Below are 100698 nucleotides of genomic sequence, written 5' to 3'. Positions count from 1 at the left end.
GTTGACTTTTGGCACGCTGTTGAGTTCTCAAGGAACGGACGCTTCCTTTGTACTCACCCTCTCGGGCTTTCCTCCGGGCGCTTCCCTTCGGTCTTACTGTCTTGCGTTTCCGACTCTATCAGACCGTTTCACCGGCCGGTTTCCTCGGATTTCGATTTCCAGAAAATCGCTTTCGCGTTTTCCCTTTCGGCGAGATCGAACACTATCAGGCTTTTCTCGGCCCTCTGACCATCCATCTGCGGACATGCAGAAGTAGATCGAAGATAGTGTGCGACTTGATTGGTGCCGCCGGGACGTTCGACGCTCTGCGGCGTCGGCTGCTCCCAGGCAGGGGTACGACAGTACATGGGCCCCGGGCCGGGAGGCAAATCGTTTGCTCGGTGCCTCTACGTCAGCCAACCGGTAGCTCTCATGCGGAACCGGGACTTTTTATGACTTACGCTTCTGAACAGTGCGTCGTCCAGGACAGGCAGCGGCGGCGCCCCCGAATCTCCACCCCTGGGAGGCTTGCCATGACCAGTGTGACGTCCCCACTTGCCGGACGCGCGATTGGGCTCACCGCCGTACCCGACCCGGTCTTCTCCGGTGCGATGGTCGGCCCCGGCACCGCCATCGACCCCGTGCGCGAACCGTCTGAGGCCGTCGCCCCCGTCAGCGGCATCGTGGTGTCCCTGCACCCGCACGCGTTCGTCGTCGTCGACGAAGCGGGCCACGGCGTCCTCACGCACCTCGGCATCGACACCGTGCAACTCAACGGCGAGGGCTTCGAGCTGCTCGTCAACAAGGGCGACACCGTGCAGCGAGGCCAGTCCATCGTGCGCTGGAACCCGGCCGCCGTCGAGGAAGCCGGCAAGTCGCCGGTCTGCCCCGTCGTCGCCCTGGAGGCCACCGCCGAGTCGCTGTCCGACGTGATCGAGAGCGGCGAGCTGAAGGCCGGCGACGCTCTGTTCGGCTGGAAGTGACCGCGGGTCGCCTCAGGCGGCCGCAGGACAATCACCGCGGCGGCAGACCCCGCCGCACTATCGGAGACGGGTGAGATGGAGACTACGCTGCGAGGCGTCGGCGTGAGCCACGGTGTGGCGATCGGCGAGGTTCGGCACATGGGAACGGCGGTGCTGGAGCCGCCGGCCAAGCAGATTCCGGCGGAGGACGCCGAGCGCGAACAGGGGCGCGCCCGGCAGGCCGTCGAAGCTGTCGCGGCCGACCTGATTGCGCGCGGCAATCTGGCCGGCGGCGAGGCGCAGGCCGTCCTGGAAGCACAGGCCATGATCGCTCAGGACCCTGAGCTGATCGCCGACGTCGACCGGCGCATCGCCGTCGGCAGCACCGCCGAACGCGGCATCTACGACGCGTTCTCGCACTACCGCGAACTGCTCGCGGGTGCCGGTGAGTACATGGCAGGCCGCGTCGCCGACCTCGACGACGTGCGCAACCGCATCGTGGCCCGACTGCTCGGCGTGCCCATGCCGGGCGTGCCGGACAGCGACCAGCCGTACGTGCTCATCGCGCGCGACCTGGCGCCCGCCGACACCGCGCTGCTCGACCCGGCGCTGGTCCTCGGCTTCGTCACCGAGGAAGGCGGTCCCACCAGCCACAGCGCCATCCTCGCCCGCGCCCTGGGTGTGCCGGCCGTGGTCGCGCTCCCCGGTGCCGGGGAGCTCGCCGAAGGCACGACCGTCGCCGTCGACGGCAGCAGCGGTGAGATCTTCGTGGACCCGAGCGCGGAGAAGAAGGCCCAGCTGGAGGCCGCGGCCGCCGAGCGCAAGGCGGCGCTGGCCGCGGCGACCGGCCCGGGCGCGACCTCCGACGGTCACAAGGTGCCTCTCCTGGCGAACGTGGGCGGCCCCGCCGACATCCCCGCCGCCGTCGAGGCGGGTGCCGAGGGCGTCGGTCTCTTCCGTACCGAGTTCCTCTTCCTGGACGACAGCAAGAAGGCACCGTCCGAGGAGAAGCAGGTCGAGGCGTACCGCCAGGTTCTCGAGGCGTTCCCCGAGGGCCGCGTCGTCGTGCGTGTGCTGGACGCGGGCGCCGACAAGCCGCTCGACTTCCTCACGCCGGCCGACGAGCCCAACCCGGCGCTCGGCGTGCGTGGCCTGCGCTCGCTGCTCGACCACCCCGAGGTGCTGCGCACGCAGCTCACCGCGCTGGCCAAGGCCGCCGAGGGGCTGCCGGTGTATCTCGAGGTCATGGCCCCGATGGTCGCCGACCGCGCGGACGCCAAGGCGTTCGCCGACGCGTGCCGTGAGGCCGGTCTGCAGGCCAAGTTCGGCGCGATGGTGGAGATTCCGTCCGCCGCGCTGCGGGCCCGCTCGGTGCTCCAGGAGGTCGAGTTCCTTTCGCTCGGCACGAACGACCTGGCGCAGTACACCTTCGCGGCCGACCGCCAGGTCGGCGCCGTCTCCCGTCTCCAGGACCCGTGGCAGCCGGCGCTGCTCGATCTGGTGGCGCTGTCGGCCGACGCGGCGAAGGCCGAGGGCAAGAGCTGCGGTGTCTGCGGCGAGGCCGCGTCGGACCCGCTGCTGGCGTGTGTGCTCACCGGTCTCGGTGTCACCTCCCTGTCCATGGGCGCTGCTTCGATTCCGTACGTGCGGGCGACGCTCGGCAAGTACACGCTGGCGCAGTGCGAGCGTGCCGCCGCCGCGGCGCGGGCGGCTGACTCCGCCGACGAGGCGCGTCAGGCCGCGCAGGCTGTCCTGTCCGGCGAGTAGCCGCAGGCTCCGCCTCTTTTTCGGAGGGCGCTCCCCCGTCGGGGAGCGCCCTCCGCGTATGCGCGGCCGTCAGTGGGTGTGCCGTCCCGTGGGGTCGGAGTCGTCGACGTGGGGAGCGGTGCGGTAGTCGACGCCCGGCTCTGGGGCTGTCAGGTCACCGGTGTGGGCGTCGGTGCAGTACGCGTCGAAGACCTCTGCCGCTGTGAGCTGTTCCAGATGCTCTCCTTTGAGGCGCCAGCCGTAGACACGGTCCCGCCCCTCCTGGGTGGTGCGGACCACGAGGGCGCTGGGTGTGCGGGTGGCGACGGCGAGGGCGATGACCGTGGTCAGCTCCATCACCTCCGTCTCGTCCATGCGGACCGTGCCGGGGGCGGAGTCCGCGTCGAGGTGGAGGACGGCCAGCAGTGCCTCGTCGGCGGTGGGGACGCTGACGACCCAGTGGTGGGTGCCGTCGCCGATGGTGTCGATGACACGGGCCACGAGGTAGGAGGCGCGGGCGAAGGCCGTGCGTCCGATGTCCTTGCCGCAGACGGCGCAGGGGCCGACGCGGGTGAGGACGGACGACGCGTACTCCCAGGTGGCCTGGCGGACGGCCTCCTCCACGAGGTCGGGGAGCAGGTCGGCCAGGGGCTGCCCCTCGTACGGGAGGCAGGGGCCGGCGGCCGAGAGTTCCGCTGTGAAGCGGGCGCGGCTGGTCACGGTGTCGGGCTCGATGCCGGTCTCGGCGCAGAACTCCTCGTACTCCACGGGGTCGAAGAGGGCGACGTGGGTGTGGCTGCCTTCGTCCGCGAGGGTTTTGAGGAGCTTCTCGACCTGGCGCAGATAGGTCTGGTGGTCGTCGAAGGTGAAGGTGCGGTAGCGCCGCATCTGTGTGAAGTCCTGCTCGTCGGCGAGCAGGCCGATGGTGCCCGCGACTTCGCGGCGCAGGTGCTGCGCCGCTTCGGCCGTCCGGTCGTGCTGAGTGCCTGCCATGACTTCCCCCTGAGTACGCTCGGCGATCAATGCTCACTCAGAGTAATCGGAGCCACTGACAACGGCGCTCGGAGCGGGCTCCGCACGGCCGGACGGCCCCGGGTGTCAGGCGCGCTTGCGGGCGATCTCCTCGTAGAACCGCAGGAGTTCGATGTCGTCGATGGAGCCGGCGTTCACGGCCTTGTCCAGCGGGGTGCCCTGGAGGAGTCGCTTGACGGGGACCTCGATGCGCTTGCCGGTGAGGGTGTGGGGGACGCCGGGGGCTTCGATGATCTCGTCGGGGACGTGGCGCGGGGAGAGCTGCTCACGGATCGTCTTCTTGATGCGGGAGCGGAGGTCGTCGTCGAGGACGGCGCCGGGAGCCAGGTGGACGAAGAGGGGCATCCAGTAGCCGCCGTCGGGCTGTTCGAGGCCGATGACAAGGGATTCCCGGATCTCGGGGAGGCGTTCGACGGCTTCGTAGATGTCGGCGGAGCCCATGCGGACGCCCTGGCGGTTGAGGGTGGAGTCGGAGCGGCCGTGGATGATGACGGACCCGCGTGAGGTGAGGGTGATCCAGTCGCCGTGGCGCCAGACGCCGGGGTAGGTGTCGAAGTAGCTGTCGTGGTAGCGGCTGCCGTCGGGGTCGTTCCAGAAGCGGATCGGCATGGACGGCATGGGGTTGGTGACCACCAGCTCGCCGACCTCGTCGATGAGGGGGTTGCCGTCCGGGTCCCAGGCCTGGAGGTCGGTGCCAAGGCCGGGGGCCTGGAGTTCGCCGATGTGGACCGGGAGGGTGGCGACCGCGCCGGCGAAGCAGGAGCAGACGTCGGTGCCACCGCTGACGGAGGCGATCCACAGGTCCTCGCGGACTTCGTCGTGGAGCCAGCGGAATCCGTCGGGCGGGAGCGGGGAGCCGGTGGTGGCGACGCACTTGACGCGGGACAGGTCGAGGTCGCGTCCGGGGTGGACGCCGGCCTTGCGGCAAGCCATGACGTAGGCGGCGGAGGTGCCGAAGAGGGTGGCTCCGGTGCGTTCGGCGACGGCCCACTGGGCGCCGGTGTCGGGGAAGCCGGGGCTGCCGTCGTACGTGACGATCGTGGTGCCGGTCAGGAGGCCGGAGACGAGGAAGTTCCACATCATCCAGCCGGTGGACGTGTACCAGAAGAAACGGTCCTCCGGGCCGAGGTCGCAGTGCAGGCCGAGCTGCTTGAGGTGCTCGACGAGGATGCCGCCCTGGGACTGGACGATGGCCTTGGGAAGACCGGTCGTACCCGAGGAGTAGAGCACCCACAGGGGGTGGTCGAAAGGGACCTCTTCGTAGACGGGCGGGGTGTCTCCCGAGGTGAGGGCCGCCCATTCGAGGGCGCCTTCGGGGGCTTCGGTGCCCAGGAGCGGGATGTGGACGACGGCGCGCAGGGACGGGAGCTCGGCGCGGAGTTCGGCGACGGTCTCGCGCCGGTCGTGTTCCTTGCCGCCGTAGCGGTAGCCGTCGACGGTGAACAGGACGACGGGTTCGACCTGCTGGAAGCGGTCGAGGACGCTGCGGGCGCCGAAGTCGGGGGCGCAGGAGGCCCAGACCGCGCCGACGGCGGCGCTGGCGAGGAGGGCGACGACGGCCTGGGGGATGTTGGGCAGATAGCCGCTGACGCGGTCGCCGGGGCGTACGCCGAGGGCACGCAGTTCGGCGGCGAGAGAGCCGACCTGGGCGCGCAGCTCGGCCCAGGTGACGGGGCGGATCTCGTGCGTCTCGTCGACGTGCAGGATGGCGGGCGTGTCGGCGCGCGCCGGGTCGTCGGCGGTGCGCAGGGCGTGCTCGGCGTAGTTCAGGGTGGCGCCGGGGAACCACTGGGCGCCGGGCATGGAGCGGTCGCCGAGCACGCGCGCGTAGGGGTGTGTGAAGCGCACGTCGAACCATTCGGTGACGGCCTTCCAGAACGTCTCCAGTTCGGTGACGGACCAGCGGTGCAGGGCCGGGTAGCCGCCGTCGGCGGGCGCGCCGTGGTGCTGGGCCGCCCATGCCTGGAACCGTGTGACCTGCGCGTCGTCGATCTGCTGCTGGTCGGGCTGCCAGAGCGGAGTGGGGTTCGCGGTGGTCATGGGGCGGCTCCCGGGAAGTACGCGGTGTGGGCGTCGTGGGCGCGCACGGCTGGGGTGTGCGCGTGACGCGGCTCAGCAGGACGATGCCATGTGATCGACTTCCGCACCAGGGTCTCCCCCACATAGTCCGCCTCGTGAAGATGTGCCGCGACCACTGGTGAACGGCAGTTGAACGCGGCCCTGGCGTGGAGTCCTGGGTGGCAGGCTGAGCAGCATGAACGGTCGTGACCTGATGCGCTCGGTGAAGTCGGTTTCCAAGGTGGGCGGCGCGCAGGGGTTGCGTGCGGTACGGGCTTCCTGGCGGCGTCGGCGGGCGGACGCGGCGGGCCTCGTCCCACGGGGTCCTGAGCGTGCGCGGGTGCCGGGGAGCGTGGTCGGGGCGGAGCCCGAGGCGGGCGGCGGCGTGGTGCGGTTCTCACGCGCGCGGCTGCGGATCGTGGTGACGGTGAGCGGGGCTGTGTTCTGGGGGTGGGACGGGGCCGAGCCGGAGCCGTCGTACGCGCTGGCTGGCGGGTGTCCGGAGGTGGACGCGCGCGTGGCGCTGGAACCGGACAAGGACGGCGGCTGGCGGGTGGTGGCGGAGCGGGCGACCGTGACGGTGTCGCGGCACGGCGCGGTGAGCGTGTGCACGCCCGGTGGTGTGGTGCTGCGGCGTGATCTGCCGCCCCGCTGGTGGGAGCCGGAGAGCGGTGGGGAGGCACGGTGGGTGCAGCGGTCTGAGGTCGGTGCGGACGCGCGGTTCTTCGGTCTGGGTGGCCGGGCCTCGGGGCCCCGGCTGCGGGAGGGGACGTACCGCTTGTGGAACACGGACCCGGGGGGTTCGTTCGGGCCGGGTGACGATCCGCTGTCGATCACGATGCCGGTGCAGATGGTGGTGGCCGACGCGGGTACACATCTGGTCTTCCACGACAACACGTGGGACGGGGAGGTCCGGCTGCGGGAGGGCGCCGAGGGGGCGGGCTCAGGCCATGACCTGCCAGGTGGGTGCGAGGTGCGCATGGAGGGCGGCCCGTTGCGGTGCTGGGTCGTGGTGGGGCCGCCGGCGCGTGTGCTGCATGTGTGGGCGCAGTTGACGGGTGGCGCGGCCGTGCCGCCTTCGTGGGCGCTCGGTCATCATCACGCGCGGTGGGGGTTCGGCAGTCAGGAGGAGGTGCGGCGGGTCGTGGACGGCTACAGGGAGCGCGATGTGCCGCTGGATGCCGTGCATCTGGACATCGATCACCTGGAGGAGCGGCAGGTGTTCACGGTGGACGGTGAGCGGTTTCCGTCGCTGTCCCGGCTGGCGGAGGAGTTGCGTGCCGATGGGATCCGGTTGGTGTCGATCGTCGATCCGGCGGTGAAGCGGGCGCGGGGTAATGCCGCGTACGACAGTGGGCGGGCGATCGACGCCTTTGTGCGTGATTCCGCCGGCCGTGCCGTGCGTGGCGTGGTGTGGCCCGGCGAGTCGGTCTATCCGGACTTCACGTCGGGGCGGGTGCGCAAGTGGTGGGGCGGCCTGTACGAGGAGCGGCTCGCTCGGGGTTTCTCGGGTTTCTGGCATGACATGAACGAGCCGGTGTCGTTCGCCGCGTTCGGTGACCCGACACTCCCCCGATCTTCGCGGCACGCGTTGGAGGGGCGGGGCGGTGACCATCGTGAGGCGCACAACGTGTACGGGCTGTGCATGGCGCGTGCGGGCTACGAGGGACTTCGGGAGTTGCAGCCTCAGGAGCGGCCGTTCGTTTTCTCGCGGTCGGGCTGGGCGGGCATGCAGCGCTATGGCGGGACATGGTCGGGGGACGTGGCGACGGGGTGGCCGGGGCTGCGGGCTTCACTGTCCCTGGTGCTCGGGCTCGGCCTGTGCGGGGTGCCGTACTCGGGGCCGGACGTGGGCGGTTTCGACGGGAAGCCGTCCGCGGAGCTGTATGTGCGCTGGTTCCAGATGGCCGCCTATCTGCCGCTGTTCCGTACGCACTCCGCGGTGTGGGCAGGGCGGCGGGAGCCGTGGACGTTCGGCGAGGAGGCGTTGGGGCACGCGCGCGTAGCGGCACATGAACGGCGCCGGCTGCATCCGTACGTCGTGACGCTGGCGCATCTGGCCCGGCGTACGGGGGCGCCGTATGTGCGGCCTTTGTGGTGGAGCGCCCCGGAGGACCGGGCGTTGCGGGACTGCGAGGATGCCTTCTTGCTGGGTGACTGTCTGCTGGTGGCGCCGGTGTTCGTGGAGGGCGCCCAGGAGCGGACGGTGCGGCTGCCGCCGGGGCGGTGGTACGACACGGCCACCGGCGAGGCGTTCACGGGTCCGGGCCCGGTGACGCTCGCCGCGCCCTTGTCGCGCGTGCCGGTGTTGGTGCGGGCGGGCGCGGTGGTCCCTGTACGGGGCGACGGCGGGGGCACGGAGCTGGAGGTATGGACGCCTGAACCGGGTTGCACGGGGGCGGGGGTGCTCGTGCCGGACGTCGGGGACGGCTGGGAGGAGCCGGAGGCCGAGCGGTTCCGGGTGCGCCTCCACGGCGGGCGGGTCGTCGTCGAGCGCGACGGCGAGGGTGAGGACTCGGAGCTGCCGTACCCCGTACGGGTGCGCGGGCTGTGAGTTTCTGTGCCGGAGGCTGAAGGCCTGACGGCTGCCTGTATGTGGGCCGGTCGATACGGATGCCTATATGGGGGGCGCTTTGGGCGTGTGCCCCTATGTGTAGCGTCCTTCGAACCAGGCTCTGACGGCCAGTGTGTGCAGCGGGAAGGCCAGTTCCGCCGGGCGGTGCAGGAGGTGCCAGCCGTCCGTCTCGTCGGTCGGGGCGCTTTCGGGCAGGTAGGAGGCGGGGCGCTCGGGCAGCAGGCCGAACAGGAGCAGGTGTCCGTCCGGCGCGCTCATCGCGTCAGCGAGGCGTACGTCCCGCGCGGCGGCGTCGATGCCCGTCTCCTCCCTGAGTTCGCGGACGACGGCGCGGCGCCAGTCCTCGCGGTCGTCGATGAAGCCGCCGGGGAGCGCGGACTCCCCGCGCGCGGGCGCGATGGTGCGGGTGATGACGACGAGGGCGGTGCCGGCCGTGTCGTACACGGGCTGGAGGGCGATGGCGACCGGCAGGGGGTTGCGGTAGGCGACTGAGTCGCAGGCCCGGCAGGTACGCGGCCAGCCGCGCACCTCACTCCCGTAGGCGGCTCCGCAACTGGAGCAGTGGGAGTCCGGAACGGGGCGGGCGGTGGGGTCGGTGGATGCGGGCACGGCGCGGACTGTATCCGATCACCGGTGGGTGGTCTTCCCCGGAGCCCCTCGCTCCTGATAGACGCTGGTCCATGAATCGAACTGCCGCCGCTCTGCGGAAACTTGCCGCTGTCTCGGCCGCCGCGCTGCTCGGTGTGGCCGCCGCTCCCGCCGGCGCCCATGCGACGCCCGACCCGAAGGCGCCGAAGGAGTTCGTGGCGCTCAAGGACATCGATCCCACGATCATCCAGGAGATGCGCTACGTCACGCAGCACAACTTCGTGGGCCGCCCCGTCGACGGTTACAAGAAGCCCCTGTGCATCCTCACGCGGCCGGCGGCGAACGCGCTGCACAAGGCGCAGGTCGGTCTCCTGAAGCGGGGCTATTCGCTGAAGGTGTACGACTGTTACCGGCCGCAGCGCGCGGTGGATCACTTCGTGCGGTGGGCCGAGGATCTCGGGGATCAGAAGATGAAGGCGGAGTTCTATCCGCATGTCGACAAGACACGTCTGTTCGCTGACGGCTACATCGCGGAGAAGTCGGGGCACAGCCGTGGCTCGACCCTGGACCTGACGGTGGTCCGGCTTCCTGCCGCGCCGACGCGTGCCTATGTGCCGGGTGAGGAGTTGAAGCCCTGCTACGGGCCGCAGAAGGAACGGTTCCCCGACAACTCTGTCGACATGGGCACGGGCTTCGACTGCTTCGACACCCTGGCGCACACGGACGACCCGCGCGTGCGAGGTGTGCAGCGGTCCAACCGGGACCTGTTGCGCGACGCGCTCACCGCGCAGGGGTTCGTCAATCTGCCTGAGGAGTGGTGGCACTACACGTACAAGCCGGAACTCTTCCCGAACACATACTTCGACTTCCCTGTCTCCAGGAGGTCGCTGGCCGGGCACTGAGCGAGCCGCTTCGCGCGCGGAGCGCGTCGTTCACCTCTGGGCGCGTCGTTCACCTCGGGGCGAGGAGAGTGGCGCGTTCCGCGCGGAGCCACGCCTGTTCGGCCTGCATCTCGGTGGCGTCGCCCCGGGTGAGGAAGGTGAGCCATGGTTCGCGTCCGTCGCCGCCCAGGCGTTCGATGCGGGCCGCTTCCCGGCTCTGGAGGGCGTCGAGCGCGTCCAGTACGGCGTCCCGGCGGGTCCCGTAGGCGGCGCAGAGGATGTCGAGCCGGGTGCGTACGTCCTCCGGGCCTGTGAGGGGCGCGCGCCGCTGTTGCGCTGGGGGGCGCAGGGGGACGGCATACCAGGCGAGTTGGGCGACATCGTCGATGGCGTGTCCTGGGGCGGCGAAGTCCCAGTCGATGAAGCCGGTGAGGTCGTCGCCGCGCCAGATGGAGTTCCAGGGGCCCAGATCACCGTGGCGGATGATCATGCCGGGGCGCCACGGCTCGTCCTCGCCCTGCCAGCGGGCGCCGGGCGGCGGACGAAAGTCCCGGACGGCCTCGTGGTACTCGCGCAGCCAGCCACCGAGCGCCGCGATGCCGGAAGTGGCGCGCAGGGGCTGAGGCCAGGGGGAGAACGCGGGTTCACCGTGCAGCAGCGAGAGGGTCTCCTTGCCGTCCTCGGCGCGCAGAGCGCGCGGGGCGCGGGTGAAGCCGGCCGCTTCCAGGTGGGACAGGAGGGCGTGCACGGCAGGGGTCCACTCCCCCGCAGGCCGGCGGATGGTCTCGCCCACGCGGCGCACGGTGTTCACGCTGCCCTGGTCTGTCGCCCCGTCCTCGATCACCGGAGCAGCCTAGGGCCTGTCCTTCGGATCATGCCGGGGTCGCGCCTGATCCGAAGGGAAGACCCCAGCCGGGACGCGTGAGGGGCGGCCGGGAGCACCCCCGTGGTTCCCGTCCGCCCCTCACGCATGACAGGGACGCGAGAGTCGCTTCGCCGGTTCTGCCGGGGCCCTGCCGTGTTCGAGTCGAGCGTGGCACACTCCTGACGTTCCGTCAGATTCGGTGTCGGGGAGGAAACATGGCGCGTGCCCACACTCCGGTCGTGGCCGACTGGTTCGCGGGCGAGGGGGACGGATTCCGGCTGCTCGGGACGCGGTGCGCGGCGTGCGCCTCGGTGTTCTTCCCTCGGGAGGACGGGCTGTGCCGCAATCCGGCGTGCGGGGGCGGTGAGCTGATCGAGGTACCGCTGTCGCGCCGGGGACGGATCTGGTCGTACACCGACGCCCGCTACCGGCCGCCGGAACCTTATTTGTCTCGAACCGGGAACTTCCCTGGGAGCCGTACGCGTTGATCGCTGTGGAGCTTGCCGCAGAGCGAATCGTGGTGCTCGGCCAGGCGGCTCCTGGGGTGACCGTGTCGGACCTGGAGGTCGGCATGGAGGTGGAGGTCGTGCCGGGCGTGCTGAGCGAGGAGGGGGACGAGGAGTCGGGCACGGTCTGGACGACATGGCATTGGCGGCCGACGGGGGTGGCGGCATGACGGGGGACGTGGCGGTTCTGGGTGCGGGAATGCATCCGTGGGGCAAGTGGGGACGGAGTTTCGTCGAGTACGGGACAGCGGCGGCGCGGGCGGCGCTCGCGGACGCCGGGATCGACTGGCAGGACGTGGGGTCGGTCGTCGGCGCGGACACGGTGCGGGGTGGCTACCCGGGCTATGTCGCCGGGGCGACGTTCGCCAGGGCCCTCGGCTGGCAGGGCGCCCGGGTGACGAGTGTGTACGCGGCGTGCGCTTCCGGCGCGCAGGCCATCGACACGGCGCGGGCGCAGATACGCGCGGGGCTCGCCGAGGTCGTCCTCGTGGTGGGTGCCGACGCCGCGCCCAAGGGCTTCTTCCGCCCCGCAGGCGGGGACCGGAAGGACGATCCGGACTGGTTGCGGTTCCGCGTGCTGGGCGCGACCAATCCGGCCTACTTCGGGCTGTACGCGCGGCGCCGCATGGCCCTGTACGGCGACACGCTGGAGGACTTCGCCCAGGTCAAGGTGAAGAACGCGGCGGCCGGCCTGGGCAACCCGTACGCGCGCTACCGCAAGGCCGTGACGGCGGAAGAAGTGGCAGCGTCGGCCGTCGTCGCGGACCCGCTGCGGCTGCTCGACATCTGCGCCACCTCGGACGGCGGCGCGGCCCTGGTGCTCTCCAGCGTCGAGTTCGCCCGCCGGCACGGGGTGACGGACCCGGTGCGCGTACGGGCGGTGTCGACGGTGACGCCGACGTATCCGAGCACGGTGCTCGACCTGCCCGACATCGCCACGGACTCGGCGGCCGGCGCCCGACCGGAGGGCCCCGCGTTCCGGGCGTCGATAGCGCGCGCCGCGTACGAGGAGGCCGGCGTCGGGCCGGAGGATCTGTCGCTGGCGGAGGTGTACGACCTGTCGACGGCCCTGGAGTTGCAGTGGTACGAGGACCTCGGTCTGTGCGCGGAGGGCGAAGGGGCGAAGTTGCTCAGGGACGGAGCGACCGCGCGCGGAGGGCGCATACCCGTGAACGTCAGCGGTGGCCTCGCCTCCTTCGGCGAGGCCGTCCCCGCGCAGGCCATCGCGCAGGTCTGCGAGCTGACGTGGCAGTTGCGGGGTACGGCCGGGGAGCGTCAGGTGGAGGGAGCGCGGGTCGGGATCACCGCGAATCAGGGGCTGTTCGGGCACGGGTCGGCGGTGGTCGCCGTGCGGTGAGGGAGGCGTGGGACTCGGGAGGCGGGGCGCGGTCCGGCCGCGGGAACGAGTCGGGCGGCGTGGGCCCTCCAGCACGGGGACGGACCGCTTGCCGGGGCCTCTCAGGTCGCCGCGGGCTGGCGGTGGTGGGCGACGCTGGTGGCGGCGTGCTCCACGACACCGATCAGGACGTCCTTCACGGACTCCTTCTCCCGCGCGTCACACAGCAGCACCGGGACCTCGGCGTCGAGGTCGAGGGCCTGGCGCACGGAGTCGGCGGGGTACCTGTCGGCGCCCTCGAAGCAGTTGACGCCCACCACGAACGGGATGGAGCGGCGCTCGAAGTAGTCGACGGCGGCGAAGCAGTCCTCCAGGCGGCGCGTGTCGGCGAGCACGACCGCGCCGAGCGCCCCGGTGGCCAGTTCGTCCCACAGGAACCAGAAGCGGTCCTGGCCCGGGGTGCCGAACAGGTACAGGACCAGGTCCTCGCGCAGCGTGATACGGCCGAAGTCCATCGCCACCGTCGTCGTGTGCTTGCCCTCGACCCCGTGGGTGTCGTCCACCGGGCGGCCCGCCTCGCTGAGCAGTTCCTCGGTGCGCAGTGGGCGGATCTCGCTCACTGCGCCGACCAGCGTGGTCTTCCCGACGCCGAACCCGCCGGCCACGAGGATCTTGAGCGTGACCGGTTCGACGGGGGCCTTGCCTCGCTGCGAGCGCCCGAAGATCATGGCTGGTTCTCCTGTTTGCTGTCGGCCGGTACCGGCGCCGGTGCCGATTCCGGTGGCGCTGGTGTCTCAGAGCGCCCTGAGGCCGTCGATCACATCGCGCAGAATGCTCTCGTCGGGCAGTTCGGCCGGGGGCACGGGGCGTGAGACGTGGACCAGGTCCTCGTCGACGAGGTCGCCTATGAGGACACGTACGACTCCGATGGGAAGGTCGAGTTCTGCGGCCAGTTCGGCGACCGACTGGGGGGTGTGACGGCACAGTTCGACGATGTCGACGTGTTCCGGGGACAGCGTCTGGTCGGCGAGGGCGCCGCCGTCACACGTCTCCGCCACGACGACGGCGATCAGGTCGAGCCGGTGCTGGGACGCGCTGCTCGTGCGGCCGCGCGTCATGGCGTAGGGACGCACGACGGGTCCGGCATCGTCGTCGAACCAGTGGTGCGTCTCCCGCGTCTCCTGTGACTCCTGCGTCCGGTGCCCGTCTGCACTCATGCCGTTCCACTACCCGCCGGCGGGCTGGTCCGTGCGCGGGGCCGTGCCGAGATGCGCGCCGACCCGCTTGACGAGCAGCGTCATCTCGTAGGCGACGAGGCCCACGTCGGAGTCGGCGTCGGACAGGACGGCGAGGCAACTGCCGTCGCCCGCGGCGGTGACGAACAGGAAGGCGTCGTCGAGTTCGACGACGGTCTGCCGCACCCCGCCCGCGTCGAAGTGCCGGCCCACGCCCTTGGCGAGGCTGTGGAACCCGGAGGCGACGGCGGCGAGGTGTTCGCCGTCCTCCCGGCTGAGGTCCTTGGAGACCCCCGTCGGCAGACCGTCCCCGGAGAGCACGAGTGCCTTGCGGATGCTGCCGACGCGCTCGACCAGATCGTCGAGGAGCCAGTTGAGCTCCCTCGACGCACCGTTCGTGGTGTACGCGGTGGCCTTCGGTGCGGTCATCGACCGTCCCCCTCAGATGTCGTTCCCTGTGCTGTGCCGTCGGCGCTCTGGTCGCTCGTGACGTCCGCCGCGTTCTCCTCGCGGCCTCGCTGCCAGCCGCGCTGGAGTGCCGCCATGCGGCTGCGTACCTCGTCGGCGTCCCGGTCGGCGGGCGACGCCGTGACGCTCTCGTCCCGGCCCTTGGCGCGGTCGGCGCGCAGGTCGGGGCCGTCCTTCAACTGCGGTGCCAGATTGGCCTGGCGGACCCGGCGCGGGAGGCCGCCGGGGGCGGTGCCGGTACGGGCCGTGCCGGTGCCCGCGCTCGCGGTGGAGCCGGTGGAGTTGGTCTCGCGGACGGGCTCGGGCTTCTGGCGCGTGCCCGGGGCCTCGCTGCCCTCCGGGGCGGCCGCAGGTGCCGGGGGCTCCCCAGGCCCCTGGGAACCCGTACGGCCCCCTGAGGTGCCTGTCGCGTCCGGCTCCCTGTCCCGCTCGCCCGCCCTGCCGCGTCGGCGCGGGAGCTGGGCGAGCGGCGTGAGGGAGGCCCCACGCGGCGTGTCGCGGTCGCGTTCGTGCTGCTCGACAGCGTCGTCGGGCCGTCCGTCCCCGGAACGGTCCACGGGCTTGCCGTGGGAGCTGACCAGCTTGGGCGTGCGGCGCCGGGGCAGGGCGACCAGGCCGTCAGGTGTGGAACGGCCCGCTACGCGCGCGTTGTTGCGATCCGCGTCCCGCTCCCCCGCCCGCTCCGGCGAGCGACCCGACGTACGGTCCAGGGAGCGGTCGGCCGAGCGGGCGAGGCCGTGGCCGTCGCTCTCGGCGTCCGCCGCCGACGCGTGCTGGTGCTGCTCGCCCGGGAGTCCGGCGAGGCCGGAGACCGGGCGGCGCGGGCGGAACAGGCCGCCACGCTCGCTGTCCTCGTCGCCGAGTGCGCCAGGGAACGGCGTCATGTCAGCGGTGTTCAGGGGCGCTTCCAGTTCGACAGGTCCGTCGAGCACCGACGGCGGGAGGCCGGGAAGCCCCTCCTTCTTGTCCGTGCCGGCGGCCCGGCCGGCGCGACGGGCCGCATCCGGGCGGTCGAGGCGGAATCCGGCGCCCTCGGTGTCGGGCGCGTCGTCCGTCAGGAGCGCGTCCGGGATGAACACCACGGCCGTCGTGCCGCCGTACGGGGAGGGCTGGAGGGAGACGCGGACGTTCTGGCGCTGGGCGAGGCGGCTGACGACGAACAGGCCGAGCCGGTCGGTGTCGGAGAGTTCGAACTCGGGGGTCTCCGCGAGGCGGAGGTTGGCGTCGAGAAGCGCGTCGGGGGCCATGCCGAGGCCCCGGTCGTGGATCTCCAGGGTGAAGCCGCTGCCGACGCGTTCACCGACGACCTGCACGGCGGTGTGCGGCGGCGAGAACACCGTGGCGTTCTCCAGGAGTTCGGCCACGAGGTGGGTGAGGTCCGCGACGGCGGGGCCGGTCACGGCGATGCGCGGCAGCCGCCGTACCTCGATGCGCTCATAGTCCTCGACCTCGGCCACGGAGGCGCGCACGATGTCCATGAGCTGCACCGGCTTGCGCCACTGCCGTGAGGGGGCCGCGCCCGAGAGGATCACGAGGCCCTCGGCGTGGCGGCGCATGCGGGTGGTGAGGTGGTCGAGGCGGAAGAGGTCCGCGAGTTCGTCGGTGTCCTCCGTCCTGCGCTCCATGGTGTCGAGCAGGGTGAGCTGCTTGTGCAGCAGGACCTGGCTGCGGCGGGCGAGGTTGACGAACACCTCGGAGACGCCGCGCCGCAGTTCCGCCTGCTTGACGGCGGCCTCGACGGCGGACCGCTGGAGGGTGTTGAGGGCCTGTCCGACCTGGCCGATCTCGTCCTTGTCGTATTCGAGGCGCGGGGCCTCGGTCTCGACGTCGACCTCTTCGCCCGCCGCGAGGCGGCGCATCACGCCGGGCAGGCGCACGCCGGACGCCTCGTGCGCCTCCAGGCGCAGTCGGCGCAGGTCGCGGATGAGGCCGCGGCCGATACGGAACGACAGGAAGAGGGAGAAGAGCAGGGCGACAAGGCCGAGCACCCCGGCGATGCCGGCGCGCAGCAGCACCTGGATCGCCACCGGTCGGGCGCGGTCCTGGTAGCGGTGTGCGGCGGTCTTGTCGCGTGCGACGAGCTGTCCTATGACCTGCTGTGCGGCCTTGTCCCAGCGGGCGGAGGTGACGCCTTCGGGGGTGCCGGGCTCGCCGTTGACGAGGGCTGTCTCGGCGGTACGCAGCGGGTTCGTCTCGGGGCCTCGCCAGTAGCGCTGGTAGCGGGCGCGTTCGTCGTCGGGCAGCAGCGCGAGGTTCGTGTCGTACAGCAGGGTGCGCTGGGCCACGAGGTCGGAGATCTGGCGCAGCTCCACGCGCGTGAGGCGACGCGCGACGAGTCCGCTGCCGACGAGCGCGTCTTCCTGGGAGAGCAGTTCGCCGGCCTTGATGACGCCGACGAGCGCGCGTCCCTGCCGTTCGACCTTGGAGTCGTCGAGCGCGGTGAGGTCGAGGAGGAAGTCGTACGCGGGGGCGATCAGGCGGTTGTAGAAGTCGAGGGCCTGGGCGCGGGTGACGGTGCCCTCGTCGACGTTGCGGCGCAGCGACTCGATGCCGGCGAAGCCTTCGACGGCGGCGTCGAGCGTGCCGCGTGCCTCGCTGGTGAGGTCGCCGCGCAGGCCGGAGTCGCGCGCCTTCTCCTTGATCCGCGAGATCTGCTCGTCGGCGGCGGTGCGACGGGTGCGCAGCGCGGACTCGGCGTCGGAGGCACGCGGGTCGGCGAGGTAGACCAGGGTCTGGCGGCGTTCGTCCTGGAGCGCCCGTCCGGCGTCGACGAGGGGGTAGCCGATGGCGTCGGCGACCTTGCCCGCGGACAGGAGTTGGACGGCGGCCCGGCCCGTGATCACGGAGGCGAAGGCCCAGATCGCGGTGAGGGAGAGCAGCGGCACGAGCAGCAGCGCCACGATCTTCCGGCGGATGGATTTCCCGCGAAAGCGCATGGCCTCCCCCAGATCGGCCCCCTGCGACGAGGCGAGGGGTACACATGTGCGGCAACAAACGGCGCGAGCCTACTACTGAGACACAGGCAACTCGAAGGCCCGTCCGGACGCCGTTCTCCTCAACACCCCTGCCCACGTCCGGAGTTGTCCGGGCATGAGGGGAGATTGCAACCCAGGAAGGCGACCTCGCCAGGGGTTCATAATCGGACGCGCCTGTGGGGCAGTTGGCCGGAACTCGCCACTCCGGCCGCGCCGGACAGGTCAGATGAACGATTCCGCGCCACGATCGAGTGAACGCGGGGAATCTTTCCGAAGGCCGGATCGTCGTAGCTGGTGGGACGGCACACGAGGCAGTTCCACCGGAGGCGCCGGAGCGCGGCGCCTCCACGGGCCGCATCCGCGGAGCCGCCCCCGGGCGGCGCTCGGGGGTGTGTACGCGGCGCAGGCGGGGGCACGCAGAGAGGCGCCCGCAGATGTCGTACGGGGAAGTGGTGCGGCCCACCCAGTGGCGTAAAGCAGAGCAAAACGGGCAGTCACTGGTCAGGCCGGTGCGGGGGCATCGGGCCGGAAGGGCCCTGGGGGCCGGGAGTGGTGGGGAGTGACGTGGCGATGGAGACAGAGGGGCGACGGGAGCTGTGGGTCGAGGAGCCGGCCAAGCGGCGCCGGCTGCCGGACCCGGTGCGCACGGCTGCGGTACGGGCGGTCCTCATAGTGGCGATCACCTTGATCCAGGCCATGGTGGCCTTCCTGTGCACCCTGTCCGACTCCTGGCTGGCGTTCCCGATGGTGCTCAGCAGCGTCGCCAGCACGGTCGTCGCCACGTGGGGCGTCCTCGACGTCTGGGTGACCCGCCAGGTGTGGAACCAGCGCAACGGGGTCGTCTCGGTTCCCGCCAGCACCGCGCGCCAACTGCGCAGGGAGCGGCGCCGAGCCCGGCGGGCGGGGCGCCGGGCCCCGGAGAACATACGCGGGCGCGGCGGTGCGGGGCAGCTCACGCATTCATGAGCCTTCGGAGGGGGCGGGCGCCCGCTTTGAACGTCGGCGGGCCGACAGACAGCGGGCGGTGCCGGCACCGGCACCGCCCAACGGGGGCAGCCCCACGGCACCCCCCGCCCGGCGGCCGCCGGTTACGCGGTCTGAGGTTCGGGGCGCTTGTACATCCGCGTCGCGGTGATCTCTCCGTGGACCGTCTCGCCCTCCGGGTCCTGCTGCGGAAGGCCAGGGCGCAGGTGCTCCTCGACGCTGATGTACTTCAGCCCCGCCCGCAGGTCGGCGTCGTTGCGCAGACGGATGACCAGGGGGAACTCGGCGAGTGCGGTCGTGTCGAACAGGCCGGTGGTGTACAGGAGTTGGACGCCGAGCGCGTCGGAGACGGCACGCTGCAGCTCAAGGAGGTAGGTGGCGTTGGCGCGTCCGATGGGGTTGTCGAGGAACAGGGTGCCGGCGTGGCGGTGCTTGTCACGGCCCCGGTCGTTGCTGCGCAGCGCGGCCATCGTGCAGTACAGGGCGATGGCGGCGGTGAGCAGCTGGCCGCCGGAGAACACGTCGCCCATCTGTCCGACAGGGACGCGTTCCGCGCGGAGCACGGCGTCCGGCTTGAGGATCTCGACGGCGACGCCCTTGGGCTGGAGGGCAGCGCTGACGCCGCGCAGCAGCAGGGACATACCGTCGCGGCGCAGATCGGAGTTCTTCTTGACGGCGGCGCGGGTGGCCTCGTCGATGACCTCGCCGAGCCGTTCGACGAGGGTGGCCTGGTCGGGTTCCTCGAAGCGGATGCGCAGGAACTCCTGGCCCGACCACTCGCCGAGTCCCTCGGGCAGCCGGGACAGGCGCTGGGCGGAGCGCAGGGTGGCCAGCGAGGACTCGACGAGGCCGCGAAGACGGTCGACGATCGAGTCACGGTTGCGTTCGAGCTGCGCCAGCTCGTCCGTGAGGACGCGAAGACGCGGGGCGAAGGCGTCGGCCCACCGCTGCGCGTGCTCGGGCAGGGCGGACGCGGGCAGTTCGCGGATCTGCTGCCGGGCCGGCGTGCGTACCTGCTCGTAGCGGGTGGAGTTGGCGTGCCGGACGAGGATGTCGGAGGCCTCGCGGACGGCGGCCTCGGCGGCGGACAGATCGGCGGAGCAGCCGCGCAGGGAGCGGCGGGCCTCGGCGGCGGAGGTGCGGGCTTCCTCCAGCGTGCCCGGGTAGGGCTCGGGCTCCTCCTGCTCCTCGCTCTCGGCGGCGTGGTCGCGGAGCAGGTCGCGCAGGAGGGCGGCGGTCTCCTCGAAGCCGCCGACCGCGTCCTCGGCGGCGCGGTGGGCGTCGAGGAGTTCGGCGTGGGCGGCGCGGGCGGTGCCCAGGGCGTCGGTGCGGGCGGCGAGTTCGGTGGTGGCCGTGCGCAGCAGCGTCTGGGCGTGCTCGACGTCGGCGGGGACGAGGTCCTCGGGCAGTTCGGTGTGGGCGTCGCCGACCTCGGGCGCGTGCCGTTCGGCTTCGCCGCGCAGCCGGCCGAGCTGTTCGCTGGCGGTGGAGGCGCGGGTCTCCAGGAGCTGGACGAGTTCTTCGGCGCGGGAGGCGGCGGCCTGGCGGGACGGGCCGTCGGATCCTTCCGGTGATTCGAGGAGGGCTGCGGCGCGGGTGCGGACCTTGTTGCTGAGCCGGTCCAGTTCGGCGAGGGCGGCGGACTCGTCGCTCTCGGCGCGGGCCTGTTCGGCGCGCAGGTCGGCGCCGACGCCGACCTTCTCGTAGACCTGGGAGGCGGCCCGGTATGCCTCGCGCAGGGCGGGCAGGGACGCCTTCGGTGCCTCGCCGTGGGCGTCGTCGGGCAGGTCGTCGGGGGCGCCGGCGATCTCGGCACGCTCGGCGCGCAGGGTGCGGGCGGTGCGGTGGGCGTCGTCGGCGGAGCGCTGCGCGGCGCGCCGGTCCTCGTCGGCGGCGCGGGCTAGGTCGAGGCAGGTCTGGGCGCGGGCTTCGAACTCGACGGCCTCGTCGGCGAGTTCGCGGACCTTGGCCTGCCAGGCGGTGCGCTCGCGGAGCCGGTAGGCGAGGCCGGCGAGGGCGTCGGCGGCGCGGCGGGCCTTCTGGGCGGCTTCCTGGCGTTCGTCGCGGACGCGGGTGGCCTCGGCGGCGGCCTCGTCGGCCTCGGCGCGGGCGGAGCGGGCCTCGGCCAGTTCGGCCTCCGACTCTTCGGCGAAGGTGCGGGCTTCCTCGGCGGCGGCGGCCAGTTCGGCGAGGTGCCCGGCGGGGCAGCCGACGCGCCAGGAGGTGAGGCGGGCGGAGAGTTCGCGGTCCTTGCCGAGGCGGTCGGCGAGGGCGCGGATGTCCTCGTCGCGGCGGGCGGCGCGGGCGCGCAGGGCGTGGCGCTCCTCGTCGGCTGCGTGCTCGTCGTGCATGGCCGGGTTCGGCGGGACGAGGAAGACGCCCTCGTCGGAGCGGTTCTCAGCGGGGGTGGGGGCGAGGAGGGCGGCGGCGGTGCCGACGGCGACCGCGGAGCGCGGCAGCAGGGCGGCGCCGGAGAGCGCGTCGCGGGCCCGCTCGTGGGAGCCGGGGTCGGTGATGATGACGCCGTCGACGAGTTCGGGGCGGGCGGCGAGGACACGGGCGTGGTCGGCGGGGTCGACGGACTGGGCGAGGTAGCGCCAGCCGGGCAGGGCGGGGATGCCGTGCTCGCCGAGGAACTCGACGGTGGCGAGGACGTCGGGCCCGGGCGGCAGCAGGCCGCCGTCGCCGAGGGCGCCGAGGATGCGGGCGTCGTCGGCGGCGGCGGTGCGCAGGTCGAACAACTGCCGTTCGGCGGAGGCGACCGAGTCGTCGAGGAGGACCTTGAGGTCGTCGGCGGCGCGGTCGAGGTCCTCGGGGCTGAGAACCGCCCCGATGGAGTCGTCGCCGCTGTGCTGCGCGGCGGCCTTCGCGCGCAGGGCGCCCGGATAGCCGGAGAGGCCGGCGGTGGCGGCGCTGTCGGTGTCGGCGTCGTCCGGGGCGGGGCGGCCGCCGATGCCGAGGAGTTCGGCGATGCGTTCCTCGGCGGCGAGGGCGGCGGCGGTGCGCTGCTCGGCGCGGTGGCTCTGCTCGGCGGCGCGGGCGGCGTCGGCCGCGCGGGCTGCGGTCAGTTCGGCGCGGCTCTCGGCGGCGGCGGCCTCGCGGGCGTGCTCGGCGGCGCGCCGGGCGGCTTCGCGGGCGGTGTCCCAGGCGGCGACGGTCGTCTTCTCGGCGTCGGTCGCGGCGAGCGCGGCGCGGGCCGGGTCGGCGTCGGGGGCGCTGTCGTCGAGCCAGCCGGCGCGGACGGCCTCGGCGGTCTCCTGCTCGACCTCGGCGAGCCGCTGGCGCAGGTGGCCGAGTTCGCTGCGGGCGCGCTGGGCGTCGGTGGCGGCGGCGGTGGCGTCGCGGTGGGCGCGTTCGCCGGTCTCCTGGAGGACGGCGGAGCGCTCCTCCTCCTCGTTGGCGTGCTGCTCGGCCTTCTCGGCGGCGCCGTGCAGGGCCCGTACCAGCTCGGAGGCGGCCTTGGCGCGGGCGGCGAGGGCGGGGGCGGCGTCGCGCTCGGCCTCGCGGATGGCGGCGGCCACGCGCGCGGAGCGGTCGGCGGCGGCACGGTGCCGCAGTACTGCCTCGGCGGCCTGCCAGGCGGAGTGCAGGGTGCGGGCCTCGGCCAGTTCGCGCTTCTGCGCGGCGGCGGCCTTCTCGGCGCCCGCGAGGGCCAGGGAGGCGTGCCGGTAGGCGAGTTCGGCGGCGATCAGGGAGCTGCGCTCACGGGCGCTCTCCGCATCGGTGACGGTCCGAGCGGCGGCGGTGACCTGCTGGGCGAGGTCGCCCGCGCGGTCCCGCTCGACGCCGGCGCGGGCGGAGAGGCGGCGGGCGAGGGTGCGGGTGCGGCGCTCGGCGGCGGCGTGGATGTCACGCGCGCGGGAGCGGGCGTCGGCGGCTTCGACGATGCGGGTCAGAAGGTCGACGGACCCGGCGGTGAAGTCGCGTTCGGCGATCAACTCGGCGCGGCGGCCCAGCTTGTTGCCAAAGCCGCTGACCAGGTCGGCGAGGCCGTCGGTGTCACGGGTGTCGGTGACGGCGCGCAGCAGCAGGTCGGTGAAGTCGGAGTCCTTCTTGACGGCGAACAGGCCGGCGGCCTCGCCCTCGTCGGCGTTCATCTCGCGCTGGTAGCGGAAGAGTTCGGGGTCGAGGCCGAGGTCACCGAGGTGCTCGTTCCACCGGTCGTGGATCTCCTCCCAGTGCACCTCCAGATGCGGGTACGCCTTGCCGGCCTCGGTGAGCGCGTCGCGGAAGCCCTTCATCGTGCGGCGGCGGCCCTGGGCGCCGGACGCGCCCTCGGCGGCGGGGCGGACGGTCGTGGACTCCGCGACGGGCAGCGCGTCCAGACTCATGCCAGGGCCGGGGCGGAAGGAGTACCAGGCCTCGGCGAACTTGCGCGGGTCGTTGGAGACCTGGCGTCCGCGCCACTCGCTGACCTTGCCGACGACGACGCACTCACCGGTGAGCGTGTGCTGCCATTCCAGCGCGACGTGTCCGCAGTCGTCGGCGAGGAGGAACTTGCGCAGCACGCCGGAGCTGGCGCCGCCCAGCGTGTTGCGGTGGCCCGGCAGCATCACGGAGAAGATCAGCTTGAGCAGGACCGACTTGCCGCCGCCGTTCTCCAGGAAGAGGACGCCGGCCGGCGCGGGGCGGCGCGGCGGTCCGACGGGCTCGTCCTCGAAGAACTCCGCCTGGGTGGGCGCGGGGTCGGGCACGGGCTCGCCGACGCCGCGCAGGTCGAGCACGGTGTCGGCGTAGCGCGCGCCGGCAGGCCCGATGGAGTAGAGGCGGACCCGGGACAGCTCGTACATGGCGGACTCTCGTGGTTGGGGCGGACGGTTTCGAGGGGTCAGGAGTGGAACGGCAGGCCGGCGTCGGCGGCCAGCTCGGCGGCGTCCTCGTCCATCGGGGGGACCAGGCTGGCGGTGCCGTCGGTGACGGTGACCACACCCAGGTCGAGCAGTTCGGCCATCGCGGCGGTGCCGGCCATGTCGCGGACCTGGAGCTGGTAGCGGGCGGTCGTGCGGTACGTGCCGCCGCCGTCGTCGCCGGTGCGCTGGAGGAAGCCGGACTCGGTGAGGAAGGCGACGGCCTTGCCGACGATGCCGGTGGTGGAACTGGCGAGGCGGCGCGTGTCCTTGGTGGCGCCCGTCGAACTGCGGCGGGCCCAGATGCGCCAGGCGGCCTCCAGGCCGGGGGCGTCGGTGGCCGGGTCGGTGTTCTCGCCGGTCTCCTCGGCCCGCTCCTCCAGCTTGCGGCAAGCCTGGCGGACGAAGGCGTCCACGCCGTTGACGCTGACGCGGCCGATGTAGCCGTCGTCGGCGAGGTCTTCGGGGCGGGGGAAGGCGAGCGCGGCGACGGCGAGGTGGGCGAGGCCGTGCAGGAAGCGGTCGCCGGCGTCGGCGGTGGTCCGGCGCGCGTAGTCGCCCATGCGGACGGCGAAGACGGAGTCCTCGGCGGCGGTGACGGCCATCCCCGCGCGCGGGGAGACCTCCAGGACGACGAGGCCGAGCCCGGTGGCGACCGCGTCGGCGAGCCGCGCGAACGCGGGGTCCTCGCGGTAGCGGCGCAGCAGTTCGCCGTACTCCTGGTCGCGGGAGGGCTGGAGCTTGGGCTGCAGCCCGAAGGAGACCAGCCGGGCCGCGTCGGCGGCGTCGGCCGGGGTGACGGGCGCGGGCGCCTTGACCGCGCCGGCCGCCGCGCCGCCCGAGGCCACGGGCTCGCCCCACTCGCCGTGCTCTTCGGGGTACTCGGTCACGGTCGGTGCTCCTCGGTCGTGCAGGTGTACGTGGTGCGGGTGTACGTAGTGCGGGTGCAGGTGTACGCGGTGCGGGTGCACGCGGTGGGTGCGTACGTGGTGCGGGGGCACGCGGTGGGTGCGTACGCGGTGGGTGCGTACGTGGTGCGGGTGCTGCTGTACGTCGTACGGGTGCACGCGGTGCCGGCGTACGCAGTACCGGCGAACGGGGTCGCCGTGCCCGCCGTAGAGGCGCACGGCCCGCCGGTGCGGAGGCGGGCGCCCGACCGGCCCGCGCTCACGCCGCCTCCGTGCGGTCGGCGGCCATGCCGGCGGCGTCGAGCAGTGCCGTACCGACGATGAGGTCGGCGCCGCCGAACTCCTCGTCGTCGAGCTGCGTGCCGTCGTCCACGGCGAACAGCAGCTTCTCCTCGCCCTGCCGGTAGGCCGTGCCGACAGCCGGGCTCGCCGCGTGGACGGCCAGGAGGGCGACGAGGTACGGCAGTTCGGGGTCGCGCCTGCGCGCCTCGGCGAGCAGCCCGGAGAGCCGGCGGGGGGCGTCGGCGGGCAGATCCAGCAGTGCCTTCGCGTGCGCGAGCTGCTGCTCGCTGAACCGGCTGTCGTCCGGGGTGGCGATCAGATCCGGCTCGGGCATCTCGGCGCCCAGGTGCTCCCGCTCCAGGGGCGGCGTCAGCAGTATGTCGACGAGGTCGCCGACCCGTACGGAGACGGGCGTGCGCAGCCCGGTACCGCGCGCGAAGAACGCGTCGGTCACCTGGAGGGCGCTGTCCAGCGGGAGCGGCAGCAGCGGCGCGACGAGCTGTCCGTACAGGTCGAGGCCCGCGCGCGCGGAGGGCGTGGCGAACGCCTGCCGGTCCTGCTCGGCACGGAACAGCGGGCCCGCTTCGAGGAGCCGGGACTGGAGCTGGGTGTGGCGGCGGATGCAGTCCTTGACGATGTCGACCAGCTCGGCGGCGCGGCGCTTGTGCTCGGGGTCCTCGGACTCGTCGCGGGCCTTGCGGATGTTGGTCAGGATCGCGTTCTCGTGGCGGTAGCGGTCGGCTACGTGGTCGAGGGCTTCGGCGATCATGTCGGGGACGGCTTCGAGCCAGTCGACCGCCCTGACGTTGCGCCGGGTGGCGTCGAGGGCCTTGCGCAGCGTCTCGGAGTACTGGACAGTCCGGTAGCGGGCCTGCTCGGCGGCGAGCTGGGCGTCGGCGAGGCGCCCCCGGCTGATCAGCACCTCCAGCTTCACCTCGGCGGCGATCTGGGCGCTGGTGACGTCGGTGTCGAGGGCCCCCACCAGCACGTTGACCGCTTCGTCGGTCGTGCGCAGATAGACGCCCCCGCCGTAGCCGGGGACCTCCTCGATGAGCTTGAAGTCGTAGTCACGGCGTACGTAGGTGCCGTCGGGGGCGAACGTGCCGTAGACGGCGCGGAATCCGCGGTCGACGCTGCCCACGTTGATCAGGTTCTCCAGGACCCAGCGGGCCACGCGCTCGTGCTCGGCGGTGGGGCGCTGCGGCGCCTGCGCGGCGATGCGCGGGACGAGCCGGGCGACGATCTGCTCGTGGTCGGCGCCCGTGTCGAAGTCCATGTTGAGCGTGACGAGGTCGATGGCGGCGAGGGCGACCTCGGCCATCCCGTACGTCGAGTACTCGCCCGCGAGGTTGGCCTTGCGCACGTCGAGGTCGTGCAGCGGCGCGGTGCAGGCGAGGGCGCGCAGGCGGCGTGCGAGGCCCTCGTCGGCGGCCGGCCCCGGTGCGGGGCGCGGCCCCGCGCTGAGCTGGGGCGGAGCGGAGTCCGTGGTGGCAGGCGAAGTCACGCAGCACAGAGTAGGCGCTGGGTCTGACAACGGTCGAAACGACGCAGATGCGACGGGCTGCCCGGCCGTCTCCGGCCTCTCCTCAGGCGCCGTCGCGCACGCGGCGTCCGTACGCCTCGACGAGCCCGTCGCGGGAGTCGTCGAGGTACTGGGCGAGCAGCGCCTCGGCGTCGTCGCGGCGGCCCTCGCGCAGCGTCTCGACGATCTCCAGGTTACGGGCCAGGTAGGGCTCGTGGAGGCTGCGGGGGTCGTCGACGACGTGGAAGGCGAGGCGGAGTTCGGCGAGGACGCTGCGCATCAGCTCGTCGGTGCGTTCGCTGCCGGCGAGGGCGACGAGTTCGCGGTGGAAGTGGATGTTGGCGGTCGAGACGCCTTTCCACTCCCGGGCCTTGGCGGCGCGGCGCCCGTCGGCGACGGCGGCGGCGACCCCGTCGAGGGCGTAGGGCGGCTCCCCAAGGGAACGTACGACCGAGCACTCCACCATGCGCCGGATGCGGTAGATGTCGCGTACGTCGTCGATGCTCAGGACGCGTACGAAGACGCCCCTGTTGAGCCGGTGCTCCAGCAGGCGTTCGTGGGTGAGCAGCCGGAACGCCTCGCGCAGCGTGTTGCGGGAGACGCCGAGCGCACCGCCGATGCTGTCCTCGGACAGCCTGGTGCCGGGCGGGAAGAAGCCCTCGGAGATGCGGCTGCGCAGGATGTCCGCGACGCGTTCGGCGGTGCTGGTGCGCCCCAGCAGCGCGCGGTCGTCGGCGAGCGCGTTCAGTTCGTCCATGGCCACGGGCGCATTCAAGCGCACATCCAAGAACGAGACAACATGGGTATTGAGGGATCGTTCAACGATCCTCTACCGTGGCGGAGTGGCCGCGCTCCCCGCGCGCCCCCCCACCTCCCGCACGCCCACCGACGCACCACCCGGGCCCACCCCCGCCACACGCTCAGCGCAAGCGCACCGCACACGCGATCCCACGCACGACCGCCCACTCCCCTCAGTTCCGGCGAGTTCCCCTGCGAGGTGCCCATGAGCACGACTCCCCCGACGCCCGGTACGGACGCCCCCTCCCCGTCCGGCGGCGCGCCCCCGGGCCAAGTTCCCGGGGCGGGCGGCCCGTTCGGATGGCTGCGCGATCTCGGGGCGGGCGGCAGGCGCGCGTTCGCGGGCGCCTTCGGCGGGTACGCCCTCGACTCCTACGACTACTTCACGCTGCCGCTGAGCATGGTGGCGGTGGCCGCGTACTTCGGCCTGGACAGCGGCCGGACGGGCCTGATCACGACGGTGACGCTCGTGGTGTCGGCCGTGGGCGGCGCGCTCGCCGGTGTCCTCGCGGACCGGATCGGCCGTGTCCGCGCCCTCCTGCTCACGATCGCCACCTACGCGGTCTTCACCGTCGCCTGCGGTTTCGCGCCCACGTACGAGACGCTGCTCGTCTTCCGCGCCCTCCAGGGGCTCGGGTTCGGCGGCGAGTGGGCCGTGGGCGCGGTGCTGGTCGCGGAGTACGCCACGGCCCGCGACCGGGGCCGCACGCTCGGCGCCGTGCAGAGCGCGTGGGCGGTGGGCTGGGCGCTCGCCGTGATCGCCTACACGCTGGTGTTCCAATTCCTCGACGCGGATCTGGCCTGGCGGGTCATGTTCTGGACCGGCGCGCTGCCGGCCCTGCTGGTGCTGTGGGTGCGGCGCCGCGTACGGGACGCGCCCGCGGCGACGGAGGCGCGGCAATCCGCCACGCGCGCGGGGTCGTTCAGGCGGATCTTCGAGCCGGGGCTGCGGCGCACGACCCTGTTCGCGGTGCTGCTGTCGACGGGCGCGCAGGGCGGTTACTACACGCTCGCCACCTGGGTGCCCACCTACCTGAAGTCGGATCGCGGGCTGACCGTCGTCGGCACCGGCGGGTATCTGGCCTTCCTCATCTCGGGGGCGTTCACCGGCTACTTGGCGGGCGGCCACCTCACCGACGTACTCGGCCGCAAGGGCAACATCGTGCTGTTCGCCGTCCTGTCGGCGGTGAGCGTCCTCGCGTACACGCACATCCCGGCAGGGGCGGACGGGCTGCTTCTTGTGCTCGGTTTTCCGCTGGGCTTCTGTATGTCGGCCATTTTCAGCGGTTTCGGCTCCTACCTGAGCGAGCTGTACCCGACCGCCGTGCGCGGCACGGGACAGGGCTTCACGTACAACACGGGCCGCGCGGTCGGCGCGGTCTTCCCCACTCTTGTCGGGTTCCTCGCGGACGGCTGGGGCGTGGGCGGTGCCCTCGTGTTCGGCGCGATCGGTTACGGCCTGGCCGTCGTCGCGCTGCTCGGCCTGCCGGAGACCCGTGGAAAGGAACTCCTGTGAACCGTACGGAAGAACGCGCGCACACCGCCTCCTGGACGCCCCGGCAGGTCCGGGCCCACTTCCGGGCCGGCGCCAGCGCGCCCACGGCGGGCTGGGCGCAGGGGCACACGCAGGCCAACATGATCGCCGTGCCGGCGGACTGGGCCTACGACATGCTGCTGTTCTGCCAGCGCAACCCCAAGCCCTGCCCGGTGCTCGACGTCACGGACGCCGGTTCCGCCACGACGGTCCTGGCGCCCGACGCGGACCTGCGTACGGACCTGCCGCGCTACCGGGTGTGGCGGGACGGCGAGTTGGTGGACGAGCCGACCGATGTGCTCGGGCACTGGCGCGGCGATCTGGTGACGTTCCTGCTGGGATGCAGCTTCACGTTCGAGTGGGCGCTGGCCGAGGCGGGTGTGCCGCTGCGCCACATCGACCAAGGGCGCAACGTGCCGATGTACGTCACTACGCGCGCGTGCCGGCCCGCCGGACGGCTGCACGGGCCGATGGTCGTGTCGATGCGGCACGTGCCGCCGCACGCGCTGGAGGCGGCGGTACGGGAGAGCGCCCTGATGCCCGCCGTGCACGGCAGCCCGGTCCACCTGGGCGATCCGGCGGTGCTCGGCATCGAGGACCTGGCCACGCCCGATTTCGGGGACGCGGTGACGCCGGAGCCGGACGACACGCCGGTGTTCTGGGCGTGCGGGGTCACGCCCCAGGCGGCCGTGATGGCGTCGCGCCCGCCGTTCGCCATCACGCACGCGCCGGGCCACATGTTCGTCACGGACACCCGCGACCGTCAGCACCGGGTGCTCTGAGGCAGCACGGGAGGCGGCGCGGACAGTGCGGCGAGGGCGGCGGCCGCTCCGGCCGACGCCCGCAGATCCAGGCGGGCGCCGGTGCCGCGCATGCCGTGCCGTACCTCGTCGGCGGCCAGCGCGAGAAGCTGCGGCAGCAGGTCCGTACAGCGCCGGGCGACCCATCCGGTGCCCGCCGTGGCCAGCCACCACAGGCCGGCCGCGCGGCTAGGGCCGCTCGGCGGGCGGCGGCCCCACGGCGGTGCCGGAGGCGGCGAGCACGGCGTGGAAGCGGGCGGCGAACAGCCGGTGTCCGCGCTCGCCCGGGTGCAGGCGGTCCACGCTCCACAGCGCGCGGTCGGCGACCCAGCCCGGGTCGGCGTGCAGATGGGCCGCCGCGTGCCGTTCGGACAGGGCGTGGACCACGGAGTCGACGGCGCGCTGGCGACGCGCCAGAGGGCGGGCCAGGGCCCCTGGCAGGCCCAGCAGGGCGCCGGGGTCGGGCAGGCACGCGGTGAGCAGCAGCGCGCCCCGGCCCGCGAACGCGCCGTAGACCGTGTCGAGGCGGGCGGCGACGGCCGCGATGTCGAAGGTGCGGCGCAGGGTGTCGTTGCCGCCGACGACGACGGAGACGAGGTCGGGCGCGAACTCCAGCGCGCGGGGCGCCTGCTCGCGCAGGACGTCCGCGGTCGTGGCGCCGCTCGTGGCGAAGTTGCGGAACGTCACGGGGACTTCGGCGGGAGCGAGCCCTTCGGCGAGGAGGGCGGCCCAGCCGCGCCAGGCGCCGTCCACCGGGTCCCCGACGCCTTCGGTGAGGGAGTCGCCGAGCGCGGCGAACCGCAGCGCTTTCATACCGGCCTCCGCCGCGCGTCGTGGGCCGTCGAGGCGCCCGGGGTCCGGGTGACCTCGCCGGTCTCGTGCGCCGCGAGGAAGGCCCGTACCGCCTGCTCCCAGCCGAACAGTTCCGCACGCGCGCGTGCCGCACGCCGGCGCTGCTCCTCGGGCCGTGCGAGGACTTCCGTGACGGCCGAGGCGAACGCGCGCCCGCTGTCCCCGGCGACCGCTCCCGCCGCGCCGACCACCTCGGGCAGCGCGGAGGACGCGCTGACGACGACCGGTGTGCCGCAGGCGAGGGCTTCGAGTGCGGCGAGGCCGAACGTTTCGGCTGGCCCGGGCGCGAGCGCCGCGTCCGCGCAGGCCAGCAGCGTGGCGAGGGCGTCACGGTCGTCGACGTGCCCGAGGAAGGCGACGGGCAGCCGCCGGTTGTGCGCCCGTTGTTCGAGGCGGGCGCGCAGCGGTCCGTCCCCGGCGACGACGAGCCGTGCGGGCAGGCCGCGGGCGCGCAGCCGGGCGAGGGCGTCCAGGGCGAGCCCGGGGCGTTTCTCGACGGACAGGCGGGTGCACAGGACGAGCAGGATCTCGCCCTCGCGCGCGTAGCGGGCACGTACGGCACTGTCGGCGCGGCCCGGCCGGCAGCGGGCGAGGTCGACGCCGAGCGGGGCCCGTACGACATTGCGGGCGCCGACGCGGACGAACTCGCGGGCGGCCCACTCGGTCGTGCACACCACGCGCGCGTAGGCGTGCGCGGTGCGGATGTTGAGGGTGTCGGCGGCGCGGCGCGCGGCCCGCTCGGGCATGCCCCAGGTGCGCAGGACGCCGTGGGCGGTCTCGTGGGAGACCATCACGGCCGGCACCCGCGCGCGGCGGGCCCATTCTCCGGTCCAGCGCAGTGTCGTACGGTCCGAGACTTCGAGGCGGTCGGGGCGCAGCCGGTCAAGGAGGCGGGCGACGCGGCGGCGGTCGGTCAGGACGCGGTAGCCGCCGGTGCCGGGCAGGGGCGTGCCCGGCAGGGTGATGATCCGGCCCTGGGCGCTCTCCTCGTCGCTGAACCGCTCGCCGGGGACGACGAGGACGGGGTCGTGGCCTGCGGCGCGGTAGCCGGTGCCGAGTTCGCGCAGGGCGGTGCGCAGGCCGCCGGAGGCGGGGGCGACGAAGTTGGCGAGGCGCACGATGCGCAGCGGGGCGTTCACGCCGCCACCGCCGTACGGGCGTGCAGCACGTCGGTGTAGTGCTCGACGAGCAGGTCGCCGACGGCCTCCCAGGTGCGGGCGGCGACAGCGGCGCGCGCGGCGCTTCCGTAGGCGGCGCGGCGGGCGGGGTCGGCGGCGAGGGACCAGACCGCGTCGCGCAGGGCGTGCGGGTCGCCGGGCGGGACGAGGAGGCCGGTCCTGCCGTGGGCGACGAGGTCGAGGGGGCCGCCGGCGGCGGGCGCGACGACGGGGACGCCGCAGGCCATGGCCTCCTGGGCGGTCTGGCAGAACGTCTCGTGGGGGCCGGTGTGCGCGAAGACGTCCAACGAGGCGAAGATGCGGGCGAGTTCGTCGCCGGTTCGGCGGCCGAGGAAGAGGGCGCCGGGCAGGACGCCACGAAGGGCGGGCTCGCTGGGCCCGTCGCCGACGACGACCACGCGGACGCCGTCGAGGCGGCAGGTCTCGGCGAGGAGTTCGACGTGTTTCTCCGGGGCGAGGCGGCCGACGTAGCCGACGAGGAGTTCGCCGCCGGGTGCGAGGGCGGCGCGCAGGGCGTCGTCGCGCCGTCCCGGGTGGAAGCGGGCGGAGTCGACGCCGCGCGGCCACAGGCGCACGCGGGGCACGCCGTGGGCTTCGAGGGCGGCGCGGGCGGCGGTGGAGGGGGCGAGGGTGCGGTCGGCGGCGGTGTGCACGGCGCGCATCCGGCGCCAGGCGGCCGCGTCGCCCGCGCCGAGGTAGGTCCGGGCGTAACCGGCGAGGTCGGTCTGGTAGACGGCGACGGCGGGCACGCTCCGGCGGGCGGCGGCGGCCATGCCTCGGACGCCGAGGACGAAGGGGCCCGCGAGGTGGACGAGGTCGGCGCGATGGGCGGCGAGCGTCCGGGCGACGCGCCGGGTGGGCAGCGCGACGCGGACCTGCGGGTAGCCGGGCAGCGGGAGGGAGGGCACGCGGACGACGGGGCAGGGGGCGCCGGTGTCGGCGTCCGGGCCGTCGGCCGTGGCGGGGGCGACGACGAGGGGGTCGTGGCCGCGGGCGGCGAGGTGGCGGGCGGTCTGCAGGGCGCAGTGCGCCACGCCGTTGACGTCGGGCGGGAAGGACTCGGTGACGATGACGACACGCATACGGGTGTTGTCGCCGCGCGGGGCGTGCCCACGTCAACGTCGATCTTTCGTGGCGCGGAACGTCCCGTGAGCGTTGGGCCGCCCGGGGAAACGCCGGGTGGCCGGGGCGAACGGCGGGAGGCGGCCCCTCGTACGGCGGGCCGCCTCCTGTCCATCCGCCGGTCACCGGCGTGCGATGGGGTACGGGGTGGGGCCCGGGTCAGCGGGCGGGCGCGTCGGGGCCGATGCGGCTGCGGACGGCGGTCTGTACCTCGGCTTCCTCGGCCGGATCGGCGGCGAGGCGGCGGAGCTGGTCGACGACGCGGCTGTCGCCGGTCTCGGCGTGCCGGGCGGCGATCTCGCGGGTGCTCTCCTCGCAGTCCCACAGGCATTCGACGGCGAAGCCCGCGGCGAAGGCGGGGTCGGTGGCGGCGAGGGCGCGGGCGGCGTGCCCGCGCAGATGGGAGGAGGCGGTCTCGCGGTAGACGTGGCGCAGGACGGGGGCGGCGCAGGCGATGCCCAGGCGGCCCGCTCCGTCGACGAGCGGCCAGAGGGTGGCGGCGTCGGGGCCCTCGCCCCGGACGGCTTCGCGCAGCGCCCACAGGACGAGGTCGCTGTCCTTGGCGGTGCCCCGGCAGGCGAGGACGCGGCCGGCGGCGGCGCCGAGCGCGTCCGGCCGGTGTGCCCAGCGGCGGGCCCGCTGGACGGCGGCGGGGCCGCACATGCGCTCGAACGCGTCGAGGGCGGCGTCCACGACGGCCCGGGAGGGTGCGAGAGCCGCGGCCTCGATGAGATCGAGCGCGTCGGGGTCGTCGCTGTCGGCGAGGTAGCGCAGGGCGGTGCAGCGGGCGCCGTCGCTCCCGTCCTGGGCGGCGCGCACGATCTCGGCGCGGTCGCCGGGGCCCGCGACGGCGCTCAGGCAGCGGGCGGCGGGCACGTACAGGACGGCGCCGCGCTCGAAGCCCTCCTGGGCCCAGTCGAAGACGGCCTGGACGCTCCATTCGGGGCGCGGGCCGCTCGGGCGCATCTGGCGCTGCCAGCGGTCGAAGGAGCCGGCCTCCTGGGCGGCACGCACGCGTGCGCCCACGTGGGGGCGCGGGTCCTGCGCCCACAGCCGCCAGGGCCGGGGCTCGTAGGCGTCGCGGACGGCGGCGGCCAGCTCGGCGTCGGGGCCCTCGGTGGGGCGGGGGAAGCGGGCGAGGACGGGCTCGGCTAGGGCGCGCAGGCCCGCGTCGTCGTCGCGCAGCGCCAGCTCGTCCAGCGCCCAGGCCCAGTTCCCGCCGTGGGCGGCGTACCTGCGCAGCAGCTCCAGCGCGTCGCGCCTGCCGTACGAGGCGAGGTGACCGAGGACGGACAGGGCGAGCCCGGTGCGGCACTCGTCGGTGTCGAGGACGTCCTCGGGGGCGAAGAGGTGGCGCTCGATCTCGCCGAGACCGCCGTGGAGATCGAGGTAGAGACGTGCGTAGTACAGGGAGCGGTTCTCCACCTGCCAGTCGTGGCGGGGGTCGCTGAGCACGCAGTGGTCCAGGGCCGCGAGAGCCTCGTCCCGCGGGGCTGTCAGGGCGTGCAGGGTGCCGTCGCCGCGGCCCCTCTGGAGCAGGCCGAGCAGCGTACCGCTGGGCGCTATGACCGGTTCGAACATGGGAAACAGCCTCACATCAAGCGTCGACGCAACCGGGGACCCGCACTTACCTGGCCGCGCGACAACACGTCGGGGCGCCCGCCGTCTCTTGCTTGCTGTAGACCATCTCTCTGCCTCTCGTCCAAGGCCCGCTTCCGGGCCGCTTACGGACCGCGGGGCACGTGGGCACCATCTGCCCCGCGCTCGCGTCCGTAAATCACGCCGTCATCATGACCCAGCGGTTCAGCCCGCCGCGACCGCATTTCCCCCGCCCCCGTTCTGCCTGGTCACACGTGGTGCGTCAGGACGCTCCGAACAGCTCCAGGAGGTCGGCCTTGGCGAACATGCGGGCCGTGTCGAGCGCGGAGGGCGTGCCCGCGGTGGGGTCCGCGCCGCCGTCGAGGAGGGCCTTGATGACCTCGTCGGCGCCCTTGAAGACGGCTCCGGCGAGCGGCGTCTGGCCCTTGTCGTTGGGCCGGTTCACGTCGGCGCCGCGCTCCACGAGGGCGCGGACGGCCGGGGCGTGGCCGTGGTAGGCGGCGAGCATGACGAGCGTGTCGCCCCTGTCGTTGGTGAGGTTCGCCGGCACGCCCGCGTCCACGTAGCCCGCGAGCGCCTCCGTCTCGCCGCGGCGCGCGAGATCGAAGATCTTGGTGGCCAGCTCCACGACCTCCGGGTCGGGGGCTTCGCTCATCGGTCGGACCGCCTTTCGCATACGTGGGGGTACGACCGTGCGGCCGTACGAGTGAATCGACAGCGTACTGCCCGGTGCGGCACATGACGCGCGGCTGCCGCGGCAAAGATCACGGGCAGCGCGAACGTCCCTCCGACAGCGGGTCGGGGCGGTCTCCCACCGCCCGCCGACCGGGTGAAATGAATAGATTTCCACCCATTTGCACCTTTTGTCGTATAGATACATGCTGTGAGCCTGGAAGAACTCATGGTGACTGTCCCCATCAACCAGGAGAACCCTCATGATCCTGTCCATCTCGGGCGTCGTGCTGCTCGGCATCATCGTCTTCTTGTTCTTCCGCAAGGACGGCTTGAAGGCCTCGCACGCACTGGTATGCGCCCTCTTCGGCTTCTACCTCGCGGGCACGGCCATCGCCCCGAGCATCAAGGCGGGCGGCGCGAGCCTCGCCAGCCTGCTCGGCGGGATCAAGTTCTGACGGCCCATCCACCCGCACACACCCCAGGAGACGAACGTGGCCAGGCCACTCCCCCGCATTCTGAGCAACGGAAGCGCCTCGATCGCCCGGAGCCGGGAACTGGCACGGACGGCCGCCGACGGCGCCACCGACGTCCTCCACCCCCTCATCACGATCACCCGTGGCCTGCGCCGTCTCGCTTCCGCCGGGCGGCGCAAGTGGGCGGACACCCCCAAGGACCGGCGCGGACCGCTGCTGTTCCTGGTCGGGGCCGTCGTCCTGGTCGTGGTGTTCATCCCCTACGGGCCGCTGCTGGCGCTCATCACCCTGATGGCAGCGGCCGCGTGGAAGGGGCGCGACCCGAAGCCGCCGGCGCAGACCGGGCCCGACGAGTCGCAGGTACAGCGCCTCTCCTCGCTCTATGAGGCGCTGGTCCCCTATTTCTGCGTCCCGGAGGACCCCAGCCCGCTCTACACGCACGGCGGCGACTGGGAGAAGGCGTTCGAGACGTACGACTTCGACGGCGACGGCCGTTTCGACCGGCTGTCGATCCGCTACCCCGCCTACTTCACCGACGGCGAGGCCGACTCGCGCGCGCGGATCGAGCAACTGCTGCACGCCAAGCTCGGTCGCGGCCGCGAGTACCACTTCCAGTGGGACGAGGAGGGCAACAACCTCACCGTCACCGTCCTCGAACCGCTGCCCACCGACATCGCCGCCCAGCGGTTCGTGACCGCGCCCGGTGAGACGGTCCTCGGTTTCACCGACGAGACGGGCGTGCAGCGCACGCTGCCCGTGCGCGACGGTGACGAGCAGCGTGACGTGCCGCCGGTCGTGTGGCGCACCGGGGTCCGTTCCACCGAGCCCCATCTGCTCGCCGTCGGGCAGCCCGGCAGCGGCACGACCTCGCTGCTGCGGTCGGTCGCGCTCCAGGCCCTGGAGCACGGTGACGTCCTCGTCGTCGAGGGCAGCGGCACCGGGGAGTTCTCGTTCCTCGTCGGGCGCGCCGGCGTCCTCGCCGTCGAGTGCGGTCTCGCGGGCGCCCTCGCCAGCCTGGAGTGGGCGGCGCACGAGACGGAACGGCGGCTCATCGCCGCGAACCGGGCGCGTCAGGCCGGGCATCCCGCCCCGGACGACATCAAGCGCCCCCTGTGGATCCTGCTCGACCGGCCCAGCGCGCTGGCCCACCTCGCGGCGGCCGACGGGCGGCGCGATCCGCAGACCCTGCTCCAGGTGCCGCTGCGGCACGGCAGGGCGGCGGGCGTCACCGTCGTCGTCGCCGAGCAGTTCGACTGCCTCGACTCCCTCAGCGAGCCGGTCCGGCAGCACACCCGCGCGCGCGTAGTGCTCGGTCCGGCGACCCCGGCGGACCTCGATGACGTGCTCGGCACCCAGCCGCAGACGACGCCCACGTCCGACATGCCCGCGGGGCGCGGGTACGCGCGGCTCGGCTCGGGGCCCGTGCACCGGCTCCAGGTGCCGGCCACGCCCGATCCGTACGACGACGCGACCAGCGAGGTGCAGCGGCGGGCGGTGCTGGCGCTTCTGCCGGAGCGGGTCACTCCCGGGGATTCCGCGGCGTCCGGGGCGGATGAGGAGGCGGCGGCGGTCGATCGGGCGCCGGTGGAGGCCGTGCCGGGTGAGGCGGAGGCGCTGGCGGACCGATAGCTCCGCGGGTCGTCGGGTTGGCGGCGGCGTTGCAGGCGGACGTCTCCTTGCGCAGTTCCCCGCGCCCCCTAGGTGCGTGGGGCACCTGTCCTTCATCATCGGCATCGCCGTGGCCGGTCGCGCAGTTCCCCGCGCCCCTCGGCAGGTGGGGGCACCTGTAGTTCTTCGACTTCGGCATCGTCGTAGTTGCTCGCGCAGTTCCCCGCGCCCCTGTCGGGCGCACTTCGTGCACCCCTCCCTCACAAGCCACACGGCTCTGCCCCGCTTCCAGAGGCGCGGGGAGCTGCGCGGCCGGCCACCCATCGGGCCGCACGTGAACAACCAGCCCAAGGGGCAGCGCCCCGTCAGGGGCGCGGGGAACTGCGCGGCCAGCCATCCACCGGGCCGCACGTGAACAACCAGCCCAAGGGGCGCGGGGAGCCCAGAAGTCACCCCCCGCCCGAACACCCGTCAAGCGATCTGCGTCCGCGGCGCCTCACCCCCCGCACCCCCACCCGCCCGAACCAACCCCGCCGCCGCCCGAAGGCGAACCGCCGCCTCCTCCGCGACCGCCCCGCTCACCGTGAACGGCAACCGCACATACCCCTCGAACGCCCCGTCCACCCCGAACCGCGGCCCCGACGGCACCCGCACACCGACCCGCTCCCCCACCTCCGCCAGCCGCGAGCCGGACAGGCCCCCCGCCTTCACCCACAGCGTCAGCCCGCCCTGCGGCACGTCGAACTCCCAGTCGGGCAGTTCCCGCCGCACCGCCGTGACCAGCGCGTCCCGGTTCTCCCGCGCCTGCTCCCGCCGCAGCCCGACGGCCTCCTCCCAGCCCCCGGTGTTCAGCAGCCAGTTGACGGCGAGCTGTTCCAGCACGGGCGTGCCGAGGTCCGCGTACGCGCGCGCGGCGACCAGGCTGCGGATGACGTCCGGCGCGGCCCGCACCCATCCGATCCGCATGCCCGCCCAGAACGCCTTGCTGGCCGAGCCGACCGTGATGACGGTGGAGCCCGCCGGGTCGAACGCGCACACGCGGCGCGGCATCTCGAGATCCGGGTCGAAGTGCAGCTCGGTCATCGTCTCGTCGACCACGAGCACGGTCCCGGCGGAGCGGGCCGCGTCGACGAGCGAACGGCGCTGTGCCTCGTCGGCGAGCGCCCCGGTCGGGTTGTGGAAGTCGGCGACGACGTACGCGAGCCGGGGCGCCGCGTCCCGCAGCACCTGCCGCCAGCGGTCGAGGTCCCAGCCGGTGAGGCCGTCGGCCATGGCGACGGGGACGAGCCGCAGCCCTGCCTCGCGCATCAGCTGGAGGATGTTGGCGTAGCTGGGCGACTCGACAGCGACCCGTTCACCGTGTCCCGCGAACAGGTGACAGATCGCGTCGATGGCACCCATCGCGCCGGTCGTCACCATGATCTGCTCGGGCATCGTCGGTATGCCGTGCGCGCTGTACCGTTCGGCGATCATCGCGCGCAGCGCGGGCAGCCCGGCCGGATAGTCGCCGTGGGTGTGGGCGTACGGGGGAAGCTCCTCCAGGGCGCCCTGGACGGCACGCGTCAGCCACGGCTCGGGGGCGGGCAGCGCGGCCGTCCCGAGGTCGATCATCGAGCCGAGCGCCTCGGGCGGCAGGGGTTCGAGGCCGCGGGCCGGGAGCGGGTTGCCGGCCGGGACGGCCGTCCAGCTGCCGGCGCCCCTGCGGGACTCCAGGAAGCCCTCGCCGCGCAGCGCCTCGTAGGCGGCGGCGACGGTCGTGCGGCTGACCGAGAGGGCGACGGCGAGTTCCCGCTCGGCGGGCAGCCGCGTGGCGACGGGGACGCGACCCTCAAGGACGAGCAGCCGGACGCCGTCGGCGAGGGCGCGGTAGGCGGGCGGGCGGCGGTTTCCCGTGCCGGCGGGGCGCGGCTGCTGCGAGGTGAGGAGCCGCGCGAGCTGCGTCGAGCCGATCGCCGAGGTCCACTGAGCCATACCGTCCAGTCCACCTTCCCGGAATTGGCCATGGTTGGCCGCTGTTCACAGGCCACACAGTGTCATGCGTCAGGCCACTACCACCACAGGGGGCATCTCTTGACCGCGTCGTCGACCGAGGGGCCCGGCGGCCCACTCCCCCGCCGTCTCGTCCAGCTGTACGCGGGTCTCGCGCTGTACGGCGTCAGTTCGGCGCTGCTCGTCGAGGCGGGCCTCGGCCTCGAACCGTGGGGCGTGCTGCATCAGGGGCTCGCCGAGCTGACGGGCATCTCCATCGGTGTCGTGTCCATCATCGTGGGCGCGATCGTGCTTCTGCTGTGGATACCGCTGCGCCAGCGGCCGGGCCTCGGCACCGTGTCGAACGTGTTCGTGGTGGGCCTCGCCATGGACGGCACGCTGGCCCTGGTGCCGGACATCCACGCGTACGGGCTGCGCGTCCCGCTGATGGCGGCGGCGATCGTGTTCAACGGCGTGGCGACCGGCTTGTACATCGCGGCGCGCTTCGGCCCCGGCCCCCGGGACGGCCTGATGACGGGGCTGCACCGGCGCACCGGCCGCTCGATCCGGCTGATGCGCACGGTCGTCGAGATCGCGGTCGTGGCGAGCGGTTTCGCCCTCGGCGGCACGATCGGCGCGGGCACGGTCCTGTACGCGCTCACGATCGGGCCGCTCGCGCAGTTCTTCCTGCGGGTGTTCGCCGTCCCCGCGCCCGCCTCCGGACCGGCCTCGGCCGCCGGTGGGGCACCTCGGCGGGCGATACTGCGACGGTGACCCCTCGCGTACGCCACCTCTATCTCGACCATCCGGGCCCGATCGCCCTCGCCCATCGCGGCGGGGCGGCGGACGGCCTGGAGAACACGGTCGCCGCGTTCACGCGCGCGGTGGACCTCGGTTACCGCTACATCGAGACGGACGTGCACGCCACGAGCGACGGCCGGCTGGTGGCGTTCCACGACACGACGCTCGACCGGGTCACCGACGGGCGCGGCGCCATCGCCGCGCTGCCGTGGCGCGAGGTGAGCCGCGCGCGCGTGGCGGGCACCGAGCCGGTCCCGCTCTTCGAGGACCTGCTCGACGCGTTCCCCGACGTCCGCTGGAACGTGGACGTGAAGGCGGAGCCGGCGCTGTCGCCGCTGCTGGAACTGCTGCGCCGCACGCGCGCGTGGGACCGCGTCTGCGTCGGCTCGTTCTCCGAGGCGCGGGTGGCCCGCGCGCAGGCGCAGGCGGGCCCGCGCCTGGCCACGTCGTACGGCACCCGGGGCGTGCTCGGGCTGCGGCTGCGTTCGTACGGGCTGCCGGCGGCGCTGCGGCGTTCGGCGGTGGCGGCGCAGGTGCCGGTCGCGCAGTCCGGCATCCGCGTGGTGGACCACCGCTTCGTACGGGCCGCCCACGCGCGCGGGGTGCAGGTGCACGTGTGGACGGTGAACGAGGAGGCCGAGATGCGCAGGCTTCTCGACCTCGGGGTCGATGGCATAGTTTCCGATCACATCGAGACGCTGCGCGATGTGCTCAAGGACCGGGGCTGCTGGGTCTGAGCGGGCCCGCGCGGCGCCGGACCACGGGGACAACAAGGGGACACGGGTGGGCACCGACACCGTCCGCACGGCGACGACGGCCGGGGCGAGCGCCCTGGCCGACCGCAAGCGGGAACAGCGCGGCTGGTACTTCTACGACTGGGCCTGCTCGGTCTACTCGACGAGCGTCCTCACGGTCTTCCTCGGCCCGTATCTGACGGCGGTGGCGAAGGCGGCGGCGGACGCGGACGGCTATGTGCATCCGCTGGGCGTGCCGGTGCGGGCGGGCTCGTTCTTCGCCTACTCGGTGTCCCTGTCGGTGATCCTGTCGATCTTCGTGATGCCGCTGGCGGGCGCGGCGGCCGACCGCTCGGGCCGCAAGAAGCCGCTGCTGGCGCTCTCCGCGTACGTGGGGGCCGCCGCGACGACGGGGATGTTCTTCCTCGACGGCGACCGCTATCTGCTGGGCGGCGCGCTGCTCGTGGTGGCGAACGCGGCGCTGGCCGTGTCGATGGTCCTCTACAACTCGTATCTGCCGCAGATCGCACCGCCCGAGGAGCGGGACGCGGTGTCCTCGCGCGGCTGGGCGTTCGGCTATGCGGCGGGCGCGCTCGTCCTGGTGGCGAATCTCGTGCTCTATATGGCGCACGATTCCTTCGGCGTCTCCGAGTCCGCCGCAGTGCGGATCTGTCTGGCGTCGGCGGGCGTGTGGTGGGGCGCGTTCACCCTCGTACCGCTGCGGCGGCTGCGGGACCGGGGACCCGCGCGCGTGGGCGCGGCGGGGACGGCTCCGGGCGTGCGGCAGTTGCTGGCGACCGTCAAGGACATGCGCCGGCATCCGTTGACGCTGTCCTTCCTTCTGGCGTATCTCGTCTACAACGACGGCGTGCAGACGGTGATCTCGCAGGCGTCGGTCTACGGCTCGGAGGAGCTGGGGCTCGGCCAGTCGACGCTGATCGTGGCGGTGCTGCTGGTGCAGGTGCTCGCGGTGGCGGGGGCGCTGGCGATGGGCCGCCTCGCGCGCGCGTACGGCGCGCAGCGCACGATCCTCGGCTCTCTGGTGGCGTGGACGGTGACGATCGGGGCGGGGTTCTTCCTGCCGGCGGGCGCGCCCGTGTGGTTCTTCGTGCTCGCGGCGGGCATCGGTCTGGTCCTCGGGGGTACTCAGGCGCTGTCCCGTTCGCTGTTCTCGCATCTGGTGCCGTTCGGCAAAGAGGCCGAGTACTTCTCCGCGTACGAGATGAGTGATCGGGGCATGAGCTGGCTGGGGCCCCTGGTGTTCGGGCTCGCGTACCAGATGACCGGGAGCTACCGGGACGCGATCGTGTCCCTTGTGGCGTTCTTCGTGATCGGGTTCGTCCTGCTTGCGAGGGTTCCTGTTCGTCAGGCGGTACGCGACGCGGGGAACCCCGTACCGACCCGGATTTAGTACCTGAAGGCAAAGGCCGGTAGTGTACGCGGTTGGCCTGCCAGGCGTACCGTTACTGCATGTCAAGATCATGAAACACTAGGTGACATCTGGTGTCAGATGTGACAAACCGGGCGCCGGTGGGTACAACAAGGGGCGGCTACGACGGCGACGCATGACCCGGGGACCGGGAATCTTTACCGCCGACCGGACGTTGACCGGATGACGACGACAGCGACACCTGTCCTGTGGGCGACAAGCCCGGGAGGCACGATTCATGAGTGAGCGAGCTCTTCGCGGCACACGCCTCGTGGTGACCAGCTACGAGACGGACCGCGGCATCGACCTGGCTCCGCGCCAGGCCGTGGAGTACGCATGCGAGAAGGGACATCGTTTTGAGATGCCCTTCTCGGTGGAGGCCGAAATTCCGCCGGAGTGGGAGTGCAAGGTCTGCGGGGCCCAGGCACTCCTTGTCGACGGTGACGGCCCTGAGGAGAAGAAGGCCAAGCCCGCGCGTACACACTGGGACATGCTGATGGAGCGGCGTACCCGCGAGGAGCTCGAAGAGGTCCTCGAGGAGCGCCTGGCGGTCCTGCGTTCGGGCGCGATGAACATCGCGGTCCACCCGCGGGACAGCCGCAAGTCGGCCTGACCCGCGAGCGGGCGCGACCCGCGCAGACGGCCGGGGCCGGACACACACCGTGTGTCCGGCCCCGGCCGTTTCGTCATACCGGTTTCGTCATACCGGGAGGGGGCTCACCGTCTCCGCCGCCGCGTCGTACGAGAGCTCCCGCAGGCGAAGCAGGTGACGTACGAGAAGGCCCGCACCCCGGGCCCGTGACGGGCGCCGCGCGCGGTCAGCCGGGCATGATCGGCGGGCGCGGACCATCCGTCTCGTCCCCGCCGTGCCCGGGGCCTTGCCCGGGGGTGTCTTCGTGGATGACCTCGCCCTGGATGACCGTGCCGCCGGGCCGGTGCATCCGGGCCTGCTGGAACGCGTCCCCGAGGGTGCCGGAGCCGGCGCTCGCGGCGCCGATCTTCCGCTCGACGGTCCGCTCGGTGTACCGCCCGACCAGGGCGCGGACCTGCGGGATCAGCAGGAGCAGGCCGAGCGCGTCGGTGATGAGGCCCGGGATGATCAGGAAGAGGCCGGCCAGCATCAGCAGCCCGTTCCCCCCGCGGCGCTGTTCGGCCTCGGGCGGGCGCTCGGCGCTCTGTGCGGCGCTCTGGGCGCGCTGGAGCGTCTCCTGGAGGTTCTGGAAGGCGCGGCGGCCCGCGGCCTTGATCACGGCCGCGCCGAGCACGACACCGCCCACGAGCAGCAGGAACAGGGCGAGCCCGCCGACCGCGCCGGCCACCACGGTCAGCAGCCAGATCTCCAGCACGAGCCACGCGGCGACGGCGAGCGGGACGAGCGTGCGGGCCCGGGAGCGCCGGGGCCCCGCGGGCCGGTTGCGGGAGGGTGCGCCTGTGGTCATGCCCCCAGTGTGCCTGGGGGCGCGTCCGAACGGCGTAAGCGGGTGATCAAGAACGCGCGTCGGGGGCCTCGGGGGCGCGTCCGAGCACCTTGCCCACGCGCTCCCCCACGCCCCATGTCGTGACCCGCCACAGGGCTTCCACGACGATGTCCTTGCTCATCTTGGAGTCGCCGAGTTCGCGCTCGACGAACGTGATCGGCACCTCGACCACATGGAAACCGGCCTTGACCGCGCGGCGGGCCAGATCGACCTGGAAGCAGTAGCCCTGGGAGGCGACGTCGCCGAGTCCGAGCCCTGCGAGGGTCTCGCGGCGGAAGGCGCGGAAGCCGCCGGTGACGTCGCGGATCGGGACGTCCAGCAGGAAGCGCGAGTAGGTGGAGCCGCCGCGCGAGAGGAACTCGCGGGACTTCGGCCAGTTCACCACGCGCCCGCCCGGCACCCAGCGCGAGCCGAGCACGAGATCGGCGCCCTTGAGCGCGGTCAGCAGCCGGGGCAGTTCCTCGGGCTGGTGGGAGCCGTCGGCGTCCATCTCGACCAGCACGCCGTAGTCGTGCTCCATGCCCCACGCGAAGCCCGCGAGGTAGGCCGCGCCGAGGCCCTCCTTGCCGGTGCGGTGCAGGACGTGCACCTGCTCGTCGTCGGCCGCGAGGGCGTCGGCGAGTTTTCCCGTCCCGTCGGGGCTGTTGTCGTCGGCGACCAGGACGTGCGCGTCGGGCACGGCCTTTCGGACGCGGCCGACGATGGACTCGATGTTCTCCGCCTCGTTGTAGGTCGGGATGATCACCAAGGCCGTACCCAGAGGGCCGAACCTGCGCCCACCGCCGTCGTTCACAGCTTCCCCTTCAGACTTCCTGCACAAGGGGACCACCATAGCGAGCGTCAACGTGCGTGTTCACACTGCGGGATCGGGGCCGGGCGTCCTTCGGGCCGACCTGGGGCCCGCTGGCTGCGGGTCGTCCGAAAGCCGTTGTCTACTGAACGCCCGGGCCCCACCCGGGTCGCACCTCGTCGACCGGCCGGAACGTTCCAGCGCCCCGTGGCGCGGGCGCCTTGCTGCGTTCTACGACTGCGTGGAGCTGACCGGTCGTACGGAAAGGTGGTGGACGCGGCCGAACCTACCCGCCGACCTCCGCGTCCTGTCAACAGCCGTTTGACCTGCGGGTTCATCGGAACTGGCCTGGTCAGGGCGGAGGATACGCAGGTCGTGCGGGAGGGCGCCGGCGCGCGATCCGGTGCGCGGCGCCCCGGTACATCACTCGTCCGGCCGTACGAAGACCGTCTGTCCGAACACCACGGTCCGCAGGCACAGGGGGAGTTGGGCGCCGGGCGTGAGGTCGGGCAGCCCCGGCGTGCCGGAGCGCGGGTCGGTCGACCAGCGGGCCACGCGGTCGTCGGGCGCCTGGACGACCAGCTCGTCGGTACGCCAGACGGCGTAGTCGGCGGGGGCGCCCGGCACGAGGACACCGGCGTCGTCGCGGCCGACGGCACGCCAGCCCCCGCGCGTGTGGGCGGTGAACGCGGCGCGTACGGAGACGCGGTGCTCGGGCGTGCGGTGGAACGCAGCGGCGCGGACCGTGCCCCACGGGTCGAGCGGGGTCACCGGGCTGTCCGAGCCGAAGGCGAGCGGCACACCGGCGCGCAGCAGGGCGGCGTACGGGTTGAGGGTGCGGGCCCGCTCGGCGCCGAGGCGGTCGGCGTACATGCCGTCCTCGCCGCCCCACAGGGCGTCGAACGCGGGCTGCACGGAGGCCGTCAGGCCCAGTTCGGCGAAGGCGGCGATCGTCTCGGGGGTGAGCATCTCCGCGTGCTCGACACGGTGGCGGGCTGCCCGTACGCGCGCGAGGCCGACTTTTTCGGCTGCGGCGCGTACGCCGGTGACGACGGCGGTGACCGCGGCGTCCCCGATGGCGTGGAAGCCGGCCTGGAGCCCGGCCTCCGTGCAGGCGGCGACGTGGGCGGCGACCTCGTCGGCGTCCAGGTAGGAGGTGCCGCTGTGCGGGGCGTCGGCGTAGGGGCCGTGCAGGCAGGCCGTGTGGGAGCCGAGCGCGCCGTCCACGAAGAGGTCGCCGGCCGCGCCGAGGGCGCCTAGGGCGCGGGCCCGCTCGATGTCGCGCTCGGCCCAGTAGCCGACGACGCGGGGGCCGGGCTCGGAGCGGGCGAGGTCGAGCAGGCCGGTGAAGTCGTCCTCGGAGGAGATGTCGGGGCCGCCGCACTCGTGGACGGAGCCGATGCCCAGGGACGCGGCGTGCTGGAGGGCGGCGCGCTGGGCCTCCGTACGCTGCTGGGGGCTGACGGCGGCGAGCGCGGTGGCACGGACCGCGTGGTGGGCGTCGCGGGTCAGCGGGCCTTCGGCGTCGAAGCCGGGGCGGTCGGCGACGCCGGGGACCATGTCGAGCAGAGCGGTGCTCACGACGGCGGAGTGCACGTCGATGCGGGACAGGTACAGGGGGCGGCCGCCGGTGGCCTCGTCGAGTTCGGCGCGGGAGGGCGGGCGGTCGTCGGGCCAGCGGGCGGCGTCCCAGCCGTGGCCCAGCAGGACGCGGTCCGCGGGGCGGGCGCTCGCGTGGGCGCGGACGCGGGCGAGGGCGTCCTCGCGGGTGCGGGCGTCCGTCAGGTCGAGGCCGGTCAGGGCGAGGCCCGTGGCGGTGCTGTGGACGTGGGCGTCGGTGAACGCCGGGGTGACCAGGGCGCCGTCGAGGTCGACGACCTCGTCCACGCCGTCCGCGAAGGCGTCCGCGGCGCCCTCTGAACCGACCCAGGCGATGTGACCCGACTCCACGACCATCGCCGTGGCGAAGGGGTCTGCGGGGCTGTGGACCTCGCCTCTGCGCAGGAGGACGGTGCGGGGGTTGGGGGGCGTGCTCATGTTCCCTAGTGTCCCGGGTGGGGTTCGGGGGGTTTGGGTCGGGGTGTCTGGTGACGGCGGCGGGTCTGTTCGGGGCGGGCCCGGGATTGTGGGCTCAGGTCCGCTGGGGTGTTGCGCAGTTCCTCGCGCCCCTTAGCGAGGTGCCACCTGGGGTGGGCTGTGTATGTGCGTGTGGGTGGGGGTTGCTCGCGCAGTTCCCCGCGCCCCCTGTCGGGGGCGTTTGGAGTGGGCGTCCGATCGGCAGTGCGGGTCCGCTGGGGTGTTGCGCAGTTCCTCGCGCCCCCTGGCGGGGGCGTTCCTGCCTGAGCTGGGCTAGAGCTTCGGGGGGCGGGATTCGTAGGGGGTGGAGAGGACCACCGTCGTGCGGGTGGAGACGCCGGCGAGGGAGCGGACCCGGGCCAGGAGGTTCTCCAGCTCCAGCGGGGTCTCCACACGGACCTTGAGGATGTAGTTCTCGTCGCCCGCCACGCTGTGGCACGCCTCGATCTCGGGCACGCCCGCGAGGCGCTCCGCGATGTCGTCGGGGGCGCTCGGGTCGAACGGCTTCACCGAGATGAACGCCGTGAGCGGCAGCCCCACCGCCTCGGGGTCGACGACCGCCGCGTACCCGCGGATGACGCCGCGCTGCTCCAGGCGGCGTACGCGCTGGTGAACGGCCGACGTGGACAGGCCCGTGGCCTTGCCCAGGTCGGTGTAGCTCATCCGCCCGTCCTTGACGAGCAGCTGCACGATCTGTCGGTCGAGCTCCTCCATGCGGCAGAACCTACAGGGCCACGGATCGCCCCGGATACCGGAAGGACCGGCCGGCGCCCGCCGGAGGGGAACGAAAGGGGCGCCTCTCCTACCGCCGAGCGGGCACGCGCAATCAGTATGTGACGAACGCCACACCCCTCAGGCCGTGTCCGGGGTTCGGCGGCGATTACCCCGACGACGGGGCGGGAAGTGCTTGCTGTGGTCGAGGCCGCACCCCAGGACATCAGCGGCCGGCCCACCCGAGGGGGAGAATCCCATGCAGAGTGTGAAGCGTTCCGGGCGCCCTGCCGCGCACCATCGCAAGCAGGCGGTCGTCGAGCCCCAGCCGGAGGGCGTCGAACCCGACGCCTTCGACGAGGACGACGACGCGTACGACACCTTCGAGATGTACCGGGTGATCTGCCCGGACTGCGCCCAGCCCATCGCGCTCCTCGCGGACGAGGACACGCTGCCCGAGCATGCGATCTGCGCGTCGCCGTGGAATCCGTTCGGGCTCACCGTCTGCGCGGGCACCGGCCGTGCCGCCATGGACGCCCGCCCCGCCGACGAGGTGACGGGCGCTCAGGAACAGGACACCGCGCTGCTGTTGACGCTCCCTCAGGGGCTCGACTGGCGTACGCAGCCCTTCTCGCACGTGGGCGGGCCCGGCTCGCGCCCGCTGCGGGTGCCGCGACAGGCCGTGCGTCCCGCCGCCTGAGGCACCGTCACCTTCCTGGCTCAGCCCAGGTCTTCCCAGTACCTGCCCTGCACCATGGCCCGCAGGCTGTCGTGGTGCAGGATCAGGCTGTCCGGGTCCTCGGGCACGGCGGCCTCGCCGAAGTGCACCTGGCGGTAGGCGATGCGCAGCATGACGACCGCGTGCCGCAGTGCCGCGTACAGGGTGTAGAAGTCCATGTCGCGCGGGGTGTGGCCGGTGAGGTCCGCGTAGCGGGCCTCGACGCGGTCGCGGCGCAGGAAGCCGGGCAGACCGGGCTGGCCGAAGCTCTCGGTGAGGTCCTGGAAGAAGCGGTGCAGATAGACCGCCCAGCCGAGGTCCACCTCGCGAGGGGCGAGCGCCGCCATCTCCCAGTCGAGTACGGCGGCCGGCCGGAACCCGTCGTAGATGACGTTGCCGATACGGGCGTCGCCCCAGTTCAGCACGGGTGCGCCCGGGTCGCGCGGCCACATCTGCTCCAGGCGCGCGAAGGCGCTCTCGATGAGCGGTGAGCGCGGCAGACCGTCCACCACCCAGCCGTAGTAGGCGCGTTGGGCCTCGACGTGTCTGCGCAGCGCGCCGCTGTCGCCGGGCAGTGCGAGGAACGCGGCCTCGCGCGCGGGCACTCCGTCGTGCAGCCGGGCGAGGAGCCGGACGGTCGCTTCCTCCAGTGCGGCGCGTTCGCCGTCGCTCGCGGCGTGCAGCCAGTTCCCCTCGTACGTGTAGGGCATGACGTCGGGCGGGACGCGGCCGTCGACGCGCTCCATGACGAAGAACGGCGCGCCGAGCGGCCCCGGGTCCTCCTCCAGCCACAGCACACGCGGCACGGGCAGCCCGGGGCAGCGGGCCGCGAGGCGCATCGTGCGGTACTGCCGGGCCATGTCGTAGACGGGGAAGACCGTGTACGCGGAAGGGTCCGCCGCCAGCCGCAGCGCGCAGCGCCGAAGGGGCGGATCCGGGTGCTCGACGGTGAACAGCAGCGTCTCGCTGGACATGCCGTTGGACTCGGGCACGGTGACGTCCGCGGCCCGCGCGCCGGGCAGCCGGCCGTCCAGCCAGACCGTGAGGCGGCGCCGGATCTCCTCGGGGTCGCGGGTGGTGGTCCGTGGTCGCGGCTGCCGGGGTGCTGTCGCCATCGCCGAACTCCCTTTCGCTGCCTGGTCGTCAGGGCCGTGCGGGCGCCACGGAGCGGAAGTCGGTGAAGCCGCTCGGGTCGTGCCGTCCGAAGCTGCCGTGCTCGAAGATGCCGTACCCGACGCGCCCTTCGAGGGTGAAGCGGGCGGCGTGGTCGGTGACTCCGTACGCGGCGAGGGGGTGGGCGGCGGGGTCGCTCAGGTCGTAGGAGCGGCGGTCGGTCCAGCCGCGCCCCTGCCAGGTGCCGTGCTGCCAGTCGTCGGCGGGTGGATAGCCGGCGCCGACAGCGAGCGGGGAGGAGGCGAGGATCTCGACGCCGAGTTCGAGGGGCTTGCCGTCGTGCGGGTCGGCGAGGTGGACGACCGCGCGCTCGGGGTGGCGGGTGCCGGGGCGGTACGTGATGTCGGCGCGGGGCCAGCCGAGTTGGCGGTCGCGGTGCCCTTCGCGGACCAGGGTGGCGTCGCTGAGGGTGCGGTAGCCGTCGGCGTCCTCCTGGGCGACGACCATGAGGAAGCGGTCGTCGAAGCGGGCCGGGGCCCAGATCCAGTGGAACCCCTCGGTCGGATGCTCCTCGGCGAACCGGCCGCCCTCCTCCCCCGGCACCGGCCGCACGCCCCAACTGCGGTCCCGCGTCCCGGTCCAGCCACGCACCTCGACGTCCCGGCCGCCGATGCGCAGCCGCCCGTCGCAGCGGCCGGCCTGCACGAACCGCTTGCCCTCCAACATGAGCCGGCCGCCCCGGCGTTGGATGTGGTGCGGCTCCCACAGGGCCGGGAAGTCGGCGCTCCAGCGGATGTCGTACGACAGGCCGTCCGGGTCGCCCGGGTCGGCGGCGCAGCGCAGCGTGAACTCCTGGAGCGGCCGGTCGATCCCGATGCGCAGCGGGCCGACCTCCAGACGGGTGCGGGCCTCGTCGTCGAGGGCGTCGCTCGCGCGGACGGCGTGCAGGGTGGTGCCGGTGAGCAGGGTGGCGTAGGCGTCGATGATGCCGAGATTGGGGTAGACGCCGAGTCCGAGGATGAGCAGGAACTCGCCCGTCGGGTCGACCAGGTGGAAGATGCAGCGGTCGTAGGCGTTGCGGTCGCCGGTGGCGACGTGCTTCATCGACAGGGGCACCTGATGCACGGGGTACTCGTCGAAAGCGACGGGACGATCGTCCTCCACCACGCAGCCCTCCTGAACACCGGCACGACGGACCCACCCGGGCCTCGGACAGCGGGGCCGGGCAGGGGAGTTGACGGTACGTCAGGTCTCGTACGGGCGCCAGAGGCGCGGCGGGAGCGCCACCCACGCCCTCATCCCGAGCCCCTGGCCCCCGGAACCCGCGCCCTCACCCCGAGCCCCCGGCCCCCACACCCCACGCCCCCGGCCCCAGGGCCCGGTGAGCCCGCGAACGCACGGGCGATTCCGGCAACCGGTGACCGTCCCGCTCCCCCGCGCGTTCACCTGGCATGACCCCGACGCAGACCCCGGCTCCCGCGCCCACCGGACGGCGTAGGCGCATGCTCGTACCGACCCTCGCAGAATCGGTTCAGCAACCCCCTCAGGCCCACGCCCCCCAAGGGCAGCAGCCTCACCAGGCACAGCCCGGGCACCAGGCACCGCATGGGCACCAGCCGCCACACGGGCATCAGGCACCCCCCGGTCACCAGGCGCAGCACGCCCGTCGGCCGCAGCAGGTCCCCCCGTCGCAGCAGGCGCCCCAGTCACAGCCCCCCGCGCAGACCTTCCAGGCGACCGGCGCCGTCCACGCCGCCTCGCAGCTCTCGCCGGCCCTTCCGTCCGCGCCCGCCCCGAAGCCCCGGCACGCCGCCGCGACGGGGCTCTCGCCGCAGCAGGCGCTGGCCCATCCGCAGGACCCGCCGATCTTCCGGGCCCTGCTCGCGGCCTGGGCCGACCGGGGGCGGACCCTGCCGGGGCGGCACGACCCGGAGTGGGCGCGGCTGGTGGCGCCGACCGTGCGGGCCGGTCAGTTCAGCGCGTCTCAGGACCGGCGAGGTGACGGGCGATGACCATCCGCTGGATCTGATTGGTGCCCTCGACGATCTGGAGCACCTTCGCCTCGCGCATCAGGCGCTCGGCGGGGAAGTCCGCCGTGTAGCCGTAGCCGCCGAGGATCTGGACCGCGTCCGTGGTCACCTTCATGGCCGCGTCGGTGCACAGCAGCTTCGCCATGGCCGCCTCCTTGGCGAAGGGCCGGCCCGCGTCGCGCAGCCGGGCCGCCGACAGATACAGGGCACGGCCCGCCTCGACCTGCGTCGCCATGTCGGCCAGCATGAAGCGCAGGCCCTGGAAGTCGGCGATGGGCCGGCCGAACTGGGAGCGCTGCTTCGCGTACGCCACCGCCTCGTCCAGCGCGGCCTGGGCCACTCCGATGGCGCAAGCGGCGATGCCGAGCCGGCCGGAGTCGAGCGCGGACAGGGCGATCTGGAAGCCCTGGCCCTCCTCCCCGATCCGGCGGGCGTCGCTCACCCGAACGCCGTCGAAGTGGACCTGGGCTGTGGGCGAGCCCTTCATGCCCATCTTCTTCTCGGGCGCGGCGGCGCTCAGGCCCTCGGCGTCGCCGGGAACGAGGTAGGCGGTGATGCCGCGGGCGCCCTCGCCGCCGCTGCGGGCGAGGACCGTGTAGAAGTCGGCGACGCCGCCGTGGGTGATCCACGCCTTGGTGCCGGTGAGGACCCAGTCGTCGCCGTCGCGGACGGCCTTGGTGCGCAGGGACGCGGCGTCGGAGCCGGAGGACGGCTCGGAGAGGCAGTAGGCGCCGAGCAGGGAGCCCGCGAGCATCCCGGGCAGGTGCTCGGCGCGCTGCTCCTTGGTGCCGAAGCCCGCGAGGGCGTGGCAGGAGAGCGTGTGGACGCTGACGCCGAGGCCGACGGTCAGGCGCGCCGCGGCCAGCTCCTCAAGGACCTGGAGGTAGACCTCGTACGGCTGTCCGCCGCCGCCGAACTCCTCGTCGTAGGGCAGGCCGAGCAGGCCCGACGCGGAGAGCAGGGTGAAGGCCTCGCGCGGGAAGCGGCCGGCTTCCTCCTCCTCGGCCGCGCGCGGGGCGATCTCCCGCTGCGCGATGTCACGGACCAGCTGGAGCAGGTCCTGAGCTTCGTCCGTCGGCAAGTGCCGCTCGACTCCTGGCTCCGGCATGGCGGGGCTCTCCTCCCTGGGCGGCGCTGCGGCGACGGCCGCGGGGTGAGGCGGCGCCGCCGGGTGGTCACTACCGAGCCGATGCTCCCCTTCCGGGTCTCGGAAGCGGCTGACCAGCGGCTGCGGCGTGTCGAGTATTCCCGATCCGGAGCCCCGCGTCACTAGTTAACGACCGCTTACTCCAAGTTTTTCGCGCGGCACGCCGCGTCGGCCGCGCGCGGGGCCGGGCAGGAGGGTTCGAGTTCCGCGACGACCCGGAGCGTCTCGCCGAGGGTGCGGACCAGGAGCGCGCAGACGGTCTCGCGGGGGACGCCGCGGTCCCCGATCCAGTCGAGCGTGACACCTTCGACCCCGCACAGCCAGCCCAGCAGGGCGAGCCGGACCAGCGGGGGCACGCGCGCGGTGCCGTACGCGCCTTCGGCGATGGTGGCGATCATGGTCTCGCGGACGCTGTCGCGTACGGCCTGCACCTCGGTGTCGAAGCCGACGCCGCCGGTGACGATCGCCCGATAGGCGGCCTGGTGGTGCTCGGCGTAGCGTAAGTAACCGTCGACCGTGCGGTGCACATGCTCGGCCGGGGAGAGCGCGCCCGCGCCCGCGGCCCGTGCGACGAGGTCGTCGACGGCGTCCTGGACGACGGCGAGGTAGTAGCCGCGCTTGGACGTGAAGTAGTAGTAGATCAGGCCCTTGGCGACTCCCGCGTGGCGGGCGATGTCGTCCATCGACAGCGCGTCGTAGGACGTGTCGGCGAACAACTTCCGCCCGATGGCGAGGAGTTCGGCACGGCGGGCGGCGGAGCGGTCGGTGCCGCGCGCCCGCTGGTCACTGAGGTTCAATTCCGGTCCTGGTGTGCGATCGCTGCGAGTGACGCAGTATGGCAGCCAGGTGGTCCAGCTCACACCGGAGCAGGCATCAGGGTCCGGAGGGGCCCGTCCCCGGTCTCACATCAGGTGGAGCTGGGTGACGAGCATCGCCAGGACCACCACGAGGGTCCAGCCCAGCACGTGTTCGAGGATCTTCGGGTCGTCCTCCTGAGGACCGCCCGTACGGGCACGGGCGGGCGCGGTGGCGGCGGTGGCGCTTGGAGTCATGCGTTCCACCATGCCACCGCGGGGCCCGCGCGCGGCCGAGACCTTGGTCACGCGCAACCCCGCCCGGCGGCCGGGCGTCCGACATTGCGACGCGTACGGGCTGCCGTACGGGTCCATGTTCCGTCCGACGGGAAGGTTCACGATCCACGATGAGCACGCACCGGACGTCCCGCCGCAGAGCCCGCCTCGCGCTGGCCGCGGCGATCACCGCGACCGCCGCCCTGACCGGGCCCGCGGCCGTCTCCCAGGCCGCGGCCGACACCCCGGCGCCGGGCGCCGCCGGGCTCGGCGACCCGATCTTCCCGCTCGACGGGAACGGCGGCTACACCGTCCGCCACTACACGCTCGACTTCGACTGGCAGGCGCCGCGCACCCCGTTCCCGGCGCGGACCACGATCCGGGCGACGGCGACGCAGTCGCTGTCCCGCTTCGACCTCGACTTCGCCGGCAACGAGCTGCACGAGGTGACGGTGAACGGACGGCCCGCCGAGGCCACCCGCGACGGCGACGAGCTGGTCGTCACGCCCTCGGCGCCGCTGCCCAAGGACGCCCCGTTCACCGTGCGGGTCTCCTACACGGCCGACCCGACGCAGATCCGCCACCGCGACGACGCCATCGAGGACTACGGGTGGATCCCTACGCCCGACGGCACGGTCCTGTACCCGCAGCCCAACGGCGCCAAGATGATCTTCCCGGCGAACGATCACCCGAGTCAGCGGGCGCCGATGACGTTCCATGTGACGACGCCCGCCGGTCTTACGGCCGTGGCGAACGGGCGGCTGACCGACCGGGCCGAGCGGCCGGACGGGCGGGTGCGCTGGACGTACGACTCGGAACAGCCGGTCGCCGCCCAGCTCACCCAACTGGCCATCGGTCACTTCCAGTTGATCGACGGCAAGGGGCCGGGCGGGCTGCCGCTGCGGGACGTGGTGCCGCCGGACCTGGTCGCGCCCACGAAGCAGTACCGCGACCTGACGGGCGATCACCTGACATGGCTGCGGCAGAAGTTGGGCCCGTACCCCTTCAACCGGTACGGCGTGCTGGTCGGGGACACCGACCTCGGGGTGGCGCTGGAGACGCAGACGCTCTCGCTGCTGCCGAAGGCGGATCTGCTGGGCACGCGGGTCGACGCCGAGCGCAACCTCGTGCACGAGCTGACCCATCAGTGGCTCGGCGACAGCGTCGCCATCGCCCGCTGGTCCGACCTGTGGCTCAGCGAGGGCCACGCCCGCTTCTACGAGCGCTGGTACTCCGAGGAGCACGGTGGCGACAGCTTCGAGGCGGCGATGAAGACCGCGTACGAGAACCACGACCAATGGCGGCACGACTACGGCGCCCCCGCCGAGCCGACCGAGCCGAACCTCTTCAAGCGGATGCGCTACGACGGTTCCGCCCTGGTCCTGTACGCGCTGCGCGCGCAGGTCGGCGACGACACCTTCCAGCGGATCGAACGGGCCTACGCGGCACGCTTCCGGGGCCGGACCGCCTCCACGGCGGACTACATCGCCCTCGCGTCGCGGGTCGCGGGCCAGGACCTGTCCGGCTTCCTGCGGCCGTGGCTGTACGGGTCGAAGACACCGCCGATGCCGGGCCATCCGGACTGGGTGGTCAAGCCGGTCGTCACGGGCTGAGCCGGGCCGGGGAGGACCGCCTGCCGGCCCTCCCCCACCGCTCCCCGCAGGGCGTCAGCGCACGCCCACCTCGGCCAGCGCCTTGCGCTGCTTCGGGGTGGGGTGGGCCGGGAAGTACAGGTAGCAGACGCCGCCGGTGCCGGAGACAACCTTGCCGGAGGCGTTGTAGCGCTTGGTGCGCAGCCAGATGTTCTCCCACTCGCGCCGGTTGTAGACGCGGCGGACCGCCGGGTCGCTGGGCGAGGCCGGGTCATTGGCGATGACGTCACCCTCAGGGGTGAAGCCGATGACGGTCATGAGGTGCCCGGACGTGCCGTAGCCCGCGCCGGTCAGCTCCTGCTTGAGGAAGGACTGCGAGGTGATCGCCGGGATGCCGGCCGCGATCAGCGTCTCCAGGTCGCTGAGCGAGCCGAGCCGGGTGACGACGCCCTGGAGGTCCTTGTAGGTCGCCGCGTAGGCCGCGTTGAACGGCCAGTTGCCGCAGCCCTCGTACTGGTAGTCGTACGTGAAGCGGGCCGCGTGGCACACCTGCGGGTCCGCGTAAGCCGGGTCGACCCAGGCGAGGTCGCGGGCGGTGGGCTTGCGGCCCCAGTACTCGATGATCATCTGCGAGGAGGTGGGGCTGCACCACGCCTCGCCGCCGTTGTCGTACTCGGGGTACTGGCCCGCGTGGATGTTCTGCGAGTAGCGCGGCACGGCCAGTTCCCTGGCGAGGCCGGGCGTGGAGGCGGGGACGGTGAAACGGTCCGGCACGTCCGAGCCCATCGCGCCGAGCCGCCACACGGTCGGCGCGGTCTTCGTGCCGGGCGTGCGCAGCAGCGTCAGCTTCAGCACGTACGAGACGAGGCGCAGCCCCGACGCGGCGTCGTCGATGGAGAAGGTGTCCGTCCAGATGCTCGACTTGCCGTCGCTCTGGTCGTCGACCGAGGTGCGGCGGATGTCGGCGTCCTTGTCGTCGCCGGCGGTCCAGCGGCCCATCACGTACCAGGGGGTGAGCGTGCCGTCCGTGTACGTGCCCCGCAGCTCGACCTGGATCCAGGTGCCGGGCGGGGTGTGGGCGTTCCAGGAGGCGATGACCTCGGTCGCGGGGACGGCGAGGCCGTGCTCCGGCGAGGTCCACGTCGCGTACTCCCACGGCGCGGTCTTCTTCAGGTGCGGGTCCGCGTAGGACAGGGTGCCGGCCGGGTGGGCGAGGGTCAGGCCGGGGCGGGCGCCGGCGAAGGCGCGGGTGCCGTGGAAGGTGCCGGTGCGCCAGTCGGTGTACGTCGTCCAGGCGTGGTAGTCCACGAGGCGCTCGCCGGCCCCTTCCGGTGCGGGCGCCGACGCGGCGCGGGCGGGCACGGTCGTCGCGGCCAGGGCGGCGCCGGCGGCCGCGGCGAGGACGGTTCTGCGGGTGGGGCGGACGGGGCGGGCGTCCGGGGCGGGTCGGGTCATCGGGTGTATCCCCCAGTCGACGGGTCGGGCGGACGGGACGAGCGGGCCGCGTTTCGGGCGTGGTCCTGGTGGAACAGTGCGCCAACTATGGCCGCAGGAGCAGGATTTCCACCAGCGTTTCGGGCACCGTCACCCCAGCAATATGGGTCTGGACCACTGGCATGACCTGCGGCGGCGGGTGGGCGCCGGGGGCTCGCCGCTCGTACGCCGGAGTGCGTCGACGTAGCCTTGCGGCCGTGAGCTTCCACCACGTGCCCCTCGATCGCCTCGCGCGCGGGCTGCGCGCCCTGCCGCCGTCCTGCGGGCCGGTGCGTCTGGTCGGCGTGGACGGGCACGCGGGCTCGGGCAAGTCCACGTTCGCCGCGCGGCTCGCGGCGGCCCTCGGCGGCGCCCCGGTGCTGCGGCTCGACGACCTGGCGAGCCACGACGCGCTGTTCGGCTGGACGGACCGGCTGCGCGCGCAGGTACTCGATCCGCTCGGGCGCGGCGAGAGCGCCCGGTACGAGGTGTACGACTGGCACGCCCGCCGCTTCACCGGCACCCGGGAACTGCCGGCCGCCGACGTGGTCGTCGTGGAGGGCGTGGGCGCCGGGCGGCGGGCCGTGCGCCCGTGTCTGGCGGCGCTGCTGTGGATGGAGATGCCGGCCGAGCGGGCGTGGGCGCGGGGGCGCGCGCGGGACGGTGTGGCGCAGGAGGCGTTCTGGGAAGGCTGGATACCGGCGGAGCGCGCGCACTTCGCCGCGGACCCCTCCCGGGCGCACGCAAAGGAATTGGTAAGAGAGTGTCCGCAGGGTTATGAGGTGTGCGTGGGGCCCGGCGGGGCGACGCCGGAGGACCGTTCGGTCACACACCGTGAGGGCCCGCCAGCGGTGCGCTGAACCCCCGCGGACGGCCTTCCGCCACTTTCCGCGAGTGCCTCAACTCCGCTTGACCGGGGGGCCGTACAGGACTTACGTTCTCAATGTGCGGCCTTTCGGGACCGCCCGCAGACGCGAAGCCCCCGGTTGTTCCCCCGTGATCGGGGGCTTCGTTCTGCCCGCACTCCCCCTTCACGGCTGCGGCGAGGCCCCGGACGCTCACCCTGGGTCACCACCCGGCACCGCGCTCACCTGCGCGAAACGCCCTCCCGCCGCACCCGACCGCCCCCGTTGCGCCCTACGGCCGGGCGCACCCCCGCAGGTACGATGCCTCTCGGTGCGGCCTGGGACGGCTCGCTGTCCGCACCGTGACAACTCCCGTCCATGACAGAGCGGTTCATCGGGGGCACGGTTTGTGGGGGACGTGATGGACTTCGGCAACGGAGCGCAGGCCGGCCCGGCCGATCTCGCCTGGCTGCGGGGCGTGGACGCCTACACGATGGGCGCCTACCCGCAGGCGGAGGAGGAGTTCAAGGCCGCCGTGCGCATCGATCCCGGCATGGCGGACGGCTGGCTCGGGCTGCATGCCTTACGGATCGACACGACGACGGCGCTGCTGCGGATGTTCCGGCACCGGGACCGGTTCGGCGAACAGCGCACCCGGCACCGGCGCACCCTCAACTCCTGGTACTGGCTGGGCTGGTGGGTGCAGCCCGTGCTCGAACAGCCGCGTGATCTGCTGCTCGCGCACGCCTCGCACTGGCTGGACGGACGCCATGTGCCCGAGCTGGACCGGGCGTTGGCGACGCTGCCGCCGGTCGACGCCGATCCGCAGGTGCGGTTCCTGCACGCGTGCCGGGCGTATCTCGTCAAGGACTGGGAGCAGTTGGTCCGGCACACCGAGACGCTGATCGACGACCCGATGCTGGGTATCGAGGCGGGCCTGTTCGGCGGGATGGCCCGGGTGCGCCTGGAGATGTACGGGCAGGCCGAACCGCTGCTGGCCGCCGCCCTGATGCGCTGTCGCAGCGAGCAGCCGCAGCGCAAGGAACTGCGGTACTGGCTGGCGAGAGCCCACGAGGGCACGGGCCGTTCGGCGGCGGCGCTGCCGCTGTACCGGGCGGTGCACCGGGTCGATCCGGCGTTCATGGACACCTCCGCGCGGCTCGCGGCGATCTCCGACGGCGACGACTACGACGGCTTCGGCGACGGCAGCGACCTCGCTCCGCTGGCGCTGACGGGGTATCAGGACGGCCTGGACGGGCTGGAGTCGCCCGAGCCGCTGTACGCGAACGACGAGCGCGGGCTCAAGGTGAGCGACGCGGGGCCGCCGCTCGTGCCCGGGGTCGTCGAGGACGCCGACATGGTCAGGGAGAAGGCCGTCGTGCCGGTGTCCGCGCCGCTGCCGGCCGGTCCGGCGGACCCCGAGCTGCTGGAGGAGGCGCTCGCCGAGCTGGAGCGGATGGTGGGCCTCGATCCCGTCAAGCGGCAGGTCAAGGCGTTGTCCGCGCAGTTGAACATGGCGCGGTTGCGGGCCGCGCGCGGGCTTCCTGTGCAGCCGCCGAAACGGCACTTCGTCTTCTCCGGGCCCTCCGGCACCGGCAAGACGACCGTCGCGCGGATCCTCGGGCGGGTCTTCTACGCGCTCGGGCTGCTCGGCGGCGACCACCTCGTCGAGGCGCAGCGCGCGGATCTCGTCGGCGAGTACCTCGGGCAGACGGCGGTGAAGGCCAACGAGCTGATCGACTCCGCGCTCGGTGGTGTCCTCTTCGTCGACGAGGCGTACGCGCTGTCCAACTCCGGGTACGGCAAGGGGGACGCGTACGGCGACGAGGCGCTCCAGGTGCTGTTGAAGCGGGCCGAGGACAACCGCGATCACCTCGTCGTCATCCTCGCCGGCTACCCCGAGGGCATGGACCGGCTCCTCGCGGCGAACCCCGGGCTGTCGTCGCGGTTCACGACGCGGGTCGACTTCCCCTCGTACCGGCCGTTGGAGCTGACCTCCATCGGGGAGGTGCTGGCGGCGGAGAACGGGGACGTGTGGGACGAGGAGGCGCTGGAGGAGCTGCGGTCCATCGCCGGGCATGTCGTGGATCAGGGGTGGATCGACGAGCTGGGGAACGGGCGGTTCTTGCGGACGCTGTACGAGAAGTCTTGCGCGTATCGGGATTTGCGGCTTACGGGGTATTCGGGTGAGCCGTCTCGGGATGATCTGGCGACGCTTCGGTTGCCGGATCTTATGCAGGCGTATGGGGAGGTTCTGTCGGGGCGGGGGCCCGGGGGGTTGTAGCGGCGCGGGCCCGCTGCCTATTGCGCAGTTCCCCGCGCCCCTAGGTAGGTGGGTGGCTCCGGCCGGTGGGGAACCTCGACATTCGTCGTGGCTGATCGCGCAGTTCCCCGCGCCCCTGAGTGAGTGGGTGGCTCCGGCCGGTGGGGATCCTCGACTTTCGTCGTGGCTGGGCGCGCAGTTCCCCGCGCCCCTGTCGGGGCGACTGCGTCGCGCCCTCCCCCGGAGGGAGCGGGAGGGGCGACTGCGTCGCCGCCTCCTCCCCTGGGGAGCAGGGGCGCAGCCCCGCTCCTCAGGGGCGCGGGGAACTGCGCAACGTTCAGGGCAGCGGGCCTCACCCTGAGAACTCCCCAGGGGCGCGGGGAACTGCGCGACCAGCCCACCACCGGGCCGCAGGTGAGTCGCGGCGATCAAGGGCACCGCCCGTCAACGGCACCGGCCCGGCGATATTCGCGCCCCCCGCCGGTCAGGCCAGCGCGGATTGTTTGTTGCGGGCCGGCGGCAGCGGAGGCGTCCCCGAACGGTGCGCCGGATCACGGACCTCGCCCACCAACAGCTCCAGCACATCCTCAAGCGCGACGAGCCCGAGCACCCGCCCCGCCGCGTCAGCGACCTGCGCCAGATGTGTCGCGGCCCGCCGCATGACGGTCAGGGCGTCGTCCAGCGGGAGTTCCGCCCGCATCGTCGTCATGGGCCGCCACACCTGCTGCGGCACCGCCCGCTCCGCCTCGGGCCCGTCGATGAGATCGAGGACGTCCTTGACGTGCAGGTACCCCATGAACGCCCCGGTCTGCGCCGCGATCGGGAAGCGCGAGAACCCGGTGCGCCCGGTGAGGGCGACGATCTCGGCCGGGGTGACCGAGGGACCGACCGTGACCAGCGAACCCCGGTCCAGGAGGACGTCGGTCACCGGGCGCGAGCCCAGTTCGAGGGCGTCCTCCAGGCGCTCCTGCTCCTCGGGGTCGAGAAGTCCCGCCTGTCCCGCGTCCTCCACGAGCCGGCCGAGCTGGACGCTGGTGAAGACGGCCTCCACCTCGTCCTTGGGCTCGACCCGGAAGAGCCGGAGCACCAGCCGCGCGCAGGCGCCGAGGGCGACCGTCACCGGCCGGCACAGCCGCGCGAAGGCGACCAGGCCGGGGCTGAACCAGAGCGCGGTCTTCTCGGGGTCCGCCATCGCCAGGTTCTTCGGGACCATCTCGCCGATGACGAGGTGGAGGAAGACGACGACGGCCAGGGCGATGACGTACCCGAGCGGGTGGACCATGCCGTGCGGCAGCCGCGCCGCCTCGAACAGGGGTTCAAGGAGCCGTGCCACGGTGGGTTCCGCGACCGCGCCGAGCGTCAGCGAGCAGACGGTGATGCCGAACTGGGCCGCCGCCATCATCTGGGGCAGGTGTTCGAGCCCGTACAGGACCTGACGGGCGCGCTTTCCGGGCAGGGGCTCGATCTGGCTGCGGCGGACCGAGACCAGGGCGAACTCCGCGCCGACGAAGAAGCCGTTCGCCAGGACCAGCAGGGCGGCGAAGAGGAGTTGCAGCGCGCTCATCGGGCGCCCTCCAGGGCGGGCTGCGGCGCGTCGGCGAGGCGCACGAGGCGCACCCGCTCGGCGCGGTAGTGGTCGACCTGGCGCACGGCGAGCCGCCAGCCGGGCAGTTCGGCCCGGTCGCCGGGGGCGGGGATGCGTCCCAGGAGGTCGGCGACGAGCCCGGCGACGGTCTCGTAGGGGCCCTCGGGTACGTCGAGGCCGATGCGGCGCAGGTTGTCGACGCGGCAGCCGCCCGCGGCGTCCCAGGCAGGGCGGCCGTCCTCGGGCGCGGCGGCGGCGAGGTCGGGCAGGTCGAGGCCGTCGTGCTCGTCGCGGACCTCGCCGACGAGTTCCTCGACGATGTCCTCCAGGGTGACGACCCCGGCGGTGCCGCCGTACTCGTCGACGACGACCGCGATGGGCTGCTCGCTGCGCAGCCGGGCCAGCAGCGGCTGGACGGGCAGCGTCTCGGGGACGAGCAGCGGGGGCTGCGCGATCCGGGCGACCGGGGTGCGCAGCCGTTCGTGGGCGGGCATGGCGAGGGCGTCCTTGAGGTGGACCATGCCGACGACCTCGTCGATCCGCTCCCGGTAGACGGGGAAGCGGGACAGGCCGGTGGCGCGGGTCAGGGTGACCACGTCCTCCGCGGTCGCGGACGACTGGAGGGCGCTGACCTTCACGCGCGGCGTCATGACGTGCTGCGCGGTCAGCTCGCCGAGCGAGAGGGTCCGTACGAACAGGTCGGCCGTGTCCTGTTCGAGGGCGCCGGCCTGCGCGGAATGGCGGGCCAGGGAGACCAGTTCGCCGGGGGTGCGGGCGGAGGCCAGTTCGTCGGCGGGCTCGACGCCGAGGGCCCGTACGAGACGGTTGGCCACGGTGTTGAGCAGGGCGATGACCGGGCGCAGCAGCCGCGCGAAGGCGTGCTGGGGCCCGGCGACGAAGCGGGCGACCTGGAGCGGGCGGGAGACCGCCCAGTTCTTCGGCACCAGCTCACCGATCACCATCTGCACGGCGGACGCCAGCAGCATGCCGACGACGACGCTGACGCCGCCGACCGCGCCGGCGGGGATGCCGAGGGCGGTGAACGGGCCGCGCAGCAGCCCGGCGAGCGCCGGTTCGGCGAGCATGCCGACGACGAGGGAGGTGATGGTGATGCCGAGCTGGGTGCCGGAGAGCTGGAAGGAGAGTTCCTTCAGGGCGCTCACGACCGTGCCGGCGCGCTTGTCGCCCGCGGCGGCGGCCGCTTCGGCGTCCCCGCGCTCGACGGTGACGAGGCCGAACTCGGCGGCGACGAAGAAGCCGTTGGCGAGGATCAGCAGGAAGGCTGCCGCGAGGAGCAGCAACGAGATGGTCATGCCGCCGCCTTGAGGGACGTACGCGTGCGGGTCGCTGTATGTCGGCTGGGGGCGGCGCGGGTACTACCGGACGATCCGTCCATCGCTGGAGGGAGTCACTCCTTGGTCAGTAGGAGCCCCTGGCCGCCGGTCCGGGCGCGTCAGGGGCGGGGCGCACTCGGCGCGCCCCGCCTCCAGATTAATCGCGTCCGGCCCGTCGGCGTCAGGGCGTGGAGCCGTGCGGTCAGGGCCGCGTGGCGGGATGGGCTTCGGTGAGGGCGCGCAGGGCCTTCGCGTCCCGGATGGCGCTCTGCTTGGCGATGCCGGGCTGGATGCCCATGGCGGCCAGCGAGGTGCCGTCGGTGAGGTCGAGGAAGACCCACGGGTCGCCGGGGCGCAGGTTCACCCGGACGATCTCGGCCCAGGCGAGGCGGCGGCTGCGCGCGATGTTGACGACGGTGACGCCGTCGTCGTCGGCGACGACCCTCGGCCGGGCCAGCAGCGCGAGGACGGCCCAGAAGAGGGCGGCCGTGAAGACGAAGCTGGCCTTCTCCCCCGGGCTCAGTCCGCCGAGCAGCAGCGCGACGACGGTGATGGTGACGAAGGACGCGGCGCCGAGGGTGTGCAGGATGGCGCGGGTGCGGCCCGGCCGGAAGGTGACGGGCAGCTTCGGCAGCTCAGACATGGCAGGGAGTCCTCGGCGTGCTCAGAGGCGGCAGGCGTGGATGGCCGTGGTGAGGATGGCCCGGGCACCGAGGGCGTACAGGTCGTCCATGATGCGCTGGGCGTCCTTCGCGGGGACCATGGCGCGCACGGCGACCCAGCCCTCGTTGTGCAGGGGGGAGACGGTCGGCGACTCCAGGCCGGGGGTGAGGGCGACGGCCCGCTCCAGGTGCTCGGCGCGGCAGTCGTAGTCCATCATCACGTACGAGCGGGCGACGAGGACGCCCTGGAGGCGGCGCAGGAACTGCTGGACCTTCGGGTCCTCGCGGTCGGCTCCGGCGGCGCGTACGACGCATGCCTCGGAGCGCATGATGGGCTCGCCGAAGACTTCGAGGCCCGCGTTGCGCAGGGAGGTGCCGGTCTCGACGACGTCGGCGATGGCGTCGGCGACGCCCAGCTCGATGGCGGTCTCGACGGCGCCGTCGAGGTGGACGACGGAGGCGTCGACGCCGTGGTCGGCGAGGTACTTGCCGACGATGCCCTCGTAGGAGGTGGCGATGGTGCGTCCCGCGAGGTCGGCGAGGTCCTTGACGGCGCCGGGGCGGGAGGCGAAGCGGAAGGTGGAGCGGGCGAAGCCGAGCGGCAGGATGGTCTCGGCGCGGGCGCCGGAGTCGATCAGCAGGTCCTCGCCGGTGATGCCGATGTCGAGCTTGCCGGAGGACACGTAGATGGCGATGTCCTTGGGGCGCAGGTAGAAGAACTCGACCTCGTTCTCCGGGTCGACCGTGACGAGTTCCTTGGACTCCTTGCGCTGGCGGTAGCCCGCCTCATGGAGCATCGCCGACGCAGGTCCGGACAGTGAACCCTTGTTGGGGACGGCGATGCGCAGCATGAGGCGGGCTTCCTTTGCGTGGTGTGGAGTGGGGGGAACGGGTGACGGGTGCGGCTCAGAGGTGGGCGTACACGTCGTCGAGGGAGATGCCGCGGGCGACCATCATCACCTGGACGTGGTACAGCAGCTGCGAGATCTCCTCGGCGGCGGCTTCCTTGCCCTCGTGCTCGGCGGCCATCCAGACTTCGGCGGCCTCCTCGACGACCTTCTTGCCGATGGCATGGACGCCCTTGCCGACCAGTTCCGCGGTGCGGGAGGTGGCGGGGTCGCCGGTGGCTGCCTTGTGCTGGAGCTCGGTGAACAGCTCCTCGAACGTCTTATTGGCCATGGTGGTGCCTACTTTACGCGTCCGCCCGGGCCCCTTAACGCCAGGGTTCGGCGACGGTACGCAGCGTGGTCGCGGTGGCGACGGCGGCGGTGACCGCTTCGTGCCCCTTGTCCTCGCGGGAGCCCTCGATGCCGGCGCGGTCGAGCGCCTGCTCCTCGGTGTCGCAGGTCAGCACGCCGAAGCCGACGGGGACGCCGGTGTCGACGGAGACCTGGGTGAGGCCCTGGGTGACGCCCTGGCAGACGTACTCGAAGTGCGGGGTGCCGCCGCGGATGACGACGCCGAGGGCGACGATGGCGTCGTAGCCGCGGCCGGCGAGGACCTTGGCGACGACGGGCAGTTCGAAGCTGCCGGGGACGCGCAGCAAAGTCGGCTCGTCGATGCCGAGTTCGTGCAGGGCGCGCAGGGCGCCGTCGACCAGCCCGTCCATGACTTTCTCGTGCCACTGGGCGGCGATGACGGCCACGCGCAGGTCGCCGCAGTTCTTCACGCTCAGTTCGGGTGCACCCTTGCCGCTCACGCGCTTCTCCTCGTACGTACGTAGATGAATCGACGGAAGTTACTACTGGTTGCCGCAGGCCGATGTGCGGGGCGCGTCCAGCCAGGGCAGGTCGTGGCCCATGCGGTCCCGCTTGGTGCGCAGGTAGCGCAGGTTGTGCTCGCCCGCGGTGACCGGCATCGGTTCGCGGGCGGCGACGACGAGGCCGTGCCGGGTGAGGGCGTCGACCTTGTCGGGGTTGTTGGTCAGCAGGCGCAGGCTGTGGGCGCCGAGGTCGGTGAGGATCTGGGCGCCGGCCGCGTAGTCGCGGGCGTCGGCGGGCAGGCCGAGTTCCAGGTTGGCGTCGAGGGTGTCGCGGCCGCGCTCCTGGAGTTCGTACGCGCGCAGCTTGGAGAGCAGGCCGATGCCGCGGCCCTCGTGTCCGCGCAGGTAGACGATGACGCCTCGGCCGTGCTCGACGATGCGGCGCATGGCCTCCTGGAGCTGGGGGCCGCAGTCGCAGCGCAGCGAGTGGAAGACGTCGCCGGTCAGGCACTCGGAGTGGACGCGGGTGAGCAGCGGCTCGTCGCCGAGGCCGTCGAGGTCGCCGTGGACGAGGGCGACATGTTCGACGCCGTCGACGGTGGAGCGGTAGCCGTACGCGGTGAACTCGCCGAAGGCGGTGGGGAGCTGGACGGTCGCCTCGCGCCTGACGGTGGGCTCGGCGGAGCGCCGGTAGGCGATGAGGTCGGCGATCGAGATGATCGTCAGGCCGTGCTTGCGGGCGAAGGGGACCAGTTCGGGCAGGCGCAGCATGACGCCGTCCTCGCCGGCGATCTCCACGATGGCGCCGGCCGGGCGCAGGCCCGCGAGGCGGGCGAGGTCGACGGCGGCCTCGGTGTGGCCGTCGCGGACGAGGACACCGCCGTCCTTGGCGCGCAGCGGGAAGATGTGCCCGGGGCGTACGAAGTCGTCAGGGGCCGCGGTGCCGGAGGCGAGCAGGGCGAGGGTGGTGGCGCGGTCGGCGGCGGAGATGCCGGTGGTGACGCCGTGGGCGCCGGTGGCGTCGACGGAGACGGTGAACGCGGTGCGCATCGACTCGGTGTTGTGGTCGACCATCTGGGGCAGGCCGAGCCGGTCGAGTTCGGCGCCTTCCATGGGGGCGCAGATCAGGCCGCGGCACTCGCTCATCATGAAGGCGACGATCTCGGGCGTGATCTTCTCGGCGGCGACGACGAGGTCGCCCTCGTTCTCCCGGTCCTCGTCGTCGACGACGACCACGGGGCGACCGGCGGCGATGTCGCGGACGGCCTGCTCGACGGGGTCGAGCCGCAGGTCCTCGGCCTCGTACAGGTCAGCGGCGCTCATGCGTGCGCTCCTTCCAGGGTGGGGGCCGGGGCGGTCGCGGCACGGGAGCGCAGCCACCAGTCGCGCAGGCCCCACAGGACGAGCGCGCCGTAGATGACGTAGACGAAGCCGGAGAAGGCGTAGCCGTTGGCGAAGTTCAGCGGGACGCCGACGGCGTCGACGAGGAGCCAGGCGAACCAGAACTCGACCATGCCGCGGGCCTGGGCGTACATGGCGACGATGGTGCCGACGAAGACGTACGCGTCGGGCCAGGGGTCCCAGGACAGCGACGGGTACGCGGTGAACAGGAGGGCGACGGCGACGGTGCCGGCGGCTCCGGCGAGGGCCATGAGGCCGCGCTCGGTCCAGGACGCGAAGCGGACGGCGATGGAGCCGTCCTGCGCCTGCTTTCGGCCGCGCGCCCAGGCGATCCAGCCGAGGGCGGCGACGACCATGACGACGACCTGCTTGCCGGCGCTGCCGGAGAGGTGGCCCGCGAAGGCGGCGAAGAGGATCAGGCCGGAGACGAACTGGACGGGCCAGGTCCAGATGGACCGCTTCCAGCCGAGCGCGAGGGCGATCAGGCCGAAGGTGTTGCCGGTCATGTCCGACCACTTGATGTGCTGCCCGAAGGCGGTGAACGCCTCGGAGTTGATCCAGTCGAGCGCGCTCATGCGGTGCCCCCCGCGGTCCGGTCGCCGAGCATGCGCTCGACGTACTTGGCGATGACGTCGACCTCCAGGTTGACCGGGTCGCCCGCCTGCTTGAGGCCGAGCGTGGTGAGGGCGAGGGTGGTCGGGATGAGGCTGACGGTGAAGTGGTCGGGGCCGGCGTCCACGACGGTGAGGCTGACTCCGTCGACGGTGATGGAGCCCTTCTCGACGACGTACCGGGACAGCTCCGCGGGCAGCGAGATCTTGACGATCTCCCAGTGCTCGGAGGGGGTGCGCGCGACGACGGTGCCGGTGCCGTCGACGTGGCCTTGGACGACGTGTCCGCCGAAGCGGCCGTCGGCGGGCATCGGGCGTTCGAGGTTGACGCGGGAGCCGGCGGCGAGGGCGCCGAGGCTGGACCGGTTGAGGGTCTCGGCCATGACGTCGGCGGTGAAGGTGTCGCCCTCGTGCTCGACGACGGTCAGGCACACGCCGTTGACCGCGATGGAGTCCCCGTGGCGGGCGCCCTCGGTGACGACGGGGCCGCGGACGCGGAAGCGACAGGCGTCTTCGAGCGTCTCGACGGCGGTGATCTCGCCCAGCTCTTCGACGATTCCGGTGAACACGTCCCGGGTCCTCCCTCTACGGGTCTGGACTCCGGGGCACTGTCGTGCGACGACGACAGAGCGTACGGACCGCGGCACCGGGAGCGAGGACGCCGGAGACGGGTCGCCGGTGGACGGCGACCTGGAACAGCCGGCGACGCGCACACGGGGTGCCCGTCCGCCGCGCACTGCCTCCCATCCGGACTTTAACCGTCGGTTCAGGAATTTCACCTGATCAACCGGTCACTGGACGTGACCGGGTCGCGGACTGTAACCGCCGGTTCGGACTTTCACCGACCCCGGAGTGCGCTGCTTCTGGTACAGGGTCAGTGTGCCACGTTCGCTGCGCTTGCATGCGGCCGGTACTTGTGGGCTGACTCACAGCCCCCTCCGCCGGCGCTCAGATCAGCCCCGCCAGGGGCGCGAGGAACTGCGCGACCAGCCACGACGAGACCCGCACCCGGCAACAAACCCCGGGGCTCCGCCCCAGACCCCGCTCCTCAAACGCCGGAGAGGCTGGAATTGACCGGCACTGAAGCCCCGCAGGGGACGCGGGGAACTGCGCGAGAAGCCCCACCGGGGCCGCACCCGGGGCACAACCCTCACGCCCCCGGCGGGTAAAGCCCGTCCTGGGCCTGGGTTCGGGCCACCTGGAGCGCCCCCCGGAGAACCGCCTCACCCCCGAGCACCCCCGCCCGCACCTCCGTAGGCAACGGCGTCATCCCAGCCAACCGCCCCGCGACCCGCAGGGCAAGCTCGGAACCCCCCGCCCGCCCCAACTCCCCGGCGAGGACCACGCACCCGGGGTCGAGGACCGCGACGACCGCCGCCGCCCCGAGCACCACCCGGTCCGCGAGGTCGTCCAGAAAGCCCCCCGCACCGGACGCGACGGCCCGCGCCACCACCTCCGGCGCCTCGGCGACCCCCGCCCCCGGCGCCGAGAGCCCGTGCGCCGCCGCCAGTTCGAGCACAGCCGCCGCCCCCGCGAGGGAGTGGAAGCCGCCCCCGCAGTCGGTCGCCGAGGGCAGACCCCCCGTACCCGGCACCGGCAGGAAGCCGACCTCGCCGGTGCCGCCGGAGGCCCCCCGGCGCAGCGCCCCGTCGAGGACGACGGCCGCGCCGACGCCGAGCCCGAGCCAGAGCAGGACGAACGTGTCCCGGTCGCGGGCGGCGCCGTCCTGCCGCTCGGCGAGCGCGGCGAGGTTCGTCTCGTTCTCGACCAGCACCTGCGCGGGGAAGCGTTCCTGAAGGGCCGTCACCAGGCGCCGGTGCCAGGCGGGCAGGCCGGTGGAGTCGCGGAGTTCGCCGGTGGCGGGGTCGATGAGGCCGGGCGCGCCGACCGCGACGGTGTCGAGTCGCTGGACGCCCGCTTCCTTCGCCGTCCGCTCGAGCAGACCGACCGCCCGTTCGACGGCCGCCCCGGTCCCCTCCCCCGGGGCGATGGGCGCGGACGCCTCCCCGAGCACCGTGCCGAGCAGGTCGGCGACGACGAGCCGGACGCCCTCGGTGCGTACGTCGAGCGCGGCGAGATGGGCGCGGTCGGCGACGATCCCGTACAGCCGCGCGTTGGGTCCCCGGCGCCGGTCGCCGGACTCTCCGACGACCCGGATCAGGCCGGCGTCCGTGAGCCGTTCGACGAGGTCAGCGACGGTGGGCCGGGACAGGCCGGTGAGCTGCTTCAACTGTCCGGCGGTGAGCGGGCCTTCCGCCTGGAGGAGCCCGAGCGCGAGCCGGTCGTTGATGGCGCGGGCGGTCCTCGGCGATGCGGGCATGGCGCGATCCTACGGTCGACCTACGGGGAACCTGCGAGAAAAGGGTCTCACTATCAGGCAGGGTTCCTGATAGTTTACGGCCGCACGGCGACCAAGACGCCTGGGGAGGCCCGGAACAGATGGCTGACAGCACATACACGGCTGGGGAGTTGCGGCGCGCGCGGTACGCCGTGGCGGCCGTCTTCTGCGTCCACGGATCGGTGACGGGGTCGTTCGCCACCCGGGTGCCCTGGATCCAGGAGCACGCGGGGGTGAGCGCGGGACAGCTCGGGCTCGCGCTCGCCTTCCCCGCGATCGGCGCGTCGGTGGCGATGCCGCTGGCGGGCCGGGTCAGTCACCGCTTCGGCGCCCGCGCGGCGCTGCGCGGCCTGCTCGCCCTGTGGACGCTGGCGCTGGTGCTGCCCTCGCTCGCGCCGAACCTGCTGACGCTCTGCGTCGCGCTGTTCCTCTACGGGTCGAGCGCGGGCATGTCGGACGTGGCGATGAACGCGCTGGGCGTGGAGGTCGAGAACCGCCTCGACAAGTCGATCATGTCGGGGCTGCACGGCATGTGGAGCGCGGGCGCGCTGCTCGGCTCGGCGGGCGGCACCCTCGCCGCGCACCTGGGGGCGGACGCCCGGCTGCACCACCTCCTGGCCGCCGGGGTGCTCACGGTCGCCGGGTGGATCGCCTGCCGGTGGGTGCTCGACCTGCGGCCCACGGTGGACGAGGAGCCGCCGCCGCGCTTCGCGCTGCCGCCGAAGTCCGCGCTGCTCATCGGCGCGGTCGGTTTCTGCGCGGTGTTCGCGGAGGGCGCGAGCCTGGACTGGTCGGCGGTGTACCTGCGGGACGTGCTCGACACGTCGGCGGGGCTCGCGGCGGCCTGCACCACGGCGTTCACGCTGACGATGGCGGTGGCGCGGATCGCCGGTGACGCGGTCGTGGACAGGTTCGGAGCGGTACGGACCGTGCGGTGCGGCGGGGTCGTGGCGACGCTCGGCGCGCTGCTCGTGGTGGTCGCGCCCGGCCCGGCGGTGGCGATGGCAGGCTTCGGGCTGCTCGGGCTCGGGATCGCGGTGGTCGTGCCGCTGGCGTTCGCGGCGGCGGGGCGCAGCGGCCCGAACCCCAGTCAGGCCATCGCGGGCGTCGCCACCATCACGTACACCTCGGGTCTCATCGCGCCGTCGGCGATCGGGACGCTGGCCGATGCGACGAGCCTTGTGGTGTCGTTCGGCCTGGTCACGGCGTTGACGCTGGGCCTCGCGCTGTTCGCGGGGGTGCTGCGCGGCGGCGACCGGAGCCCGCGTGCCGCCGCGCTCAGCCCTGCGGCCGCAGCAGATCCCGCGCCGAAGCCCTGAACGGCTCGCTCCAGGGCGCGGGCCGCAGCGTCGCCGGGTCGAGCCGGACGAGGACGCGGCTGCCCCGGGCGTAGGTGTGGGCGCCGTCGGCCGAGCAGAAGCGGAAGCCGTAGGTCAGGCCCGTCGTGCCGAGCCGGTCGAGCCAGAGCCGTACGGCGTACTCCCCCGGCGCCTTGACCGGGGCGTCGTAGGTGATGGTGAACTCCTTGACCGCGTTGCAGAAGTCGCCGGCGGCCTCCCAGTCGCCCGCGAAGACGAGTCCGCGCTCGTGCCAGAGCGCGGACCAGGCCCGCTCCACGAGGACGGCGTAACGGGCGTTGTGCAGCAGGCCGAGCGCGTCGAGGTCGTCGAAGTGGACGGTCACGGGGACGAGCTGACCCAGGGTGCGGGCGGGGGCTTCGGCGGTCACGGGCGGGGCTCCTGGTGCGGGACGTACGGATGCGGGGGCGCGGGTACGCGCCATCCGCGGGGCCGGATCATCGTAGGACGGCGGTCTGAGCAAACGCTCATATGGCCGGTGTGAGCTGGGACTCGGCACGAACCCGTACGCGCGTCGCATTAGCATGAGGCGATCGATTCGAGCCATACGGGTGGGCGCTCCCGGCAGACCCCGGCGACCCCGGAGCCCGTACGGGCCACACCCACCGGCACCTCAGAGAGCGGAACTCACATGGACCTCGGCGTGCGCTGGAAACTGCACGGCGACGGGCGGACCCCGGCCCCCGGTGCCGTCGTCCGCCCCGACGAGCGGCTGTCCTGGCCGCGCACGATCGGCCTCGGCGCGCAGCATGTGGTCGCCATGTTCGGGGCGTCCTTCGTGGCGCCGGTCCTCATGGGTCTCGACCCGAACCTCGCCATCATGATGTCCGGCGTGGCGACGGTGATCTTCCTGCTCGCCACGCGCGGCCGGGTCCCGAGCTACCTCGGCTGCTCGCTCTCCTTCGTCGGGGTCGCGGCCGTCATCCGGGCGTCCGGCGGAGACAGCGCGACGGTCACGGGCGCGGTCTTCGTCGTCGGTGTCGTGCTGTTCCTGGTGGGTCTCGCGGTGCAGAAGTTCGGCGCGCGGATCATCCACGCGGCGATGCCGCCCATCGTCACGGGCGCGGTCGTCATGCTGATCGGCTTCAACTTGGCGCCGGTCACCGCGTCCACGTACTGGCCGACCGACCAGTGGACCGCGCTGCTCGTCATGCTGTTCACCGGGCTCGCGGTGGTGTGTCTGCGCGGCTTCTGGTCACGGATCGCCATCTTCCTCGGGCTGATCTTCGGGTACGCGATCTCCTGGGTGTTCGACCAGGTCTTCGGCAAGATCCACTCGGCGAACGGCGGCGGCCAGGCCGTCGACCACTGGCGGCTCGACCTGTCGGGCGTCGGCAAGGCGGACTGGATCGGGCTGCCGTCCTTCCACGCGCCGTCGTTCCAGTGGTCGGCGATCCTCGTGGCGCTGCCCGTCGTGATCGCGCTGATCGCGGAGAACGCGGGGCATGTCAAGGCCGTCGGCGAGATGACCGGCGACAACCTCGACGGCAAGCTCGGCACGGCGATCTCCGCCGACGGCGCCGCCTCCATGCTCTCCACGGCGGTCGGCGGCCCGCCGAACACGACGTACTCCGAGAACATCGGCGTCATGGCCGCGACCCGCGTCTACTCGACCGCGGCCTACTGGGCGGCGGCCGGCTTCGCCCTGCTGTTCGGCCTGTGCCCGAAGTTCGGCGCGATCGTCGCCGCGATCCCGGGCGGGGTGCTCGGCGGCATCACGGTCATCCTGTACGGCATGATCGGCCTGCTCGGCGCGCAGATCTGGATCAACGCCAAGGTCGACCTGCGCAACCCGCTCAACCTCGTGCCCGCCGCCGCCGGCATCATCATCGGCGTCGGCAACGTCTCCCTGAAGTTCACCGACAACTTCTCCCTGAGCGGCATCGCGCTCGGCACGATCGTCGTCATCACCGGCTACCACGCGCTGCGCGCGATGGCCCCGGCCCACCTGAAGACGCAGGAGCCGCTGCTCGACTCGGGCACGTCCACGTACGACAAGGGCGAGCAGGCCGACGCCGACCGGTAGCGGCTAACCGCCCGCCCACCGCCCCACCGGCGGTCCCGGCAGGCCGAGTTGATCGAGGACCCTGGCGACCGTCTGGTCGACAAGGTCCTCGACCGTTTCCGGCCGCTGGTAGAACGCGGGCGCCGGCGGCACGATCCGTACGCCCATCCGCGCGAGCGCCAGCATGTTCTCCAGGTGGATCGCGTGCAGGGGGCTCTCGCGCGGGACGAGGACCAGCGGGCGGCCCTCCTTGAGCGTGACGTCGGCGGCGCGTCCGACCAGGCCGTCCGCGTACCCGGCCCGGATGCCGGCGAGCGTCTTCATGCTGCACGGCGCGATCACCATGCCGTCCGTGCGGAACGAGCCCGAGGAGACGGCCGCCGCCTGGTCGCCGGGCCGGTGGACGACGTCGGCGAGCGCGAGCACGTCCTCCGCCCGCCGGTCCGTCTCCAGTTCGATCGTGGCGCGGGCCCAGCGCGTCAGCACGAGGTGCCGCTCGACGTGCGGGGCGTGCGCGCGCAGCGCCTGGAGCAGCCGCACCCCGTACACCGCGCCGGTCGCGCCCGTCAGGCCGACGATCAGCCGCATGCCGCGCCCCCGCCGGGCAGCCGGGCGAGCAGGGCGCGGGCGCGCGTGTGCCGCGCCGGGTCGGTGCGGATGCGTACGGCGTCGAAGTGCGGGGCGCGGGTCGCGTCCAGGCCCATGCGCGAGGTGGTGCCGTCGGGGGTGGCGGACGGGTCGAGGGGGCTGCCGGGCAGCCCGTCCACGACGAACACGTCCTCGTGCGGCTGGAGGTGCGTGGCGAGCGCCCAGAGCACCTGCTCGTCGCGGGTCACGTCCACGTCGTCGTCCACCGCGACGACGGTCTTGAGGTACGGGTCCCAGCCGAGCAGGGCGAGCATGATCTGCCGTGCCTGGCGCGGCCGGCCGCCGCGCAGGGCCACGTACGCGTGGAAGTGGGTGCCGGAGGTCGGGTAGTGCAGGGCGGTGACCTCGGGGAAGCGGCTCATGAGCTGCTCGGCCATCTCCGACTCGCGCGGGATGCGGGCGAGGTTCAGATGGTCCGCGCTCGCGCCGCCGACGACGTCGTACAGCACGGCGTCCCGGCGGCGCAGCACGCTGTGCACGGTCAGGACGTTGTTCGTGGAGCGGTCGGACGAGTATCCGGAGAACTCGCCGAAGGGGCCTTCGGGGGCGCGGCGGGCGGGGTCGATGACGCCTTCGAGGACGAGTTCGGCGGCGGCCGGTACGCGGATGCCGTGGCGCGGGGTGCGGACGACGTCGAGCGGGGCGCCGAACAGGCCGCCGGCCAGGGCGCGTTCGTCGACGTCGGGGCCGACGCGGGCGGACGCGGCGAGCTGGAAGAGGGGGTGCGCGCCGACGACCATGGCGACGGGCAGCACCTCGCCGCGCTCCTCGGCGAGCCGCAGCAACTGCCACAGATGGCCGCGTGAGTGCAGGCTCGTGGCGAGTTCGGTGCGGCTGTGCACGAGGGCGCGGTGGTAGCTGAGGTTGCCGGAGCGGCCGGGCACGCCCCGGGGGGCCTCGGCGGTGAGGACGCCGCTGGTGAGGTAGGGGCCCCGGTCGGAGTCGAAGTGCCGCAGCAGCGGGAGGGCGGTGAGGTCGACGGCGTCGTCCTCGGTGACCTCCTCCAGGACGGGCCCGGAGGCGACGAGGCGCGGGGCGGTGCGGCGGGCGGCGGCGCTCTGGTAGGCGCGGTGCAGGCCGCCGGGGTCCGTGCCGAGCAGGCGGGCGACGCGGGTGCGGGAGGCGAAGAGGTTGGTGACGAGGGTGGTGCCGGGCAGGCCGGTCACGCGCGGGCAGACGAGCAGTTCATGGCGTCCGCGGGCGGCGAGTTCGGCGACCAGCGCGGCCACGTCCTCCTGCGCGATCTCCTCCCCCACGCGCAGTACGTCGTCGGGGTGGGCGCTTTCGTAGGCGGCGAGGAAGACGTGCAGGTCCTGACCGGCGCCCAGGGCCGTGACCGTACCGTCGGGGGCGTCGGGGGCGTCGGTGTCAGTGGCTGTCACAGCAGACCCCCGCGTGCACCGAGCCGGTGAACAGGCCGCCCCACGCCGGTGCCTCCACCTCCGCGCCGAGCAGGTCGAGCCCGGTGCGCACGGCGACCCGCGCCCCGTCGTGCACGGGCTTGCCCAGCTCGCGCTCGACCATGGCGGCGACCGGCGCGACGGGCAGTTCCGTACCGGCGACGACGAGGGCCTGCGCGTCGGCGGTGTCGGCGTCGAGGAGGATGCGCCGCACCCGGGAGACGGGGAGTTCGGCGGCGGCGCGGGGTCCGGCGAGCCCGAGGGCGGTGACGGAGGCGAGGCGGATGCCGGCCGCGAGGTAGGTGTCGGCGAGGCGCCCGGCGACGGCCTCGGTGCCGGCGGTGATCAGCGCGACGGAGTGGAGTCCGGCGCGGGCCAGCAGGTCGAGCTGGCCGAGGGTGACGGTGGAGGCCCGTACCCCGGCGGTGCGTTCGATGACGCGGGCGACGGCGCGGGCGTGGGCGGCGCCGTCGAGTCCGCCGGAGGTGCCGTGCCAGACGACGGCGTCGGCGCCGGCCTGCGCCAACTGGTCGGCCGCGCGCTCCAGTTCGACGGCGTGGGAGGGGGCGAGGCTCGGCCCGTACTGGATCTCGGGCAGTCCGGCGCGGGCGCCGGGGTGGGCGATCTCGACCTGGACCGGCGCGCAGATCTGGGCGATCCAGCGGTCGGCGCCGAGCGAGGTGGCGGGCAGGAGGTGTCCGATGCGCTGCATGTGCTCTCCGGGGCGGGGCGTGACGTAGCGGGCGGGAGGGGCGCGGGGTGCCGGCGGCCGGTCGGACGGCCGCCGGCACCCCGGGTGTCACGTCACGGGCGCGCGACGGTGTCCAGGGAGGCGTAGGTGTCCTTCAGGCGCAGCTGCGCCTCTTCCTGGTCGCGCGGCGGGGGCGTGGGCTTGAGGCCGAGGAGCTTGGCCATGTTGTTGCCGAGGTAGCCCTCCAGGTCCTCCTCGGACAGGTGCATGCCCTGCGGCGGCGGCCCGCACAGCACCTCCAGCTCGCGCGCCCACATGCCGGGCTCGTTGGGCGGCGAGTCGGTGCCGAAGACGAGCTGGTGACGCTCCATCTGCTGCGCGAACTCGACTATGCGCGACTGGAGGAGCCAGCCGGACTCCCCGTACACGTTGGGCGAGTCGAGGATCATGTAGAGCGCCTCGAAGCAGTAGACGCCTCCGGTCTGCACCCCGAAGTGGGCCAGGATGAAGTTGACGTCCTTGAACTCGCGGATGATCGGATAGAACTGGGTGGGGATGGAGTACGGGCCGTCGCCGGTGTGGATGAGGACGACGACACCCAGCTCGTCGCAGACCCGCAGCACGGGCCGCAGCCAGTCGAGGGCACGGTCGGGACGGTAGGCGTGCATGTTGGCATGCAGCTTGACCATCTTGTAGCCGTACTCCTTGACGTGGAACTCCAGCTCCTTCGCGCCGTTCTCGGGCCCGAAGCGCGGGTTGTACATGAAGTTCCCGATGAACCGGTCGGGGTACGCCTGGACCAGTTCGGTGATGTACGCCATGTAGTCGCGGATGCCCTCGCGTCCGGTGCGCATCCCGTCCTGCCAGACGGAGTTGCCGGGCGGCGGCATGATGCAGCCGTAGTCGATGCGGCGCGGCTTGCCGTTGATCATGTACGGGCCGTTCATCATCTCCAGCGTGCGCTCCCCGGTGAAGGGGGAGCCGTCGTGCCGCCACGCCTGGTCGACGATGTTCGTGGGGTGCATGTGGGTGTCGATGATCAAGGTGGTGCTTCCTTCCCAACTGGTACCGACCGTCGTGATGTGGTGGACCGTGTGGGGACCCAGGGCAGGGCCCGCCTCACCTCCTCTCGCTGTCGGGGGCACCGCAGCCGGTGATGTCCTCGGGGCGCACCGGGACCCTCGCCAGCTCCAGGCCGGTCGCGGCGCGCAGGGCGTTGGCGACGGCCGGGGTGGAGGAGAGGGTGGGCGGCTCACCGACGCCGTTGAGGCCGTACGGGGAGTCGGGGTGCGGGAGTTCGAGCAGGTCGATGGGAACGCTCGGCATGTCGGCGATGGTGGGGATGAGGTAGTCGGTGAAGGACGGGTTGCGCACCCGGCCGTTCTCGACGCGCAGTTCCTCCATGACGGCGAGGCCGAGGCCCTGGGCGGTGCCGCCCTCGATCTGGCCCTCGACGGCGAGCGGGTTCATGGCCCGGCCGACGTCCTGGGCGGTGGCGAGTTCGACGACCTTGACGAGCCCGAGTTCGGTGTCGACGTCGACGACCGCGCGGTGGGCGGCGAACGCGAACGCGATATGGGCGTCGCCCTGGCCGCGTTCGTCGTCGACGGGGTGGGTGCGGCGGTGGGCGTACTCGTACTCGGCCTCCAACGGGCCGTGCGCGGCGAGCAGTTCGGGCAGTTGCGCGTCGCCGAGGGCGGTGAGCTGTTCGCGCAGGGCCTTGCAGGCGCCCTGGACCGCTCCCCCGCTCATCCAGGTGATGCGGGAGGCGGAGGACGAGCCGGCGTCGCCGACCCGGGTGTCGGCGGGCAGGACGACGACGCGCTCGACGCCGAGTTCGGTCCGTACGATCTGGGCCTGCACGGTGACGATGCCCTGGCCGCACTCGGCGGCGGCGGTGTGCACCTCGGCGACGGGCTCGCCGCCGTTCAGGGTGAGCCGGACGCGGGCGACGGAGCGGTCGTCGACGCCGCCGGAGAAGCCGATGGCCTTGACGCCGATGGCGTAGCCGACACCGCGCCGGACGCCTTCGCCCCTGCTGGTGTTGTTGAGTCCGCCGGGCAGGCCGAAGGTGCCCTCGGGGGCGGGCGGCAGGGGGCGGGCGCGCAGCCGCTCCAGGAGTTCGGCGGCGGGCGCGGGCCCGTCGACGGCCTGGCCGGTGGGCAGGACGGTGCCGGTCGTCATGGCGTTGCGCAGCCGCAGCTCTACGGGGTCCATGCCGAGGGCGCGGGCGAGCTTGTCGAGGTTGGACTCGACGCCGTAGCAGGACTGGACGGCGCCGAAGCCGCGCATGGCGCCGCAGGGCGGGTTGTTGGTGAACACGGAGTAGCCGTCGATCTCCGCGTTCGGCACGTCGTAGGCGCCGGCGGCGAAGTAGGAGCCGTTGGCGATGACGACCTGGGAGGTGGAGGTGTAGGCGCCGCCGTCGAACAGCAGGCGGGCGCTGACGTAGAGGATGCGGCCGTCCCGGCGCGCCCCGTGCTCGAAGCGCATCCGGGCGGGGTGGCGGTGGACGTGCCCGAAGAAGGACTCCTCGCGGTTGTAGCTCATCTTCACGGGGCGCCCGGTGCGCAGGGCGAGCATCGCCGCGTGGATCTGCACGGAGACGTCCTCGCGCCCGCCGAAGGCACCGCCGACGCCGGACAGGGTGAGCCGGACCTTCTCGGGCGGCAGGCCGAGCGCGGCGCACATCTGGTGCTGGTCGTCGTGGAGCCACTGGGTGGAGACATAGACGTCGACGCCGCCGTCCTCGGCGGGGACGGCGAGCCCGGACTCGGGGCCGAGGAACGCCTGGTCCTGCATGCCGACCTCGTAGGTGCCGCTGACGACGACGTCGGCGGCGCGCCGGGCGGCGGCCATGTCCCCGTGCCGGATGCGGACGTGCCGTACGACGTTGCCGTGCCGGCCGTCGACGCGGTCGGCGTGCACGAGCGGGCCGGTGCCGCGTACGGCGTCCTCGGGGTCGGTGAGCGCGGGCAGTTCCTCGTAGCCGACGTCGATGAGGGCGAGGGCGCGGCGGGCGGTCTCGGGGTGGTCGGCGGCGACGAGGGCGACGGGTTCGCCCTGGTAGCGGACGCGGTCGGCGGCGAGGACGGGCTGGTCGGCGACCTTCATCCCGTACCGGGGACTGCCGGGCACGTCCTCGTGGGTGAGCACCGCCACCACGCCGGGCAGCCGCAGCGCGGCGGTGGTGTCGAGGCGGACGATGCGGGCGCTGGGGTGCGGGGAGCGCAGGGTCGCGCCCCAGACCATGCCCTCGGCGCGCAGGTCGGAGGAGTACGCGAAGTCCCCCTTGACCTTCAGCCGGCCGTCGGGGCGGCGGACGCTGGCGCCGACGCCCTGGCCTGCGCGGATGGCGGTGCTCACGGTCGTTCACTTCCCTTCTGCCTTGCGACGTGCGGGAGTGGGGCGTGGCGCTGTTCGCTCGTACGGGTACGGGAGCCGGGCGGGGCGCTTTTCCGTACGGGTGCCTCGGCCGGCGGGTGGGGGGCGCTGGTCAGTCGACGGGGCGGACCCCGGGCGGCGCGTCCGGCGCGGGTCCCGGGGCGACCGCCTGGGAGAGCCGGATGCGCAGCTTGCGGATGTGGTCGCGGGCGGCGAGGTCGGCGGCGTCCGGGTCGCCGGACGTCATGGCCTCGAAGATGCGGCGGTGCTCGGCGACCGCGAGGCGGGGTGCCTCCTGGCCGCGCCAGAGCTGGTGCAGGGCGAGGTGGGCCTTGCCCTGGATGGTGTCGAGGGCGGCCGTCAGATGGGCGTTGCCCGCGACCTCGCGGATGGTGCGGTGGTAGGCCATGTCCATCTCGATGTGGGCGCGCTCGTCGACGCCGGTGCCGACCTCGCGCTCGTGCCGCTCCAGGAGGTCGCGCAGTTCGGCGACGCGGGTGGCGTCCAGGCGCTCGGTGGCGAGGCGGGCGGCGAGGCCCTCCATCACCTCGCGCACCACGTAGAGCTGGCGGACGTCCTCCACGTCGACGGTGGCGACGACGGCGCCCTTGTGCGGGACGTGCGTGGCGAGTCCGTCGTGGATGAGGCGCTGCACGGCCTCGCGGACGGGGCTGCGGCTGATGCCGAGCTGGGCCGCGAGCGCGGGGACGGAGAGCGGGTCGCCGGGGCGCAGCCGGTTGGCGAGGACGGCGCCCTTCAGCTCCTCGTAGGCGCGGTCGGCCAGGAGACTGCCGGCGGCCACGGGGTTCACCGCTCGCTGTGCGTCCATGTTCAACTCCCCCTCAGTCCCGGGCCGTTGGTCCAACATGTTGCATGTAATGTGCGGGCGGGTCAATGGGTTCGGCGGGCTTCGTGCGGTTCCTCCGCAGCCGCGCGGGGACGCGCAGGTGGTGGAAGAAGAGGTTGAGCAGGACGGCGGTGAGGGTGCCGAGGATGATGCCGCTCTCGAACAGGGCGTGCAGTTGCCGCCCGGGCATCTTCTCCGCGAACTGCGGGAACGCCGTGGGCAGGAAGCCGACGCCCATGCTCGCGGCGACCAGGATCGTGTTGCGCTGGTCGGTCAGGTCGGACTGCACGAGGATCTGCACGCCGACGACGGCGATCGTGGAGAACAGCACGACGGTCGCCCCGCCCAGCACGGAGGACGGCATGGCGGCGACGACCGCCCCGACCTTCGGCACGAGCCCGAGCACCATCATGATCACGCCCGACGAGGCCACGATCCAGCGGGACTTGACGCGGGTGAGCCGGATGAGGCCGATGTTCTGCGAGTACACGGTCGTCGGGAAGGAGTTGAGGACCCCGGCGACGGCCGTGGCGAGCCCGTCCGCGCGCAGGGCGCGGGTCACGTGCCGGCCCTGCACCTCGCGCCCCACGATCTCCCCGACGGCGAAGAACTGGCCGATGGACTCGACCGCGATGATCACCATGACGAGGACGAGCGACAGCACGGCGATCACGTCGAACCGGGGCACGCCGTAGTGCAGCGGCGCCGCCGTGCCGAGCCAGGGCGCGGACCCGATCCGGGAGAAGTCGGTGAAGCCCGTGAGGGCCGCGACCAGGGTGCCCACGACCAGGCCGACGAGGACCGCGACGGTGGCGACGAAACCCCGGGAGAGCTTGTGCAGGAGCAGGATGACGACGAGCGTGACGGCGGCGAGCCCGAGGTGCGCGGGCGACCCGAACGACCCCTGGCTGGGATCGCCGCCGCCCACCTGGCGTGCCGCGACGGCGAGCAGGGTGATGCCGACGACGGTCACGATGGTGCCGGTGACCAGCGGCGGGAAGAACCGTACGAGTCTGCTGAACACGGGCGCGACGACGAACAGGGCGAGCCCGGCGGCGATGACCGCGCCGAACACGGTCGGCAGCCCCGCCTTCGCTCCCCCGGCGGCGAGGCCCACGGAGACCAGCGAGGGCACGGCCGTGGTGGACGTGCCCTGGACGACGGGCAGTCGGATGCCGATGCCGGGCAGCCCCACGGACTGGAGCAGGGTGGCGAGTCCGCAGGTCAGCAGCGAGGCGTTGACGAGGAGCGCGATGTCGTCGCCCTTCATGCCGATGCCCTCGGCGACGAGCAGCGGCATGACGACGGCACCGGCGTAGAAGGCGAGCACGTGCTGGAACCCGTAGACGACGAGCCGCCACAGCGACGGCACCGCCTCGACGGGGTCGGGTCCTGCGGGCCGGGGCGCGAGGGCGACCCCGCTTCCGTCCTCGGGGCCCGCGGGCCCCTGAACTTCCTTGTCGGACATGTGCGTTCTCCCTCCACCCGCGCGCGGGTGCTGTCTCGTGCGCACTTACCGGAGGCCGCGGACGGACGGCCGGGAGCCTGCGGAGTCAGCTCCGCCAGGGCGTGGTGAGCGGGCCGAAGCCGGCGCGCTCGACGAGGCGTTCGGCCCGTTCCTGGGCCCGCGCCATGATCGCTTCCTCGTCGACGAGGGTGCAGCGGCCGTCCTCGAAGACGACCCGCCCGCCGACGACGGTCATCTCCACGTCCCCGCCGTGCGCCGAGTACACGAGCGCGGCGACGGCCCGGTGCAGGGGCCGCAGATGGGGCCGGTCGAGAGCGACGACGGCCAGGTCGGCGGGGGCGCCCGGGGTGAGGACGCCGGCGCCGGAGCCGACGTACTGGCCGCCTTCGCGGGTGGCCAGTTCCAGGGCCTCCTCGCAGCGGGCGACGGCGGGGTCGAGGGTGTCGAGGCGCTGGGCGAACAGGGTCTGCTTCATCGCCTCGAACATGTCCTGGCGGTGTCCCGCGCTCGGCCCGTCGGTGCCGAGCGCGACGACGGCCCCGGCCTCGCGCAGCCGCCGCAGCGGCATGACGCCGGAGGCGAGATAGGCGTTGGAGGCCGGGTTGTGGCTGACGGCCGCGCCGTGCTCGCCGACCGCCTTGACCTCGTCGTCGTCGAGCCAGACGGCGTGCGCGAGGGTGGCGTGACCGTCAAGCAGCCCTTCGGCGGCGAGCCAGGTCACGGGGCGGATGCCGTACGCGTCGAGGTAGCTCGCGGGGTCCTTCGCGCCCTCGCTGCAATGCGTGTGCCACTTGGTGCCGTGCGAGCGGGCGAGGTCCACGGCGCCGCGCACCAGGTCCTGGTCGACGTAGCCGAGGTTGAGGGGCGCGGGCCAGACCTCGACGGGCGAGCCGGGCGGGCGGGCCTCCATACAGGCGCGGGTGAGGGCGAGTTCGTCGTCCAGGGAGTACCGGTAGAGGGCGTCGGGCAGGCCCCGGTCGGCGGCGACGCTGGTCTTCGGGCCGAGCATGCCGCGGGCGAGGACACCGCGCAGACCGGTGGCCTCGATGGCGTCGGCCACCGAGAGAACCGTTTCGGCGTCGGTGGGCGCGTAGTGGTTGTCGACCACGGTCGTGATGCCCGAGCGCAGCGCCTCCACAGCGGCGAGGCTCGCGGCGGCGCACGCGTCCTCGGCGTCGACGGCGATGGAGTACGGCCACATGAACTCGCACAGCCAGGGCCAGATCGACTGCCCCTCCCCCAGCCCCCTGGCCAGCGCCTGGAAGAGATGGCTGTGCCCGTCAACGAAGCCCGGCAGGACGGCCCGGCCCCGGCAGTCCACCGTGCGGGCGGCCCGCCAGCCCGCCTCGATCACGTCGGCGGGGCCCACGGCGACGATCGCTGTGCCACTGACGGCGACCGCTCCGGGCTCGTACACGTGCCGTTCGTCGTCCACGGTGACCACGTGGCCGCCGGTGAGCAGGAGATCACAGGTGCGCGGGGAGTCCATGGAGCCTCCAAGGGGTCGGCCGGACTTCATATTGCATGCAACATATTCTGGCCCGTTGAACTGTCAACCCCTCGCGGTGGTACGGGACTTGCGGGCGGGGGCGCTGCCGTACGGGACTTGCGGGCACCCCGCGCTGCCGTATGGGAGGGGCTGGCGCCCCATGCGCGCGTACGCGACTGCCGGGAGCCCGGACTGTGCCGCGTACGCGCGGCCCTAACCGGTCGGGGCGTCCTCCCTGGCCGATTCGCCCGGGGTTCGCCCGATCTGGGGAAGCGACCGGCCCGTCGGCGACCGTGCCGCCGTCCGGCTGGGACGCTTCCCGCATGGCGCAGTCGCAGCGGTTCGCAGAACTCCAGGCCCCCGCCGACGGGATCGGCCCGGTGCTCGCGCGGATGCGGGCGCTCGCCGCCGGCCTGCCGCCCGGCGACGGGGTCGCCGTCTTCAACCGCGTGTACCTCTCGGTCACCGAGGTGGTCGCCGGGGCCGTCGAGGCGGGCGCCGCGGGCGGCTTCCCCGACCGGGCGGCCGCGGTCACGCTCGACGTGCGGTTCGCCGAGCGCTACCTCACGGCGCTCGACGCGGCGGCACGCGGCGCGGGCGCGCCCGCGTGCTGGCGTCCGCTGCTCCAGTTCCGCCGCCACCCGGGTGTGCGGCCACTTCAGTTCGCGCTGGCCGGGATCAACGCCCATATCGGGCACGACCTCGCGCTGGCGGTCGTGGATGCCTGCCACGCGCTCGGCTGCGAACCCGCTTTCCTGGAGGACGAGTTCGACCGGGTCGGGGAGCTGCTGGTGGCCCTGGAGGAGCACATCAGGGAGGAGCTGATGCCCGGCCCCGACCTCCTCCAGATCGCCGATCCGCTGACGCACCTGTTCGGTTCGTGGAGCCTGGAGCGGGCCCGGGACGCGGCGTGGGCGGCTGCCCGCGCGCTCTGGGCACTGCGCGACCTGCCGTCGGTGGCGGCGGAGTTCACCGAGCGCCTGGACACGTCGGTGGGGCTGGTGGGGCGGATGTTGCTGACGCCGCTTCCTGGCTGATAAGACACCGCGCGCGGGCGGAACTCCTCGGTGATCCTTCTACGTTGAAGCAGACGACGATGACGAAGGAGCACGGCATGGCGCGTACGCAGACCCCTCTCGGCCTGAGCCTCCCGCAGACGAAGCAGTTCGACGTCGGCCGTGACATCCCGGACGTGGCGCGCGCCGCCGAGGGCATCGGGTTCGAGAGCCTGTGGGTGTTCGAGCGGATCCTCGTCCCCGAGCCGGCCCGGCAGGGGCTCTACGGGATACCGGGCATGCCCTGGCCGGAGCACTATCGCGGGGTCGCGGACCCGCTGGTGTCGCTCACCCTCGCCGCGTCGGCCACCTCCACGGCCCGGCTCGGCACGAGCGTCCTGGTGGCACCGCTGCACATCCCGTTCCAACTGGCGCGCTCGCTCGCCTCGTTGGACGCGGTCAGCGGCGGCCGGGTCGTCGCGGGCATCGGCACGGGCTGGTCGCACGACGAGTACGCGGCGGCCTCGGTGGCGCCCTTCGAGCGGCGCGGCCGGGTGCTGGACGAGCTGATCGAGGTGTGCCGTGCCGTCTGGGGCCCTGACCCGGTGGCGTACGAGGGCGAACTGACGCGCATCGCGCCCTCGGTGGTGGGACCGAAACCGGCCCGCCCCATCCCGGTCCTGCTCCCGGCGAGCAGCGCGCGAGCGGCCCGCCGCCTGGTCGACAAGGGGGACGGCTGGATGCCGGTCGGCATGGGCGCCGACCAGCTCAAGCAGCAGTGGGCGCGGGTGCGGGAGCTGGCGGAGGAGCGGGGGCGTACGGCGCCGCTGAGCAGCGTGCTGCGGGTGAACACGGCGTACACGCCGGGCCCGTACACCGGCGACGACCGGCGGCCGTTCCAGGGCAGCGTCGAGCAGATCGTCGGGGATCTCGTGGCGCATGACGAGGTGGGCCTGGACGAGATCCTCATCGACCTCCAGGGCTCGGTCCGCGACGCCGAGGAGCTGAAGGACGTCGCGGCACGGCTGTACGAGGAGGCGCGCGCCGCCGGGGTGTGACGGGCCGCGTCCCCCTCACCGCTCGCTCAGTCCTCGGGGAGTTCGACCGGGGCGATCTCGTCGTAGACGTCGCCGGGGCCCGGGTTGGTGGCGTCGGTCGTGCCACCGAGGTGGTGCATGACGCCCCACACGGCGTTGAGCGCGGTCTGCACGGCGCCCTCGGCCCAGCCCGCCGTCCAGGAGATGTCGTCGCCGGCGAGGAAGATGCCGCGCCGGTCCTCGGGCAGCGAGTCCTGCATGAAGTGGGTGAACAGGCGGCGCTGGTAGCGGTAGTGGCCGGGCAGGTTCGCCTTGAACGCGCCCATGAAGTAGGGCTCGTTCTCCCAGGAGACGGTGACCGGGTTGCCGATGATGTGCTTGCGGATGTCGACGTTCGGATAGATCTCGCCGAGCGACTTCAGCATGACCTCAAGGCGCTCGTTCGCCGACAGCGGCAGCCACTTCAGGCTGTCGTCGCACCACGTGTAGGACAGGCAGATCACGGCGGGCTTGTCGGGCCCGTCGTCCAGCAGGTACGTACCGCGGGTCATCCGGTCGGTCAGCGTCATCGACATGACGTCCCGGCCGGTCACCTCGTCCTTGTCCAGCCAGAACGGCCGGTCGACGGGGACGAACAGCTTGCTGGACTCCATGTAGTGGGTGCGCTCGATCGCCGTCCAGTGGTCGATCGGGAACAGCTCGTCGTCGCAGGCCACCTTGGACAGCAGCATCCAGGACTGCGCGGTGAAGATCGCGGCCTTGTAGGTGCGGATGTCGCCGTCGGCGTCGGTGACGGTGATGTGGTTGCCGGCGGTGCGGGCGAGGCGGGTGACGGCGGGGCGGGGCTCGCCGTTCACGTGCAGCGTGGCCAGCGAGGTGCCCTGCGCCCAGTGGACGATCTTCTGCGGCTCGCGCTCCCACAGCCGCAGCGGCAACTGCTGGGAGCCGCCGACGATGCCCCGGTGGTGGTCGTCGGCCTCGGTGTAGACGACGCGCAGGATCTCCAGGATGGAATTGGGGAAGTCGGTGTCCCAGCCGCCGGTGCCGAAGCCCACCTGGCCGAAGATCTCGCGATGCCGGAAGGACTTGAACGCCTCGGACTCGCAGAGGAACCCGTAGAAGGTCTGGTTGTCGAGCTTCTCGACGAGCTTGGACCAGATCTCGCGGATGCGCGGCACGTCCCGCTCGCGCATCGCCTGGTTCATGTCGGAGAAGTCGGCGCCCTCCTCCAGGCACTTGTTCCACGCGGCGGCGACATCGCGGTAGACCTGCGGCAGGTCGGCGATGGTCTCGGCGTAGTGCGACTCGCCCTTGAGGTCGACGACGGTGGACGGCGTCGCCGGGGAGAGCGGGTTGGGGAAGGGGCGGGTGGTCAGGCCGACGAGGTCGATGTAGTGCTGGAGCGCGGTGGACGACGGCGGGAAGCGCATGGCGCCCATCTCGGCGCTCAGGCCGGCCGCGTCGGGCGGCGTCCCCTCGAAGCCGACGGTGCGCAGCCGGCCGCCGATCCGGTCGGCCTCGTAGACGACGGGCTTGAGGCCCATCTTCATCAGCTCGTACGCGGCGACGATGCCGGACAGGCCGCCGCCGATGACGGCGATCTCGGTGCCGTGCTCGGTCGCCGGTATCTGGCCGAGGCCCGCCGGGTGCGCGAGGAAGTCGTCGTACGCGTACGGGAAGTCCGGTCCGAACATGGTGATCGGCGGCTGAGCGTCGGTGTGCTGGACGGCGGTGGGCACCGTGGACGTCATGGGGTACGGACTCCTTGCGGCACAGGGCATCGGCAGGCAGGACCGCGCCGCGGCCGGTGGCCGCGGCGGGAAGGGTTCGGGGGGCCACACAGGGCCGCTACGAAGGTACGTTTCGCCCGCTCACCGGGACAAGACGCAACCGTTGCGGCCGGACATGCGATCTGTTGCGTGCGGTGCCGCTGATCCGGCGATTCATTGCGGGCCCGTGTGCCCGTACGGTCACGGCGGGTGCGCGTACGTGAGCAAGAGAACACCCCCGCCGGGACGACGGGGGTGTGCGGTTCCGCAGCGCGGGGCCGGGGCAGCTCGGGAGCCAGGGCGGCTCGGGGGCTGCGGCGGCTCAGGGGCCTTCCGTTCGGATCAGGCCGGGGAGCCGGAGGTGAACCGGCGCAGCAGCGGCGACAGGACCAGGACGGACTTGGTGCGCTCGACGAACGGCTCGCCCGCGATGCGCTCCAGGACCCGCTCGAAGTGCCGCATGTCGGAGGCGAAGACCTGGACGAGCGCGTCCGCCTCCCCGGTGACGGTGGAGGCGGCGGCGACCTCGGGGTAGCGCTCCAGGCCGCGCCGGATGGCGTCCGGCGAGGTGTTGCGGCGGCAGTAGATCTCGATGAAGCCCTCGGTCTCCCAGCCGAGCGCGGCCGGGTCCACCCGTACGGTGAACCCGGTGATCGCGCCGGTCGCCCGCAGCCGGTCCACGCGCCGCTTCACGGCGGGCGCGGACAGGCCGACGAGCTGGCCGATGTCGGCGTAGGAGCGGCGGGCGTCCTCGGCGAGGGCGTGCACGATGCGTTCGTCGAGATCGTTCAGCAAGGCAGGTGGTTCACTTCTGTGCTTCTGCGGCTGCCGCGGGGGCGGCGAGACGGGAGCGACGCATCCCGTAGCAGAAGTAGAACACGAGGCCGACGGCCATCCAGACACCGAAGACGATCCAGGTGATGACGGACAGACTGCCCATCATCCACACGCAGAACGCGAAGCCGAGCACGGGCAGCACCGGCGACAGCGGCACCCGGAAGGTGCGCTTCATGTCGGGGCGCGTCCGGCGCAGCACGATCACGGCGATGTTGACCAGGGCGAAGGCGAAGAGCGTGCCGATGCTGGTGGCGTCGGCGAGCTGGCCGAGGGGGATCGCGGCGGCGAGGACACCGCAGAAGAGGGAGACGATGACGGTGTTGACGCGGGGGGCGCCGGACTTCTGGTGGACCTTGGAGAACACCTTGGGCACGAGCCCGTCGCGGGACATGGCGAACAGGATGCGGGTCTGGCCGTAGAGCACGGTCAGCACGACGGACGCGATGGCGATGACGGCGCCGGCGGCGAGCAGCGTCGCCCAGAAGGTCTGCCCGGTGACGTCCTTCATGATCCCGGCGAGCGCGGCCTCGGAGTCGTTGAACTGCTTCCAGGGCCGGGCGCCGACCGCGACGGCGGCGACGAGGACGTACAGCGCGGTGACGATGATCAGCGAGAGCATGATCGCGCGCGGCAGGTCGCGCTGGGCGTCCTTGGCCTCCTCACCGGCGGTGGAGGCGGCGTCGAAGCCGATGTAGGAGAAGAACAGGGTGGCTCCGGCGGCGGAGACGCCCGCCATGCCGAGCGGCATGAAGTGCTCGTAGTTGCCGGACTGGAAGCCCTTGAGGCCGATGGCGCAGAACAGCAGCAACGCGGCGATCTTCACCGTGACCATGATCGTGTTGGCGCGGGCCGACTCCTTGGCGCCGCCGAGCAGGAAGACCATGGCGAGCAGAACGACGATGAGGGCGGGCAGATTGAATATCCCGCCGTCCCCGGGCGGCGCGGACAGGGCGTCGGGGATGGTGACGCCGATGGTGCCGTCGAGCAGCTCGTTGAGGTACTGGCCCCAGCCGACGGCGACGGCCGCGACGGAGACGCCGTACTCCAGGATCAGGCACCAGCCGCAGACCCAGGCGATCAGCTCGCCCATCGTTGCGTATGCGTACGAGTAGGAGGAGCCGGCGACCGGGATGGTGCCGGCGAGTTCGGCGTAGGACAGGGCCGAGAAGAGGGCCGTGAGGCCGGCGATCACGAAGGAGAGCGTGACGGCGGGCCCGGCCTTCGGGACGGCCTCGCCGAGCACCACGAAGATGCCGGTGCCGAGGGTGGCGCCGATGCTGATCATGGTGAGCTGCCACAGCCCGAGGGAGCGCCGCAGGCTGCCGCCCTCGCCCTGGCCGCCCTCCGCGACCAGGCGTTCCACCGGCTTGCGCCGCATGAGACGGGTGCCGAGACCCGGCGGTGCGGGCTCCGCGGGTGTGGTGCGCGGGGGTGCGCCGTGATCGAGCACGGACTGGCTCCTTCATCGCTGCCGTTGAGGGCGGCGAGGGACGCGGCGGTCCACCTCCCTGACCGGGGAACCGCCGAGCAGGCCGTCCCCCGCCACGCCACGTACAGCGGATGACTCTAGAGGACGTCAGTTCCCACCTGTAATGCAGCAACCTTGCGCACCGGCGGAAAATCGTTGCGCGAGGGCCCGCCAGACGGGTGATCGTTGCGCGGTCCGTTACGTCCGTTGCGTACCGCTTGGGTGTTCGGTGCGGCGGGTCGGGGGCATACGACGGACGGGCATACGGCGAACCCCGCGGCCCGGGTGCGGGTCGCGGGGTTCGCGGGGTCTCACGTGCGGCGCGGGGGCGCCGGGCGGGTCAGCTCCAGCTCGCGTGCAGCGGCTTGCCCTCGGCGTAACCGGCGGCGGACTGGATGCCGACGACGGCCTTCTCCTCGAACTCGGCGAGCGAGGAGGCACCGGCGTAGGTGCAGGAGGAGCGGACGCCCGCGATGATCGAGTCGATCAGGTCCTCGACACCCGGACGCTGCGGGTCGAGGAACATGCGGGAGGTGGAGATGCCCTCCTCGAACAGCGCCTTGCGGGCCCGGTCGTACGCGGACTCCTCGCTCGTGCGGTTCTTCACGGCGCGCGCGGAGGCCATGCCGAAGGACTCCTTGTAGGCACGGCCCTTGGCGTCGTGCTGGAGGTCACCCGGGGACTCGTAGGTGCCGGCGAACCAGGAGCCGATCATCACGTTCGACGCGCCCGCGGCCAGCGCCATGGCCACGTCGCGGGGGTGCCGGACGCCGCCGTCGGCCCACACGTGCTTGCCGTACTTCTTCGCCTCGGCGGCGCACTCAAGCACGGCGGAGAACTGCGGGCGGCCGACGCCCGTCATCATGCGGGTGGTGCACATGGCGCCGGGGCCCACGCCGACCTTGATGATGTCGGCGCCGGCCTCGATGAGGTCCTTGACGCCCTCGGCGGCGACGATATTGCCGGCGACGATCGGGACCTGCGGGTCGAGGGCGCGCACGGCCTTGATCGCGGAGATCATCGACTCCTGGTGGCCGTGCGCGGTGTCGACGACGATGGTGTCCGCGCCGGCGTCGAGCAGCTGCTTGGCCTTGCCCGCCACGTCGCCGTTGATGCCGACGGCGGCGGCGATGCGCAGCTTGCCGTCGGCGTCGGTCGCCGGGGTGTAGAGCGTGGCGCGCAGGGCGCCGGTGCGGGTGAGGATGCCGGCGAGGCGGCCGTCCTTGTCGACGGCGGGGGCGTAGCGGCGGTTGGCGCCGTCCAGCTTGTTGAACGCGTCGCGCGGGTCGATGTCCGCGTCCAGCAGCAGCAGGTCCTTGGCCATGACCTCGGAGAGCTGCGTGAAGCGGTCGACGCCGGTCAGGTCCTGGTCGGTGACGACGCCGACGGGCCGCTGCTCGTCGTCGACGACGACACCGGCGTTGTGCGCGCGCTTGGGCAGCAGCGCGAGGGCGTCGGCGACGGTCTGGGTGGGCGCGAGCACGATCGGCGTGTCGAGCACGAGGTGGCGGGTCTTGACCCAGGAGATGACCTCGGTGACGACCTCGATCGGGATGTCCTGCGGAATGACCACGAGACCGCCTCGGCGGGCCACGGTCTCGGCCATACGGCGGCCGGCGATGGCGGTCATGTTGGCCACGACCAGCGGGATCGTGGTGCCGGTGCCGTCCGGCGACGACAGGTCGACACCCTGCCGCGAGCCGACGGCGCTCCGGCTCGGGACCATGAAGACGTCGTCGTACGTCAGGTCGTACGCGGGCTTGATGTCATTGAGGAAACGCATGCTAACTCTCTCACCAGCGGTTTTACGGTCTGGGCGGGTGGGAAGTCAGCACCGAACCGGTACGGGATCAGGCTGCGGCTCCTAGGCCATCATCACCGATACCGCCCGGTCCTGGCCAACTGGCCCTCACGATGCTGTACCATCCGCCAACTTCGCCCCGCCCGGGGCTGTAGGTTCCCCCAAGGCCGACCGTGTGAGCAGCAGGGCGAGCACGGCGATCAGCGAACACAGGGCCATGCCCGCGAAGAGGGGCACGGCCGTCTCCGTGCCGCCGAGGCCGACGAGGGGCGCGGCGATGCCGCCCAGGACGCTCTGCGCGGTGCCGAGTACGGCGGAGCCGGTGCCGGCCGCGTGCGGGACCCGCCCGATGGCGAGCGCGGTGGCGGTACCGAAGACCTGCCCGATACCGAGGAAGGCGACCGCGATGAGCCCGAGCGCGAGGGCGCGGGTGAGGTGCCCGGCGAGGTGACGACCAGGGCCGCGGTGGTGGCGGCCAGCATCGTGACCAGGCCCGCGCGCAGCAGCGGTCGCGGGTGGAAGCGGCCGACCAGCCTGGTGTTGACGACGCTGGACAGGGTCGCGGTCAGGGCGCCGAGCGAGAAGGCGACGGAGGCTTGGCCCACGATAAGGCCGAGGACGTTCTGGAGCAGGAAGGCCGACCCGGCGATGTAGCAGAACAGCGCGCCGAAGGAGAAGGCGAGCGTGTAGCCCACGTAGGCGCGGTCGGTGAGCACGGACCCGGCGGCGCGCAGGGTGGCCGCGAGTCCGCCGGGGCGGCGCTGCCGCCGGGGAAGGGTCTCGGGGAGGAAGAACAGCGCGGCCAGGAACATTCCCAGCGAGGCCGCGGACAGCACCCAGAAGACCCCGCGCCAGCCGCCCGCGCCGCTCACCACGGCGCCACCGGCGAGAGGCGCCGCTCGTCGCGCCCTACGATCCCGACCTGCCCGACCTGTTCAACACCCTGGGGTTCGCCACGCCGGAGCACTGGCTCGGCGGCGACGCCCTCGGCCGTGACGTGCTGTCCCGGCTCGCGTGGGGCGCGCGGCCCACCCTGCTCGGGCCGCTCCTCGTCATCGCCGTCTCCGCCGCCGTCGGCACCGCCCTCGCGCTGACCGCCGCGTGGTGCGGGGGCTGGGTGGACGCGGCGGTCTCCCGGGTCCTCGACGTGCTGTTCGCCGTGCCCGGCATCGTCTTCGCGCTGATCGCCGTCGCGGTGATGGGCCCGGGCCTGGCCCCCGTCGTCCTCGGCCTCACCCTCGCCTACACCCCGTACGTCGCCCGGGTGGTGCGCGGTGCCGCGCTGCGCGAGCGGGCTTTGCCGTACGTGGCGGCGGCCTGGGTGCAGGGCCGGCCCACGCTCACCATCTGCGTACGGCACCTGCTGCCCAACCTGCGCCCGATCATCGTCGCGCAGTCCGTGTCCGCGCTCGGGTACGCGGTGATCGACCTCGCCGCGATCTCCTTCCTCGGGCTCGGCATCCAGCCGCCGACCGCCGACTGGGGCCTGATGGTCAAGTCCGGCCTCGACAGCGCCATGCGCGGCAACCCCGTGGAGGCGATCGCTGCGGGCACCGCCATCGCGCTCGTCGTCTGCGCGGTCAACATCCTCGGCGACCGCATCGGGAGGGACTGATGGACGTGACGGAGGACACCGTGAAGGACACCGGCGGCACTCCCCCGGCGCCACTGCTCGCCCTGCGCGGCTTCGGGCTCGACCTGCCCGCCGGGCGGGACGGGCGCAAGGTCGTCGTCGAGCACGTGGACCTCACGCTCGCGCGCGGCGAGGCCGTCGGGCTCGTCGGCGAGTCCGGCTCCGGCAAGTCGATGACCGCGCGGGCCGTCATCGGGCTCACCCCGCCCGGCGCCCGCACCCACGGCGAGATCGCCCTCGACGGCCGTCCGCTGTCCGCGTTCACCCGCAAGGAACTGCGCGCGCTGCGGGCCCGCCGCGTGGCGATGGTCTTCCAGGACCCGCGCGCCCACATCAACCCCGTGCACAGCGTCGGTGACTTCCTCACCGAGGCGCTGGTCAGCGGGCGGGGCGTCGGGCGGGCCCGGGCCGAGCGGCAGGTCACGGCGATCCTGGCCGACGTGGGCATCCCGGACGGCGCCCGGCGGCTGCGCCAGTACCCGCACGAGCTGTCGGGCGGGCTGCTCCAGCGCGTGATGATCGCCTCGGTGCTCGCCGCCGAGCCCGAGCTGATCCTCGCCGACGAGCCGACGACCGCCCTCGACGTCACCGCCCAGTCCGACGTCATGGCGATCCTCGACGAGGCCCGCCGCGCCCGGGGCATGGCCCTGCTGCTCATCACGCACGACCTGGAACTGGCGGCGGCCACCTGCGACCGGCTCGCCGTCATGTACGCGGGCCGCACGGTCGAGAACCAGCCGGCGCGCGCCCTCACCGAGCGCCCCCGGCATCCGTACGCGGCGGGGCTGCTGCGCTCGCGGCCCAGCATGACCGAGCGGGCCCACCGGCTGGCGGTGATCCCGGGGCGGCCGGTCGCCGCGTTCGAGGCGCGGGAGGCGGGCGCGGGCTGCGCGTTCGCGCCGCGCTGCGCCCACGCGGAGGCGGCCTGCGCAGCGACGCAGCCCGAGGAACGTGAACTGGCGGACGGCACGCGCGTCGCGTGCCACCGAGCGGAGGAGATCGCGCTGTGGTGACGCTCAGGGACGACGAAGGGCGTACGCACGATCCTGACCGGCCCGGCCGGACGGGCGAGGGCCCGGTCCTCGCGGCCACCGGACTGCGCAAGGTGTACGGGGAGGCCGTGGCCGTCGACGACGTGTCGTTCCGCCTTGAGGCGGGCGAGAGCCTGGCGATCGTCGGCGAGTCGGGCTCGGGCAAGACGACCGTGGCGCGGATGCTGCTCGGCCTCGAACAGCCCGACGGCGGGACGCTGACGGTGTGCGGGCGCGAGCGGCCCGCGCGGCGCCGGGTGGCGTCGGCGGAGCGCAGGCGGCGGGCCCGCGAGATCCAGATCGTGTTCCAGGACCCGTACTCCTCGCTGGACCGCAGGCAGCGGATCGGCGCGGTAGTGGAGACGGCGCTCGCCCTGCACTTCCCGCTGTCGCCTCGGCAACGGCGCGACAGGGCAATGGAGTTGCTGGAGTCGGTGGGCCTGGCGGAGCGTCATGCGGCCATGCGTCCCGGTCAGTTGTCGGGCGGGCAGCGTCAGCGCGTGGCCATCGCCCGGGCGCTGGCGGCCGAGCCGCGGGTGCTCGTCCTGGACGAGGCGGTCGCCGCGCTCGACGTGTCGATCCAGGCCCAGATCCTCAATCTGCTCGCCGACATCCGCGAACAGCGGGAGATCTCCTACCTGTGCATCTCGCACGACCTCGCGGTGGTCCACCAGATCAGCGACCGGGCGCTCGTGATGCGCGGCGGGAAGATCGTCGAACAGGGCCCGACAGAAAGCCTGTTGGCCGATCCGCAGGAGGCGTACACACGCCAGTTTGCGGGCGGCCGTGCCGGGCCCTGGCTGGGCTCCGGCACGGCGTACTGCGGCGGGCGCCGCGGGCGGGCAGGGGACCGTCAGCCGGTCGTGAAGCGCTGGTTCTGGGCGCCCCGGTCGCAGCGGGCGGTGCGGTACAGGCCGTTGTCCTGCTCGTAGAGGCAGCGGCCGGTGCCGACGCTCTGCAGCATGATGGCGCTGCGGGCGGCGGGCTGGACCGTACGCCACTTCTGGTACGAGCCGCCGTTGCAGGACAGCGGGTAGACGTCGCCTCGGTCGTTGCTGTCGAGGCAGCGCCCCCAGTGGTTGTTCTTGAGGGTGGTGGCGGTGTTCAGGCGGCCGTTCCACTGCCACAGCATGCCGCTGCGCCCGGAGTTGCAGGCGTCGCCCTTGAGGCCGGTGTCGGAGTTCTCGCGCAGGCAGTGCCCGTAGCGGTAGTTGGCGAAGCGGCTGACGGTGGCGGCCGAAGCGGGCGCGGGAGTGAGGAGGGTGAGGGCGAGGCCGGTCGCGGCGGCGAGGGCGGCGAGGGCTCTCCGGGTGGGTCGGCGCACTGGAGGTCTCCTTACGGTGGTGTTCAGGGATCCCTCGCAGAATCCCCGCGCACCCACCGCTCGCGCCGGAAAAGCGCCCAAAACCCCCGGAACGAGCGGTTCCTGACGGTTGCCGGGCGACGAACCGTCAACCGCCCGCCGTCAGGCGGACCCGCCTCGCGCGTCCTCGACTCCGGTCCGGGCGTCCTCGGCACCGGCCCGGGCGGGCGGCGCGTTCAGCGCGAGCGTCACCGTGAGCGCGCCTGCCTCGGCGAAGACCTCCTCGGCGACCTCCCAGTCGCCGGGCGCCCGCCGCGCGAACTCCCGCCAGCCCGCGACCACGAGCAGCAGCCGCCCCGCGCCCGCGGACGCGGGGAGCTGCCCGGGGTCGCCCAGGGAGTCGGCGAGCGCGTCCCAGTTGCGCCCGAACCAGTCGGGCAGACCGAGGACGCTCGCGCACCCGTCGAGCAGCGCGGCCTTGCCGTCGGCGCCGGAGAGGTCGAGGACGCGTACGTCCCACGCGGCGTCAGGAACGGTCGGGTGGCCGGTCATCGCTGCACCGCCTTGAACGAGGAGTAGTGGTCGTCGGTGTAGTACGTCTCCGACTCGCTGCCGGTGACCAGGCGCCGGGCGCCCCGGTTGTGCGCGCCGGGCGTCGGGACCGTGTACTCGTGGTAGTAGCCGCGCCGCTCCCGGGGCAGCTCCCCCTCGTAGTTGCCGAAGACGCTGCCGTCCTTGGCGTACGGGAACGGGCCGCCCTTGTCGATGAGCTTCAGCGTGGTCCGCGCCTCGGCCGGCAACTGCCGTTCGGGCACGACCGCCATGCCGTGCGGCGCCCAGGAGGGGGCGGCGCCCGAGGAGCCGGAGGGCCGCCCCGAACTGCCGGGGGAAGAGGCGGAGGAAGAGGAGTCGCCGGTGGTGCAGCCGCCGAGGAGCAGCGCGGCCAGGGCGACGAGAACGCCGAGGAGCGCCCGCACGGGACGCCGGGGAAAGATCAGACCCATGCCCCGATGCTGTCATGCCCGAAGGCCCCGGGCCGCCGCACCGGCGCCGGGCCCACCCGGGCTCCCCCGCGCGCCGGAGCGGCGGCCGGGGGTCAGTCGTCGGGGTCGGCGCGCTGGAGCGCGGGGCGCGGGGTGGAACCCGCGGTGAGCAGGAAGTCGGCGGCGGCGGTGTCGGTGACGAGGCTGGTGACCAGGCCGGAGCGCAGGACCGCGTCGATGGCGGCGGCCTTGCGCTGGCCGCCCGCGATGGCGACGACCTCCGGTATGCGGCGCAGCCGGTCCGCCTCGACGGTGATGCAGCGCTCGCCGAGGTCACGGCCGACGCGGCGGCCCTGCGCGTCGAAGAGGTGCGCGGACATCTCGGCGGCCACGCCGAGGGAGGCGTAGTGCGCGCGCTCCTCGTCGCTGAGCATGTCGTGCACGGTGGAGATGCCGGGCTCCCACGAGCCGATCGACACACAGGCGACGGTGACCTTGTCGAAGTACTCGAAGGCCCGCGCGATGCCCGTCTGGTTGCGCAGGGCGCCGGCGGTCGCGGCGTCCGGGAGCAGCATCGGCGCGTAGATCGGGTGGGCGTCGCCGCCGGAGACCTGGGCGGCGCGCCTGACGGCCTCCACCGAGCCGCGCTCGGCGGTCCCGGCGTCGTACACGCCGGTGAGCTGCACGACCGTGCACGGGGGCAGCCGGTTGAGGGCCGCCGCCATGTGGATGGTCGAACGGCCCCAGGCGAGGCCGAGGACATCGCCCTCGGTGACCAGCTCGCCGAGGAGGTCGGCCGCGACCTCGCCGAGGTTCTCCGGGTCGGGGGACTCGTCGGCGTCGGCCGGCGACTCCACGACCACCGCGTGCCGCAGCCCGTACCGCGCGCGCAGCGCATCGGAGCGCTCGGCGTCCAGCTCGGCCGGGACCCGGATCTCGATGCGTACGAGATCCCGTTCCAGGGCGGTCTCCAGGACCCGGGCCACCTTGAAGCGGCTGACGCCGAACTCCTCGGCGATCTGGATCTTCGACTTGCCCTCTAGGTAGAAGCGGCGGGCCATGGCCGCCGCCTGCACCAGCTCCGCGGGTCCCATCCGCAGGGCTGCCCGTCCCGCCGACGATGCGGACACGGCGATCTCCTCACTGCTGTTCTGCTCGACTCACTGCGTTCACAACCTGGGTATGACGTTCATCCTTGCAGATCCGCCGAGGTTGATCAGCCCTGCTGTCCGGCGTTCACGTATCCGTGGCTCAGTGGCCGCATGCCCAGGCGGCCGAAGCGGTGCTCGCGTCGGCCTGCGCGCGCAGGGCGCGGACCGCCTGCGCGGGGTCCTCGGCGCCGTACACGGCCGAACCGGCGACGAAGACGTCCGCACCGGCCTCCGCGCACCGCTCGATGGTGGACGCCGAGACGCCGCCGTCGACCTGGAGCCACAGCTCGAGGCCGTGCTTGGCGATCAGCTCACGGGTACGGCGGATCTTGGGCAGCATGATGTCGAGGAACGCCTGACCTCCGAAGCCGGGCTCCACGGTCATGATCAGCAGCATGTCCAGCTCGGGCAGCAGGTCCTCGTACGGCTCGATGGGCGTCGCCGGCTTGAGGGCCATGGAGGCGCGGGCGCCCTTGGCGCGGATCTCGCGGGCGAGGCGCACGGGCGCGGCGGCGGCCTCGGCGTGGAAGGTGACGGAACCCGCCCCCGCCTCGACGTACTGCGGGGCCCAGCGATCGGGGTCCTCGATCATCAGATGGCAGTCCAGCGGCGTGTCCGTCGCCCGGGCCAGGGACTCTACGACCGGCACCCCGAGGGTGAGGTTCGGGACGAAGTGGTTGTCCATGACGTCGACGTGGAGCCAGTCGGCGCCGTCCACGGCCCGCGCCTCCTCGGCGAGGCGGGCGAAGTCGGCGGACAGGATGCTGGGGTTGATCTGCGCGGCCATGCCCCAAGCCTGCCATGCTCCGGGACCCTTCCCCGCCGCGGTCCACCGGCCGGACCGGGTGCGCGCGGGCCGCGCCGACGACCGTCCCCCCGGTCCGCCCGCCGGGAGGGGACGGCGACCGGCGGGACGGTGGCGGGTGAGCGGGCGTGGGACGCGCGCTCAGGAGCGGCGGATCAGTCGATCAGCGGATCAAAGGATCTCGATGCTCCGTACCTTCGGCGGACGGTTGGGGAACGTGATGTCCGTCCAGCGGTCGATACGGACCGAGTCGCCGTTCGCGTCGTAGTAGATGACGTCGTTGTTGCCGGTGGAGATCCGGTCGACCCACCAGTCGCCGAAGCCGGTGCGGCCGGCGTTGGCGTAGCAGTCGACGCTGTCGCGGCCGCCGGAGTGCGACCAGATCTTCAGGTAGTTCTCGCCGCCACGGCACTCGACGTGGTCGATGGCGTAGGCCGAGCCGGGGACGGCGACGGTGAGGGTGGCCGCCGCGGCGACGGCCATGATCAGGGACCCGAAGGTCCGCTTGCCCTTGCTGAACACAGGTTCTCCTTCATGCGGACCGGGCCTCGGCCCGGCCCCGCGGGTGGGGGACGCACCACGCGCACGCGGGCGCTCGGGCCGGTGGGGAATCCCGGCCCGGGCATGATCATGAAGGGCGGAACACGGCGGACACGGCAGGCGGATCGAGCCGTCCCGATCTTGGACCCGAACGGCCCACGCGCCCGGCGGGCCGCCCCGCCGCACCGGAAGCGCGCAGGTCAGGCGGGGCGCAGGCCAGGCCGTGCGCAGATCAGGGCGGGCGCAGGTCAGGCCGTGCGGCGGATGAGGGCCAGATACATCGCGTCGGTGCCGTGGAGGTGCGGCCAGAGCTGGACGTCCGGGCCGTCGCCGAGCGCGGGCACACCGGGCATCAGCGGCCGGGCGTCGATCAGTTCGGCGCCGGGGAACGCCTTGAGGGCGTCGTCCACGACGGCGCGGGTCTCGGCGAGGTGCGGGGAGCAGGTCGCGTAGCCGACGACGCCTCCGACGCGTACGGACTCCAGGGCCGTGCGCAGCAGGGAGCGCTGGAGCGGGGCGAAGCCGTCGAGGTCCTCGGGGCGGCGCCGCCAGCGGGCCTCGGGCCTGCGCCGCAGCGCGCCGAGTCCCGTGCAGGGCACGTCCATGAGGACGCGGTCGAAGGTGCCGGGCCGCCACGGCGGGCGGGTGCCGTCGGCGGCGATGACCTGGTACGGGCCCGGGTTGCCCGCGAGCGCCTTGCCGACGAGCCCGGCGCGGTGCGGCTGCTTCTCGGCGGCGAGCAGGGTCGCCCCGCGCTCGGCGGCGAGGCCCGCGAGCATGGCCGCCTTGCCGCCGGGGCCCGCACAGCCGTCGAGCCACTTCGCGTCGGAGCCCTCCACCGGAGCGTTCGCAAGTGCGATGGCGACAAGCTGACTGCCCTCGTCCTGGACGCCGGCACGGCCGGTGCGCACGATGCCGAACGAGCCCGGCTCACCGCCCTCCGCGAGCCGCACCGCATACGGGGACCAGCGCCCGGGAAGCCCGGAATCCTCGCCCACTTCAGCCAGTACGGCGTCGGCGGTGGTCCGTCCGGGGCGGGCGACGAGAGTGACCTCGGGCCGCTCGTTGTCGGCTTCCAGCAAGTCCTCGATGCCCGCGCGACCGCCGCCGAGAGCGTCCCACAGCGCCGAGACGACCCATCGCGGGTGCGAATGCACTACGGCGAGATGGTCCTCGGGGTCCTCGTCGTAGGGCGGCGCGACGCGCTCCAGCCAGGTGTCGAGGTCGTCCCGCGCGACCTTGCGCAGCACCGCGTTCACGAACTTGGCGCGGCCGTCGCCGAGCACGACCCGGGCCAGCTCCACGGAGGCGGAGACGGCGGCGTGCGTGGGGATACGGGTGCCGAGCAACTGGTGGACGCCGAGGTTCAGCACGTCCAGGACCGGCGGGTCCACCTCGCGCAGCGGCCGGTCGATGCAGGCGGCCACGATCGCGTCGTACGTGCCCTGCCGGCGCAGCGTGCCGTAGACCAGCTCGGTGGCGAGCGCCGCGTCCCGCCCGTCGAACTTCTCCGGGCCCTCCTTCTCACGGGCCTTGCGCAGCAGCGGCGGCAGCACGAGGTTCGCGTAGGCGTCCCGCTCGTCGACCGCGCGCAGCGCCTCGAACGCGAGGACGCGCACGGGGTCCTTCTGGGGCCGCCGGTACGGCTTGCCCTGCTTGCGGGGACGACGGGGGGACGAGGATGCCGACTGCTCGCTCAAAGGTGCTCCGCTGCTGAGGTCGTACGGGCGCTACGCGTGGTTCCGTAGGCCGGGATGGTGGGCCGGGGCCGGACGTGCCGGGGTCCGATGAGGACGGGCGGGCGCCGGGCCGGACGCTTCCAGCGTACGTCCCGGCGCCCGCCCGGTGAGCGCGGGCCTCAGCCCAGGCGCTCGCCGTCGGCGATGCGCACGCCGCGCGCCCAGTCGGCGGCGGCCATCGGCTTCTTGCCCTGGGCCTGCACCCAGAGCAGTTCGACGGCGTGCGAGCCGGTGCCGACGTACAGGTTCTTCTTGCCGACGCTCAGCTCGCCGGGCGCGAGGTCCGTGCGGTCGGTGACGAGGTGGGCCTGGCGGACCTTCAGGCGCTCGCCGCGGAACTCGGTCCAGGCGCCGGGCGCGGGCGTGCAGCCGCGCACGACGCGGTCCACGCGCAGCGCGGGCGCGGCCCAGTCGATCCGGGCGTTCTCGACGGTGATCTTCGGCGCGAGGGAGATGCCGTCGGCGGGCTGCGGGAGCGCGGTGAGCGAGCCGTCCTCGATGCCGTCCATCGTGGCGACGAGCAGCCCCGAGCCCGCGAACGCGAGCCGGGTCAGCAGGTCGCCGCTGGTGTCGGTGGAGCGGATCGCCTCGGTGACCGTGCCGTAGACGGGCCCGGAGTCGAGGCCCTGCTCGATCAGGAACGTGGAGGCGCCGGTGATCTCGTCGCCTGCCATGATCGCGTGCTGCACGGGGGCGGCGCCGCGCCAGGCGGGCAGCAGCGAGAAGTGCAGGTTGACCCAGCCGCGGGCGGGCACGTCGAGGGCGACCTTGGGCAGCAGGGCGCCGTACGCGACGACCGGGCAGCAGTCCGGACCGATCTCGCGCAGCCGGGCCAGGAACTCCTCGTCGCGTGGCTTCGCGGGCTTGAGCACCTCGATGCCCGCCTCCTCGGCCCGCTCGGCGACCGGACTCGCCACCAGACGCCGGCCGCGGCCCGCGGGGGCGTCGGGGCGGGTGACGACGGCGGCGACCTCGTGCCGGTCGGAGGCGATCAGGGCGTCCAGAGCGGGAACGGCGACCTCGGGGGTGCCGGCGAAGACGAGCTTCATCAGTGGCTAACGGCCTCTCGGGGCAGGAGCACGGGCAGCGCACCAGTCTATGACCGTCCGCCGCGCGGCGCGCATGGGGCGCACACCCGGCCGCGCGCCCCTCGCATATGCGGATACGCCGGAACAGCGTGACCCCTCACCGTATGGCGCGTTGGTCAAGAAAGAGTTGACCAGCCAACGGGCCGTCACCTGCCGTCCGCCGCAGCCGAGCGGCGCCCGGCGCGGCACGGCCCCGTCCTTTTCATCGCCGGTTCGAGAGGCTTGTAAATGGCCGACCACGCAACCCACGACGCCCAGGCACGGGCCAGCCTGCATCTGCTGGTGCGGGACATCGAGCGGGTCCGCCGGCAGGTGGACGCACTGCGCACCCTCACCGCACAGCTCGGGAACGTCTACCGCCCGCGCCGCTCCGGCCCCTCCGCGGGGTTCGTCGTCTACGGAAGGGCTCCCGCCCCGACCGTCCGTCTCGCCCAGGAACTGCGGGACAGCGTCGAGACGCTGGTGACCGCCGCCGTGGACTTCGACCGCTCACTGGGGTTCTCGTGGGACGCGGTCGGCTCCGCCCTCGGGGTCACGAAGCAGGCGGTGCACCGCCGGTACGGGGCTCGGCGGGCCGCGGCGCAGGCTGCCGCGGAGGCGGAGCGGGAGGCCGGAGCGGGGGCGCCTGCCGCTCGGGCTTCCGTGCCGTTGAACTCCGCGACGTTGCCGTTGCCGTCGGTGCCGGCCGCGCGGGGTATGCCTACGCAGCCGACCGGGGGCAGTGCGGGCCTGCGCGACGACCTCCGCCCCGGCACGGTTCCGGGCCCCCGGAACGGCTGACGTCCCGCTCCCCGCGGTCTGACCGGGCTTCAACACCGGCGCTGGGAGCCGCCCCGCCGCCGCCTCCGGGGCCTGGCGAGCTGGGCTCAGCCCCAATTCCCAGCCCCTCCGGCGATTGAGGAGCGGGGCCTGGGGCAGCGCCCCAGAGTGCCGGGTGCGTCGTGGCTGAGCGCGCAGTTCCCCGCGCCC

At 73.0% G+C, this 100698-nt stretch carries 86 protein-coding genes, 2 pseudogenes and 1 riboswitch; of the genes and pseudogenes, 27 read left to right on the top strand and 61 right to left on the bottom strand.

Features of this window, described 5'->3' with window-relative positions:
• The first annotated feature begins 512 nt into the window (after nucleotides 1-512).
• Together ACZ7LY_RS26640 and ptsP are read left to right on the top strand one after the other, a co-directional pair.
• Nucleotides 513-962 carry a PTS sugar transporter subunit IIA gene (locus ACZ7LY_RS26640; protein WP_471627241.1) on the top strand — a complete coding sequence of 150 codons (450 nt, stop codon included), beginning with the start codon at nucleotides 513-515 and terminating at the stop codon, nucleotides 960-962.
• A 75-nt stretch (nucleotides 963-1037) separates the two neighbouring features.
• Nucleotides 1038-2708, top strand: coding sequence for a phosphoenolpyruvate--protein phosphotransferase (ptsP, locus tag ACZ7LY_RS26635; protein WP_471627240.1), 1671 nt, complete (start codon nucleotides 1038-1040; stop codon nucleotides 2706-2708).
• A 69-nt stretch (nucleotides 2709-2777) separates the two neighbouring features.
• Here ptsP and ACZ7LY_RS26630 read toward each other — a convergent pair whose 3' ends face one another.
• Nucleotides 2778-3680 (bottom strand): hypothetical protein, encoded by a 903-nt coding sequence (locus ACZ7LY_RS26630; protein WP_471627239.1) that lies wholly within the window; start codon nucleotides 3678-3680, stop codon nucleotides 2778-2780.
• 105 nt (nucleotides 3681-3785) lie between these two features.
• On the bottom strand, nucleotides 3786-5759 hold the full coding sequence (locus ACZ7LY_RS26625) for an acetoacetate--CoA ligase (protein WP_471627238.1): 1974 nt from the start codon (nucleotides 5757-5759) through the stop codon (nucleotides 3786-3788).
• A 214-nt stretch (nucleotides 5760-5973) separates the two neighbouring features.
• Between ACZ7LY_RS26625 and ACZ7LY_RS26620 the strand changes: the two genes are divergently transcribed.
• Entirely contained in the window at nucleotides 5974-8331 is a 2358-nt protein-coding gene (locus ACZ7LY_RS26620) for a glycoside hydrolase family 31 protein (protein WP_471627237.1), read from the top strand.
• 93 nt (nucleotides 8332-8424) lie between these two features.
• On the opposite strand, the gene ACZ7LY_RS26615 is transcribed toward ACZ7LY_RS26620, so the two are convergent.
• Nucleotides 8425-8961, bottom strand: a complete 537-nt coding sequence (locus tag ACZ7LY_RS26615) for an NUDIX domain-containing protein (RefSeq protein WP_471627236.1) — start codon at nucleotides 8959-8961, stop codon at nucleotides 8425-8427.
• 71 nt (nucleotides 8962-9032) lie between these two features.
• Between ACZ7LY_RS26615 and ACZ7LY_RS26610 the strand changes: the two genes are divergently transcribed.
• Nucleotides 9033-9842 carry a M15 family metallopeptidase gene (locus ACZ7LY_RS26610; protein ID WP_471627235.1) on the top strand — a complete coding sequence of 270 codons (810 nt, stop codon included), beginning with the start codon at nucleotides 9033-9035 and terminating at the stop codon, nucleotides 9840-9842.
• 49 nt (nucleotides 9843-9891) lie between these two features.
• On the opposite strand, the gene ACZ7LY_RS26605 is transcribed toward ACZ7LY_RS26610, so the two are convergent.
• A complete protein-coding gene (locus ACZ7LY_RS26605) occupies nucleotides 9892-10665 on the bottom strand; it encodes a phosphotransferase (protein WP_471627234.1) in 774 nt (257 codons plus the stop codon).
• 236 nt (nucleotides 10666-10901) lie between these two features.
• On the opposite strand from ACZ7LY_RS26605, the pseudogene ACZ7LY_RS26600 reads away from it, so the two are divergent.
• Together ACZ7LY_RS26600 and ACZ7LY_RS26595 are read left to right on the top strand one after the other, a co-directional pair.
• A pseudogene (locus ACZ7LY_RS26600) lies at nucleotides 10902-11362 on the top strand (Zn-ribbon domain-containing OB-fold protein).
• Nucleotides 11359-12549, top strand: coding sequence for a lipid-transfer protein (locus tag ACZ7LY_RS26595; protein ID WP_471627233.1), 1191 nt, complete (start codon nucleotides 11359-11361; stop codon nucleotides 12547-12549). The pseudogene ACZ7LY_RS26600 and the gene ACZ7LY_RS26595 overlap by 4 nt, the downstream one beginning before the upstream one ends.
• Nucleotides 12550-12650: 101 nt before the next feature.
• Here the strand turns inward: ACZ7LY_RS26595 and ACZ7LY_RS26590 are convergent, their stop codons facing one another.
• From ACZ7LY_RS26590 to ACZ7LY_RS26575, 4 genes are all read right to left on the bottom strand, one after another.
• Nucleotides 12651-13256, bottom strand: coding sequence for a GTP-binding protein (locus tag ACZ7LY_RS26590; protein WP_471627232.1), 606 nt, complete (start codon nucleotides 13254-13256; stop codon nucleotides 12651-12653).
• Nucleotides 13257-13322: 66 nt separating this feature from the next.
• Nucleotides 13323-13745, bottom strand: a complete 423-nt coding sequence (locus tag ACZ7LY_RS26585; protein WP_471627231.1) for a DUF742 domain-containing protein — start codon at nucleotides 13743-13745, stop codon at nucleotides 13323-13325.
• A gap of 9 nt (nucleotides 13746-13754) precedes the next feature.
• Entirely contained in the window at nucleotides 13755-14192 is a 438-nt protein-coding gene (locus ACZ7LY_RS26580; RefSeq protein WP_471627230.1) for a roadblock/LC7 domain-containing protein, read from the bottom strand.
• The gene (locus tag ACZ7LY_RS26575) at nucleotides 14189-17167 is read right to left on the bottom strand and encodes a sensor histidine kinase (RefSeq protein ID WP_471627229.1); all 2979 of its coding nucleotides are present in this window, start codon (nucleotides 17165-17167) and stop codon (nucleotides 14189-14191) included. Before ACZ7LY_RS26575 ends, ACZ7LY_RS26580 begins: the two co-directional genes overlap by 4 nt.
• Nucleotides 17168-17755: 588 nt before the next feature.
• Between ACZ7LY_RS26575 and ACZ7LY_RS26570 the strand changes: the two genes are divergently transcribed.
• A complete protein-coding gene (locus ACZ7LY_RS26570; protein ID WP_471627228.1) occupies nucleotides 17756-18172 on the top strand; it encodes a hypothetical protein in 417 nt (138 codons plus the stop codon).
• A 122-nt stretch (nucleotides 18173-18294) separates the two neighbouring features.
• Here the strand turns inward: ACZ7LY_RS26570 and ACZ7LY_RS26565 are convergent, their stop codons facing one another.
• The 5 genes from ACZ7LY_RS26565 to ACZ7LY_RS26545 form a co-directional block, all read right to left on the bottom strand.
• Entirely contained in the window at nucleotides 18295-22980 is a 4686-nt protein-coding gene (locus tag ACZ7LY_RS26565; RefSeq protein WP_471627227.1) for a coiled-coil domain-containing protein, read from the bottom strand.
• 38 nt (nucleotides 22981-23018) lie between these two features.
• Entirely contained in the window at nucleotides 23019-23927 is a 909-nt protein-coding gene (locus tag ACZ7LY_RS26560; RefSeq protein WP_471627226.1) for a hypothetical protein, read from the bottom strand.
• On the bottom strand, nucleotides 23924-24208 hold the full coding sequence (locus ACZ7LY_RS26555; protein ID WP_471627225.1) for a hypothetical protein: 285 nt from the start codon (nucleotides 24206-24208) through the stop codon (nucleotides 23924-23926). Before ACZ7LY_RS26555 ends, ACZ7LY_RS26560 begins: the two co-directional genes overlap by 4 nt.
• A complete protein-coding gene (locus ACZ7LY_RS26550) occupies nucleotides 24205-25731 on the bottom strand; it encodes a hypothetical protein (RefSeq protein ID WP_471627224.1) in 1527 nt (508 codons plus the stop codon). Before ACZ7LY_RS26550 ends, ACZ7LY_RS26555 begins: the two co-directional genes overlap by 4 nt.
• A gap of 82 nt (nucleotides 25732-25813) precedes the next feature.
• A complete protein-coding gene (locus ACZ7LY_RS26545; protein WP_471627246.1) occupies nucleotides 25814-26506 on the bottom strand; it encodes a GntR family transcriptional regulator in 693 nt (230 codons plus the stop codon).
• 246 nt (nucleotides 26507-26752) lie between these two features.
• Here ACZ7LY_RS26545 and ACZ7LY_RS26540 point away from each other — a divergent pair, with 246 nt between their 5' ends.
• Entirely contained in the window at nucleotides 26753-28063 is a 1311-nt protein-coding gene (locus ACZ7LY_RS26540; RefSeq protein WP_471627223.1) for an MFS transporter, read from the top strand.
• The gene (locus ACZ7LY_RS26535) at nucleotides 28060-28863 is read left to right on the top strand and encodes a putative hydro-lyase (protein WP_471627222.1); all 804 of its coding nucleotides are present in this window, start codon (nucleotides 28060-28062) and stop codon (nucleotides 28861-28863) included. Before ACZ7LY_RS26540 ends, ACZ7LY_RS26535 begins: the two co-directional genes overlap by 4 nt.
• Here the strand turns inward: ACZ7LY_RS26535 and ACZ7LY_RS26530 are convergent.
• The 5 genes and pseudogenes from ACZ7LY_RS26530 to ACZ7LY_RS26510 all read right to left on the bottom strand — a co-directional run bounded on the left by ACZ7LY_RS26530 (nucleotide 28845) and on the right by ACZ7LY_RS26510 (nucleotide 34287).
• Nucleotides 28845-29694: pseudogene (locus tag ACZ7LY_RS26530) on the bottom strand (SGNH/GDSL hydrolase family protein). The gene ACZ7LY_RS26535 and the pseudogene ACZ7LY_RS26530 sit on opposite strands and share 19 nt — an antisense overlap.
• Complete coding sequence (locus ACZ7LY_RS26525) at nucleotides 29691-30872, bottom strand: glycosyltransferase (RefSeq protein WP_471627221.1); 1182 nt, start codon at nucleotides 30870-30872, stop codon at nucleotides 29691-29693. The pseudogene ACZ7LY_RS26530 and the gene ACZ7LY_RS26525 overlap by 4 nt, the downstream one beginning before the upstream one ends.
• Nucleotides 30869-31993, bottom strand: coding sequence for a glycosyltransferase family 4 protein (locus tag ACZ7LY_RS26520; RefSeq protein WP_471627220.1), 1125 nt, complete (start codon nucleotides 31991-31993; stop codon nucleotides 30869-30871). The genes ACZ7LY_RS26525 and ACZ7LY_RS26520 overlap by 4 nt, the downstream gene beginning before the upstream one ends.
• Nucleotides 31994-32192: 199 nt before the next feature.
• A complete protein-coding gene (locus tag ACZ7LY_RS26515; RefSeq protein ID WP_471627219.1) occupies nucleotides 32193-33614 on the bottom strand; it encodes a HEAT repeat domain-containing protein in 1422 nt (473 codons plus the stop codon).
• Between the two features lie 280 nt (nucleotides 33615-33894).
• A complete protein-coding gene (locus ACZ7LY_RS26510) occupies nucleotides 33895-34287 on the bottom strand; it encodes an ankyrin repeat domain-containing protein (protein WP_471627218.1) in 393 nt (130 codons plus the stop codon).
• Between the two features lie 280 nt (nucleotides 34288-34567).
• Here ACZ7LY_RS26510 and ACZ7LY_RS26505 point away from each other — a divergent pair, with 280 nt between their 5' ends.
• Both ACZ7LY_RS26505 and ACZ7LY_RS26500 read left to right on the top strand, forming a co-directional pair.
• Nucleotides 34568-34762, top strand: a complete 195-nt coding sequence (locus ACZ7LY_RS26505) for a hypothetical protein (RefSeq protein ID WP_018534760.1) — start codon at nucleotides 34568-34570, stop codon at nucleotides 34760-34762.
• A gap of 36 nt (nucleotides 34763-34798) precedes the next feature.
• On the top strand, nucleotides 34799-36409 hold the full coding sequence (locus ACZ7LY_RS26500) for a hypothetical protein (RefSeq protein ID WP_471627217.1): 1611 nt from the start codon (nucleotides 34799-34801) through the stop codon (nucleotides 36407-36409).
• 450 nt (nucleotides 36410-36859) lie between these two features.
• Here ACZ7LY_RS26500 and ACZ7LY_RS26495 read toward each other — a convergent pair whose 3' ends face one another.
• Nucleotides 36860-38359, bottom strand: a complete 1500-nt coding sequence (locus ACZ7LY_RS26495; protein WP_471627216.1) for an SCO1417 family PLP biosynthesis transcription factor — start codon at nucleotides 38357-38359, stop codon at nucleotides 36860-36862.
• 99 nt (nucleotides 38360-38458) lie between these two features.
• Here ACZ7LY_RS26495 and yczE point away from each other — a divergent pair, with 99 nt between their 5' ends.
• From yczE to ACZ7LY_RS26475, 4 genes are all read left to right on the top strand, one after another.
• Nucleotides 38459-39130: a membrane protein YczE gene (gene yczE / locus ACZ7LY_RS26490; protein WP_471627215.1), complete on the top strand. Its 672-nt coding sequence runs from the start codon at nucleotides 38459-38461 to the stop codon at nucleotides 39128-39130.
• A complete protein-coding gene (locus ACZ7LY_RS26485; RefSeq protein WP_471627214.1) occupies nucleotides 39127-39894 on the top strand; it encodes a glycerophosphodiester phosphodiesterase in 768 nt (255 codons plus the stop codon). Before yczE ends, ACZ7LY_RS26485 begins: the two co-directional genes overlap by 4 nt.
• A gap of 46 nt (nucleotides 39895-39940) precedes the next feature.
• The gene (locus ACZ7LY_RS26480) at nucleotides 39941-41302 is read left to right on the top strand and encodes an MFS transporter (protein WP_471627213.1); all 1362 of its coding nucleotides are present in this window, start codon (nucleotides 39941-39943) and stop codon (nucleotides 41300-41302) included.
• Between the two features lie 256 nt (nucleotides 41303-41558).
• Nucleotides 41559-41933 (top strand): RNA polymerase-binding protein RbpA, encoded by a 375-nt coding sequence (locus tag ACZ7LY_RS26475; RefSeq protein ID WP_003977404.1) that lies wholly within the window; start codon nucleotides 41559-41561, stop codon nucleotides 41931-41933.
• Between the two features lie 205 nt (nucleotides 41934-42138).
• Here ACZ7LY_RS26475 and fxsA read toward each other — a convergent pair whose 3' ends face one another.
• The 4 genes from fxsA to ACZ7LY_RS26455 all read right to left on the bottom strand — a co-directional run bounded on the left by fxsA (nucleotide 42139) and on the right by ACZ7LY_RS26455 (nucleotide 46378).
• Nucleotides 42139-42759, bottom strand: coding sequence for an FxsA family membrane protein (gene fxsA, locus ACZ7LY_RS26470; protein WP_471627212.1), 621 nt, complete (start codon nucleotides 42757-42759; stop codon nucleotides 42139-42141).
• 46 nt (nucleotides 42760-42805) lie between these two features.
• Nucleotides 42806-43630, bottom strand: a complete 825-nt coding sequence (locus ACZ7LY_RS26465; RefSeq protein ID WP_471627211.1) for a polyprenol monophosphomannose synthase — start codon at nucleotides 43628-43630, stop codon at nucleotides 42806-42808.
• Between the two features lie 381 nt (nucleotides 43631-44011).
• Nucleotides 44012-45625: an amidohydrolase gene (locus tag ACZ7LY_RS26460; protein WP_471627210.1), complete on the bottom strand. Its 1614-nt coding sequence runs from the start codon at nucleotides 45623-45625 to the stop codon at nucleotides 44012-44014.
• Nucleotides 45626-45937: 312 nt separating this feature from the next.
• Complete coding sequence (locus ACZ7LY_RS26455) at nucleotides 45938-46378, bottom strand: Lrp/AsnC family transcriptional regulator (RefSeq protein ID WP_471627209.1); 441 nt, start codon at nucleotides 46376-46378, stop codon at nucleotides 45938-45940.
• 256 nt (nucleotides 46379-46634) lie between these two features.
• Between ACZ7LY_RS26455 and ACZ7LY_RS26450 the strand changes: the two genes are divergently transcribed.
• Nucleotides 46635-47075, top strand: a complete 441-nt coding sequence (locus tag ACZ7LY_RS26450; protein ID WP_471627208.1) for a hypothetical protein — start codon at nucleotides 46635-46637, stop codon at nucleotides 47073-47075.
• Nucleotides 47076-47095: 20 nt separating this feature from the next.
• Here the strand turns inward: ACZ7LY_RS26450 and ACZ7LY_RS26445 are convergent, their stop codons facing one another.
• The 5 genes from ACZ7LY_RS26445 to ACZ7LY_RS26425 all read right to left on the bottom strand — a co-directional run bounded on the left by ACZ7LY_RS26445 (nucleotide 47096) and on the right by ACZ7LY_RS26425 (nucleotide 52435).
• Complete coding sequence (locus ACZ7LY_RS26445) at nucleotides 47096-48208, bottom strand: phosphotransferase family protein (protein ID WP_471627207.1); 1113 nt, start codon at nucleotides 48206-48208, stop codon at nucleotides 47096-47098.
• Between the two features lie 28 nt (nucleotides 48209-48236).
• Nucleotides 48237-49370, bottom strand: coding sequence for an Rv3169 family protein (locus tag ACZ7LY_RS26440; protein ID WP_471627245.1), 1134 nt, complete (start codon nucleotides 49368-49370; stop codon nucleotides 48237-48239).
• 810 nt (nucleotides 49371-50180) lie between these two features.
• Entirely contained in the window at nucleotides 50181-51344 is a 1164-nt protein-coding gene (locus ACZ7LY_RS26435) for an acyl-CoA dehydrogenase family protein (protein WP_471627206.1), read from the bottom strand.
• Nucleotides 51345-51520: 176 nt separating this feature from the next.
• Nucleotides 51521-52180 carry a TetR/AcrR family transcriptional regulator gene (locus tag ACZ7LY_RS26430; RefSeq protein WP_471627205.1) on the bottom strand — a complete coding sequence of 220 codons (660 nt, stop codon included), beginning with the start codon at nucleotides 52178-52180 and terminating at the stop codon, nucleotides 51521-51523.
• 105 nt (nucleotides 52181-52285) lie between these two features.
• Nucleotides 52286-52435, bottom strand: coding sequence for an SCO1431 family membrane protein (locus ACZ7LY_RS26425; RefSeq protein WP_471627204.1), 150 nt, complete (start codon nucleotides 52433-52435; stop codon nucleotides 52286-52288).
• 149 nt (nucleotides 52436-52584) lie between these two features.
• Here ACZ7LY_RS26425 and ACZ7LY_RS26420 point away from each other — a divergent pair, with 149 nt between their 5' ends.
• Complete coding sequence (locus ACZ7LY_RS26420) at nucleotides 52585-54066, top strand: M1 family metallopeptidase (protein WP_471627203.1); 1482 nt, start codon at nucleotides 52585-52587, stop codon at nucleotides 54064-54066.
• A gap of 54 nt (nucleotides 54067-54120) precedes the next feature.
• Here the strand turns inward: ACZ7LY_RS26420 and ACZ7LY_RS26415 are convergent, their stop codons facing one another.
• On the bottom strand, nucleotides 54121-55500 hold the full coding sequence (locus tag ACZ7LY_RS26415; RefSeq protein ID WP_471627202.1) for a peptidase C39 family protein: 1380 nt from the start codon (nucleotides 55498-55500) through the stop codon (nucleotides 54121-54123).
• Nucleotides 55501-55736: 236 nt separating this feature from the next.
• Here ACZ7LY_RS26415 and ACZ7LY_RS26410 point away from each other — a divergent pair, with 236 nt between their 5' ends.
• Both ACZ7LY_RS26410 and ACZ7LY_RS26405 read left to right on the top strand, forming a co-directional pair.
• A complete protein-coding gene (locus tag ACZ7LY_RS26410) occupies nucleotides 55737-56378 on the top strand; it encodes a hypothetical protein (protein ID WP_471627201.1) in 642 nt (213 codons plus the stop codon).
• 406 nt (nucleotides 56379-56784) lie between these two features.
• Entirely contained in the window at nucleotides 56785-58647 is a 1863-nt protein-coding gene (locus ACZ7LY_RS26405) for an AAA family ATPase (protein ID WP_471627200.1), read from the top strand.
• Between the two features lie 463 nt (nucleotides 58648-59110).
• On the opposite strand, the gene ACZ7LY_RS26400 is transcribed toward ACZ7LY_RS26405, so the two are convergent.
• From ACZ7LY_RS26400 to ACZ7LY_RS26355, 10 genes are all read right to left on the bottom strand, one after another.
• Entirely contained in the window at nucleotides 59111-60190 is a 1080-nt protein-coding gene (locus ACZ7LY_RS26400) for a hemolysin family protein (protein WP_471627199.1), read from the bottom strand.
• Nucleotides 60187-61524 carry a hemolysin family protein gene (locus ACZ7LY_RS26395; RefSeq protein ID WP_471627198.1) on the bottom strand — a complete coding sequence of 446 codons (1338 nt, stop codon included), beginning with the start codon at nucleotides 61522-61524 and terminating at the stop codon, nucleotides 60187-60189. The genes ACZ7LY_RS26400 and ACZ7LY_RS26395 overlap by 4 nt, the downstream gene beginning before the upstream one ends.
• A 223-nt stretch (nucleotides 61525-61747) precedes the next feature.
• Nucleotides 61748-62188 (bottom strand): PH domain-containing protein, encoded by a 441-nt coding sequence (locus tag ACZ7LY_RS26390; RefSeq protein ID WP_471627197.1) that lies wholly within the window; start codon nucleotides 62186-62188, stop codon nucleotides 61748-61750.
• A gap of 21 nt (nucleotides 62189-62209) precedes the next feature.
• Nucleotides 62210-63058, bottom strand: coding sequence for an ATP phosphoribosyltransferase (gene hisG, locus ACZ7LY_RS26385; protein WP_471627196.1), 849 nt, complete (start codon nucleotides 63056-63058; stop codon nucleotides 62210-62212).
• Nucleotides 63059-63113: 55 nt separating this feature from the next.
• Nucleotides 63114-63386: a phosphoribosyl-ATP diphosphatase gene (locus ACZ7LY_RS26380; RefSeq protein WP_221355695.1), complete on the bottom strand. Its 273-nt coding sequence runs from the start codon at nucleotides 63384-63386 to the stop codon at nucleotides 63114-63116.
• Between the two features lie 34 nt (nucleotides 63387-63420).
• On the bottom strand, nucleotides 63421-63906 hold the full coding sequence (ribH, locus tag ACZ7LY_RS26375; protein WP_471627195.1) for a 6,7-dimethyl-8-ribityllumazine synthase: 486 nt from the start codon (nucleotides 63904-63906) through the stop codon (nucleotides 63421-63423).
• A gap of 42 nt (nucleotides 63907-63948) precedes the next feature.
• Nucleotides 63949-65232: a bifunctional 3,4-dihydroxy-2-butanone-4-phosphate synthase/GTP cyclohydrolase II gene (locus ACZ7LY_RS26370; RefSeq protein ID WP_471627194.1), complete on the bottom strand. Its 1284-nt coding sequence runs from the start codon at nucleotides 65230-65232 to the stop codon at nucleotides 63949-63951.
• Entirely contained in the window at nucleotides 65229-65885 is a 657-nt protein-coding gene (locus ACZ7LY_RS26365) for a nicotinamide mononucleotide transporter family protein (RefSeq protein WP_471627193.1), read from the bottom strand. The genes ACZ7LY_RS26370 and ACZ7LY_RS26365 overlap by 4 nt, the downstream gene beginning before the upstream one ends.
• Entirely contained in the window at nucleotides 65882-66490 is a 609-nt protein-coding gene (locus ACZ7LY_RS26360) for a riboflavin synthase (RefSeq protein WP_471627192.1), read from the bottom strand. The genes ACZ7LY_RS26365 and ACZ7LY_RS26360 overlap by 4 nt, the downstream gene beginning before the upstream one ends.
• A gap of 160 nt (nucleotides 66491-66650) precedes the next feature.
• A riboswitch (FMN riboswitch) is annotated at nucleotides 66651-66781 on the bottom strand.
• A 290-nt stretch (nucleotides 66782-67071) separates the two neighbouring features.
• The gene (locus ACZ7LY_RS26355) at nucleotides 67072-68241 is read right to left on the bottom strand and encodes an ROK family transcriptional regulator (RefSeq protein WP_471627191.1); all 1170 of its coding nucleotides are present in this window, start codon (nucleotides 68239-68241) and stop codon (nucleotides 67072-67074) included.
• 119 nt (nucleotides 68242-68360) lie between these two features.
• Here ACZ7LY_RS26355 and ACZ7LY_RS26350 point away from each other — a divergent pair, with 119 nt between their 5' ends.
• Nucleotides 68361-69578: an MFS transporter gene (locus ACZ7LY_RS26350; protein ID WP_471627190.1), complete on the top strand. Its 1218-nt coding sequence runs from the start codon at nucleotides 68361-68363 to the stop codon at nucleotides 69576-69578.
• Here ACZ7LY_RS26350 and ACZ7LY_RS26345 read toward each other — a convergent pair.
• Nucleotides 69538-69987 (bottom strand): acyl-CoA thioesterase, encoded by a 450-nt coding sequence (locus ACZ7LY_RS26345; protein ID WP_471627189.1) that lies wholly within the window; start codon nucleotides 69985-69987, stop codon nucleotides 69538-69540. The two genes, ACZ7LY_RS26350 and ACZ7LY_RS26345, sit on opposite strands and share 41 nt — an antisense overlap.
• Nucleotides 69988-70248: 261 nt before the next feature.
• Here ACZ7LY_RS26345 and ACZ7LY_RS26340 point away from each other — a divergent pair, with 261 nt between their 5' ends.
• Nucleotides 70249-71643 (top strand): uracil-xanthine permease family protein, encoded by a 1395-nt coding sequence (locus tag ACZ7LY_RS26340; protein WP_471627188.1) that lies wholly within the window; start codon nucleotides 70249-70251, stop codon nucleotides 71641-71643.
• A gap of 3 nt (nucleotides 71644-71646) precedes the next feature.
• Here ACZ7LY_RS26340 and ACZ7LY_RS26335 read toward each other — a convergent pair whose 3' ends face one another.
• From ACZ7LY_RS26335 to ACZ7LY_RS26300, 8 genes are all read right to left on the bottom strand, one after another.
• Nucleotides 71647-72210, bottom strand: a complete 564-nt coding sequence (locus tag ACZ7LY_RS26335; protein ID WP_471627187.1) for a UbiX family flavin prenyltransferase — start codon at nucleotides 72208-72210, stop codon at nucleotides 71647-71649.
• Entirely contained in the window at nucleotides 72201-73652 is a 1452-nt protein-coding gene (locus ACZ7LY_RS26330; RefSeq protein WP_471627186.1) for a UbiD family decarboxylase, read from the bottom strand. Before ACZ7LY_RS26330 ends, ACZ7LY_RS26335 begins: the two co-directional genes overlap by 10 nt.
• Entirely contained in the window at nucleotides 73639-74382 is a 744-nt protein-coding gene (locus ACZ7LY_RS26325; protein ID WP_471627185.1) for an aspartate racemase/maleate isomerase family protein, read from the bottom strand. Before ACZ7LY_RS26325 ends, ACZ7LY_RS26330 begins: the two co-directional genes overlap by 14 nt.
• 92 nt (nucleotides 74383-74474) lie before the next feature.
• Complete coding sequence (locus ACZ7LY_RS26320) at nucleotides 74475-75404, bottom strand: amidohydrolase family protein (protein WP_471627184.1); 930 nt, start codon at nucleotides 75402-75404, stop codon at nucleotides 74475-74477.
• 76 nt (nucleotides 75405-75480) lie between these two features.
• A complete protein-coding gene (locus ACZ7LY_RS26315; protein ID WP_471627183.1) occupies nucleotides 75481-77727 on the bottom strand; it encodes a molybdopterin cofactor-binding domain-containing protein in 2247 nt (748 codons plus the stop codon).
• 130 nt (nucleotides 77728-77857) lie between these two features.
• Nucleotides 77858-78574 carry a GntR family transcriptional regulator gene (locus ACZ7LY_RS26310; protein WP_471627182.1) on the bottom strand — a complete coding sequence of 239 codons (717 nt, stop codon included), beginning with the start codon at nucleotides 78572-78574 and terminating at the stop codon, nucleotides 77858-77860.
• Nucleotides 78575-78587: 13 nt separating this feature from the next.
• A complete protein-coding gene (locus ACZ7LY_RS26305; RefSeq protein WP_471627181.1) occupies nucleotides 78588-80060 on the bottom strand; it encodes a nucleobase:cation symporter-2 family protein in 1473 nt (490 codons plus the stop codon).
• 85 nt (nucleotides 80061-80145) lie between these two features.
• Complete coding sequence (locus tag ACZ7LY_RS26300; RefSeq protein ID WP_471627180.1) at nucleotides 80146-81549, bottom strand: amidohydrolase family protein; 1404 nt, start codon at nucleotides 81547-81549, stop codon at nucleotides 80146-80148.
• Between the two features lie 323 nt (nucleotides 81550-81872).
• Here ACZ7LY_RS26300 and ACZ7LY_RS26295 point away from each other — a divergent pair, with 323 nt between their 5' ends.
• Both ACZ7LY_RS26295 and ACZ7LY_RS26290 read left to right on the top strand, forming a co-directional pair.
• Nucleotides 81873-82586 carry a DUF5995 family protein gene (locus tag ACZ7LY_RS26295; protein WP_471627179.1) on the top strand — a complete coding sequence of 238 codons (714 nt, stop codon included), beginning with the start codon at nucleotides 81873-81875 and terminating at the stop codon, nucleotides 82584-82586.
• 77 nt (nucleotides 82587-82663) lie between these two features.
• Complete coding sequence (locus ACZ7LY_RS26290) at nucleotides 82664-83602, top strand: LLM class F420-dependent oxidoreductase (protein WP_471627244.1); 939 nt, start codon at nucleotides 82664-82666, stop codon at nucleotides 83600-83602.
• A 26-nt stretch (nucleotides 83603-83628) separates the two neighbouring features.
• Here ACZ7LY_RS26290 and ACZ7LY_RS26285 read toward each other — a convergent pair whose 3' ends face one another.
• The 5 genes from ACZ7LY_RS26285 to ACZ7LY_RS26265 all read right to left on the bottom strand — a co-directional run bounded on the left by ACZ7LY_RS26285 (nucleotide 83629) and on the right by ACZ7LY_RS26265 (nucleotide 90331).
• Complete coding sequence (locus ACZ7LY_RS26285) at nucleotides 83629-85332, bottom strand: flavin monoamine oxidase family protein (RefSeq protein WP_471627178.1); 1704 nt, start codon at nucleotides 85330-85332, stop codon at nucleotides 83629-83631.
• A 360-nt stretch (nucleotides 85333-85692) separates the two neighbouring features.
• Complete coding sequence (locus ACZ7LY_RS26280; RefSeq protein WP_471627177.1) at nucleotides 85693-86145, bottom strand: Lrp/AsnC family transcriptional regulator; 453 nt, start codon at nucleotides 86143-86145, stop codon at nucleotides 85693-85695.
• Nucleotides 86146-86155: 10 nt separating this feature from the next.
• On the bottom strand, nucleotides 86156-87637 hold the full coding sequence (locus tag ACZ7LY_RS26275) for an amino acid permease (protein ID WP_471627176.1): 1482 nt from the start codon (nucleotides 87635-87637) through the stop codon (nucleotides 86156-86158).
• A gap of 358 nt (nucleotides 87638-87995) precedes the next feature.
• Complete coding sequence (locus ACZ7LY_RS26270; RefSeq protein ID WP_471627175.1) at nucleotides 87996-89438, bottom strand: GuaB1 family IMP dehydrogenase-related protein; 1443 nt, start codon at nucleotides 89436-89438, stop codon at nucleotides 87996-87998.
• Nucleotides 89439-89656: 218 nt separating this feature from the next.
• A complete protein-coding gene (locus ACZ7LY_RS26265) occupies nucleotides 89657-90331 on the bottom strand; it encodes an MFS transporter (RefSeq protein ID WP_471627174.1) in 675 nt (224 codons plus the stop codon).
• Between the two features lie 122 nt (nucleotides 90332-90453).
• On the opposite strand from ACZ7LY_RS26265, the gene ACZ7LY_RS26260 reads away from it, so the two are divergent.
• From ACZ7LY_RS26260 to ACZ7LY_RS26250, 3 genes are read left to right on the top strand one after another with little or no spacing between them, the layout of a single operon-like run.
• The gene (locus tag ACZ7LY_RS26260; RefSeq protein WP_471627173.1) at nucleotides 90454-91071 is read left to right on the top strand and encodes an ABC transporter permease; all 618 of its coding nucleotides are present in this window, start codon (nucleotides 90454-90456) and stop codon (nucleotides 91069-91071) included.
• Nucleotides 91071-92102 carry an ABC transporter ATP-binding protein gene (locus ACZ7LY_RS26255; protein WP_471627172.1) on the top strand — a complete coding sequence of 344 codons (1032 nt, stop codon included), beginning with the start codon at nucleotides 91071-91073 and terminating at the stop codon, nucleotides 92100-92102. The genes ACZ7LY_RS26260 and ACZ7LY_RS26255 overlap by 1 nt, the downstream gene beginning before the upstream one ends.
• Nucleotides 92096-93052 carry an ABC transporter ATP-binding protein gene (locus ACZ7LY_RS26250; RefSeq protein WP_471627171.1) on the top strand — a complete coding sequence of 319 codons (957 nt, stop codon included), beginning with the start codon at nucleotides 92096-92098 and terminating at the stop codon, nucleotides 93050-93052. Before ACZ7LY_RS26255 ends, ACZ7LY_RS26250 begins: the two co-directional genes overlap by 7 nt.
• Here the strand turns inward: ACZ7LY_RS26250 and ACZ7LY_RS26245 are convergent.
• The 8 genes from ACZ7LY_RS26245 to fmt form a co-directional block, all read right to left on the bottom strand.
• Nucleotides 92974-93444, bottom strand: coding sequence for an RICIN domain-containing protein (locus tag ACZ7LY_RS26245; protein ID WP_471627170.1), 471 nt, complete (start codon nucleotides 93442-93444; stop codon nucleotides 92974-92976). The two genes, ACZ7LY_RS26250 and ACZ7LY_RS26245, sit on opposite strands and share 79 nt — an antisense overlap.
• A 141-nt stretch (nucleotides 93445-93585) precedes the next feature.
• The gene (locus ACZ7LY_RS26240) at nucleotides 93586-93975 is read right to left on the bottom strand and encodes a barstar family protein (RefSeq protein WP_471627169.1); all 390 of its coding nucleotides are present in this window, start codon (nucleotides 93973-93975) and stop codon (nucleotides 93586-93588) included.
• Entirely contained in the window at nucleotides 93972-94427 is a 456-nt protein-coding gene (locus ACZ7LY_RS26235) for a guanyl-specific ribonuclease (protein ID WP_471627168.1), read from the bottom strand. Before ACZ7LY_RS26235 ends, ACZ7LY_RS26240 begins: the two co-directional genes overlap by 4 nt.
• A gap of 92 nt (nucleotides 94428-94519) precedes the next feature.
• Entirely contained in the window at nucleotides 94520-95500 is a 981-nt protein-coding gene (locus ACZ7LY_RS26230; RefSeq protein ID WP_471627243.1) for a sugar-binding transcriptional regulator, read from the bottom strand.
• A gap of 157 nt (nucleotides 95501-95657) precedes the next feature.
• Complete coding sequence (gene rpe / locus ACZ7LY_RS26225) at nucleotides 95658-96344, bottom strand: ribulose-phosphate 3-epimerase (protein WP_471627167.1); 687 nt, start codon at nucleotides 96342-96344, stop codon at nucleotides 95658-95660.
• Between the two features lie 189 nt (nucleotides 96345-96533).
• Nucleotides 96534-96845 carry a beta/gamma crystallin domain-containing protein gene (locus ACZ7LY_RS26220; protein ID WP_471627242.1) on the bottom strand — a complete coding sequence of 104 codons (312 nt, stop codon included), beginning with the start codon at nucleotides 96843-96845 and terminating at the stop codon, nucleotides 96534-96536.
• 305 nt (nucleotides 96846-97150) lie between these two features.
• Nucleotides 97151-98602, bottom strand: coding sequence for an RsmB/NOP family class I SAM-dependent RNA methyltransferase (locus ACZ7LY_RS26215; RefSeq protein WP_471627166.1), 1452 nt, complete (start codon nucleotides 98600-98602; stop codon nucleotides 97151-97153).
• Between the two features lie 158 nt (nucleotides 98603-98760).
• Complete coding sequence (fmt, locus tag ACZ7LY_RS26210) at nucleotides 98761-99690, bottom strand: methionyl-tRNA formyltransferase (RefSeq protein ID WP_471627165.1); 930 nt, start codon at nucleotides 99688-99690, stop codon at nucleotides 98761-98763.
• Between the two features lie 267 nt (nucleotides 99691-99957).
• On the opposite strand from fmt, the gene ACZ7LY_RS26205 reads away from it, so the two are divergent.
• Nucleotides 99958-100509 (top strand): hypothetical protein, encoded by a 552-nt coding sequence (locus tag ACZ7LY_RS26205; RefSeq protein WP_471627164.1) that lies wholly within the window; start codon nucleotides 99958-99960, stop codon nucleotides 100507-100509.
• The last annotated feature ends 189 nt before the right edge of the window (nucleotides 100510-100698 follow it).

Source organism: Streptomyces sp. NPDC107550 (assembly GCF_055639095.1).
This window is presented reverse-complemented; position numbering and strand designations above follow the sequence as displayed.

Coding starts and splice junctions, on each gene's coding strand:
- ACZ7LY_RS26310 (WP_471627182.1), bottom strand. CDS start 78,574: ATGGACGCACAGCGAGCGGTGAACCCCGTGGCCGCCGGCAGTCTCCTG.
- ACZ7LY_RS26625 (WP_471627238.1), bottom strand. CDS start 5,759: ATGACCACCGCGAACCCCACTCCGCTCTGGCAGCCCGACCAGCAGCAG.
- ACZ7LY_RS26405 (WP_471627200.1), top strand. CDS start 56,785: ATGGACTTCGGCAACGGAGCGCAGGCCGGCCCGGCCGATCTCGCCTGG.
- rpe (WP_471627167.1), bottom strand. CDS start 96,344: ATGGCCGCGCAGATCAACCCCAGCATCCTGTCCGCCGACTTCGCCCGC.
- ACZ7LY_RS26230 (WP_471627243.1), bottom strand. CDS start 95,500: ATGGGACCCGCGGAGCTGGTGCAGGCGGCGGCCATGGCCCGCCGCTTC.
- ACZ7LY_RS26235 (WP_471627168.1), bottom strand. CDS start 94,427: ATGGGTCTGATCTTTCCCCGGCGTCCCGTGCGGGCGCTCCTCGGCGTT.
- ACZ7LY_RS26630 (WP_471627239.1), bottom strand. CDS start 3,680: ATGGCAGGCACTCAGCACGACCGGACGGCCGAAGCGGCGCAGCACCTG.
- ACZ7LY_RS26565 (WP_471627227.1), bottom strand. CDS start 22,980: ATGTACGAGCTGTCCCGGGTCCGCCTCTACTCCATCGGGCCTGCCGGC.
- ACZ7LY_RS26305 (WP_471627181.1), bottom strand. CDS start 80,060: ATGTCCGACAAGGAAGTTCAGGGGCCCGCGGGCCCCGAGGACGGAAGC.
- hisG (WP_471627196.1), bottom strand. CDS start 63,058: ATGCTGCGCATCGCCGTCCCCAACAAGGGTTCACTGTCCGGACCTGCG.
- ACZ7LY_RS26300 (WP_471627180.1), bottom strand. CDS start 81,549: ATGGACTCCCCGCGCACCTGTGATCTCCTGCTCACCGGCGGCCACGTG.
- ACZ7LY_RS26205 (WP_471627164.1), top strand. CDS start 99,958: ATGGCCGACCACGCAACCCACGACGCCCAGGCACGGGCCAGCCTGCAT.
- ACZ7LY_RS26365 (WP_471627193.1), bottom strand. CDS start 65,885: ATGAGCGCGCTCGACTGGATCAACTCCGAGGCGTTCACCGCCTTCGGG.
- ACZ7LY_RS26450 (WP_471627208.1), top strand. CDS start 46,635: ATGCAGAGTGTGAAGCGTTCCGGGCGCCCTGCCGCGCACCATCGCAAG.
- ACZ7LY_RS26455 (WP_471627209.1), bottom strand. CDS start 46,378: ATGGAGGAGCTCGACCGACAGATCGTGCAGCTGCTCGTCAAGGACGGG.
- ACZ7LY_RS26520 (WP_471627220.1), bottom strand. CDS start 31,993: ATGCGTGTCGTCATCGTCACCGAGTCCTTCCCGCCCGACGTCAACGGC.
- ACZ7LY_RS26395 (WP_471627198.1), bottom strand. CDS start 61,524: ATGACCATCTCGTTGCTGCTCCTCGCGGCAGCCTTCCTGCTGATCCTC.
- ACZ7LY_RS26590 (WP_471627232.1), bottom strand. CDS start 13,256: ATGATCTTCGGGCGCTCGCAGCGAGGCAAGGCCCCCGTCGAACCGGTC.
- ACZ7LY_RS26575 (WP_471627229.1), bottom strand. CDS start 17,167: ATGCGCTTTCGCGGGAAATCCATCCGCCGGAAGATCGTGGCGCTGCTG.
- ACZ7LY_RS26370 (WP_471627194.1), bottom strand. CDS start 65,232: ATGAGCGCCGCTGACCTGTACGAGGCCGAGGACCTGCGGCTCGACCCC.
- ACZ7LY_RS26545 (WP_471627246.1), bottom strand. CDS start 26,506: ATGGACGAACTGAACGCGCTCGCCGACGACCGCGCGCTGCTGGGGCGC.
- ACZ7LY_RS26290 (WP_471627244.1), top strand. CDS start 82,664: ATGGCGCGTACGCAGACCCCTCTCGGCCTGAGCCTCCCGCAGACGAAG.
- ACZ7LY_RS26510 (WP_471627218.1), bottom strand. CDS start 34,287: ATGAGCGAAGCCCCCGACCCGGAGGTCGTGGAGCTGGCCACCAAGATC.
- ACZ7LY_RS26240 (WP_471627169.1), bottom strand. CDS start 93,975: ATGACCGGCCACCCGACCGTTCCTGACGCCGCGTGGGACGTACGCGTC.
- ACZ7LY_RS26595 (WP_471627233.1), top strand. CDS start 11,359: ATGACGGGGGACGTGGCGGTTCTGGGTGCGGGAATGCATCCGTGGGGC.
- ACZ7LY_RS26495 (WP_471627216.1), bottom strand. CDS start 38,359: ATGGCTCAGTGGACCTCGGCGATCGGCTCGACGCAGCTCGCGCGGCTC.
- ACZ7LY_RS26355 (WP_471627191.1), bottom strand. CDS start 68,241: ATGCCCGCATCGCCGAGGACCGCCCGCGCCATCAACGACCGGCTCGCG.
- ACZ7LY_RS26400 (WP_471627199.1), bottom strand. CDS start 60,190: ATGAGCGCGCTGCAACTCCTCTTCGCCGCCCTGCTGGTCCTGGCGAAC.
- ACZ7LY_RS26580 (WP_471627230.1), bottom strand. CDS start 14,192: ATGACCGCACCGAAGGCCACCGCGTACACCACGAACGGTGCGTCGAGG.
- ACZ7LY_RS26640 (WP_471627241.1), top strand. CDS start 513: ATGACCAGTGTGACGTCCCCACTTGCCGGACGCGCGATTGGGCTCACC.
- ACZ7LY_RS26335 (WP_471627187.1), bottom strand. CDS start 72,210: ATGCGGCTGATCGTCGGCCTGACGGGCGCGACCGGCGCGGTGTACGGG.
- ACZ7LY_RS26425 (WP_471627204.1), bottom strand. CDS start 52,435: ATGACTCCAAGCGCCACCGCCGCCACCGCGCCCGCCCGTGCCCGTACG.
- ptsP (WP_471627240.1), top strand. CDS start 1,038: ATGGAGACTACGCTGCGAGGCGTCGGCGTGAGCCACGGTGTGGCGATC.
- ACZ7LY_RS26340 (WP_471627188.1), top strand. CDS start 70,249: ATGGACCTCGGCGTGCGCTGGAAACTGCACGGCGACGGGCGGACCCCG.
- ACZ7LY_RS26325 (WP_471627185.1), bottom strand. CDS start 74,382: ATGCAGCGCATCGGACACCTCCTGCCCGCCACCTCGCTCGGCGCCGAC.
- ACZ7LY_RS26270 (WP_471627175.1), bottom strand. CDS start 89,438: ATGCGTTTCCTCAATGACATCAAGCCCGCGTACGACCTGACGTACGAC.
- ACZ7LY_RS26220 (WP_471627242.1), bottom strand. CDS start 96,845: ATGGCCGTCGCCGCGGCGGCCACCCTCACCGTCGCCGTCCCCGGCTCG.
- fmt (WP_471627165.1), bottom strand. CDS start 99,690: ATGAAGCTCGTCTTCGCCGGCACCCCCGAGGTCGCCGTTCCCGCTCTG.
- fxsA (WP_471627212.1), bottom strand. CDS start 42,759: ATGACCACAGGCGCACCCTCCCGCAACCGGCCCGCGGGGCCCCGGCGC.
- ACZ7LY_RS26465 (WP_471627211.1), bottom strand. CDS start 43,630: ATGGTGGTCCCCTTGTGCAGGAAGTCTGAAGGGGAAGCTGTGAACGAC.
- ACZ7LY_RS26380 (WP_221355695.1), bottom strand. CDS start 63,386: ATGGCCAATAAGACGTTCGAGGAGCTGTTCACCGAGCTCCAGCACAAG.
- ACZ7LY_RS26515 (WP_471627219.1), bottom strand. CDS start 33,614: ATGTTCGAACCGGTCATAGCGCCCAGCGGTACGCTGCTCGGCCTGCTC.
- ACZ7LY_RS26415 (WP_471627202.1), bottom strand. CDS start 55,500: ATGACCCGACCCGCCCCGGACGCCCGCCCCGTCCGCCCCACCCGCAGA.
- ACZ7LY_RS26255 (WP_471627172.1), top strand. CDS start 91,071: ATGGACGTGACGGAGGACACCGTGAAGGACACCGGCGGCACTCCCCCG.
- ACZ7LY_RS26420 (WP_471627203.1), top strand. CDS start 52,585: ATGAGCACGCACCGGACGTCCCGCCGCAGAGCCCGCCTCGCGCTGGCC.
- ACZ7LY_RS26610 (WP_471627235.1), top strand. CDS start 9,033: ATGAATCGAACTGCCGCCGCTCTGCGGAAACTTGCCGCTGTCTCGGCC.
- ACZ7LY_RS26585 (WP_471627231.1), bottom strand. CDS start 13,745: ATGAGTGCAGACGGGCACCGGACGCAGGAGTCACAGGAGACGCGGGAG.
- ACZ7LY_RS26505 (WP_018534760.1), top strand. CDS start 34,568: ATGATCCTGTCCATCTCGGGCGTCGTGCTGCTCGGCATCATCGTCTTC.
- ACZ7LY_RS26390 (WP_471627197.1), bottom strand. CDS start 62,188: ATGTCTGAGCTGCCGAAGCTGCCCGTCACCTTCCGGCCGGGCCGCACC.
- ACZ7LY_RS26540 (WP_471627223.1), top strand. CDS start 26,753: ATGAGCACGACTCCCCCGACGCCCGGTACGGACGCCCCCTCCCCGTCC.
- ACZ7LY_RS26285 (WP_471627178.1), bottom strand. CDS start 85,332: ATGACGTCCACGGTGCCCACCGCCGTCCAGCACACCGACGCTCAGCCG.
- ACZ7LY_RS26350 (WP_471627190.1), top strand. CDS start 68,361: ATGGCTGACAGCACATACACGGCTGGGGAGTTGCGGCGCGCGCGGTAC.
- ACZ7LY_RS26460 (WP_471627210.1), bottom strand. CDS start 45,625: ATGAGCACGCCCCCCAACCCCCGCACCGTCCTCCTGCGCAGAGGCGAG.
- ACZ7LY_RS26620 (WP_471627237.1), top strand. CDS start 5,974: ATGAACGGTCGTGACCTGATGCGCTCGGTGAAGTCGGTTTCCAAGGTG.
- ACZ7LY_RS26445 (WP_471627207.1), bottom strand. CDS start 48,208: ATGGCGACAGCACCCCGGCAGCCGCGACCACGGACCACCACCCGCGAC.
- ACZ7LY_RS26295 (WP_471627179.1), top strand. CDS start 81,873: ATGGCGCAGTCGCAGCGGTTCGCAGAACTCCAGGCCCCCGCCGACGGG.
- ACZ7LY_RS26435 (WP_471627206.1), bottom strand. CDS start 51,344: ATGCCGGAGCCAGGAGTCGAGCGGCACTTGCCGACGGACGAAGCTCAG.
- ACZ7LY_RS26475 (WP_003977404.1), top strand. CDS start 41,559: ATGAGTGAGCGAGCTCTTCGCGGCACACGCCTCGTGGTGACCAGCTAC.